The following is an 87115-nucleotide window of genomic DNA, read 5'->3' on the forward strand; positions in this document are numbered from 1 at the left end:
ATATGTGTCTTTCTAATGAGTTGTTTAAGCACTTTTCATTGTAGGTCATATGGAACTTTTTTTCTACACTCAAAAGGCTCTATAATCTCCATGGTGGATTTACCCACTACAGTCTTATAGAGCCTCTTTTTTGTGAGAAAAATGATTATTTAATGAACTAAAAAAAGCAGGTACGAAGCCTGCTCCTTAAAGGATTGTAATAATGTTGTAAGAGATAGAATTGGGGAAGTAAGCCCAATCTTTTTTTGCTGGTTGCGGTAAACCATTTGTAGTCGTCTAGCTTATTTTGCCAAACCTTCCGCAATTTTTTCCAGATTCCATTTCATCATGGCGTAGTAAGAATCACCTTCTTGACCTTTTTCCGCTACTGAATCTGTGAAGATTTCAGAGTGAATAGGGATACCTGTGTCTTTAGAAACAGTCTCCATCGGACGACGGTCAACAGATGATTCGATGAAAAGGGATGGTACTTTTGATTTTCTAAGAGTTTCCACTAATGTTGTAATTTGTTCTGGTGTTCCTTCTTCTTCAGTATTGATTTCCCAGATATAAGCTGATGGGACGTTGTAGGATGCTGAGAAGTATTTAAAGGCACCTTCGCTGGTCACGATAAGTTTTTTCTCTGCTGGGATGGCAGCAAAAGTAGCTTTAGCAGTCTTGTCTAGTTCTGAGAGCTTAGCGACATAAGTGTCCAGATTCTTTTGGTAAGCCTCTTTGTTGTTTGGATCCTTATCCATCAATGTTTTAGCAATGTTTTGAGCATAGATGATGCCATTTTCAACATTGAGCCAAGCATGTGGGTCCTCTTTACCTTGTTGGTTTTGCCCTTCAAGGTAAATGACCTTAACGCCGTCACTAACAGCAAAGTAGTCTTTATTTTCAACCTTATTGGCAGTTTTGATCAGTTTAGTAAACCACGCATCACCACCAGTCTCAAGGTTTAGACCGTTGTAAAAGATGACATCAGCATCAGTTGTTTTTTGAATATCAGCTGCCAAAGGCTCGTATTCGTGTGGGTCTTGTCCAATCGGAACAATACTGTGTAAATCAACCAAATCTCCAGCGATATTTTTGGTCATGTCCGCTAAAATTGAATTGGTCACTACAACCTTTAGCTTACCGCTATCAGTTGATTGAGTTTGCCCGGTGTTTGGTGAGCAAGCCACCAAAAGCAAGGTAAAAGCTAGACTAAGATATCCAAGTAATTTTTTCATGTGTTCTTTCCTTTATTTCTAAAAAGTGTTTGTTTAGGTGATATAAAGAAAGAAGTAATGAAAATTAAAGTGGTAGTTAGCACAATACTTGATCCAACTGGTAGGTTAAAACTATAACCAAGAAAAATACCTAAGGCAGAAGAGAACATACCCAAGATAGAAGACAAAAGCAACATGCTTTTGAGACTGTTCGTAAATAAATAGGCTGTTGCTGCGGGGGTAATGAGCAAAGCAACAATCAAAATAGTACCGACACTCTGCATGGCGACCACAGCCACCAAGGTTAGGCAAATCATGAGTAAGTAGTGATAAAAACTTACCTTAATCCCCATAGACTGTGCCAAAACAGGGTCGAAAGAGGTCAATTTCAATGGTTTGAAGAAAACCACGATGATGGCAAGGACTGCTAGCGAAACGATAATAACTGCCCATTTGTCAGTATCCTGAACGGCTAAGACATTTCCAAATAGGATGTGAAATAAATCTGTTGAGCTTCGTGCTAGGCTTATTAAGATAATTCCAAGTGCCAAAAAAGCTGAAAAGATAATCCCAATCGCTGTATCACCTTTGAGTGTTGAATTCTCCTTAACAAAGGTGATGAGCACAGAAGCTAAAAGGCCAAACACTAAAGCTCCGATTAAATAGTTCAGTCCTAGTAGGTAAGAAATGGCTACTCCAGGCAGAACGGCATGAGAGATAGCGTCCCCCATTAAAGACATGGACCGTAGGATGATAAAGCAACCAACAATACCTGCCACAGCTCCTATGATGACAGCTGTGATTAAGGCATTTTGCAAAAACTGGTAAGAAGCGACAGCTTCGATAAAATGACTAAGCATGGCTCACCTCCTCATGACTGAAGAAAAGATCACCATAAGCCGCTTGAAGATTAGCAGGTGTGTATACATCAGACACCTTACCGTAAGCCACCAGTTTTTTGTTGAGAATAAGCAGATGGTCGAAATACTGCTTGACCTTACTCAAGTCATGATGAACCACCAAGATGGTTTTACCAGCGTTTTTCAGTTCCTTGAGGAGCTCGATAATAATGGCTTCGCTCACTGAATCAATGCCAACAAAGGGTTCATCTAAGAGGATAAAGTCTGCTTCCTGTACCAAACAACGCGCAATCAGCATTCGTTGAAACTGACCGCCTGATAAAGCTGAAATAGGACGCTTTGATAGTTCGGTGAGACCGACTTGACTGAGGACGTCATCAATTTTCTTCCAGTGTGAAGTCGTTAGGCTGTTGAATAACCCTAACTTTTTATAAAATCCCAGTGAGACACATTCCCGAACAGTCATCGGAAAGGTGACATCAATGTGACTTTTCTGTTCGACATAGGCGATTTTTTCGAGTGCAGCTACCCCCATCTGTCCGTCAATCGCCACATTCCCCTGAAAGGGGACAAAGCCTAGAATGGCCTTCATCAGTGTTGATTTGCCGGCACCATTAGGACCGATAATCCCAATAATGCCAGGCTGGTCAATCTGACACGTTAGACCGTCTAAGACCAGTTGGTCACCGTCGTAAGTAACGGTGAGATGTTCTATAATTATCATTACTAATCTCCTTATATAAAAGAGGTTGAATGCTGTTACATTCGTTCAAAAATTAATCAGTTAACAATAATTACAATCACCTTATTATCACACAATTTCACAAAAAAGTCAAGGATTTTCTGGAAAGTATCACTATAGTAGAGGGCTAAATCGTCAGAACAATAAAATCTGATGAGTTGTTAGTTTATAAACAAACTAAGAATAGCAGTTGGTGGATGTAAATTGGGAAAGTAAGTTCGCTGTAGTTGTCGTACTTGTTAGCTGAAATAGGTTGAGGTGTTTTGTAACTTAAAACGAAAAGACCAGGACTATTGTCCCAGTCTCCTTCATGTTAATGTTAGCATAGACTATTCAACTGTTTATCGACCGTACTTGATGCGGAGCATTCGCTCCTGCTTTTTGTCCAGCCTTAGCAAGATAACCACCTTATCAATGGACATATTGCTGTCGAGCAGGCGTTCAGCTGCCATCATCAGGCCGTTGTTGATGCCGAGCTCTAGAATTGGATTGCGTTTATCGTTGACATCGACGATAAATTTGTTATCAGGCAAATCAAACAGCACTTTGACTGCCCCATAAAGTTGTTCAAAACTGTCAATTTCTAAATCGAAAACGGGTGTCGTCCCCTTTTTTAACGTTCGTCCACGATGGTTGAACCACATGGAGCGCCAGCCCCCATTATGAGCTCCCATGACATCATTGTCATAGGAGTCTCCAACATAGAGAGTGGTTGCTGGGTTGAAGCCAAATTGCTGAGCAGCTAGGTTAAAAATCTCACGCTCAGGCTTTTGAAAGCCAGTCGCCTGACTCACGATAACACGCTTAGGCTCAACGTAGTCATAAAGTCCGAGTTTCTTAACTTTTTTCAGTTGGTGTTCTGTCGGGCCATTGGTGATAACGCCCATAGGCACACCTTTGGACTTGAGAAAATCTAGTGTCAGACGCATCTCGTCCAGCATGGTGATGTTATCTAACTCCCGCTCATAGACTTCCTGAAAGTGTGTACCAGTTGCTTCATCAATCTCAGGGTGCCCAAACTCCAACAGTGTTTCCTTGCAGCGCCAGAAGCGGAAGTATTCGACAGTCCACTCTCCAGCCATCACACGAGGAAAACCGATATCGGAATAGTGCCTAAATCGGATATAAGCAGGTTTTATCTGGCTCATATCAAAGTTTGGGAAGCATTTTTCCATAGCAATCCGATAAGGAGCCTGCTGGTCATAAATGGTATCATCTACATCAAATACAATCGCTGTAATCATTCATTATCCCCTTTAATTATGCTTCAAACATTATACTATTTTTCCTAAAAAAATTCAAACAAGCTCTGCTATTTTTCTGTCATGTGTCTGTTAAATACTGTAATGGACACTGTTAATGCAACAGCTCTTAATCAATCGAAAAGTCTGGTTTTACGAACCAATAAGCAGCTGTTTACAAAAAATGGTTAACTTGATGTGATATTCAAATCAGCCAATAATTTACAGAAGCAAGTCATATAAACATCTGTTTGTACAGGGCGTTTATTTAATTTTTAAGTTTGGTAGGTAGGTCTTAGAATGATGATAAGATGTTCAGCAAATTTTTGGTGTTTAATGAGTTTTTTGATATAATATAAATTGAGGTATGTTATGAAAAAAAGTCATCGTAAGAAAGCCTGGTCGGAGTTGACCATTTGGGATATTGGTTCAGTTGTTTTACAGACCGTTAGGATATTGTCTCATTTTTTATACATTATAGCCTTATTGTTTGGTATGATGGGGATTGGTACGGCATTTGGTTACCTGGCGAGTCAGATTGATCAGGCCAAAGTGCCAGAGGTTCAAAAGTTAGTCAAGCAAGTAGGGTCCTTCACACGGATTTCGCAGTTGACCTACTCTGATGGTAGCTTGATTGCTGCGATTGATACCGATTTATTGCGAACGCCTGTAGAGAGCTCTGCTATTTCTGACAATATTAAACACGCTATTGTCTCTACAGAAGATGAAAATTTCGCAACTCATAAAGGTGTTTTGCCAAAGGCAGTTTTGAGGGCGGCGCTGACGACGATTTTGAGCATCGGTGAGACTAGTGGTGGCTCAACCTTGACCCAGCAGTTGATTAAGCAACAGGTCTTGGGCGATGTGCCAACTTTTAAGCGGAAGTCGCAAGAAATGATTTATGCCTTAGAGTTGGAACGCCATATGGACAAGGACACTATTTTGACGAATTATCTCAATGTGTCGCCATTTGGTCGTAACAACCGAGGTCAAAATATTGCAGGTATAGAGGAGGCTGCTCAGGGGATTTTTGGGGTATCTGCTAAAGATTTGACGATTCCTCAGGCGGCATTTTTGGCGGGCTTACCACAGAGTCCGATTGTGTATTCCCCTTACACATCGGATGGCAATTTTAAGACACCCGATGATATGGCGATAGGAATCAAACGAGCTAAAAATGTGCTCTACAATATGTACCGTACGGGTGTTATTGATAAACCGGCTTATGATGATTATGTGGCATACGATATCACTCAGGATTTCAAGAAGCCAGAGGCGATTGAGGAGACCAACCACGGCTTTCTCTACTATACAGTCATGGAAGAGGCTGAGGACCTGCTTTACGACTATTTGCTCAAGCGGGATAACGTTTCTGATTTAGATAAAACAAGTGATGCTGTGCAAACTGCCTACCGTGAAAAAGCTAAAGAAGAATTGGCTTTAGGAGGCTACCATGTCACAACGACGATTCATAAAACGGTTCATCAGGCCATGCAGGACACGGTTGCTAATCTTGGACACCTCTTGGATGATGGGACAGGGCTTGTAGAAATAGGCAATGTCCTCATGGACAATCGAACTGGGGCGGTACTTGGTTTTGTTGGTGGTCGTAACTACGCTGATAACCAAAACAATCACGCCTTTGATACGAAACGGTCACCAGGTTCAACCATCAAATCACTCCTCCCTTACGGCATCGCTATTGATCAAGGATTGATTGGTAGCGCCAGTGTGCTATCTAACTATCCTGCTAATTTCTCTAGTGGTCAACCGATTTTGTATGTGGGTAGCAGAGGAACAGCAGCTGTCACTTTACAAAATGCTCTGGACATGTCTTACAATATCCCTGCTTTTTGGACCTATAAGCTCCTGAGGAAACGGGGTGTTGATGTTGAGGGTTACATGAGCAAGATGGGCTATGAATTTGATGACTACAGCATTGAGAGTTTGCCGATTGGTGGTGGTGCAGAAATGAGTGTTGCTCAACAGACCAATGGCTATCAGATGCTTGCTAATGGCGGTATTTATCATAAGAAACATGTTGTCCAAAAAATAACAGCAAACGATGGCACGGTAATCTATGAGTACGACGACAAAGGTGAGCGAATTTTCTCCCCTGCTGGAGCAGGGATTATGACCCATCTTTTACGTGGACCGCTAAGATCTGGTGCGACAACGGCATTTATCCGTGAAATTGGTGCTTTGAACCCTCAATTGCCAAACGGAGACTGGATTGGCAAAACAGGTACCAGTGATGAGAATGTGGATTCGTGGTTAATGGTTGGTACACCGGCAGTTACCCTGGGCACATGGGCTGGTCATGATGATAATTCACCTATGAGCAATATTTCAGGTCGCCACACTCATACTTATGTTGCTCGATTGGTCAATGCCATCCATCAGGCGGATCCGTCAATTTTAGGATTAGAACAGCGCTTCAATTTAGCGCCTGAGACCATATCATCTAGTGTTCTTACCTCCACTGGTATGCAAGCGGGCACGGTGATGGTCAATGGTCGACAGATTAGTGTAGGAGGCGCGACGACGGTTTCTTACTGGGCTAAAAACGGAGCACCTGTGACCACTAGTGATTTTATGGTGGGAGGGTCAGCTAGCGACCGCCAGCAGGCTTGGACAGCTATTGTAGGGGTTCAGACACCGAGCCCTAGCAGTGCGTCCAGCAACAGTGCCCCAAGCACATCCTCTAGTGCCACTAGTTCAGCACCAGAACCGCAAACTGAGGCAACAACTATAGGTCAATAAATTTGCCAAAAAAAGATAAATATGTTATAATTTTTAAGATATTTGTCGTTTGTTTTGGTTGAAATCTTGTCCAATCAAGACTAGCAGCAGTTAAATCAGAGCTTTTCAAGATTTAGCTGCTCTTTTTGTGCCTATTTTTAGGGAAAAATGGCTTTGTCATTAAAACTTAAAAATTCTGACATTTCATCGACCACGGCAAATAACCTACGCGACGTAGGCGGCGGTCAAACCGCCATCATGCAGTTAACTAAACTTGACCGTTCAGGTCATCGTATTCTTATGTACAAAGGAGTTTAACTTGGCAGGACATAACGTTCAGTACGGGAAACATCGGACCCGTCGTAGTTTTTCACGCATCAAGGAAGTACTTGACTTACCTAATTTGATCGAAATTCAGACAGATTCTTTTCAAGACTTTTTAAACACGGGCTTGAAGGAAGTCTTCGAAGATGTGCTTCCAGTATCTAACTTTACCGACACCATAGAGCTTGAGTTTGTTGGGTATGAGCTGAAAACTCCAAAATATAATTTGGAAGAGGCACGCTCTCACGATGCGAACTATTCAGCACCACTCTATGTGACTTTCCGTTTGATTAACAAGGAAACTGGCGAAATCAAGACTCAAGAGGTCTTCTTTGGTGAATTCCCATTGATGACCGAGATGGGGACTTTTATCATCAATGGTGCAGAGCGCATTATCGTTTCTCAGTTGGTGCGGTCACCCGGTGTTTACTTTAATGACAAGGTTGACAAAAATGGGAAAGTCGGTTACGGATCAACAGTTATTCCAAACCGCGGGGCTTGGTTGGAGCTAGAAACTGACTCTAAAGATATCGCCTATACGCGTATTGACCGCACAAGGAAGATTCCATTTACGACGTTGGTGCGTGCTTTGGGCTTCTCTGGTGATGATGAAATTATAGACATTTTCGGTGACAGCGATTTAATTCGTAACACGATTGAGAAAGATATCCATAAAAATCCAGCCGATGCTCGTACAGAAGAGGCGCTTAAAGAAATTTATGAGCGCCTACGTCCAGGTGAACCAAAAACGGCTGAAAGTTCAAGAGCTCTCTTAATTGCTCGCTTCTTTGACTACAAGCGTTATGATTTGGCAGCTGTTGGTCGCTACAAGATGAACAAGAAGCTAAATGTTAAGACGCGTTTGCTTAACCAAGTCATTGCTGAAAACCTCGTTGACCCTGAAACGGGGGAGATTTTGGTGGCATCTGGTAACTTGATGACCCGCGAGGTGATCGATGGTATCGCAGAACACTTGGATGGGGATCTTAACAAATTTGTCTATACGCCAAATGATTTTGCTGTGCTAACTGAACCGATCCTCTTACAGAAATTCAAGGTCGTGTCCCCTATTGATCCAGATCGTGTGGTAACGATTGTCGGCAACGCCAATCCAGAAGACAAGGTGCGTGCCTTGACCCCAGCAGACATTTTAGCAGAGATGAGTTACTTCCTCAACTTGGCAGAAGGTATTGGCAAGGTGGACGACATTGACCACTTGGGTAACCGTCGTATCCGTGCGGTTGGTGAGCTCCTAGCGAACCAGTTCCGTGTCGGATTATCACGGATGGAGCGCAATGTGCGCGAGCGGATGTCTGCTCAGGATAACGAGGCTCTCACACCACAACAAATCATTAATATCCGCCCTGTGACCGCTGCGGTCAAAGAGTTCTTTGGTTCTTCCCAGCTCTCACAGTTCATGGATCAGCATAACCCGCTGTCTGAACTTTCCCACAAACGCCGTCTATCAGCCCTTGGTCCTGGTGGTTTGACGCGTGACCGCGCGGGTTACGAGGTACGGGACGTACACTACACCCACTATGGTCGGATGTGTCCGATTGAGACGCCAGAAGGTCCAAACATTGGGTTGATCAACAACTTGTCTTCGTTTGGACGTCTTAACCGTTATGGTTTTATCCAAACACCGTATCGTAAGGTTGACCGTGCAACTGGTCAGGTCACCAATGATATCTTCTGGCTGACAGCTGATGAAGAAGATGAGTTCACTGTTGCGCAGGCTAATTCTCGTCTCAATGACGACAATACTTTTGCAGAAGAAGTTGTCATGGGACGTCATCAAGGTAACAACCAAGAATTCCCAGCAGACATTGTTGACTTCGTTGATGTGTCTCCGAAGCAGGTTGTTGCTGTGGCGACAGCATGTATTCCGTTCCTTGAAAACGATGACTCCAACCGTGCTCTGATGGGAGCTAACATGCAACGTCAGGCCGTTCCTCTGATTGACCCTAAAGCCCCTTATGTGGGAACAGGGATGGAATACCAGGCAGCCCACGACTCTGGGGCAGCTGTCATCGCCCAACATGATGGTAAAGTTGTCTATTCTGATGCAGATAAGGTTGAGGTTCGTCGTAACGATGGTAGCCTTGACGTTTACAAAATTACCAAATTCCGCCGTTCAAACTCAGGAACAGCCTATAACCAACGAACCTTGGTTAAGGTGGGTGACTTGGTTGAAAAAGGGGACTTCATCGCTGATGGTCCTTCTATGGAAAATGGCGAGATGGCGCTTGGTCAAAACCCAATCGTTGCCTACATGACCTGGGAAGGTTATAACTTCGAAGATGCGGTCATCATGAGTGAACGCTTGGTCAAAGAGGATGTTTATACCTCTGTCCATTTGGAAGAATATGAAAGTGAAACTCGTGATACCAAGTTAGGCCCTGAAGAGATTACTCGCGAGATTCCAAACGTCGGTGAAGATGCTCTTCGTGATCTTGATGAAGTCGGGATTATTCGTATTGGTGCTGAAGTTAAAGAGGGCGATATTCTCGTTGGTAAGGTAACACCGAAAGGTGAAAAAGACCTCTCAGCTGAGGAGCGTCTCCTCCATGCTATCTTTGGAGACAAGTCACGTGAAGTGCGCGATACCTCTCTACGTGTACCGCACGGTGGTGATGGTGTTGTTCGCGATGTTAAAATCTTTACTCGTGCCAACGGTGATGAACTGCCATCTGGCGTTAATAAACTAGTACGTGTCTACATCGCTCAGAAGCGTAAAATCAAAGTGGGTGATAAGATGGCGGGACGTCACGGGAACAAAGGTGTCGTATCGCGTATTGTTCCAGTTGAGGATATGCCATACCTGCCAGATGGAACACCAGTTGACATCATGCTCAACCCGCTCGGGGTACCATCACGGATGAACATCGGTCAGGTTATGGAACTTCACCTCGGAATGGCGGCTAAAAACCTAGGTATCCACATTGCGACCCCAGTCTTTGACGGAGCGACTTCAGAAGATCTCTGGTCAACTGTTAAAGAAGCTGGCATGGATAGCGATGCTAAGACTGTTCTCTACGACGGAAGGACAGGTGAGCCGTTTGATAACCGTGTCTCAGTTGGGGTCATGTATATGATCAAACTCCACCACATGGTTGACGACAAGCTCCATGCCCGTTCAGTTGGTCCATACTCACTGGTTACCCAGCAACCGCTCGGTGGTAAAGCTCAGTTCGGTGGTCAGCGTTTTGGTGAGATGGAAGTTTGGGCGCTGGAAGCTTATGGTGCATCAAATGTCCTTCAAGAAATCTTGACCTACAAGTCAGATGATGTGACGGGTCGTCTCAAAGCCTATGAAGCCATCACTAAAGGTAAGCCAATTCCAAAACCAGGCGTGCCAGAATCCTTCCGCGTTCTTGTTAAAGAATTGCAGTCACTTGGTCTTGACATGCGTGTCCTTGATGAGGATGATAATGAAGTCGAACTTCGTGATTTGGACGAGGGTGAAGATGATGACGTGATGCACGTTGATGACCTTGAAAAAGCTCGTGAGCGTCAAGCACGTGAAGCAGAAGCCTTTGCTCGTGAATTGGCAGAACAAGAAGGTAAGACAACGGAACAGGTTGACGAAGAAGCTGAAGAAGATGAGGCAGCATTAGAAAATTAATAATAAGAAGCTGACTAGGCGGCCCTCGCCTAGTCCAAACTTCTTGCGAGTTGAGAAGGACATTAGTGTATGAGAAGTGTTTTAGTGCCACTAGTTGTTTGTGCCATATTGCAGTCCTTGTTGTACTTGAAAAATAAAAAGGCACCAATCAATCAACGAGAGGTCAAGGTGGTGAAAAAGTTCAAGAAGTATAACCTCCTAACCTTGTTCCCACGTTCACGTTGCTTTTTGGTTCTCGAAGACAGCAGTGGGCATCACTGGACTCAAGACATTTCAAAAGAGCTCTATGACCAGCTTGTTGAGGGTCAACAAGGCTTATTAGTCACCAAAGGCTCACAGCTAATTTCCTTTGAAACAAGATAAATTTCCCTTATTCTTTTGTATAGCAGAAATTAAGAAAGGTAAAATGTAGTGGTTGACGTAAATCGTTTTAAAAGTATGCAAATCACTCTGGCATCACCCAGCAAGGTTCGTTCATGGTCCTATGGTGAAGTGAAAAAGCCAGAAACTATCAACTACCGAACCCTAAAACCAGAGCGCGAAGGTCTCTTTGATGAGGTCATTTTTGGACCGACCAAAGACTGGGAGTGTGCGTGTGGCAAATACAAACGTATTCGTTACAAGGGCATTGTCTGTGACCGCTGTGGTGTTGAAGTCACTCGTGCCAAGGTCCGTCGTGAACGCATGGGACACATTGAACTCAAGGCGCCGATTTCTCACATCTGGTATTTTAAAGGTATCCCATCTCGGATGGGCTTGACCTTGGATATGAGCCCACGTGCGCTGGAAGAGGTGATCTATTTTGCGGCCTATGTGGTTATCGATCCGATGGAAACACCGCTTGAGCACAAATCTCTTTTGACCGAACGCGAATACCGTGAAAAACTCATGGAGTACGGTCACGGCTCTTTCGTGGCAAAAATGGGGGCAGAAGCCATCCAAGACTTGCTCAAGCAAGTGGATTTGCCAACTGAAATTGCTGCTCTAAAGGAAGAGCTAAAATCAGCAACAGGGCAAAAACGTGTGAAAATCGTTCGTCGTTTGGATGTGCTGGATGCTTTCCACAAGTCTGGTAACAAGCCAGAATGGATGATCCTTAACATCCTGCCAGTTATTCCACCAGATTTGCGCCCAATGGTGCAGCTGGATGGTGGTCGTTTTGCGGCCTCTGACCTCAATGACCTTTACCGTCGTGTTATCAACCGTAACAACCGCTTGGCTCGTCTTTTGGAGCTTCATGCCCCAGGCATCATTGTTCAGAACGAAAAACGGATGTTGCAAGAGGCGATTGATGCTTTGATTGATAACGGTCGACGTGGTCGTCCAATCACAGGACCTGGTAGCCGTCCGCTCAAATCGCTCAGCCACATGCTCAAGGGTAAACAAGGGCGTTTCCGTCAAAACTTGCTTGGTAAGCGGGTTGACTTCTCAGGGCGTTCCGTTATCGCTGTTGGACCAAACTTGAAGATGTACCAATGTGGTGTCCCACGTGAGATGGCGATTGAACTCTTCAAACCATTCGTCATGCGAGAAATCGTTGCTCGTGACTTGGCTGGAAACGTCAAGGCGGCAAAACGTATGGTGGAACGTGGGGATGAGCGCATCTGGGATATTTTGGAAGAGGTTATCAAAGAACACCCAGTGCTCCTTAACCGCGCACCGACCCTTCACCGTTTGGGAATTCAGGCCTTTGAGCCTGTCCTAATCGACGGACGTGCGCTTCGTCTGCACCCGTTGGTGTGTGAGGCTTACAACGCCGACTTTGACGGTGACCAGATGGCTATTCACGTGCCATTATCTGAAGAAGCACAGGCAGAAGCTCGTCTCCTGATGTTGGCGGCGGAACACATCCTCAACCCGAAAGATGGTAAACCAGTTGTAACGCCATCTCAGGACATGGTTCTTGGTAACTATTATTTGACCATGGAAGACGAGGGGCGCGAAGGTGAAGGCATGGTATTCAAGGACTATGATGAGGCTGTTATGGCTTGGCGAAATGGTGTTGTGCACCTGCACAGCCGTGTTGGTATCGCTGTTGATAGTATGCCTGATAAGCCTTGGACAGATGACCAGCGTCATAAGATTCTGATGACAACTGTTGGGAAAATCATCTTTAACAAAGTTATCCCAGATGACCTGCCTTATCTGCAAGAGCCAACGATGGCTAACCTGACTGATGGGACACCAGATAAGTACTTCCTGGAATCTGGTCAAGATATTAAAGCTGTCATTAAAGCTCTGCCATTGAACCAACCATTTAAAAAGAAAAATCTGGGGCATATCATTGCAGAGACTTTCAAACGCTTGAGAACGACAGAAACGTCTGCCTTCCTTGACCGCTTGAAAGACTTGGGTTACCATCATTCTACCCTTGCTGGCTTGACGGTTGGTGTGGCGGATATTCCTGTCATTGACAACAAGCAAGAGATTATCGAACAAGCGCACGACCGAGTGGAGCAGCTTAATTTGGCCTTCCGTCGTGGTTTGATGACCGATACGGATCGTTATATCGCTGTTACGACGACTTGGCGTGAGGCCAAGGAAGCTCTGGAAAAACGCTTGGTTGAAACCCAAGATCCGAAGAACCCAATCGTTATGATGATGGACTCTGGAGCTCGTGGTAACATCTCAAACTTCTCCCAGTTGGCCGGTATGCGTGGTCTGATGGCGGCGCCAAACGGTCGTATCATGGAATTGCCAATCCTGTCTAACTTCCGTGAGGGTCTGTCGGTACTCGAGATGTTCTTCTCTACCCACGGTGCTCGTAAGGGGATGACCGATACCGCCCTCAAGACTGCGGACTCAGGTTACCTGACTCGCCGTCTGGTTGATGTGGCGCAGGATGTTATCATTCGTGAGGATGACTGTGGAACTGATCGTGGCTTGACCATCACAGCCATTACCAATGGTAAGGAAGTGACCGAGACCCTTCAAGAACGTCTGGCTGGTCGTTACACCAAGAAAACAGTTAAGCATCCTGAAACAGGTGCGGTTATCATCGGTCCTAATCAGTTGATTACGGAAGCTAAGGCGGCTGAAATCAGCCAAGCTGGTGTTGAAGAAGTCACCATTCGTTCCGTCTTTACATGTAACACCCGTCACGGTGTCTGCCGTCATTGTTACGGTATCAACTTGGCGACTGGTGATGCGGTTGAAGTTGGTGAAGCAGTTGGTACTATCGCCGCTCAATCCATCGGTGAGCCTGGTACCCAGTTGACCATGCGGACCTTCCACACGGGTGGTGTGGCCTCAAACACCGACATCACCCAAGGTTTGCCACGTATCCAAGAAATCTTTGAAGCCCGTAACCCTAAAGGGGAAGCGGTCATCACCGAAGTTAAAGGTGAGGTGGTACAAATCGATGAGGACGCTAGCACTCGGACCAAGAAGGTTTACGTCAAAGGGCAGACTGGCATGGGTGAGTACCAAGTACCGTTCACTGCTCGTCTGACAGTCAACGAAGGTGACTTTGTCAACCGTGGTCAAGCGCTGACAGAAGGATCCATCCAGCCAAAACGCTTGTTAGAAGTCCGTGATACCCTTTCTGTAGAGACCTATCTCCTTGCAGAAGTACAAAAAGTTTACCGTAGCCAAGGGGTAGAAATCGGTGATAAACACGTTGAGGTGATGGTGCGTCAAATGCTCCGCAAAGTACGTGTCATGGATCCAGGGGATACAGACCTTCTGCCTGGTACTCTTATGGACATCGCAGACTTTACTGATGCCAATGCGGAGTACGTGATTGCTGGACAAATCCCAGCGACCGCTCGTCCTGTGCTGATGGGAATTACCAAAGCCTCTCTGGAGACTAATTCCTTCCTTTCTGCCGCATCCTTCCAAGAGACAACTCGTGTCCTCACTGATGCCGCCATCCGTGGTAAACGTGACCACTTGCTGGGTCTCAAGGAGAATGTTATCATCGGTAAGACCATTCCAGCTGGTACTGGTATGTTCCGTTATCGCAACATTGAACCTCAAGCAGTCAACGATATCGAAATCTTAGAAGATATTGCACCAGTTGAGGTTACCGAAACTGTTTCAGAATAGTTCTGACAAAACTTATCTTGCTTAGGCAAGATAGGTTTTTGTTTTCTAGTGTTTAGGGGTATTTTATGTTATAATAAAACAAATAAAGCCATCAAGGAGGGGACTATGCGTTGTCCGAAATGCCATTGCACCAAATCAAGTGTTGTCGATAGTCGTCAAGCGGAAGAAGGCACAGCCATCCGTCGTCGCAGGTCTTGCGATGAGTGTCAAAATCGGTTCACAACTTTTGAGCGATTGGAAGAAATACCCTTGTTGGTGATAAAAAAAGATGGGACGCGAGAAGAGTTTTCCCGGGATAAGATTTTTAACGGTATTTTGCGTAGTGCCCAGAAACGCCCTGTCTCTAGCGCTGACCTGGAGGGCGTTGTTGACCGCATCGAGCAGTCTTTGCGTCAGACCTTTGAACGTGAGGTCCCCTCGACCCATATCGGCAATCTTGTCATGGATGAGCTGGCAGAATTAGACGAAATCACCTACGTTCGTTTCGCCTCTGTTTACCGGAGCTTTAAGGACGTTGACGAGATTGAGGAATTATTGCAACAGATTACTAAGAGGGTTCGTAGCAAGAAGGGACGGCGTTCCGATGAAGCCTAACGATACCTTCTCCTATCTAAAAAATAACTGTGTCTACCCTGATCAGGCTAGTTTGTTACAACTTTATCAGCCACTTATGGGTGCAGACGCTTATTTGGTGTACAATTATCTGGTTCATTTTTTTGATAATGGCAGAGCAATGCACCCTTTTACCGAACTGCTTAACCACTTGCAGTTTGGATTTGACCGTTTACGGACTGCTTTTGATAAACTGGGGGCTTTAGGCTTAATCAAGTTTTATCAACACTATCAAACCTATTTGATCAAGCTTAACAGCCCCTTGGATAGGGAAAGTTTTCTGAATAATGCTGTTTATCGTAGCCTGCTAAGCAGCTATATCGGGGAAGTTGCTGTGGAAGATTTACAAATGACCTTGCCAGTCGAGGCCGTTGATCAGACCAAACGTTTTTCAGAAGTATTTTCTGATCGCGGAGAAGTCTACCATCATCCCAAACAAGCTGATATTAACTTTGATCTCGAGCATTTCAAGCAGCTGATGAGACGAGATGGTCTCTATTTTGACAATGAACAAACGGATGTCTTAGGTCTTTATCATTTTGCTGAGGAGAATGGTCTGACCTGGTTTGATACTTATCAGTTAGCCAAAGCCACAGCAGTTAAGGGTCAACTATCACTGGTTCGCTTGCGTGCTAAGCAGGAACAGCAAGAGCAACCGAGTCAGAGTACTGGTCTAACTCGTGAGGAACAAGCTGCTCTAAAAACGGCGCAAAGCCATGCTCCAGAAGTTTACCTGTCTACCTTGAAAAAAATGAGAAAGGCGATGGTCACCGATCAGGAGCGTCAGTTGCTACGCGAATTGGCACAGATGGGCTTTTTGGATGATGTGATCAATCTCATGGTGCTATACACCTTACAACGCACCAAGTCTGCTAATCTTAACAAGGTTTATTTGATGAAGATTGCCAATGATTTTTCCTATAAGGGCATCAAAACAGGAGAGCAAGCTCTGCTTTATTGGCAACAAAAGCCACAGTCATCCGCTAAACCAAAGGCCGGCAGCAACCATCAAACCAATGTGCCGATCTGGAGTCATCAAGACTATAAAACGGAGTCCAGTCAAGAAGAACAAGAGCAACTAGAAGAGCTAAAACGTCAGATGTTGGGACAATCAGGAAGGGAGGAATAAGATGAAAAAAATTGGAGACACCTTATCAAGTAAGATGCCAAAATTTTTGCAAGACCAAGAACAGGTCTTACAGGATGTTCTGGCTCATCCTGATGTCGCTAACTTTATCGTGACTCATCAGCTGGATCGGGCAACGATTGAACGAAGCCTGCCCAAATTCAACCAGTACCGCCAAGAAAAAGAGCGTTTCATCAGCCAATCACCAGACTATTTAGCCAAAGGTTATGAGCCAATTTTGGTGATGAATGAGGGCTATGCTGATGTGACCTATCGTGAAACAAAAGAACTGATCCATCGTCAGCAACAAGTAGAGGCAACAGACCGTATCAAGCTTATCAATCTCCCAAAATCCTATCAGTACATCAGTTTTTCAGATATTGATTTTAGTGATCCTAACCGTATTACGTTATTGGCAGAGCTGAGTCAGTTCTTGCAAGCTTATCCAAATGTTCAAAAAGGCATTTATCTTTACGGGAATATGGGAGTAGGGAAATCCTTCTTGCTAGCTGGTTTAGCTAGAGAATTGTCCGTTCAAAAAGGTGTGGCAGTGACTATGCTTCACTACCCTACCTTTGTGGTTGATGTCAAAAATGCCATCTCGACAAGCTCTGTTAAGGAGAAAATTGATGATGTCAAGGCTGCTCCCGTTCTGATATTAGATGATATCGGTGCGGAAACTTCAACCAGCTGGGTGCGTGATGACGTCTTACAGGTCATTTTGCAATACCGTATGCTGGAGGAATTGCCGACTTTTTTTACGTCCAATTACAGTTTAGAGGATTTAGAGAAAAAATTAGCTCAAAGTAAGCAAGGGGATGAAACTTGGCAGGCCAAACGAGTTTTGGAACGAATTCGTGCCGTGGCTAAGGAGCTCCATCTTTTGGGGAAAAATCGACGCTAGAAAGTGAGAACACATGGCTTTACCAACCGTCGCCATCGTCGGGCGCCCTAATGTAGGAAAATCGACGTTATTTAATCGTATCGCAGGGGAGCGAATTTCCATCGTTGAAGACGTGGAAGGTGTGACGCGTGACCGTATTTACACGACAGCTGACTGGCTCAACCGCAAATTTTCCATTATTGATACAGGCGGTATTGACGATGTTGATGCGCCATTCATGGAGCAAATCAAGCACCAAGCAGATATTGCTATGACGGAGGCTGATGTTATCGTCTTTGTTGTGTCAGGTAAAGAAGGTGTGACTGATGCCGATGAGTATGTCGCCCGTATCCTCTACAAGACCAATAAGCCTGTTATCTTAGCAGTTAACAAGGTTGACAACCCCGAGATGCGAAGCGAGATTTACGATTTCTACTCACTGGGTCTGGGTGATCCCTACCCTGTGTCGTCTGTCCACGGGATTGGGACAGGTGACGTCTTGGATGCCATCGTGGACAATCTGCCCGCAGAAGAAGTTGAGGAAAATCCAGATATCATCAAATTCAGCCTGATTGGCCGTCCAAATGTCGGCAAGTCAAGTCTAATTAACGCTATTTTGGGAGAAGACCGTGTGATTGCTAGCCCGATTGCAGGGACAACGCGCGATGCTATTGACACTAGCTTTACCGATAGCGAGGGGCAAGAGTACATCATGATTGATACCGCAGGTCTGCGCAAATCTGGTAAGGTCTACGAGAATACGGAGAAATACTCTGTCATGCGCTCCATGCGGGCCATTGACCGCTCAGATGTTGTCTTGCTCGTCATCAATGCCGAAGAAGGCATTCGTGAGTACGACAAGCGGATTGCTGGCTTTGCCCATGAGGCAGGAAAAGGTCTCATCATCGTGGTGAACAAGTGGGACACCTTGGAAAAAGACAACCACACCGTTAGTCAGTGGGAGGCCGATATTCGAGATAACTTCCAGTTCCTATCTTATGCACCGATTATCTTTGTGTCAGCCGTGACCAAGCAACGCCTGCACAAGTTACCAGAGCTGATTAAGCGGATTTCTGAAAGCCAGAACATGCGTATCCCATCTGCAGTGCTTAACGATGTCATCATGGATGCTGTTGCGATCAATCCGACACCTACCGACAAGGGCAAACGACTGAAAATCTTTTACGCCACCCAAGTGACGGTCAAGCCACCGACCTTCGTTGTTTTTGTCAACGAGGAAGAACTCATGCACTTCTCTTATATGCGCTTCTTAGAAAACCAAATCCGCGCCGCTTTCAAGTTTGAAGGAACCCCAATCCATCTGATTGCACGTAAGCGGCAGTAGCCGAGAAAGGGAAATAAGATGAAAAGTAAGGTTATCATTTTGGCTTGTGGCTTGATTTTGTTGACTGCCTGTGGGAACAAGCAAACAGAGACGACGTCAACAGCTAAATCGTCAGCCTCGTCAACCACAGTGTCTAAAGTAGCAGACAGTCAAAAAGCTCAGGATCAATCATCGTCTAACAGCTCTGCCATGTCCCAAGAGAGCCCAAAAAGTTCTCAAGAAAATACCCCTGTCTCTGAAGACAAGCCTGAGACTGAAACAGCTGCTTCTCAAGCAGCAAGCACTCCATCAACGGGTTTTTACCACAGTGTTCGTGGTAAATATGGCGATGTGATCATTGTCAATAAGAAACACCCTTTGGCAGCCGATTATAATCCTGGTGAAGATGGGGTAGCTGGTGCTGCCTTTAGGGAGCTTTTGGGCGCCATGCGAGCAGCAGGTTTTAGTGTGTCGGACAATTACAGCGGATTTAGAAGTTATGATTATCAAGCCAGCCTCTATCAGAGCTATGTTAATCAAGATGGACAAGCCGCTGCTGACCGTTATTCGGCTAGACCAGGCTACAGTGAACACCAGACAGGTTTGGCTTTTGATGTTTTAGATGCTTCAGGGCAGCTTCTGGAAGAGCCTGCTGCTAGTCAATGGTTGGCAAACAATGCTCACCACTATGGTTTTGTGGTGCGCTATTTGCCAGGCAAGGAGAATATCACAGGTTATATGGCTGAGAGCTGGCATGTTCGCTACATCGGTCAGGAAGCCACCGAAGTTTACCAATCAGGCCTAACCCTAGAAGAGTATTACGGGGTTGAAGGCGGTGACTATTAAGTCATTGTTGCTGTCGACCACTTGGCAATCATCTCAACATTAAAAAAATGTCAAAAAAGCTTGACAAACGAGAAAAAAAGGCATAGAATAATAAAAAATAAATCAAGGAGGAAAAAGGTATGTTAACTAACCGCACGATCACCGTCGCAGCAGCATTTTACTATGGCTACTTTAGATAGTGTTTGTGTTTATGCCAGGCATAGATGCAAACAGACCAAACAGTTGTTTGTATCTATGGGGTCATGGCTATTTGAGTTGTTTGTCCACATAGATGAAAAAATCTAAGTGGACAGGCCTACCTGTTTTGTATGTTTTATACAATCCTCGGTTAACCACTTAGAATTTTCTAAGTGGTTTTCTGTTGTGCTTAATGAATAGAAAGAGGAAAATGATGTTTTTTAAGTCCTTAAAAATGTTCGTCGTTATGAGTTTTGGAGCGGTTGTCTTAGCTGCTTGTGGGAAAATGACAGATGATAAAGTGAAGCTGGGGATTATCCAGTATGCTGAACATCCTGCCCTCGATGCGGCGCGTGAAGGCTTTTTAGAAGCCCTACAAGAAGCTGGTTACACAGAAGGAGATAACCTCAAGGTAACCTTGCAAAATGCTCAGGCTGATCAGAGTAATCTCCAAACGATGGTTGAGAAACTGGCTGGGCAAAATGATCTCCATCTTGCCATTGCCACGCCTGCTGCTCAAAGTCTGTTGACTGTCGATGATAGCACACCTGCTCTATTTACCGCAGTCACTGACCCTGTAGCAGCTGGTTTGGTCAAGAGCTTGGAGCAACCTGGCGGCAATATGACGGGGTCGACAGATGCTCTAGATGTGGCTAAACAAGTTGAACTACTCACCAAACTGTTTCCAACAGCCAAAAAAATCGGCATCTTTTATAATTCCAGTGAGGTGAACTCAGAATCGCAGGCTAAGGTGGCAAAAAAAGCCTTAGAACAACAAGGTTTAGAAGTTATTGAAAAAACCGTGACCAGCACCAATGATGTGCAACAGGTGATGAGTCAGCTGGCAACTCAAGTTGATGCCATCTACCTCCCAACAGATAATACAGTTGCTTCAACCATTGCTACGATAGGTGATGTCTTAAGAGAAGCAAAGGTTCCTGCTCTTGGTAGTGATGAAGCGGTGTTAGAAGGTGTTTTATTGACCTCAGGAGTTGATTTTAAAGCTGTTGGAAAACAAGCTGGAGAATTAGCGGTGCAGATTTTAAAAGGGGAAAAGCCTTCTGAATTAAGCGTTAAAAGCCCAGATGCTACTAGTATTGCAGTTAATGAAGATATGGCAAAATTACTTGGGCTTAACCCAGAAACAATTAAACAGATAGGAAAAGAAAAATAATGAAAGATTTAGTCAAGTATTTGAGCATTGGTTTGTTAGCAGTGACCCTGGCAGCTTGTCAGCAGACGGATAGTAGTTCCTCATCAGGAAAGACTGTTAAAGTCGGCATTCTCCAATATGTCGAGCATGAGTCTTTGACAGCAGCCCGTCAGGGATTTGAAACAGAATTAGAACAGCAGGGTTACACGATCGAGTGGGATTATCAAAATGCCCAAGGGGATCAATCACAACTTCAGACCGTATCTGAGCGACTGGTTGCAGATAGTGATTTGGTACTTGGTATCGCAACTCCTGCGGCTCAGTCTTTGGCTCTAGCAAGCACAGAGACGCCGATTTTGTTTACGGCTGTGACGGATCCTGCATCGGCAGACTTAGTTGAGAGTTTGGAAAAACCTGGCGGTCTTTTGACTGGTACGAGTGACCAAGCACCGATTGGTAAGCAAGTTGAGCTCATCAAACAAGCTCTGCCATCTGCTAAAAAAGTCGGTATCCTCTATACCACCAATGAATCCAATTCGGAAGTTCAGGTCAAACAAGCAGAAGCAGCCCTTAAAGCAGCAGGTTACACCGTCGATAAAAAAGGTATTTCAAGCACCAATGATGTTCAGGATGCAGCGAGTAGCTTAATGTCAACAGTTGATGTGGTTTTTGTGCCGACAGATAACACAATTGCATCAACCATGGCGCTGTTGGGGCAATTATCCATTGAGAAGAAGGTACCGATTGTTGGGGGTTCTATTGATATGGTGAAAGTCGGTGGACTTCTCACCTACGGAACGGATTACCAAAAACTAGGTGCTCAAACCGCTCGTCAAGCGGTTAAAATCCTATCTGGGGAACAACCTGCTCGTCTGTCAGTTGAGTTACCTGAGCATTTAGAACTCTATGTCAATCAGGATATGGCCGACAAGCTGGACCTTGACCTTTCAGCTCTTACGACTAACTAAATCTTAGAAAGAAGGCTTTTTGATGTCACTTATCTTATCAACAATTTCACAGGGATTACTCTGGGCGGTTATGGTTATTGGTGTTTATCTGACCTTTCGTATTTTGGACATCGCTGATTTAACCGCTGAAGGGACTTACCCACTTGGCGGCGCAATTTGTGCCATTGCGATTGTCAATGGTGTCGACCCTATTCTGGCCACCTTGCTCGCTGCTGTTGGCGGTGCATTAGCTGGTGTGGTAGCAGGTTTATTACATACCAAGATGAAGCTACCTAGCCTTTTAACTGGTATTGTCGTTCTGACTGGTCTGTATTCGGTTAATCTCAAGGTTCTAGGCAAGGCTAATCTAGCTCTTCTTCAGCAGGAAACGTTGGTCAGTCGCCTGCGAGAATTTGGTCTAGACAAGACAGGAGCAGTGATGGTGATTGGCTTGATGACCCTAAGCATTATCCTAACTGGTCTTATTGGTTTGCTTCATACAGAACTTGGTTTAGCTTTACGGTCGACAGGGGACAATATTCCGATGAGTGCGGCGAATGGTATCAACACGGATAACATGAAAATTATTGCTTATGCCCTGTCAAATGGCTTGATTGCCTTATGTGGTGCGCTGTTGGCACAGAATAATGGCTATGCAGACATCAATTCAGGTGTTGGGACGATTGTTATCGGTCTAGCCTCTATTATCATCGCAGAAGTGTTAATTCGTCATTTAACCTTGGGTTGGCGTCTGGTTTCTATCGTTGTTGGTGCGGTGATTTATCGTCTGATTTTGCTGGCTATTCTCTCTTTGCCAGGTGTTGATGCAGATATGGTCAAGCTCTTTTCAGCGGGCTTACTAGCGGTGGTGCTGTATGTGCCAGAAGTCCAAGATAAGCTAAAACTGAGACAGCCTCGTGTAAGATAGGAGAATGAGATGACACAACTTGTAGAATTAAGAGCAATCCATAAAACCTTTGAAGCAGGAACAATCAATGAAAACCATGTCTTGAGAGGCCTTAATTTAACCGCAGAAGAGGGCGATTTTATCACCGTAATTGGAGGAAATGGGGCAGGCAAATCAACCTTAATGAACTGTCTGGCAGGCACATTACCCATTGATCAGGGGGATATCCTACTTGGTGGTAAAAGCATTAAGGATTTGCCTGTCGCTAAGCGGGCAAAAATGATTAGTCGGGTCTTTCAAGACCCTAAGATGGGTACAGCTTCTCGTCTAACCATTGAGGAGAATATGGCTATCGCCTACAAACGCGGTCAAGCTAGAGGGCTGACTAAGGGGGTTAAACAGAGCCAGCGCGAGCTATTTCGCCAAGAATTAGCAGAGCTAGGTCTAGGGTTAGAATATCGCCTCAAGGTCGACACGGCATTTCTATCAGGCGGTCAGAGGCAAGCGCTCACTCTGGTGATGGCTGCCTTGGTTAAACCACAGCTCCTTTTGCTGGATGAGCACACAGCTGCCCTTGATCCTAAGACCAGCGATATGGTGATGCAACTGACGGATAAGATTGTGACAGGCCACCGATTGACGACCCTGATGATTACCCATAACATGGAACACGCTATTCGCTATGGCAATCGCTTGATCATGCTTCATCAAGGGAACATTGTGGTGGATATTTCTGGTCAGGAAAAAGAAAAGCTGACAGTTTCAGATTTGCTGGAGCTTTTCCACAAAAATAGTGGTGAACGTCTGGCTAGCGATGAGCTCGTTTTAAGTTAAGCTGAAAAGTGTGAACAAACGTGTTGGATTATCTTTTGAGTAGCTGTCTGGTGGTTGGTCAAAGGTAGGTCATGCAAATCAAGCACAGCTTTAACCGCTAGTCTGTAAAGCTTTGATAGCTTATTCCAACGGAGTGACTGCGCGTGAGTCACTCGTCAGATAGGATTAGGAGAGGCTGGGGAGAATCCTGGCTTCTTTATTTTATTACCGTCAATTAACCAAGACGCAGTGGCTGAGTACCTCTGATGTGCTGAGTTCATTAACTTATTCAACTGTGTCGGTCTGGAATACACCTTATTGAATGAACGGTTGCTTTTCACTTTTTATTTTCGGCAATCAGAACTGATCAAATGAATTGAAAAAGACACTACATAGTGATAAAATAATACTCATCATATAACGAAGGAGTTTATGCATGAAACAGATTGAGTTAGGTATTTCAACATTTGGCGACACGTCTGAACTGGTTGGCACAGGAAAGCCCTTGGCTCATGACCAGCGCCTGCGTGATTTAGTTGAGGAGATTGAATTAGCTGATCAGGTTGGTCTTGATTTTTATGGCATTGGGGAGCATCATCGAGAAGATTTTGCGGTTTCTGCACCAGAGATTGTTCTTGCTGCTGGTGCGGTTAAGACCAAGCGCATTCGCTTGAGTTCTGCGGTGACCGTTTTGTCCTCTATTGATCCTATTCGCCTTTACCAGCAGTATGCTACCATTGATGCGTTGTCAAATGGCAGAGCAGAGATTATGGCTGGTCGAGGATCATTTACAGAAAGTTTTCCGCTATTTGGCTATGATTTGAAAGATTATGAAGAACTGTTCGACGAAAAATTGGAGATGCTTTTAGCGATTAAAGACTCTACCTATCTGAATTGGACAGGAAAGCATACCCAAACCGTTGATAACAAGCCAGTTTTACCTCGTGCTGTGCAAAAAGACTTTCCGATTTGGGTAGCGACTGGCGGTAATGCGGCTTCGACTGTCAAAATTGCAGAAAAAGGTTTACCGATTGCTTACGTGATTATCGGTGGCAATCCCAGAGCCTTCAAACAACTAACCAAAGCTTATCGAGAGATTGGTCAGCAAGCAGGGCATGATAGTGATCGGTTAAAAATTGCTGCCCATTCGTGGGGATGGTTGGCTGAAACAACAGAACAAGCTGTCGAAGATTATTTCCTACCGACTAAAATTGCTTCCGATAATATTGGGCGGACACGTCCTTACTGGCGACCACTGACTCGTGAGTATTATGACAGTGCAGTTGGACCAGATGGCGCCATGTTTGTCGGTGATGCCGATACCGTGGCTGAGAAGATGATTCGCCTGATTGAGGATTTGGACCTAGATCGCTTTATGCTACACTTGCCAATTGGTTCTATGCCATATGCTGAGACCTTAAAGGCAATCAGGATTTATGATGAACAGGTTGCACCAAAGGTACGTGCTTATTTTGCTGGGAAAGCGTAAATGAATCTACCAGTACAAATGAGTATGGAGGAACTAATAGTCACCCCTTATCATTTAACGACATCAGGATTTCAGCATCATTGACAGTCACTCGTTAAATTTTAGTTAATGCATAAAACACTTGTGACAACTGACGTGACGAGTGTTTTTTAGTTGCCACTCGTCATCACCTGATGCTTTTTTCTTTTATCTTTTAATGTGATATAATATCCACCCCTCCCCGAGCAGTCCATTTGCTATTAGTTTACGAGCGAGCTCATCCTTGCTCGTTTTATAATTCTCCGATGAATCGGTAATGAAGTTCAATCGTGACTTGCCGATTTTTTCCTCGTCCAATCGGCTGCTGGACAATAATCTTATCAATCAACTCATTTACTAGATGTGGCGTGAGGGTTTCAAGTTTTGTATATTTTCGGATAGTCGTCAAGAAGTTGTCGATGTTCTCTGCAGATTCGGTTTGGGTGTTCAAAACATTTCGAAGCTCCGCAACTTTGCTATTAAGCTCTGCCTGCTCACTTTCACAGCTATCCGCTAACTTTCGAAATCGCTCCTCGCTAATTTCGTCCAGAAGTTGCTTTTCGTAGAGTTTTTGGATAATCATATCCAGCTCTTTTGCTCGATTTTCAGCCTGATTTAATTGCTTTCGAAGTCCGTCCTGCTTTTGATGTTCTCGAATATCAAAGCGAGATTTTAGCTTTTCGAGCAATTTTTCTTCATCTAACTGAATAGAAGCAATCAGTTGCTGGAGGTCGTTAAGAACAAGCTCTTCCAAAATTTCCTTGCGGAGATAATGCGAACCCGAACAGCTATCGCCAGCTCGGTGAAAGTGACAACACTTGTAATGGTCGAGGTTGGTGTCGGCTTTTTGTTGCGGACAAAAACTCAACTTATGCCCGTTTTCGCAAAAGACCAAACCTGCGAAAAGATTTCCGTGACCAGGCTTGTTTTTCCAGTCATATCGGCGAGCAATTCGTTTGTGGCTCATCATCTTACGAACCGTTTCGAAATCTTCTTTTGAGATAATCGCTTCGTGCGTGTCTGGAAAAATCAGCCAATCCTCCCAAAAACACCACAGAAACGGCGACACTATGCGGATAAAATCCAACCCGAAGCGAATAGCGATGCGAACGCCAAAAGCAAGTAAAAACAGCTGAGTTTACTCAACCGTTTGATTAGTTATTTTATTTTGATATATCTACTGCCATGATTTTAGCAGTTTGCCTCAAGACTTCTGAGATAATTCGTGACGAGTCTTCATCTGTCCGTTGGCTGATTTGATTGAACAAATCTCGTGCTTCGGTTGAATTTTCGAGTTGGCAGGTATAACGTAATTTTCTATGTTCTCCAAGATTATGAATTGCTTCAAAGGTACCTGAGTTTATCAATTGGTTCCAATCCATGTCAAAATTTTGAAAATGACTCAATTCTACAATATCTCCAGCTTTAAGCTCGAGATATGTTTGGCGATAAATATCTTTCAGGTTTTCTAAACTCTTCAGTCCAGTAAATTGATGTTTTGGTTGCTTTTCCATAAAATTCTCCTTTCGAGTTAGGTTGTTGCTCTCAGAGGATAACTCTCTTTGAGAAAAAAGTCCAGTATTTTTTTGAAAAAATAAAGCTCAATAAGCGATAGGAAGATAATGATAACGGCTTCAATCTGTGCTATAATAGAAGTATAAAATTTAATAAAGCCGAAGGGTATACCCTTCCTTAGTTATATTCATAACTAAGGAATCCTATCAGCCCTTCACAAATTTTCAGCTGAAAGGGAGACCGAAAGATGAAGCAAGAACTAGAGCGACTTCTGGCACAAAATGACACCTTTATGGTGGAAGGTGTGCTTAATAAAAACAAACTGGCTGAGCTGGCGAGACAGTACAATCCTGAACTCCTCAATCTCTTGATGAGTGATGAGAGAATTTCCCAGCATTTCTTTTCCGCACTTGAGAATGGCGTTCTCGTCTTTAAGAAAGACGTCTTTTTGCAGTTTTTGAACAATAAGGAATTTCTTCCTGACAGCTTTACAGCCTATAAGACTAAAATAGGTCTGGCAACTGGTGACAAGTACCTGTCTGAAAATCAAGACGTTGTTCTTAACTTCCCTTATAAGGATTGCGTGTTGGAGGGAGGACAGACTAAGGAGGATGCCAAGCGTCAGGAGATTTTCTTTAATGAAACACTTGCACCAACAGAAATCAATCGTCTTTTGGACGACAAGGTCTTGACCAACTTCAAACGCTTTGATGAGAGCGGTGAGACAGCAGTCGGCGACTTGAAAGAAACAGATAACCTCATCATCAAAGGGAATAATCTGATAGCCCTCCATAGTCTCAAGAAACGTTTTGCAGGGAAAGTGAAATTGATTTATATTGACCCGCCGTATTATTTCGACAAAGAGAAAAATGAGGATACTTTTGCATATAATTCTAATTTTAAGCTATCGACTTGGTTGACTTTTATGAAAAATCGCTTAGAGGTGGCAAGAGAGCTTTTGTCAGAAGATGGTGCAATTTTTGCCCAAATTAGTGATGATGGTGTAGCAGAACTTCACTTGTTATTAAAAGAGGTTTTTAACAAGCCTGGTCAAAACAATTTTATTAATAAAATTACAATAAAAACCAAATCTCCCTCTGGTTTTGCAAGTGTCAATCCAGGAGTGTTTGAGACGGCAGAATATATCTTATCGTTTGCCAAAGACAAATCGAAATGGAAATATAATCCTCAATATGTTCGTTCTGATTACGATACTAATTACAATCTCTACATAACTAATAAAAACGAAGAGCATTCGAAATGGCAAATTGAGAATATTGGTGAATATGTTGCAAAAAAACAGGGTTACGAAAATAAGAGAGTAGCTATCAAAGAATTAGGTCGTGCGTTTTTTGATAATTTAGTGGCGGATTTTGCACTGGAAAATTCAGATGCTGTATTTCGCTATACAACTATCAACGACAATGCAAGTTATATCTTGACTGAATTAAGAGATGTATCGAAAAGAGAGCCGAATACCATCTTTTTCCAAGCTAGAAGTGATAATTATGATGTTTATGTTAAAAATGGTCAAGAGATAGCTTTCTATTCTAAAAAGATTAGAGAAATTGATAGCGAACGGGTTCCAAGTATTCAGTTGTCAAATATCTGGTCGGATATCCCTTACGAAGGTATTGCTAAAGAAGGTGGCGTGACATTAAAAGGTGGGAAAAAGCCTGAAAAACTCATTCGTCGTATTGTAGAGTTAGCTACGAATACAGGTGATTTAGTGATGGACTACCATCTTGGCTCAGGAACTACGGCGGCTGTAGCTCATAAATTAGAACGGCAATATATCGGACTTGAACAACTGGATTATGGTGAAAATGATAGTGTAGCACGCCTATGTAGGGTAATTAAGGGAGATAAAACAGGCATCTCTAAGGCTGTCAACTGGACTGGTGGCGGTAGCTTTGTTTACGCTGAACTCAAAAATGACGCTCAAGATTTCAAAAATGCTATCCTTGAAGCGACGACAACGGAAGAATTGCTGGAACTCTTCGAAACGGCGAAGAAATCTTCGTTCCTCTCCTATCGTATCGACCCGAAAAAGCTGAAGAAAGCTGAATTTGAAAAATTGAGTCTGGCTGAGCAGAAGCAGATGCTGACCGAAATCATTGACAATAACAACCTTTATGTCAACTACAGCGATATGGCGGATAGTAGCTTTGCGATTTCTCCAGAGGAGCAGGCACTTAACCACGCCTTTTATGGTAAAAAACGGGAGGATTAGGCGATGAATGACAAGCAGTTTCTCCATGAGATTTACGACAGTGCTAGCCAGAATGGGTTCAAGGACTTTAAGGCGGATATTTCAGACTATATCACGAAAAACCTGGCTTTCCCGCTTCGACCTTATCAAAAAGAGGCGATTGGACGCTATCTGTATTACAAGGACGACGCCCAGCATCGAACAACTCCAGAGCAAATCCTCTACAACATGGCGACAGGGTCAGGAAAAACGCTCCTGATGGCGGCAGTCCTGCTTGAGAAGTTCAAGCAAGGCGAGCGGAATTTCATTTTCTTTGTCAACAACGATAATATTTTGACAAAAACAAGGGATAACTTCTTGGCGAATGGGTCTGGCAAGTACCTTTTCGCTGAGAAAATCGTGATTGATAGCCAGGTTGTGGCGGTGCGTGAGGTGACGGATTTTTCGGATATCCGTGAGGATAGCATCAATATTGTCTTTACCACCATTCAAAAACTCCATCAAGACCTCAATACCCCACGAGAAAACCGCCTGTCTTATGAGCAGTTTGCGGATATTTCGGTGGTTCTCTTGGCGGATGAGGCTCATCACCTTAACGCTGGATTGAGCAAGGCTGAAAAAGACGAGAACACCAGCTGGACGAGTACGATTGAGGCGATTCAGCGAACAGCGAAACGCTCAAGTATCTTCGAGTTTACAGCGACGATTGACCTTAATAACGCCGCAATCGCCCAAAAATATCGCCAGAGCTTGATTTTTAAGTATGACCTGAAGGAATTTCGACTCGATAAATTCTCCAAGGATGTTCTGTTTCATCTGGTGGATGGCGAGGTGGATAATCGAATGTTGCAGGCAATCATTATTAGCCAGTACCGTAAAAAAGTCGCCCTCAAACACGGCATCAACCTTAAGCCCTTGGTGATGTTTAAGTCGCAGAAAATTGCGGAGAGTAAGGGGAATCAGGATGCTTTTTCGACACTCTTGGATTCTTTGTCGGCTGAGAAAATCGCAGAGCAACGCCAGCTCGTTGGGGATGCGGATGAAAAAAATAGTATTCTCCGCAAGGCATTCAATTTCTTTGAGTATGCTGATATTTCGGATGCGGACTTGGTTGCTGAGTTGCAGGAAGATTTTCGAGCGGAACGACTCCTTCTTATTGACGGTAAAAATAAAACCAAGGATAACCTGACGACGATTAACACCTTGGAGCGTCCCGATAATGAAATTCGAGCGATTTTTGCCGTGGATATGCTTAACGAGGGATGGGATGTCCTAAACCTTTTCGACATTGTCCGCCTCTACGACACCCGTGACGGAAAAACAACAAAAAATGGCTGGAAACCTGGTGTAACCACCAACGCCGAAAAGCAGTTGATTGGTCGTGGTGCTCGCTACTATCCTTTCGTCATTGACGGCAATCTCGACGAAAAGTACACCCGAAAATTCGACGACAACGAAAGCAAAGAGCTCCGTGTTATCGAGCAGTTGCATTATCATTCGGCGAACAACCCTCGCTATATTTCAGAGCTCAAGCAGGTTTTGCGAGAGTCTGGTATTTTTGACGACCAGGGGCTGGTGGAGCGAGAACTACACTTGAAACCATCTTTCATCAAAACTCGAACCTACACTGATGGTGTTGTTTGGGTTAACAAACGCCTTTCTTATGAAGAGCTTGTCGAACAACGACAGGAAAGTCTTTTTGATACAAACTTCGTTCCAGCGTTCCATGAGGTAAAATTGCCGACGCAGGGTGTGCGTGACCTCGAGGCTTTCGATGCGACAGAATATGTAGCGAAAAGTTTGAATGCCCTCGATTTTCGACTTGGCAAGGAAATTGGCAGGAATATCATTCGAGCGGCAATCAACCGCAACAAGAAGTTTTCGTTTGAAAATGTCAGAAAAGCCTTTGTCGGTCTCGCAAACTTGACAGGTTTTATGGAAATGCTTGAAGAGGTTGACCTGCGAGTGGAGTGCCAATACCAACTGGCAACTGATTTGACGCCGGACGACAAGCTCTATATTGTTGAGCATCTGCTTCATTATATAGAAAAAGACCTTGTGGCGACGAAGGAACGCTACTATGGCTCGCAGAAATTTGAGAGTGTTCCAATTCAGGCTGTTTTCGAAGAGAAGATTGTCCGAAAATACACCATCAATAAAAATAGTGATTCGGAGTTTGGGCTTTCGCAAAAAGATAACGGCGAAACGAAAATTTTCGAAGATTTGGACGGACTGGACTGGTATGCCTATGACGATAACTTCGGTACTAGCGAAGAAAAGTATCTTGTCCGTACTATCAAAGGCTTGATGTCAGACCTCCAAGAAAAGTGGACGGATATATACCTTCTTCGAAATGAAAAAGCTGTGAAGATTTATAGTTTCGATAAGGGGCAAGCTTTCGAACCTGATTTCCTTATGTTTGCGAATGACAAGAAAACAGGAAATGTTTCATGGCAGATTTTCATTGAGCCAAAAGGAAGTCAATTTTTGGATTCGGATAACACTTTCAAAAACAGCAAGGAAGGCTGGAAACAGGAATTCTTGCGTCAAATTTCTAACCGTGATGAGGCGAGGACGCTTGTGGACGATGAGCGGTATCGAATTGTCGGATTGCCATTTTATAACGATGCGATAAGCAAGGAAGAGGTTAAGGCGGAACTTAGAAAGCTATAGAGGGAAGTTAATATGGCTAAAAAAATTGATTTTCATATCCATACAGTTGCAAGTATAAAAGATTCAGATTTTACTTTTTCATTAGATTGGCTAAAAAAATATGCAGAGACTACGGAATTAGACGCTATAGCAATAACGAATCACGATTTATTTGATGAGGGTAATTTTAGAGAAATTTCAGAGGCCTTACCTGATATAAAAATTTATCCTGGCATTGAGCTCGCTTTGGATATTGGGCATGTAAACATAGTCTTTCCACGTGATTGTATTGGCGAATTATCCTCGTTTTCTCAGTGGTTATCTACAGTTCATCAAACCAACACTGACCATATAACTTGTGAGGAGTTGTGCGACAATTTATCTTGTTGGAATCAGGGGATTTATATATTCGAACTTGGCAAAAGTAAAGGTGTTAAGGAAATTCCTGATATTTTTAATGACGTTATATGTGTAGGTGGTGTCCCTAATCAGTTAAGATTTAATATTGCAAAAAATAATCCTGACAGTATCGCACCTTGTTTATTTAGTGATGCCCATGCAACAGAACAAGACTCGGATAATAATCGAAATGACATAGTAAAACTTCAAAACAAACAAACCTACTTGCAGATTGACTCCTGTGAATTTGAAGATATAAAAAGATGTTTGCGAGATAAGAGTAAAATCAGCATAAGTAAAGAAAATTTAAAAGATGTGATTAGTGTCGATGGCGTAAATATATCGTCAGGACTGAATCTAGTAGTTGGAAAACGAGGTACCGGTAAGACTCATTTCCTCAATAGAATAAAGGATTCTATCGAAGATGAATGTTATGAAATAAAACAATTCGAAACCGCTAGAGCTGATGAATATATAGAACAGCAAAGGAGAGAGCAGGGTCTAACAGCGATTTCTGAATGGCAGGAGAGATATGTAAATGAATTCTCAAAAATTAAATCTTATATTCAAGATGCTGACACAGAATTAAACGATATCGAAAACTTCCTTACAGATGTTAAAAGATTTGCTAACGAAATAGCAAAGAGTCAGTCTAGTCAAAAGTATTCACTATTTAAAGAAACTGAATTTGAGCTATCAAATATCGAATATATAAGAAATGCACTCATGAATATTATAGAGGTCATCGAGAAAGATGAAATCTGGATACATCTATCGAGTGCCGATCAAAAGAAAAATAATTTTATTGAAGTTTACTCAGAGCTTAGAGATATCTACTTGAAATATAAACGAGAAAATGAACTAAAGCAAAAAGTTAATGAGGTTATGAGAGACGTTAAAGATACCGTCACAGCTCGAACTGGAATTTCGAATATTCAGGAATGTAGTATAAATAAAGTTATTCATAAGCATCAACTTGAGAAAAAAATTGACGATTTCTTGAAGTGTATCACTGTTGAAACTCCAATAAAAAATGAGCGTCTGCATGGCTATCAAATACAAGTAAATTTAGTTCCATATCAGTCCGCTACTCAATTTCAGAAAGAAATTGGAACTAAGGAGGCTGTAAATAATGATTTGATAAAAGCTTATAATGAAAAAGATTTTATCACTTTTTTAAATAATTTAAGGCAAAAAAGTTTTTACAACGAAGCAAACTTTGCTGAATATTTAGTTAGAAAAGAGGTTAAACTTCTTGATTCGGAGGGCACCCCTGCATCTGGAGGTCAGGCTGTTGGCTTTGCCTTGATGATGAGATTGAATGAAGCAAAGAACAAGCCTGTTATTTTGATAGATGAACCAGAATCCTCTTTAGATAATGCCTATATAAAAACCGAGTTAAATAAAGCACTTAAAAAACTTGCTGAAAATAGTATGGTAGTTGTAATAACCCATAATTCTACATTAGGAGCATTACTAGAACCCGACTATTTAATTGTTACGTCAAAAAGTGATAATGGGGAATATTCTATTATGTCAGGGGAATTTAGTTCCAGCAAAATAAGGGATGCTGAGGGCATTGAGGAGAAAAGTTATAACAAATTTGTTGAAGCAATGGAGTCTGGAATAGAGTCATACACTAAAAAAGGAGTTGTATATGAAAATCTTAACAATTAATCAAGAATGTAACTTTTTAATAAATGAAAAAGAGGTAAAACCTGAAGATTTATCAAAACAAGATTTATTAGATTTGTTTAATGCAATCTATGATTTAGGTGATATCAATTTACTTCAAATTCCAGAGGATACTGAAATTAATAAGATAAAAAATCCAGTAGAAAAAGAAATAGTTAATCAGATTATTCAAAAAGTACAAGAATTTAAGGACAATCTTAATCAAATAAAGCAAGACATCGAGTCGACATTCCCAAGTCTTGAAACTGAATAGTGATTCTATATAAAAAATAATCATAGTATATTGTAACTATGATTATTTTTAGGGTTAAAGGCGTTGTATGTTAGTTTGCCATCTTGGACTGCTGCTCGAACTATGCTATAATAGTCCTATGGAACAGAAAGAAAAAATTGCTCACACCCTGAGTGTGAGCCCAACACAAGTTGAAACAGTCCTTGTCTTGACGGCAGAAGGCAACACCATTCCTTTTATCGCTCGTTACCGCAAGGAAGCAACAGGTAACCTTGATGAAGTTGCCATCAAAGCTATTGTGGATTTAGACAAGAGTTTGACGGCATTGATGGAACGCCAAGCAACTGTACTAGGTAAAATAGCTGAGCAAGGAAAATTAACAGAAGAGCTAAAAGCTGCCATCGAGCAGGCGACAAAGTTATCAGAAGTCGAGGAACTTTATGCTCCTTATAAAGAAAAGCGCCGTACCAAGGCAACACAAGCCAGGGAAGCAGGTCTATTCCCCTTGGCGCGTCTCATCTTGCAGAATGTTGGTGATTTGAGTCAACAGGCGGCAACTTTTGTCAGCGAACAATACCCAACTGCTAAGGAAGCTATAGCAGGAGCTTGTGATATTTTAATTGAAGCTTTGGCTGATGATCACAGGGTTAGGTCATGGGTTTACAATGAGGTCTGGCGCTATGGGCAGTTAACCTCAGAGCTTAAAGATGAAAAAGCTGATGAGAAAAAAGTCTTTCAAATTTATTATGATTTTATAGAACCTATCAATAAATTGCATGGGTATCGGGTTCTAGCGCTCAATAGGGCTGACAAACTAGGAATCCTCAAACTCAGTTTTGTCCATAACGTGGACAAAATGATCCGTTTTTTAGCGGCTCGCTTCAAGGAAAAGAACCAGTACATCGACCAGATTATCCAATCAGCCCTCAAGAAAAAAATTCTACCTGCTATTGAACGACGCATCTGGTCAGAACTCCTCGAAATGGCAGAAGATGGGGCTATACAGCTCTTTTCAACCAATCTCCGTCAGTTGCTTTTAATTCCTCCTCTCAAAGGGAAAATGGTTTTGGGCTTTGACCCTGCTTTTCGGACAGGGGCAAAATTAGCAGTAGTGGACCAGACAGGTAAGCTCCTAGAGACTCAGGTGATTTATCCCGTTAAGCCTGCTAGCAAGGCTCAAATTACAGAAGCTAAAGCCGAGCTGAGGCAGCTTATTGAGGCGTTTGCGATAGAGATTATTGCGATTGGGAATGGCACAGCTAGTCGAGAAAGTGAAGCATTTGTGGCAGAAGTGCTGGCAGACTACCGTGATGTTTCCTATGTCATCGTCAACGAGAGCGGTGCCTCTGTTTACTCTGCTTCCGAACAAGCGCGAGCAGAGTTTCCAGACTTGACTGTGGAGAAGCGCTCGGCTATTTCCATCGCCAGACGTCTCCAAGACCCGCTGGCTGAGTTAGTTAAAATTGACCCTAAATCCATCGGTGTCGGCCAGTACCAGCATGATGTCAGCCAGAAGAAATTAGCAGAGCATCTGGATTTTGTGGTGGAGACGGTGGTGAACCAAGTCGGTGTTAATGTCAATACAGCAAGTAGTGCCTTGTTATCTCATGTTTCTGGTCTGAGCAAGACGATTTCAGATAACATTGTTGCTTACCGTGAAGAAAACGGGCTCATCAGGAGCCGGACTGAGTTGAAAAAAGTGCCTCGTTTGGGTGCAAAAGCCTTTGAACAGGCCGCTGGCTTTTTGCGTATTCCAGAGAGTAATAACATTTTGGATAATACTGGCGTTCACCCAGAGAGCTACCCTGCTGTGAAAGCCTTGCTCGACAAGCAAGACATTTCTCAGCTGGATGAGCTTGCTCAAGTGAAACTCAAGCGTTTATCGATTGCAGAGACTGCGCATGAATTGGGTATCGGTGAAGCGACGCTAACGGACATTATTGCTGATCTGCTCAAGCCAGGTCGCGATTTGCGTGAGGAATTTGCAGCACCAATTCTCCGTCAAGATGTCCTAGAGCTCTCTGACTTGACTATTGGACATGAGCTTGAAGGCACGGTTCGAAATGTGGTCGACTTTGGTGCTTTTGTTGATATTGGTCTTCATGAGGATGGGCTCATCCATATTTCACAAATGAGCCATCAGTTTATCAAGCATCCGAGTGAGAAGGTTTCGGTGGGAGACATTGTGACGGTATGGGTTTCTAGGATTGACCAGGATCGTCAAAAGGTTAATCTGTCCTTGGTGCCACTCGATGAACTTAGATGATTATGTTCGGCAAGTGTCGCTAGAAGACTTTGGTCTTCCTTTTCGCCACAAGGCTGTGTGGAATAACCGATTGAGGAGCACAGGTGGTCGCTTCTTTCCAAATGATGGGCATTTGGACTTCAATCTCAAGGTTCTAGAAGAACATGGCGAAGCTGTTTTTCGGAAAATCGTCAGGCATGAGCTCTGCCATTATCACCTGTATCATGCTAAAAAGGGCTATCGGCATAGAGATAAAGATTTTAAGGACTTGCTGAAGCAGGTGGACGGGCTAAGATTTGTCCCATCAAGCAGGCAAGCAACTTATCATTACAGTTGCCGAGCTTGCGGGACGATTTACTCAAGGCAGCGGCGAATCAATCAAACCAAGTACCGTTGCGGCAAATGTTTAGGGCAGCTAGACTTGAATTTGTAAAATCAGTCTTATGACCGATGTTTTTTCGACAAACCTCGGTTATACTAGACTTATCATCACATGAGGAGGTCAGTCATGACAACAGAATTTTATAAACTTCGTCGGCAAAAAGCCGTTTCGGGAGTCCTAGCCGGTCTGTCTGATCGTTTTGGTTGGGATTTGTCCTTGGTACGTGTGCTGTTTATGTTAGCTATTTTCTTTACGAATATACCGGGAATTCTGATTTATTTCATCCTGGCATTTGTTCTTCCATATAAAGAAGATTTGCTTGAAGAGCAGTATGGCACAGGTCCTCGCAAAGTCAAACAAGCCAAGCCTGTCAAAGATGACAACGACGGCTGGTTTTGGTAAATTTTTAGCGAATGTTAATCTGGCTAATAACAGGATAGCCGATATCAAGAAACCACCGATTAGTTAAAATGACTAATCGGTGGTTTTGTTGTTTTGTCAGATTACGATGGCAGAGACGGATAAGTAAACAAGTGCTTAGATTGATTGCTTTTTCAGAATACCATCATCGCAAAAATCAACCCAGCTGTCGAGTTGTCAAAGCAAGCAAAGCCATGAATGAAGAATATTACTTTGACAACAATATCTCGCCTTACAGCATCTTCACTGTGAATATTTTATCCGACTATTAAACAAAAACCCTCGCTTGGAAATCCAAAAGCGAGGGGTGAACTTGCTGTGGTGCCTGAAATTTTATTCACTTTACAAATTCTTCATTGTAGGGAATAAGAGCACATCACGGATAGTTGTCGTGTCCGTCAAGAGCATGCAGAGGCGGTCGATGCCGATACCGAGTCCACCTGTTGGTGGCATACCGTACTCCAGTGCTTCAACATAGTCATAGTCAATACCTGTTGCCTCATCATCACCTAGGTCCTTAGCTGCTGCCTGTGCTTTGAAGCGCTCCAACTGGTCAATCGGGTCATTGAGCTCGGTAAAGGCGTTGCCGTACTCCTTGGTCATGATAAAGAGCTCAAAGCGGTCAGTGAAACGAGGATCCTCGTCATTTTTCTTGGCCAATGGTGATACAGCGACGGGGTGACCGTAAACAAAGGTTGGCTGGATTAGGGTATCTTCCACAAATTCCTCAAAGAAGGCGTTGATGATATGCCCAACCTCAGTGTAGTGTTTTTCAACTGGGACATGTTTTTCCTTAGCAATAGCTGTTGCCTCTTCCAAAGTCATGTCTTGCCAGAAGTCCACGCCTGTTTGCTCCTTGATGGCATCCACCATGTGTACTCGTTTGAAGGGTTCGTGAAGCTTGATTTCCGTCCCCTGATAGATGACAGGCGCATCACCTTTGACACTCTTCGCCACATGTTGGATAATGCCCTCGGTCAAGTCCATGATATCTTGATAGTCGGCATAAGCTTGGTAAACCTCAATCATAGTAAACTCAGGGTTATGCGTAGCGTCCATACCTTCGTTACGGAAAATCCGCCCGATTTCATAGACCTTCTCCATGCCACCAACAATAAGGCGTTTTAAGTGTAATTCAAGTGCGATACGTAAAACCATATCAATATTTTGAGCATTATGGTGGGTGATAAATGGCCGAGCAGCTGCCCCACCTGCCTCATTGTGGAGGACAGGGGTCTCCACTTCTAGGAAGCCCAGACCGTCTAAATAGCGACGGATTTCAGAAATGACTTTTGAGCGGGTGATGAAGCGGTCAAAGCTCTCACGATTAGAAATCAAGTCCAGATGGCGCTTACGGTAGATGGTTTCGATGTCTGTTAAGCCGTGGAATTTCTCAGGCAGAGGACGCAGGGCTTTAGACAGGTGGGTTAGTTTGGTCGCATGGAGCGACAGCTCACCAACGTTGGTCTTGAAGACAGTTCCCTCAATGCCAAGGAAGTCGCCCAAGTCAGCTTTTTTGAAAATCTCATAGGCCTCTTCGCCGACATCGTCCTTACGGACATAAATCTGAATTTGCCCCTCACGGTCTTGGAGATGGGCAAAGCCAGCCTTACCTTTACCACGCTTGGTCATGAGACGGCCAGCAATTACCGCTGTTGCACCGAGTTCCTCTAATTCTTCCTTGCTCTTCTCGTCAAACTCAGCCTTCAACTCTGCGGAATTAGCCGTGCGTTCAAAGCGTTTCCCAAATGGATCAATTCCTGCCTCAATCAAGGCCTGCAATTTCTCACGACGAACCAACTGCTGGTCGTTTAATTCTTCCAAATGTGACATAGTGTCCTCCAAAAATTGTCTTTACCTTTAATTTTAACACAAATTTAGCCGGATAGCACGATTTTTGATGAAAAATAGTAGAGCTGATGCAACTCGATATCTCCTGAGCAATATGTTGTGTCATGTGTAAGCAGAAGTCTTGACAAATGATGTCAGATGGTCTATACTTGTAGTAAGCATTCGTTGATTTAGCTCTTCCCTGTTATGAGTTAAGTTAATGAAGCACCGCCAGTCACGCTGTCTGCTGAGTTATTCCGGACGGTGTGACTATTTTTGTATTGTGAAGGAGACATGATGACCTATCGTAATCATATTGTGCTTTATCAGCCCCAGATTCCACAAAATACAGGCAACATCGCCAGAACCTGTGCTGCAACTAATTCTCCCCTGCACATCATCAAGCCCATGGGGTTTCCTATTGATGATAAAAAGATGAAGCGAGCTGGTCTAGATTATTGGGATAAGCTAGAGGTGCATTATTACGATAGTTTAGAAGAGTTTCTAGATACTTGTCAAGGCAGCCTGTACTTAATTAGTAAATTTGCTCAAAAAACCTATGACCAAGCTGATTTTGCCTTATCAGGTGATCACTACCTTATGTTTGGAAGAGAAGATACGGGTCTGCCAGAGGCGTTTATGCGACAATATGAGGACAAGGCTCTTCGCATTCCGATGAATGATGATCATGTTCGAAGCCTCAATGTGTCTAATACTGTGTGCCTGCTAGTCTATGAGGCACTTAGACAACAACAGTTTGCTGGACTGGACTTGGTTCATACTTACGAGCAGGATAAGCTAAAATAGAAAAGTATTTAACCAAATCTTAGGTGTGAAAGCAGGTATATAGGGATTTAAGTGTTTAAAATTTGGTATAGACCATTTACAAATCTAAAAAAGAGGAGTATAATAGAAATATCAAGTACATGGAGGCGATGTCAATGACTTACTACATAAAAGCAGATTCCTTCTTTTACCCTTACGAAGAGTGTCGTGGAGGCTATCTCGCAGTAACAGACGGCGTGTTTGGAGACTGGACAGCTCAAGTACCTGCTGACGCTGAAATTTTAGATTATACAGGCTATAGCATTGCACCTGGTCTGGTGGATACCCACATCCATGGCTTTGGTGGTGCAGATGTGATGGACAACAGTGTCGAAGCCATCGAGACGATTTCAGCAGGTTTGCCATCAACTGGGGTGACTAGCTATTTGCCAACAACTTTAACGTCAACCTTTGAGATTCTCAATGAGGTTTGTGAAAAGGTTGCTCAAGCTAAACATGCTAAAGGAGCTAAGATTCAAGGGCTTTATTTTGAAGGACCTTACTTTACCGAGGAGTTCAAGGGGGCTCAGAACCCAGCTTACATGGGTGACCCATCTATCGAACAGTTTGAAACGTGGCAGGCTTCTGCCCAAGGGTTGATTTCTAAAATTGCCATTGCACCTGAACGCAATGGTGTTTCAGAATTTGTCCGTCATGTGACGGATCAAGGTATCGTTGTTGCTCTAGGGCATTCTAATGCCACTTTTTCTCAAGCTCAGGATGCGGTCTACGCTGGTGCTAGTGTCTGGGTCCATGCCTATAATGGGATGCGCGGTCTCAACCACCGTGAGCCAGGTATGGTTGGTGCAGTTTACGATATTCCAAACACCTATGCGGAGTTGATTTGTGATGGGCACCACGTCAATCCAAAGGCTTGCGAAATTCTTATTAAACAAAAAAGCCATGACCATGTGGCGCTAATCACAGACTGTATGAGAGCTGGCGGTATGCCAGAGGGTGATTACATGCTAGGTGATTTCCCTGTTATCGTGGAAAATGGCACAGCACGACTCAAGGATAACACAGCTAGTTTAGCAGGTTCTATCCTCAAACTTTACCAAGGGCTCAAAAATGTGGCTGATTGGGGTATTGCCAGCCGTGTCGAAGCAGTCCGTATGGCCAGTCTCATCCCAGCCATTTCCTGCAAGATTGATGACAAATGTGGTCAGATTAAGAGCGGTCGCGATGCTGACTTCATTGTTTTGACCAAGGATCTTGATCTGGTTGCCACTTATATTGATGGTCAAAAAGTTTATCAAGTATAATTTGGTAACCTGTTTATCAGGCTGAATGTGTCTTAAGCCATTTGGAGAAGTTAAGAAGTCTTTTGATTGAAGGAAAACTTAACTTCAGATGCATGGTGTAACTGTTCTGTCATTGAAAGAGTGTATGTAAGAAGGCAGAAAACAATCGTTACTGGACAAGATTGAGATTTTTTGGTAGACTAATTACTAGAAAGAGAACCATCATAGGGTTTCTGAAGCGAGCTTGGGGGGGTGAGAGCCAAGTGAAACAGGTGTTGGGTCGGCACTTTCTGTTCACAATTTGATAACCAATCAAGTCATAAATTAGGGTGGAACCGCGTCTCGAACGCCCCTATGCGTTAAGCTAGGAGTGTATGGGATGGGGTTCTTTGCTTTAGAAAGGAAAGCGATGGATTATCTCTATCTTGTTGATAGCAAGGAACAGTTGACGGCTTATCAAGCCTTTGTGGCTAAGTACGATAAGACCATAGTCGACTACCTTCAGTTTCTATCCGAGACCTATGCGGTCAGAGATCTGCCGCAAGCAGTTCTTTGGGCGACTGCTCATGCGGCTAGCCATATTATCAGAGAGTGCCCTATCCCAGCCTATACCAATGCTGTTCGTCTCGTACTGACGCCAGAACGGCAGGTTTGGCGGGATTTATATCTGAAACAGTTAGACTGCTATGAGCCGTCGGAACTTCTTGACCAATTGCGTCAGTATTATGCGCAAGTGTCAGATAATTATGTTTTACAGGTTTTGGGTCATGAATTTGCCCATTGGTCAGACCGTTTCGCAGAAGATAAGGACTTTTATCGCTACATCTGGTTTGAAGAGGGCATGGTCGAGTATATCAGTCGCCGCTATTTTCTCACACCAGAAGAATTTGCAGCTGAGAAATGGGCAAATCAGCAGTTGGTCAATCTCTTTGAGCAACATTATGGTTGGCACTCGCTGAATGACTTTGGTCAGGCAACTTATGAAGGAGATTACGCGAGCATTTTTTATGAGTATTGGCGCAGTTTTCTTCTGGTTGATCAGCTGATTGACCAGTTAGGGTCTGTTGAGGCCGTTTTTGCTTATTGTCATGAGTGGTTGGAGACTGAGCCTGTTCAGACATTTTTGGATTGGTTGATAAAAAAAGGTGTTTTGCCACAAGAGCCTTAACGGTTGATTACCTAAAGCGGAGAAACCTTGCGTACAAGACGAATTGTTCACAGGGGCATTTCAATCGCCTATCGGAACGTCTCGTGAGCCCTTTCCTAGCCTCTCTACTAGCTCTCATCACTAAACATTATCGGTTGAGTGATGAGAGTATCGCAAGTCCTAAACATTATTTTTAAGGAGAATATTATGTCTAAAAAATTGACTTTCCAGGAGATCATCCTGACCTTACAACAATTTTGGAATGAGCAAGGGTGCATGCTTATGCAGGCCTACGATACAGAAAAAGGGGCGGGGACCATGTCGCCTTACACTTTCTTGCGTGCCATCGGTCCTGAGCCGTGGAATGCGGCTTATGTAGAGCCGTCTCGCCGTCCAGCAGATGGTCGTTATGGGGAAAACCCAAACCGTCTTTACCAGCACCACCAGTTTCAGGTGGTTATGAAACCATCGCCGAGCAATATCCAAGAGCTTTATTTGCAATCCTTAGAAAAATTAGGGATCAATCCTTTGGAGCATGACATTCGCTTTGTTGAGGATAACTGGGAAAATCCTTCAACGGGTTCTGCGGGTCTGGGCTGGGAAGTCTGGCTTGATGGCATGGAAATCACTCAATTTACCTACTTCCAGCAGGTGGGGGGGCTTGAGACAGGTCCTGTCACTGCTGAAGTCACTTACGGCTTGGAGCGCTTGGCGTCCTATATCCAAGAAGTCGAGTCGGTCTATGACATCGAGTGGGCACGTGGGGTCAAGTACGGCGAAATCTTCACCCAACCAGAGTACGAGCATTCTAAATACAGCTTTGAAGTCAGTGACCAAGACTTGTTGCTCAGCAATTTTGACAAATTTGAAGCCGAAGCGAAACGCTGCTTAGATGAGCATCTAGTGCACCCAGCCTTTGACTATGTGCTCAAGTGCTCTCACACCTTCAACCTTTTAGACGCGCGTGGGGCAGTATCGGTGACGGAGCGGGCAGGCTACATCGCTCGTATCCGAAACTTGGCGCGTGTGGTCGCCAAAACCTTTGTCGCAGAACGCAAACGCTTGGGCTATCCGCTTTTAGATGAGGCAACTCGTGCCAAACTCTTGGCGGAAGAAGAGTAATGCGAGCTTTAGCGAGCATCCTGGGATAGATTCGCCGTGGTGACAGGACAGAGAGTGGGACAGAAATCGGTGATTCGTCAGAATTCGATTTCGTCGTCCCACCTCCGCACAGTTGAGTAGGGCTGTAAAAGCTGATGGAATCAGCGTATTAGAGCCCACTCAACCACTGCGTCTTGCTTATTTGATGATAATAAAGTGGAGAGACCGAGACTTTGTACCACACTCTGTCCGAGTGGATTTTGGAGAGTTTAGGCTCCAAAATTAGCCACGAAACCAAAGGTTTACTGGCGTCCCCCACCACTTAAGAATCTATCAAAAAAGACATTTCAAAAAGAATTTTTGAGGTAAAACATGACAAAAACTGTATTGATTGAACTGGGCTTGGAGGAAATCCCTGCCTACATCGTGACGCCTGCCATGAACCAGTTGAAAGACAAGGTGTCTGCCTTTTTGGCGGACAATCGGTTGAGTTTTGAAGGGATTGAGGCCTTCTCAACTCCACGCCGTCTGGCCGTGCGTGTGTCTGGTTTGGCCGAGCGTCAAACCGACCTAAGCGAAGACTTCAAGGGTCCGGCTAAGAAAATCGCCTTGGACGCTGATGGCAACTTTACCAAGGCTGCTGAAGGCTTTGTCCGCGGCAAGGGCTTGACCACAGCTGACATTCGCTTTGAGGACATTAAGGGTGAAGAGTATGTTTACGTGACCAAAAATGAAGCGGGTCAACCTGCGGAAACGGTCTTGGCAGGTATTCCAGAGGTGCTTAAAAGCCTGACCTTTCCTGTTAGCATGGCTTGGGGCTCAAACACTTTCAAATACATCCGACCTGTCCACACCTTGATGGTCTTGGTGGATGATGTGGCCTTGGACATGGATTTTCTTGACATCACATCTGGTCGCACCAGTCGTGGGCACCGCTTTTTGGGGAAAGAGACCGAGATTGCAACTGCTGACAGCTACGAAGCTGACCTGCGGGAGCAGTTTGTCATCGCAGACCCAGCGGAACGTCAAGACATGATTGTCAGTCAAATCAGAGCCATCGAGGCAGCACAAGGGGTGGTTGTGGATATTGATGAGGAGCTCTTGAGCGAGGTGCTCAACCTAGTCGAGTACCCGACTGCCTTTATGGGGAGCTTTGACGCCAAGTATCTGGACGTGCCAGAAGAAGTTCTGGTGACCTCTATGAAGAATCACCAGCGCTATTTTGTCGTGCGGGATAAGACGGGCAAGCTCCTTCCGAATTTTATCTCTGTCCGCAACGGCAACGACCAACACCTCGAAAATGTCATCAAAGGCAACGAAAAAGTCCTCGTAGCACGCTTGGAAGACGGTGAATTTTTCTGGAAAGAGGACCAGAAATTGGTGATTGCGGACTTGGTGGCGAAGCTCGCTAATGTCACCTTCCATGAAAAAATTGGCAGTCTTTCCGAGCACATGGCGCGGACGGCGACCATAGCTAGCCATTTGGCGGCAATGGCAGAGCTATCTGACGAAGAGCGGTCAGACCTTGACCGTGCTGCCAGCATCTACAAGTTCGACCTCTTGACCGGCATGGTTGGTGAATTTGACGAGCTCCAAGGCATCATGGGGGAGAAATATGCCCTCTTGGCTAGCGAGACCGCTGGTGTGGCAGCAGCTATCCGTGAGCATTACCTGCCAAATTCTGCCGAAGGGGAGCTTCCTGAGACAAAAGTCGGTGCGGTCTTGGCACTTTCTGACAAGCTGGACACGTTACTGTCATTCTTCTCAGTGGGCTTGATCCCGTCTGGGTCAAACGATCCATATGCCCTGCGTCGGGCAACTGCTGGTATCGTGCAGATTTTGGACAAGTTTGGTTGGAACGTTCCTTTGGACAAGTTGGTGACAGAGCTGTATGCCCTCAACTTTGATAGCCTGACCTATGCCAACCAAGCGGATGTCATGAGCTTTATCGCTGCCCGTATCGAGAAGATGATGGACAGTAGCATTCCTAAAGACATCCGTGAAGCAGTTCTCTCTAGCTCGACCTTTGTGGTCAAGGATCTTCTGGCTGCCAGCTCGGCTATTTTCCAAGCCTCTAAGACGGACGGCTACAAATCAGCCGTGGAAAGTCTGGCTCGGGTCTTTAACTTGGCGGAGAAAGCAGAAGCAGGTGTGACCTTGTCAGCCGATCTCTTTGAAAACGAGGCAGAAAAAGCCTTGGCAGCGGCTGTCGAGGCCTTGAGTTTGAGTGAGGACATGGCTGCCAACCTAGCTAAGCTCTTTGCTCTTAGCCCAGTCATTGACGCTTTCTTTGACAACACCATGGTCATGGCGGACGACATGGCGGTTCGCAACAATCGCTTGGTCCTACTCAAGACCTTGGCAGAGAAAGCAGGTCAAGTGGCGGTGTTTAATCAGCTCAATACCAAGTAAGAATATAACGTATGATTGAGATTTTTTGCACTGACCTCACCATCACAGCGTTTCTGCTGTTTTAGACTCTCTTTGTCCTGTTTCTTGTCATTTTTTTAACAGGCAGACGGGCAGAAGATGAGGAGAAATACAAGGTCAGTCGCTTTATTGACCGCCTTAATCAGAAGAAGTAAGAGAACATTAGAAAGGATTAGAACACGAGCTACAGACGGTGGTAAAATGATTGTTGAGAAAATTAGCCCTCAACGTTCCCTTGCCCTATTGATGTTAGGGCTCGGGCTAAAACGGTCTCCCAGATTGTTTTACTCCCTTTGTCTGTGACGCTCTTTGTATCATGATATGGAACAAGCAAAAATTGATCGAATCAATGAATTGGCTCGAAAGAAAAAAGCCGAAGGTTTGACGGAAAGCGAGCTGGCTGAGCAGGCAGCTCTGCGTGAGGAGTACATCGAAGGCTACCGACGCAGTGTGCGTGCCCATGTGGAGGGGATTAAGATTGTCGATGAGGCTGGCAATGATATCACCCCAGAGCGCTTGCGTCAAGTGCAGCGTGAGAAGGGCTTGCATGGCAGAAGTCTTGACGATCCAAATTCATAAGTACAGAACAAACCGTGGCCAGTTTTGACCACGGTTTGTTTTTTTATTCTTTTCGTCCAACGCTAATGCGATTAAGAGCTCGTTGCAAGGCGACTTTAGCGCGTTCAATCTCATGAGTCTGATGACGCAACTCGGCTTCAGCGAGGGCACGTTCTGCACGAAGTTTGGCTCGTTCGGCACGACTGACATCAATATCACGGTCACGCTCAGCTGAATCAGCAACAATGGTAATCAGATTATTCTTGATCTCGATAATCCCACCGTTAACGGCGACCCAATCCACATGGCTATCATCATCAATTCGCCGAATCTTAACCTCATGTACCTCTAGTGGCGCAATTGTATTCGCGTGATTTGGTAAAATCCCCATCTCACCTGACCGCGTACGGACAGTGATAAAATTGGCATGATGATCATACTTGAGCCCGTCTGGTGTGACAATCTGAACGGTCATTGGTTCTTTTTCCATAAACGGTCTCCCTAGTAGCCCATTTTAGCCGCTTTTTTGACCACATCTTCGATTGGGCCAACGTTTCTAAAGGCATCTTCTGGTAGATGGTCGTATTCTCCATCAAGAATAGCCTTGAAGCCTCTGACGGTCTCTGCTACTGGAACGTAAGAACCAGGCTGACCAGTGAATTGCTCGGCGACGTGGAAGTTTTGTGACAAGAAGAATTGAATCCGACGCGCACGCCCAACCAAAATTTTCTCATCTTCTGATAACTCGTCCATACCAAGGATAGCAATAATATCCTGTAACTCACGGTAGCGTTGGAGCACACGTTGCACCTCAGTGGCAACCGCATAATGCTCTTCTCCAACAATTTCAGGAGAGAGGGCACGTGAGCTGGAAGCTAACGGGTCAACCGCTGGGTAAATCCCCATCTGTGTCAGACGACGCTCCAAATTGGTTGTTGAGTCCAAGTGCGCAAAAGCAGTTGCTGGTGCTGGGTCAGTGTAGTCATCCGCAGGGACGTAGATGGCCTGAATGGATGTGACAGAACCTTTCTTGGTAGAAGTAATCCGTTCTTGCAGTTGCCCCATCTCGGTCGCAAGGGTTGGTTGGTAACCCACCGCAGACGGCATCCGTCCTAGGAGGGCAGAAACTTCTGACCCTGCCTGTGTAAAGCGGAAGATGTTATCAATGAAAAGCAACACATCCTGCCCTTCCACATCACGGAAGTATTCAGCAATGGTCAGACCTGTCAGGGCAACCCGCATCCGAGCACCTGGTGGCTCGTTCATCTGACCAAAGACCATGGCAGTTTTCTCAATAACACCAGACTCTTTCATCTCCCAATAAAGGTCATTTCCCTCACGGGTACGTTCACCAACACCTGTAAAGACAGAGATACCTCCGTGTTCTTGGGCAATGTTGTTAATTAGTTCCTGAATTAGGACGGTCTTACCAACACCAGCACCACCAAAGAGACCTACCTTACCACCTTTCAGGTAGGGGGCTAAAAGGTCGATGACCTTGATGCCTGTCTCCAAAATCTCTGAAGAGGTCGCCAGCTCATCAAAGGCTGGGGCTTTTTTATGAATGGGCTCGCGCTTGGCGTTTTCTCCAAAGGGGACTTCCAAATCAATGGTATCTCCCAAAACGTTAAAGACGCGACCGAGTGTCTCCGGACCAACGGGTACGCTGATAGGGCGACCAGTGTCTAGCACCTCGAGCCCTCGCTTTAGACCGTCTGTCGATTCCATAGCGATGGTGCGCACCACACCATCTCCAAGCTCCAGAGCAACCTCCAGAACGATTTTCTGCTTTTTATCGCCATCTTTATAAACCACAAGAGCGTGGTTTATTTCAGGTAGCTTATCGCCTGCGGCGAACACCACGTCCACTACTGGACCAACTACCTGAGCAATTTTACCTGAACTCATATTTTTTCCTCAATTTTACTAAGTCTTCTCGTCTGTCACAAAGCTGTTACTGATTTTCTTTGGAAAATAGCAGAGCTGACCACCAACTGATTATCTGCTCTACCATTTCTCAACAGCTACTTATTCCAGAGCGTTAGCTCCTGCGACGATTTCAGTGATTTCCTGAGTGATATTGGCCTGTCTGGCACGGTTGTACTGGATAGTCAAGTCCGTGATAATCTGCTTGGCATTGTCAGTTGCAGTCTGCATGGCCGTCATGCCTGCCGCATGCTCAGCAGTTTTGGCATCAACAATGGAGCCATAAATCATGCTCTCTGTGTACTGGGGCAAGAGTTGCTCCAAAATCGCCTCACGATTTGGCTCAAGGTCAAAACTGTTGAGCCGTTCACTGTCGGCCTCGTTGGCATCCAAGTCCGTGATGGGCAACATCTGCTGTACCCGAACTTGACTGGTCAAGCTGTTGACATGGTGGTTGTAGCAGACGTAGAGCTCATCAAAGAGCCCATTGACATACATATCGACCGAACGCGAGATGATCCGTCCAACCTCTTCAAAACTAGGTTGGTCAGCCAAACCACGCAATTCAAAAGCAACCGGCATGTTCCTAGCCTTGAAAAAATCAGCACCGACACTGCCGATAGCAATAAGGCTGTAGTCCTGACCATCTGGATGGTAATCCCGAATCAAGTCCATCATGGCCTTGAGGATTTTGGCATTGTAGCCACCGACTAGACCACGGTCTGAGGTGATCACAATGTAGCCAGACTTTTTAATCTCACGAGAAGCCAGCATGGGGTTGTCGGACCCAGTCACCAACTCGGTTTGCAACAAGTCTGTTGTAATTTGGCGAATTTTGCTGGCGTAGAGTTGGAAATCACGGGCAGCAGCCTCTGCTTTGACCAGCTTAGCAGAAGAGACCATTTTCATCGCTGAGGTAATCTTACTGGTCTTTTCCGTTGACTGGATTTTCGCCTTAATGTCACTAAGCGATGCGGTCATGCTATCCTCCTACTAGGCTTGATAAATGGACTGTGCTTTAAAGGCTGAGATGGCATCATCCAGCACTGCCTCATCTGGCAAGTCCTTACTGGTTTTAATATTATTCAAAATATGGTCAAAATGGGTATCAAAATAAGCGTACAAGTCCTCTTCAAAGGCTGAAATATGATTTACTGGCACATCATCCAAGAAACCATGAGTGAGTGCATAGAGGATAAGGACTTGCTTCTCCATAGGGAGTGGCTTATGCAGAGGCTGTTTGAGCACTTCAACTGTTCGACGACCGCGGTTGAGCTTAGCCTGAGTCGCTGCATCAAGGTCACTACCAAACTGAGTAAAAGCCTCAAGTTCACGATAGGAAGCCAAATCCAAACGCAGGGTACCGGCTACTTTTTTCATGGCCTTGGTTTGAGCAGAGCCACCGACCCGAGATACGGACGACCCCGCATCAATGGCTGGTCGGATACCAGAGTTGAAGAGGTTTTCTTGTAAGAAAATCTGACCGTCTGTGATTGAAATGACGTTAGTGGCAATATAGGCCGAGATGTCGCCTGCCTGAGTTTCGATAAATGGCAGAGCAGTGATAGAGCCACTTCCCAGTTCATCAGATAGTTTGGCTGAGCGCTCCAAAAGACGACTATGCAAATAGAAGACATCCCCTGGATAAGCTTCACGTCCTGGCGGACGACGAAGTAAGAGCGACAGCTCACGATAGGCTACGGCCTGTTTTGACAAATCATCGTAGACGATGAGGACATGTTTGCCTTGATACATGAGCTCTTCAGCCATGGCAACTCCAGCGTAAGGCGCAATGTAAAGGAGTGGTGATGGCTGTGACGCTGAAGCGGTCACGACAATTGTGTAGTCCAGTGCGCCGTATTTCCGAAGAGTTTCTACTTGAGTTCGAACGGTTGACTCTTTTTGTCCGATGGCAACGTAGATGCAGACCATATCCTGCCCTTTTTGGTTGAGGATAGCGTCAATCGCCACGGATGTTTTACCTGTTTGACGGTCACCGATAATCAGCTCCCGTTGCCCACGACCGATTGGCACCAAGGCGTCAATCGCCTTAATCCCTGTCTGAAGGGGCTCAGAAACAGATTTGCGCTCCATAACACCAGGAGCAGGCACTTCGACAGGACGAGTACCTGTTGTTGCAATCTCGCCTAGACCATCGACCGGTTGCCCCAAGGGATTTACTACCCGACCAATTAAAGCCTCGCCGACAGGTACTTCCATAATTTTACCTGTTCGTTTAACCATGTCGCCCTCACGAATACTTGAAAAAGGCCCCAAAATAATGATGCCGACATCGTTGCTCTCTAAATTTTGTGCCATGCCATAGACACCGTTCTCAAATTCCAACAGTTCCCCACTCATGGCTTCGTTCAGCCCGTGGGCACGGGCAACCCCGTCCCCCACATAGGTCACAACCCCAGTCTCGGTAATGTTAAACCGTGGCTGGAATTGCTGAATCTGTTGACGAATTAATTGGCTGATTTCTTGTGTGTTAATAGACAAGGTCATACCACCTTTTCTTCTTAGATTAGTTCTTTCGCTTGTTGAATCCGTCGCACATTAGCGTCTAGTTTCTTCTCTCAATTCTTGTAATTGGTGGCGGATACTGGTGTCAATCACCTGGTGATTGGCTTCTAGGATAAAGCCGCCAATGATAGCAGGATCAACCTTTTCCACCAAACGCCCCCGAATCACACCCAGACGGCGTTTTGCCAGGGATATAAAACGCTCTTTTTCTTGGTCCGTCAAGCTCACTGCAGCAGTGACATAAACCTCAACCTCTTCTTGCTCATAACCCAAGAGTTCATAAACTCGAGTTAAAATCGGATAGAGATAGGCCTCCTGAGAAGCTGATAAGATTTGTTCAAAGAGGCTGTTTAGAATATCCAGACTAGACTCCCCAAGCGTTCGTGCTAACTGCAACTTGTCCTCATGACTGAGTGACAGATCAGAAAAGTAAGCCTGCAACTGGTGCTCTTCAAAAATTTGTAATAAGAGACTGACTTGCTGGTTGAGCTGACCGACCTCTTGACGAGATCTAGCCAAACGGAGGAGATTTTTGGCGTGCCGATCCACCAAGGCTTCCACTTGATTTGCCATTAGCCTTCTCCTAATTCATCTAAATAGCGGTTGATCAGGTCATGCTGGGCGCTGTCGTCCAACTCCTGTCCGAGAATTTTTTTAGCCACGTCAAGCGACAATTGACTAATTTCCTGACGGGACTCGCTGACGGCTTTTTGGCGCTCAGCCGCAATATCTAAACGCGCTTTTTCCTTAACTTGCTGGGCATCAATCTTGGCATCACGCAAGATACGGTCTGCCTGAGACTGGCTTAGGGTTTTGGCTTCCGAAACGATACGACTGGCTTCGATTCGAGCGTCACGTAGCGCTTCCTCGCGCTCTTTAACCAAGTTTTCAGATTGGTCGCGCAAGCTTTTTGCCTTATCCAAATCGCCAGAAATCTTAGCAGCACGATTATCCAAGGTACTGGTCAATTGCTTCCAAGCGAAGGTTCTAATCAGGAAAAATAGCAGAGCGACCGAGCCAGTCACGATGATAAAGTTACCCCAGAGCAAGCTCATCGGGTTAGTTGATAACAAAAACATAGATACTCCTAACTATTGAGCTTTTTACCCAAGTAAATGGATACCAAGAGGGTAAAGACATAGGCTTGGATAAAGGAAATAAAGACTGAGAAAGCTGTCCACAGCATGTTGAGCAGAATAGCGACTGGCCAGAGAGCCAAGTGGGCATCACCCAACATCAAAATCAAATCCATGACCACCTCACCAGCAAAGATGTTACCGTAGAGACGCAAAGCCAATGAAGCGACATTGGTTACCTCTTCAAGGATATTCATCGGTGTCATAGCTGGTGGCGTCACAAATTCTTTCAGATAAGCCTTAAGACCGCGTTGCCGAATAGCCTCCACGTGGATAATAATGGTCATCAACACTGCCAAACCAAGGTCATAATAGATGTTGGCCGTTGGCGAGGTGACAAAGTTAGTCCCGTGAGAGGTCTGCACCTTGGTCAAGAGACCGATATTGTTGGCCAGAGCTAAAAAGGTAAAGACCGTAAACAGCAGGAGGCTATACTGCCGACTGTAAACAGGTCCTAGGTTTTTCTCAGCGATATTAAAAACAAACTCGTAGCAGTATTCCAGCAGATTTTGTTTTCCTGTCGGACGCAGTTGCATCTGACGACTTGACCATAAGACCCAGCCAAAAATGGCGACAACAATCACCAAAGACATGGTTAACAAGACCAGATCAAAACTGACTGGCCCCAGGGTCAGGGTCGGGGAGTCATGTGTTCCCATCTCATTCACCTCATTTTTTAATTGTTAACTGGCTTACTTGAGGAAGAAGGCCATAGCCAAAGTGACAAAGAATGTTCCTTCAATGAAGGCGACACCCAACATCATAATCCCACGCAATTGGTCAATAATCTCTGGCTGACGAGACGCCGCCTTCATCAAGGAACCAACGAGGAAGCCCTCACCAAGGCTTACGCCCAAACAGCCCAAACCGAGTGCCAAAATACCAAGATTCATGATAGAATTCTCCTTAAACATTTTTTACTTATCTAGTCTAGTCCTATTTTCAAGGTTTGTCAATGAAAAACACAAGCTTTTTCAGGTTTTTTTAACCATTACTGACCTTTAGGAAAAGTATTTTCAAACTGTCTTCCTATTAAATTGAACCACATTTTAACTTGTATGCTAACGTTTAGGAGACAGGGAGGTCATGCAGGCAGGGTTTTCTTGGTGAAAAGCTTTAAAATCGTGTTATAATAGTGTCATGAACCAACTGATTAAACACAAGCTCGAGCTCCTGCCAGATAGTCCAGGCTGTTACCTCCACAAGGACAAGCAGGGGCAGATTATCTATGTCGGCAAGGCTAAAAATTTGAAAAACCGTGTCCGCTCTTATTTCCGTGGTAGCCATGACACCAAGACCGAGCTCTTGGTGTCAGAGATTGCGGATTTTGAGTTTATCGTGACAGGGTCAAATACAGAGGCCTTGCTCCTAGAAATCAACCTGATCCAAGAAAATAAGCCCAAGTTCAACATCAAGCTCAAGGACGATAAGTCCTATCCCTTCATCAAAATCACCAACGAAACCTATCCGCGTTTGCTCATCACCCGTCAGGTCAAGCGAGATGGGGGGATTTATTTTGGTCCCTATCCAGATTCTTATGCGGCGCATGAGATAAAAAAACTCTTAGATCGGATTTTTCCGTTTAGGAAGTGCACCAACGCACCTGAAAAGGTCTGTTTTTACTACCATATCGGGCAATGCCATGCCCATACGATTTGTGGGGTGACGCGCAGCTATTTTACCCAGATGGCAGAGGATGTCAAGGGCTTTCTCAATGGTCGAGACGATAAGATTTTGGAGGACTTGCGGCGAAAGATGGCAGACGCTGCCAGTTCGCTTGAGTTTGAGCGGGCGGCAGAGTACAGGGACTTGCTATCCAGCATTGCGCTATTGCGCACCAAGCAACGGGTCATGAGTGCCGACATGCAAGACCGTGACATTTTTGGCTATGCGGTGGATAAGGGCTGGATGAGCGTGCAGGTCTTTTTTGTCCGTCAGGGCAAGCTCATTGAGCGAGATAGCCAGCTTTTTCCCTACTACAATGACCCAGACGAGGATTTTCTGACCTATATGGGGCAGTTTTATCAGGACAAGCGGCACTTTCTGCCCAAGGAAATCTTTATCCCGCAGGGGATTGACGAGGAGCTGGTGCGTGCCATCGTCCCGACCAAAATCATCACCCCTCAAAAAGGGGAAAAAAAGCAGCTGGTGAACCTCGCTGTTAAAAATGCGGCTGTCAGCCTGCAGCAACAATTTGACCTAGCGGAAAAAGACTTGCTCAAGACCCAAGGGGCGATTGAAAACTTGGGCAAGCTCCTTGGGATTGCCACGCCCTATCGCATCGAGGCTTTTGACAACTCCAATATCATGGGGACCTCACCTGTGTCTGCCATGGTCGTTTTTGAAAATGGCAGAGCTAAAAAGTCCGATTACCGCAAATACAAGATTAAGACCGTTGCTGGACCTGATGACTATGCTTCCATGCGAGAGGTCATCGAGCGGCGGTACAGCCGTGCGGTGCGAGAGGGAACGGTATTGCCAGACCTCATCATCATCGACGGTGGACAAGGACAGGTCAATGTAGCTAAGGCTAGCCTGGATAAGCTAGGTTTGTCCATTCCCATCGCAGGCCTGCAAAAAAATGACCGCCACCAGACCCATGAATTGCTTTTTGGTCAGCCCTTAGAGGTGGTGGATTTGCTCCGCAATTCACAGGAATTTTTCCTCCTCCACCGTATCCAAGACGAAGTGCACCGCTTTGCCATCACCTTCCACCGCCAAGTCCGCAGCAAAAACAGCTTCTCTTCACAACTCGACGGCATCGAAGGGCTTGGTCCCAAACGCAAGCAGCTTCTCCTCAAACATTTCAAAAGTATGACCGCTATCAAAGAAGCCACTGTCGAAGATATCCGCCAGCTGGGCATTCCAGAGCAAGTGGCGGAGAGGGTTAAGGAAACATTAAATCAAGTTAAGTAAGAAAGGAAATGTTATGGCTGATACTATTTTAATTTTAGGAAATGGATTTGATTTAGCTCAGAAAAGAAAGACAAGTTATACCGATTTTTTGGAGTTTTTGGATGCTACTTATATTTTTAAAAACTATGCTAACACTAAATTGACAGCAGCATCAAATGATATAGAAAAATTAAAAAAGTATGCTCGTAAAAGAGAAAAACTAGTTTTAACAGAGATTGGGTCATTTTTTGAGGGGAAAAAGGGTGAGAAATCAAAGAAATTTTCATTAGATAGAATATTAGATGGAGAAACACTTACCCTGTCTTTTATATTTCGTTTTTTGCTAGCTGAATTAAAATCATTTACTAAAATTTGTGGTAGTGGTGATAAAGTAAAAAGAAAAGAAATTTTTAATAAAATTGCAAATGATAAACTGGAATACCTTTATAAGCGATCTAATGATAAAAAACAATTGAACATTTTAAAATAATAGAAGAAAGTGTTCAAGAATTCTATTTTAACTATGAAATTATGATTGATTTATTATATGGTTCGGAATCTCATGAAAATCAAGCTCACCGCAATTTAGGTTGGAATTTTTTAAATAATATTGAAAACAACTTGATTTTGAAATTTATATTTGATAATCAGTTGCAGTTAGGTCAAAATTGGTCTAGCTTAGAATTGATTATTTCTGATTTAGCAGAGACGATTAGCGATATCAAGAATGATATAGAAAAGTATAGTCAATATTTTGAGCTTAGTTTTGGAGAATTAAATCAAGTGGTTCAAAATTTAAAATACTCAATTAATCGTTATGAAAACTCTAAAGACGGGTCTATAAAAAATATTATTGATGAGATTGATAAATTTAATCAGAGTCGTATAGATGTAAACAACTTCAGTAATCACACTAATCCAATGACATATGTCTACATTATAGAGCAGATTCAAGAGGAAAATCGCAAGGATAAGCCTCTACAATCTGTTGTGGATGGTGTCAATGAGAAATTTGTACTGACCCTGGAAGAGCTGACTGACTGGTTAGAATTTTATTTGACTTATCTGGATGAGTTGGATAAAGAGAAGGAAAAAGTAACAGGAACTGTTCTTGATGAAGTAATTAATATTGGACGTAGTGAAGTTATCAACTTTAATTACACTGATACCATTAAACGATTTGGTGTTGATGACAAAAACATTCATTTTATTCACGGTTGCTTGAATTTTCATCGTGCTAAAGACGAAATTAACACTATGGTCTTTGGAATCGAGGACAAACAGGCTGACCTTGATGACATTGCATCTGAACTGATTCCTTACCAAAAATTCTATCAGCGTGTGGTCAAAGAAACAGGTAATGATTTTGAAAAGTTTTTTTGAAGATACTGTTATTGATAATGGATTTAATTTAGAAAGCATCCCTAAAAATATCATTATTTATGGTCATTCAGTTGATCCATTAGATAAGGAAATCTTCCAAAGATGTTTTGAGTTGGCTGAAGTCAAATATTATGATTATCACTTTATCTTTGTTTACTATAATGAGCACGATAAGCGTGCGATTGCAAAGAATCTCGCCATTATTCTAGGTAAACGTGAGTTTATTAGGCTAAGTGCAGAGAAAAGGATAGCATTTGTTAAATGGAATGACAAAGAAAAAATGAAAACCTTATTGCTCCCATAAAAATTTTCTGTAACCCCTCTCAAATTATGCTATAATAGAGTAACAAGTATTCTGGAGGACATTCCATGAAATTTTTAGAACTAAATAAAAAGCGTCATGCTTACAAGACCTTTAACGACAAGCCTGTCGACCTTAAGGATATTCGCACAGCTATCGAAATTGCGACCTTGGCTCCGTCGGCCCATAACATGCAGCCGTGGAAATTTGTCATTGTGACGGATAAGAAAGACCAACTGGCAACTCTGGGGTTCAGAGCCAACGGTGAGCAAATCCGTCAGGCTAAGGTGGTTATCGCTCTTTTTAGTGATACGGATTTGCCCAAACGTGCCCGCAAGATTGCACGAATTGGTGTTCATGACTTGGGCGATGAGCAACTGGCAAAGTTTGCTCAATCCTATCCTAAGCTTTTTGAACAGTACGATCAGGCAACGACCAGCGACTATCTGGCCTTTAACAGCGGTCTAGTTGCCATGAACCTGGTCATGGCGCTGACGGATCAAGGTTTTGCTTCAAATATGTTGCTTGGTTTTGATAAATCAGCCATCAATGAGGTGCTAGATATCGACAGCCGTTTCCGTCCAGAGCTCTTGATCACGGTTGGTTACAGCGACGACAAACCAGAGCCGAGCTACCGCCTGCCTGTTGATGAGGTGATTGAGCAACGCTAAGAGGATAGGTGAGGCAACGCCTGTGTCTCTGGGGCACAGCCAGTGAACAGCTCTGCTATGTTCCAAAAATAAGACCAAGCTAGCCCTATCGAGTGGGAAAGAGCATTTGTAAACATGATAAGGAGAAGACATGACGATTAACTTTCAAGCAGAAGTAGAAAAACGAAAAGACGATCTTTTGGCGGATTTGACCGCTATCCTCAGCATCAAATCTGAGCGTGAAGACGATAAAATCTCGCCGGAGCACCCTTTTGGACCTGGGCCAGTCCGTGCGCTGGAGCATTTCCTGGCCATGGCGGAGCGTGACGGTTACCCGACCACCAATATTGACAACTATGCTGGGCATTTCGAGTTTGGCGAGGGGGACGAGGTGCTGGGCATCTTTGGGCACCTGGATGTGGTGCCTGCAGGTTCGGGTTGGGACACCGACCCCTACACGCCAGTGATTAAGGACGGTCGCCTCTACGCCCGCGGCTCGTCTGATGACAAAGGTCCGACCATGGCCTGCTACTACGGCCTCAAAATCATCAAGGAACTGGGCTTGCCGACCTCTAAAAAAGTCCGCTTTATCGTTGGGACGGATGAAGAGTCTGGCTGGGCAGACATGGATTACTATTTCGAGCACGTCGGTCTGCCTCTGCCTGATTTCGGCTTCTCGCCCGACGCCGAGTTCCCGATTATCAACGGTGAGAAGGGCAACATCACGGCTTATCTCCACTACGCTGGGAGCCATGGCGGAGCAGTGACCTTGCTCAGTTTCCAAGGCGGTCTTCGGGAGAACATGGTGCCTGAGTCAGCCACTGCAGAGCTGACAGGTCTTGACTTGGCAAGGGCTCAGGCAGCCCTTGCGGACTTCCTGTCTGCCCACCCAGAGGTACGTGGGGAGGTTACAGGTGACGATCAACTGACCATCACCATCCATGGCAAATCAGCCCACGGCTCAACCCCTGAAGAGGGTGTTAATGGTGCGACTTATCTGGCTAAATTCCTGACCCAGTTTGACTTGGCAGGTGCCGCCAAAGACTACATCACCCTCATCGCTGACAAACTTCATCAAGATTTCTTGGCGGTCAATTTAGGAGTCGCTCATAGCGATGAGCGCATGGGTGACTTGACCATGAACGCTGGGGTCTTTAGCTTTGAAGCTGACCGAGATGACAACACCATCGCCCTTAATTTCCGCTATCCGAAAGGCACCGATCCAGAAATCATCAAAGGGCAACTGGAACAGCTGGCAACTGTTGAGAAAGTAACCTTGTCAGCCCACGGTCACGTGCCACACTACACCCCTTTAGAAGACCCGCTGGTGCAGACTCTGCTAGCTGTTTACGAGAAGCAAACCGGTCTCAAGGGGCATGAAATGGTTATCGGAGGCGGAACTTTTGGTCGTCTGCTCAAGCGTGGGGTTGCTTATGGGGCCATGTTCCCAGATTCCATCAACACCATGCACCAAGCAAACGAATTTATGGCACTGGATGATATTTTCCGCTCAGCAGCCATCTACGCAGAAGCTATCTATGAGTTAATCAAATAAAATCATTAGTTGTTGCCAAACATTAAACACTAATTTCTGCACCCATGAGCAGTGATTTTAGTTGAATGTGGGAATAAGAACACAAAAACGAGACTGGGATAAGCATCCTAATCTCGTTTTTGTATTCTCGTCAATTACCAAGATGAGTGTTGTGTGCTACAAATTATGGGGGTAAACTAGGGGGTGTAAAGAACTCGCCTACCTCTAATCTGCTGAGACATAAGCCATAAAATTCTTTTCTCGATCTGCCATGGACATGGTGAAGTAGCGTTTACCGGAATTCAATGTGGCGATAGCAGTCATGTCCTCTGTGGTCAATGTTATATCAAAAATGTTAAAATTCTCCGCCATGTGAACAGGATTAGTCGTTTTAGGAAAGACAATATAACCTTTTTGCAGATGCCATCTGAGAATGACTTGAGCCGGTGTTTTGTTTAAGCATTCAGCAATTTTTAAAACAACTGCTTCATTGAGTAAGGCAGGATCTCCATGACCAAGAGGGTACCAGCTCTCAAGGACTGTCCCATAAGGGGCAATGTGAGCGGCTAAATCATCCTGAGGGAAATAGGGATGAGCTTCCACTTGTAAGGCAGCAGGCTTGATGTCAGCTTTAGTCAACACCTCATCTAGACGCTCATCTTCAAAATTAGAGAGACCGATAGAGCGTACTTTTCCAGCCTTGACTGCGGCTTCCATGCCTTTATAGGCGCCTATGTAATCGCCGATAGACTGATGCAGTAGCAGGAGGTCGATGTAGTCAGTTTGCAAACGATTGAGCATTTTGTCAATTGCAGTCTGACTTTCTTGCTCACCGTATTCTGTCGGCCATAATTTGGTGGTGATAAAGATCTCCTCGCGGTTCAGTCCGCTGTCAGCGATAGCTTGTCCGACGCTTGCCTCATTTTGATAGGCGTGAGCTGTGTCAATGTGGCGATAACCTAAATGTAGAGCTGCCCGAACAGCCTCATAAGTTTCCTGACCTGGAGCCATGAGGTAGACGCCCAGACCCATTTGTGGTATATGATACCCAGTATTTAATGTTTTATATAGCGGTGTAGTCATTTGTCAGTCTCCTTTCCTAGTCTATCTGCTTAGTCAACTTTGGTCCATATAAAGTGGGACTCACGACTAGCGATCAACCAATTACCATCAATTTTTTCATAATAATCCTAGTAGCGGACACCTGATGTCCTTGTGACCTCTTTGCCATCTTGATTTGTGATCAAAATGACCTGGCAATAGGAGATACCTTGGGCATGATTGTTATCTTGAAAACTAATCGTTTGCTGACCATTGAGGTGGTAAACGGTATGGAAAAGGTCAAGGTAGTCGCTAAAGGCCTTGCCGATTGCCTCCTTACCTTCTGAGACAAATTTTTGGTCGCCATTGATGGAGACAACCTTAGCATCTTCTTTGAACAGCTTCATCTGAGCACACACGTCTTTGGTGTCTGCTAGATTTGAAAAGGTATCTACTAATTCTTTTAAAGCCAATCGGTTGGCAATTTCTGTGTTTGTCATCAATTTACTCCTTTATAATGTTCGCCTGTATTGACGTTTAGTATTATCTTGGTAAAAATATGTCAGCTTATGTTGAAGTTCTCTAACCAACCAGCTACCACTGACCACTTTATCTTTGGAATAGGCTTTTGCTAGCTACAGACTCTCTAATTAGTCGCATGACAAGGGCAATACTCTCTTTTTCCTCACGACAATGAGAACTCCTGAGACAAAAGACAAGGCAAGTTGGTCGACTGCTCGCCATATCTGTCAGCCAGTCCTCCTCGGTCTGTTTAAGTTGGCTCAGATTAGCTATCATGAGCGACTTCATCTGGTTATAGAGGGTGATAATAACCCCTAAATTATCCTGTTTCGGTTGGTTATTGTTAGAATCTTGAGTAGGCTGTGAGGAACTCCAGCCGTATTCAGATAGCCTACGACTTCCGAGCCATCTAGCCCCTGATTTTCCGGTCATCGGCTGGTCGCCATCTTCCATCTATTTTTTCGAAGGCTAGGTCAAAATCCATCCGCCAGACCTTGCGAAAGCCATAGATACGGGCATCTGTTTTAGCCTTGGTGTGCAACATGGCAGTGCTGTCGGACAAAAAGGTCACCGTTTCAGACTCAGGAAGGTAACTATAATAGCGGAAAACTCCCGATTTAATGTCTGCCAAAAACTCATCTCTTGCTTGGTAACGACCACCTGCATGGCGAAAGTAATGATTGTCAGGATAAATCATCTCTAGGAGAGGGATATTTTTAGTGATGTAAGCCTCCCAAATTTGGTGTTGCAAGGCGATGATGGCCTCTTGGTCTGTTTGTGTCATCAGAACCTCCTTAGTTTTGATGCTTTTATTATAAAAGCCCATTGCTGTTAGGACAATGGGCGATTGTTTTGATGTTGAGGCTTATGCCACACTTTTTGAAAATTAGTGGTCTAATCTTGATGCAAGAGAGCAGAAATTCCTGTTTCAGTCAGTAAAACAGACGTTTGGATAACCTCCTCTAAAGGCGTCATTTTGTCCTCTTCCACCCATTGGCGGTAGATGGACAGGGTGGTTTGCTGGATAAAGTTGAGTAGGCTGATTTTTTGAAAAGGAGATAAGGCTTGAACTTGGGGGGATTGCGACCAAGTCTTTGCCATCACCATATCAATCATGTCCTGCCGAATGTCTGAATAGGTGGAGTGACTGATGGTAATCTTGTCGTAGGCCGAACCTTGTTGGGCTGAGAATTCAAAGAATGCTCGTTGGATGTTCTCTAAATCATCTGGTAGCTTGAAATCTCGAATGAGTCGGATATAGGATTGGGCATAGGTTTCCTGCATTTCCGCTAATAAATCATCTCGGGTTGGGTAATAGCGGTAAAAGGTTTTCTTGTTGATTAGGGCTAATTTAGCTAGTTTAGTTACTGTGATTTTGTCATAGTCCTTTTGACAAATTAGTTCTTCAAAGGCTTGATAAATAGCTGAAATGGTCCGTTTTACCCGTAAATCTTCGTTTCCTGTTAGTTGCATAAGACTCCTTTCCAATAGTTTCGCAGATGCTTTTGATTAGGCAGAAGGAACGTCCCTACTGGACAAACATGGCATCACCGAAGCTAAAGAAACGATAGCCTTCGTCAACCGCGTGCTTGTAAGCATCAAGGACAAATTCCCGTCCTGCAAAAGCAGACACCAGCATGACTAAGGTTGACATGGGCAGGTGAAAATTAGTGGAAAAAGCATCAACAACGGTAAACGTGTAGCCAGGTTTGATAAAGATATTGGTCCAACCACTGTCAGCTTGGAGCTTGCCACCATATTTTTGTCCGATGGTCTCTAGGGTACGAATGGAGGTTGTGCCGACGGCAACGATACGACCACCAGCAACTTTGACCTGATTGAGGGTATTGGCTGCCTCTGCTGTCAGCTGGTAGAACTCCGAGTGCATGTCATGGTCATCCAGATTTTCCACAGAGACAGGGCGAAAGGTTCCCAGTCCGACGTGTAGGGTCAGCTCGACCAGATGAACCCCCTTGGCTTTAATGGCTGTCAGCAGCTCTGGTGTAAAGTGCAGTCCTGCTGTTGGGGCTGCCGCAGAGCCGTTTTCCTTGGCGTAAACGGTTTGGTAACGATCTTTATCTGCTAGCTTCTCATGGATATAGGGAGGTAACGGCATTTCGCCAAGGCTTTCCAGTACTTCGAGAAAAATCCCATCGTAGCTAAACTCGACAATCCGTCCACCGTGCTCCAGCTCTGCTATGATGGTCGCAACCAAGCGACCGTCCCCAAAGCTAACCCTTGCCCCAGTCTTTAGGCGTTTAGCTGGTTTGGCCAGCACCTCCCAGCAGTCCCCTTCGGTGTTTTTGAGGAGCAAAAGCTCGACATGGCCTCCTGTGTCAGGCTTTTGCCCGTAGAGGCGGGCAGGTAAAACGCGAGTGTTGTTCATGACCAGAGCGTCACCAGGGTTGAGTTGGTCGATGATGTGGTCAAAGCTGGTATCGGTCATCTCCTTAGTATCACGGTTGATGACGAGGAGGCGTGAGGCATCGCGTTGCTCCAACGGTGTCTGAGCAATCAAGTGCTCGGGTAAGTAAAAATCAAAATCTTTCGTATTCATGGTTTTCATTATAGCACATTTTAGCCTAAAAATAAGATGAAAGCCTTGACAAAAATTGGTCTATACCATATAATAGAGGTATCAAATCGGTATAGACCAAAAGGAGACATCATGAAAATCATTCGTGTGAAGGACAGCGTTGAAGGCGGCAGGGTTGCTTTTGAACTGCTCAAGGAAAAATTAGCAGCTGGAGCTCAAACATTAGGACTTGCAACAGGTAGCACGCCAATCGAGTTTTACAAGCAAATCGTTGCCAGTGATCTTGATTTATCGGGGCTACGTAGCATTAACTTGGATGAGTATGTCGGACTGTCTGCTGACAACGACCAATCTTATCATCACTTTATGCACCAAAATCTCTTTCATGCTAAACCATTCAAAGAAAGCTTTTTGCCTAACGGCTTAGCAGAAGATTTGGACGCTGAAACCAAGCGCTACGATGCGCTTCTTGAGCAGTACCCTGTGGATTTGCAGATTTTAGGGATTGGCAACAACGGTCATATCGGCTTCAACGAACCAGGAACGCCTTTTGAAGCTAAAACACAGGTGGTTGACTTGGCTGAGGACACCATCAAGGCTAATGCTCGCTTCTTTGATGATGAAAGCGAGGTTCCACGCCAAGCCATTTCCATGGGCATCAGTAGCATTTTAGCAGCTAAGAGTATCATTTTGATGGCTTACGGGGCGGCAAAAGCTGACGCGATTGCTGGAATGGTCAATGGTCAGCCGACAAGGGATCTGCCTGCCAGCAGCTTGCAAAACCATCCAGAAGTCTATGTCATTGTCGATGATGCAGCTGCTAGCAAGTTAGATTAAGAGTAGTAATGAGGCTGGGACCAAAGTCCTGGTCTTTTTAACAAGGCTTATGAGCTGTTCCAGATTGAATAAGAGAAATAACCAGTTAACAGGTGGTCGGCTTATTTACAAGTGTTATGGCACTTCTTTTTCTTATTTTTTGACGAATAAGACAATAGGAGGTGAAGAGGTGTTAGTCGCTATGCGTTCAGATGGTCGTCTGGTCAATGTTTTGGAGGAGGCTTGTTCCAAAAGAGAGACTTATCGGTGCCCTGCTTGTCAGGCACCTGTCTGTTTCAAGCAGGGGAAGGTCATGCGACCACACTTTGCTCACATTCGCTTGGCAGATTGTCAATTTTTCCATGAAAATGAATCCGCAGAGCACTTGGAATTAAAAGCCGCTCTCTATCGCAGTTTATCGGCCCACGGGATTTCAGTGGAGATTGAGGCGGTTTTGCCTGAGTTGGGACAGGTGGCAGATTTATTGATTAATGGCAGCTTGGTTTTGGAAGTTCAGTGCAGTCGATTGAGCCTTGTGCGTTTAAGAGAGCGAACAGTAGCCTATCAGCAGGCAGGCTACCAAGTTATCTGGCTACTGGGAAAAAAGCTCTGGCTAGGGCAAACAGCCAGCCAACTTCATCGTCAGATGGCTAATTTTTCACAAAATATGGGGATTTATCTCTGGGAGTTGGATGCCGTTAAGCAGGAATTACGGTTGCGGTATTTGTTGCACGAAGACTTAACTGGTCGCCTGCAAGGGCTGGTGATGAGCCGCCCCTTAAGCGGTGATGTGATGGATTTTCTGCGGCAGCCTTTTGCCAGTCAGCGACTTGCTCAGTTGACGGTAGCTATGTTACCGGACCCCGCCGCCTATGTTCAGCGCCAGCTTGTTCAGAAAAATACCAGATGGCTGGAGCGTCAGGCGCAAGCTTACACGCGAGGGGATAATCTTTTAACCTGGTCAGCGGCAGCTTTTTACCCTCAGGTGCAGCCTATGGCTGTGGAGGGGCTTGATTTGGGGCGATATTTGGCACAATTTACAGCTTTTTATGAGAAAAATGAGGCAACGAGCAGACAAACCCTTTATCCTCCGCGATTTTATGCTATAATGGAGAACAGAACAATAGGAAAGGAATAATGATTTATGTCAGAAAATCGGACACATCTTGATGTCAAGCACACTTGGGACTTGACCACTATTTTCCCAACAGATGAGGCGTGGGAGGCGGAGTTTGAAGCTTTACAGACTGATGTTGAATCAGCAGTAGCGTATCAAGGGCATTTGCTGGACTCGGCGGCTAGTCTTTTGGAAATCACAGAAGCTCAGTTAGGCTTAGCGCGTCGCATCGAAAAACTCTATGTCTATGCTTCCATGAAAAATGATGAGGACACGACAGTTGCTAAGTATCAGGAGTTCCAAGCTAAAGCACTGTCAGTTTATGCGGCATTCAGTGGAACGTTTGCCTTCTATGAACCAGAGTTTATGACCATCACAGAGGAGCAGTACCAGGAGTTTCTGTCAGAAGAAGCAGGACTTGCGCTTTATAAGCACTATTTTGAGCGCTTATTCCAACAAAAAGAACATGTTCTATCACAGGCAGAAGAAGAGCTTTTGGCTGGCGCCAGCGAGATTTTCGGTTCCGCATCCGAGACCTTCTCCATTTTAGATAATGCGGATATCCTTTTCCCAATAGTACCAGATGGTGAGGGTGGTGTAGTCGAGTTGACTCATGGGACTTACATCAAATTGTTGGAAAATAAGGACCGTGATGTCCGCCGTGAGGCCTATGAAGGTTTGTATAGTGTTTACGAGCAGTTCCAACACACCTATGCCAAGACGTTACAAACCAATGTCAAGGTTCACAACTACAAGGCCAAGGTCAGAAAATACGCCTCTGCCCGTCAAGCGGCTCTAGCAGCCAATTTTATCCCAGAGTCTGTTTATGAGACCTTGGTTGAAACAGTTAACAAACACCTGCCCTTGCTGCATCGCTACATCAAACTCCGTCAGGATATCCTTGACTTGCCTGACCTCAAGATGTATGATCTCCTAACCCCGCTGTCAGAAACTGACCTCTCAATGACCTATGAGGAAGCGTTGACCAAGGGACAAGAAGTCTTGTCTATTTTTGGAGAGGATTATGCCCGTCGGGTTAAGGAGGCGTTTGAGAACCGTTGGATTGATGTTCACGAGAACAAGGGCAAGCGCTCTGGTGCTTATTCTGGTGGGTCTTACGATACCAATGCTTTTATGCTGCTCAACTGGCAAGACAACCTCAACAACTTCTACACCTTGCTTCACGAGACGGGTCACAGCATGCACTCCATGTACACTCGTGAGAACCAGCCGTATGTGTACGGTGATTACTCTATTTTCTTAGCAGAGATTGCCTCAACGACTAATGAGAATATCCTGACTGAAGCCCTCCTGCAAGAGGTGACGGATGAGAAGGTTCGCTTTGCTATTCTCAATAACTACCTTGATGGTTTCCGTGGTACCATCTTCCGTCAAACCCAGTTTGCTGAGTTTGAAGATGCTATCCACAAGGCTGATCAAGCTGGAGAAGTGCTGACCAGTGACTACCTCAACAAGCTCTATGCGGATATCAATGAGAAGTACTATGGTCTCTCTGCTGAGGACAATCCGCAAATTCAGTATGAGTGGGCGCGTATTCCGCACTTCTACTATAACTACTATGTTTATCAGTATGCAACAGGCTTTGCAGCTGCTAATTTCTTGGCAGATAAGATTGTCTATGGCACACAAGAGGATAAGGATAAGTATCTGGACTACCTCAAGGCTGGTAACTCAGATTACCCACTCAACGTCATCAAAAAAGCTGGTGTTGATATGGAAGAAGTGGACTATCTTGAAGCAGCCTTCGCTGTTTTTGAGAAACGCTTGATCGAGTTGGAAGAGTTGGTTGCAAAAGGTGCACACAAATAGATGATAAAAGGGCGGCTGACTGCCCTTTTTCGTTAAGGAGGGATAACCGATGGACATTAGACGATTAGCAGTAACTGATGAAGTTGCTTTTCTCGATTTTAACCTCCTTTTAGTGGCGGAACGTGAAGCAGGAAATGGGTTTGTTGAAACCAGACCAGTTACTGATTTTCTAGCCTTCTACGAAAAGACCAGACGAGAGGAAACAACAACTGCCAACCCTGACTGGTCAACGTCAACCAATTATTACGCCTTTATCGGTGATGAGATAGCTGGACGAATCGGTTGTCGTTGGGAATTGGATAAGGGGGATTTAGCGACTGTGGGTGGCCATATCGGCTATGTTACTTCACCCAAGTTTCGGCAGCAGGGGGTTATGAGGACTCTGCTCCGCTATGCCCTTGACCGCTACGAGGAAAGAGGAATTAACCGTGTCTTTATCACTGCTTTGGCGGACAATCTGCCCAGTTGCAAGACGATTGAGAGTGTCGGCGGTGTGTTGCAGGACATTATCACTCTTAAGGACGGAAAAACCTTAGCCCGCTATTGGGTGACGAGATAAGAAAACCCCACTCTCAACTATCTATCGAGAGTGGGGTTGATTTTAGCGCTCAGATACAGCTGTAAACCGTTGGCGGATGAAACGGGCGTTTTCCAGCTCATCAACCATGGCCAAGGCGTAGTCGGCATAGCTGATGTAGCTCTCACCAGCAGCGTTGAGGATGAGTTCTTCGCCACCAAGGGTATAAGCCCCTGTTGCCCGTCCGTCTGGATCAAAGGTCATTGCTGGACTGAAATAGGTCCAAGCGACCGTTGAAAATAGGCGTAGAACAGCAAGCCCAGCATTTGAGGCCTGAATAAAGGGAACAAAATCCTCGGGAAATTCAGGCTGGCTGGTGTGGCTATCATCTAGATAGAGACTGCCAGCACCGCCGACAACAAGGAGACGGGTGTCACTGTCTGACAAGAGGCGGGCAATGTGACGATGCCCTTCCTCAAAGAGATGAAAGAGGTCTGGTGTCCAAAAACCTGTTGCAATGATAAGGGCGTCCAGACCCGCGACATCTGCTGTCGTGATGGAGAGGATGTCTTTTTCGATGACAGGTGTTAGGTCCGTTTTTTGAGCATCGCGGACGATGGCTGTGACCTCATGACCGCGCTTGAGAGCTTCTTGAGCAATGCGTTTGCCAGCTTTTCCGTTGGCACCGATAATGGCAATTTTCATAGAGTCTACCTACCTTTTTTGACAAAATTGTGTTATAATCGATTACACCACTATTTTAACAAGTTAGTAGAAAATAACAAGTAGGTTTTTTATGAATAGTTAGTATCTTTTGGGATAGAAATGGATGATATAAAGGAGAAAAAGATGGAATTATTTGGCAAGTGCCCGTTTGTAACCACGCAAAAACTCATTTCAGGGAAATGGGCGATTTTGATTTTGCATCATTTGGATGGACAGACCAAGCGATTTGGGGAACTCCAACGAGATCTGGGAGAAATTACCCAATCAACCCTGACCAAGCAATTACGCTATCTAGAAGACGAGGGCTTGATTACACGAACGGTTTACCCAGAAGTCCCGCCTCGGGTTGAGTATCGCTTAACAGCGATTGGGCAGGAATTTCACGCTGTCTTAGAGCAAATCGAGGTCTGGGGTGGGAAGTATATTAGAACACTCAAAGAGGGAAATTAGAATGACAAAAACCGCGTTTATTTGGGATTTTGACGGTACTCTAGCAGATTCTTATCCAGCCATTATGATCGTGCTAAAACAGCTCTATGCGCAGCATGGCTGGGCTTTCGATGAGACGGAAGTTGGGGAGTTTATCCTTCGGACTTCCGTTAAACACTTGTTGGAGACTCAAGCAAAGAAGGCTGATTTAGAAGGTGATGATCTCCAACTGATGGCTAGTTTTATGGCAGGGCAGGAGCAGTTAGATGACCAGATTATCCTGATGCCAGGTGCTCTAGACGTTCTGGCTCAGACAGCTTCTGCTGGTGTCCATCACTTTATCTATACCCACAAGGGAGCAACGACTGATGCGGTCCTCGAACGCCTGGGCATTGCTGATTATTTCACTGAGGTGATTAACAGCACTCACGGCTTTGCCAGAAAACCAGAGCCGGATGCTCTTTTCTATCTTTTGGACAAGTATGGACTGGACAAAACCCAGACCTACTATATTGGTGACCGTTCTCTGGATAGGGAAGCTGCCGAGCGGGCAGGAATTCACTCCATTAATCTGACCCAGCCAGACAGTCCAACCAATACCAACATTGAACACTTACGGGATATTTTGGCACTACCGATTTTCTAGTAAATATGGTACAATCGTCTTATGGTAAAAACATATAATGAACACTCCAATAACAACATGAGACGCCCCGTGGTCAAGCCTGAAATTGTTGATTTTATGCGACACCAGCAGGCGCCGGTTACTGGTCATCTGGCAGAGCTTGAGGCTTTTGCCAAGGCACACAATGTCCCTGTGATTCCCCATGAGACAGTGGCTTATTTTCGCTTTCTCTTGCAGACCTTGCAACCCAAGCAGATTTTAGAAGTCGGAACGGCTATCGGCTTTTCAGCTCTACTCATGGCTGATAATGCCCCGTCTGCCCAAATCACGACCATCGACCGCAATCCTGAGATGATTGAGCTGGCTAAGGCTAATTTTTCCAAGTATGATCATTGCCAGCAAATTACCCTCTTGGAGGGCGATGCGGTGGATCTTTTGGGTGGATTGACGGAAACTTATGACCTCGCCTTTATGGATTCTGCTAAATCCAAGTACATCGTCTTTCTCCCTGAAATCCTCAAGCGATTAAGGGTCGGCGGTGTCGTCGTCATTGACGACGTATTTCAAGGCGGTGACGTTGCTCTGCCATTTGACCAAATCCACCGTGGACAACGGGCTATCTACAAGGGACTTCACAAGCTCTTTGAGGCGACCCTGAATCACCCTGATTTGACAGCAACTTTACTGCCACTAGGTGACGGGCTTTTGATGATTCGTAAAAACGCAGAAAATATTGTCCTTCCAGACTAAGTTATTTTTAAGAAAATGTGCTATAATGATAGGGTTAAGATTGAAAAGGAGTAACTAATCATGAAAAAACGCTTTGTGATGGGAGCTTTGACGCTTCTGTCGGTAACAACGCTGGCAGCTTGTGCCAAGGGGGCAACAGAAGAGACGAAGTTGGTCACAATGAAAGGTGACACGATTACAGTTTCTGATTTCTATGCAGAGGTTAAGAAAACATCTGCTGCTCAACAAGCTATGCTGACCTTGATTTTATCACGAGTTTTTGAGGAACAATATGGTGATAAAGTGTCCGAGGAAAAAGTTACTGAAGCCTATAACAAGACAGCAGAGCAGTACGGCGACAACTTTGCTAATGCTCTGGCTCAAGTCGGCTTGACAACAGAGACTTATAAGCAAGAATTGCGCAAAAATTTACTGCTGGAATATGCGGTAGAAGAAGCTGCCAAAAAAGAAATCACTGACGAAACCTATGCCAAGGCCTTTGAAACTTATACCCCAGAAATTACAGCACAAGTTATTCTCCTCCAAACAGAGGATGAAGCAAAAGCTGTTTTAGAGCAAGTTAAGGCTCAAGGCGCTGACTTTGCAGCGATTGCCAAGGAAAAAACCAAGGCTTCTGAGACGGAGTATAAGTTTGATAGTGCAGAAAACAATCTTCCTGCAGAAGTGCGTGCAGCAGCTGCGAAGCTTGATGTTAACGGTATCTCAGAGATTGTCCCTGTCACTAACCAGCAGACCTTTACGACAGGCTACTACATTATCAAGACAACGGCTAAGACAGAGAAGGCTTCTGATTGGAAGACATATAAAAATCGTTTGGAATTGATGCTTCTTGCTGAGAAAAAGGCTGACAGCAATTTCCAACGTCAAGTGGTTGCGGCAGCTTTGGAGAAGGCAAATGTTAAAATCAAAGACGATGCTTTCGCCAATATTTTATCAGCTTATGCGGCAACAGATGCTGTAGCGTCATCAAGTGCCGAAACCAGCAACAGTTCAGCAGAAACCTCTAGTTCAGAGGAAAAATCAGAATAAGGTAAGAATGAGTGTTAACCATCAATGTTCAGAAAGCTGGCGGCTGTTGTGAGCCAGTCATTGATTAACATGTCTGCTACTTACTAAGAAAATCAAATAAAGAAGAGGATGACAAGGTCATTGAATGAGGGTGGTACCGCGGTTTTTCGCCCCTCGTTTGATGGTTTTGTCATTTTTTGAGGAATGGTGCAAGATGAAGAAGTTCTATATTAAGCAAAGATTTTGGTCCTTGGCAGGCAAATTTCAGGTTAAAGACCAGCATAATCAGCCGCACTATGAGGTAGCCGGTTCCTTGCTCAAGTGGCTCAAAGAATTTACCATCACGGATATGGCTGGTCAGGAGGTCGCTCGGATTAAGCGGCAGTGGACGTGGTTTTTGCCACGCTTTACCATTACCTTAGCCAGTGGGGAGCAGTTTGCCCTGCAAAAGGAGTTTAGCTGGTTTCGCCCGCGCTATCGGATTGAGGGACTAGATATGGTTGTTCAGGGTGATTTCTGGGATATGGACTTCACCCTAAAAAAAGGCGGTCGCAAGATTGCAGACATCAATCAAGAATGGTTTCGTCTCACCTCGACCTACCAAGTGACGGTTCATGAGGAAGCCTACAGCGATTTGGTAATTGCCCTTGTTATTGCCATTGACTACGTTAAGGAAACAGAAGCGGCAGCTAGCGCTAGCTCAGCCGCTAATTAAAGGAGATATTGATAATGAGATACATGACATCAGCTGAAGTACGCCAAATGTGGCTGGATTTCTTTGCCTCAAAAGGCCACAGCGTTGAGCCATCAGCCAATTTGGTGCCGGTCAACGACCCAACCCTGCTCTGGATCAATTCTGGGGTTGCAACTTTGAAAAAATATTTTGACGGGACGGTAAATCCTGAAAATCCACGGATTACCAATGCTCAAAAATCCATCCGTACTAATGACATTGAAAATGTCGGTAAGACCGCTCGTCACCACACCATGTTTGAGATGTTGGGCAACTTTTCTATTGGGGATTATTTCCGTGATGAGGCCATTGCTTTTGCCTTTGAGCTCTTGACCAGCCCAGACTGGTTTGCTATGCCTTTGGACAAGCTCTACATGACTTATTATCCTGCGGATACGGATTCTTACAATCGCTGGATTGAGCTGGGGGTTGACCCTAGCCACCTGATTCCTCTGGAGGATAATTTCTGGGAAATCGGTGCTGGACCATCAGGACCAGACACAGAGATTTTCTTTGACCGTGGAACAGACTTTGACCCAGAAAACATCGGGATTCGCCTGCTAGAAGAGGACATTGAAAACGACCGTTACATCGAGATTTGGAATGTGGTGCTGTCCCAGTTCAACGCTGATCCTGCGGTTCCACGCAGCGAGTACAAGGAACTGCCAAATAAAAACATCGATACGGGAGCTGGTCTGGAGCGTCTGGTCTCCATTTTCCAAGGGGCTAAGACCAACTTTGAGACCGACCTCTTCCTGCCGATTATCGAGCGAGTGGAAGCCATGTCTGGTAAGACCTATGACCCTGATGGCGACAACATGAGCTTCAAGGTTATCGCTGACCATATCCGTGCCCTCAGTTTTGCCATCGGTGATGGGGCTCTGCCTGGAAACGAAGGGCGTGGCTACGTTCTTCGTCGCCTCCTCCGTCGTGCGGTCATGCACGGTCGCCGTCTCGGCATTGATAAGCCCTTCCTTTACGAGCTGGTCGTGACAGTGGGCGAGATCATGAAGAGCTACTACCCAGAAATCCTTGAAAAACGTGACTTCATTGAGAAAATTGTCAAGCGAGAAGAAGAAACTTTTGCTCGCACCATTGACGCAGGGTCTGTTCACTTGGAAGAGCTCTTGGCAGATTTGAAAAAAGCAGGGCAGGCCACCGTGTCTGGTCAGGATATTTTCAAACTCTATGACACCTATGGTTTCCCTGTTGAGTTGACCGAAGAATTGGCAGAGGATGCTGGCTTTGCCATTGACCACGAGGGCTTCAAGGCAGCCATGAAAGAGCAGCAAGACCGCGCTCGTGCTAGCGTGGTAAAAGGTGGCTCTATGGGCATGCAAAACGAGACGTTGGCTGCGCTGGTTGAGCCATCCACCTTTATCTACGGAGAGACTAGCTTGACGAGCCCGCTCTCTGTCATCATCGCTGACAATGAAAGGACAGAAGCCATCTCTGAGGGACAAGCGCTGTTGCTCTTTGAGCAAACGCCGTTTTATGCGGAGATGGGTGGTCAGGTGGCTGACCACGGTGTGATTAAAAATGACAAGGGTGACACGGTGGCGAAGGTCATTGATGTCCAAAAGGCGCCGAATGGACAGCCGCTCCACACCGTAGAAGTATTGGCTAGCCTGTCTGTTGGTACAAGCTATGTGCTGGAGATTGATAAGGCACGCCGTCAGGCGGTGGAGAAAAACCATACTGCGACGCACTTGCTCCATGCAGCCCTCCACGACATCATCGGTGAGCATGCGACCCAAGCAGGCTCCCTTAACGAAGCTGGTTTCCTTCGCTTTGACTTTACCCACTTTGAGGCGGTGACAGCAGAAGAGCTCCGCCGTATCGAGGAGCAGGTTAATGAGAAAATTTGGGAGGCCCTTCCTGTTGTGACCGTTGAAACGGATGTGGAGACGGCAAAAGGCATGGGAGCCATGGCTCTCTTTGGCGAGAAGTACGGCAAGGTTGTGCGTGTCGTGACCATTGGCGACTATTCCATCGAGCTTTGTGGGGGAACCCATGTCGGCAATACCGCTGAAATCGGCCTCTTCAAGATTGTCAAAGAAGAGGGAATCGGCTCTGGAACTCGTCGTCTCCTAGCGGTGACAGGTCGCGAAGCCTTCTTGGCTTACCGTGAGCAAGAGGACGCCCTCAAGACCATTGCGGCAACCTTGAAAGCTCCGCAACTGAAAGAGGTGCCAAATAAGGTCGCTAGCCTGCAAGCCGACCTCCGTGAGTTGCAAAAAGAAAATGCCAGTCTGAAAGAAAAAGCTGCAGCAGCGGCAGCTGGTGACCTCTTTAAGGAGGTCAAGGAAGCAAACGATCTTCACTACATTGCTAGTCAAGTTGATGTTGCTGATGTAGGGGCTCTTCGCACTTTTGCAGACAATTGGAAGCAGGGAGACTACTCAGATGTCTTGGTTCTGGTAGCGGCTATCGGAGACAAGGTAAACCTCCTTGTCGCTAGCAAGTCAGCAAACGCCCACGCTGGCAATCTGGTTAAGGCGCTCGCTCCTATCATCAACGGTCGTGGTGGCGGTAAGCCAGACATGGCCATGGCAGGAGGAGCTGACGCTAGCAAGATAGCGGACTTACTGGCAGCTGTTGGTGAGAATTTATAGTAGTGCAGAGGCTGGGACAAATGTCCTAACCTTCCCTTTTTGTTATTGTTAACAAAGTTAGACGCAGTGGTTGGGTGCTTCAAGGTGCCTGTGCCTTGAAGGTGGCAACTCTACTCTCTAATGTTCTGGTGTTATCACCTGAACAGCCCTAACGAATGAGGAAAGCAATATTTCCCAAATTTCAAACCTCAAATCGCCACTTCTTAACTGTTGAAGCCATGCGGAGGTGGGATAAAAAGGTCAGGATGCCTTTTTATCGGGAAATGAAACTTGCTGAGCAAGTGTCAAAAACGGTCTGGGAGAGATCGTTTTAGCCCGAACCCTAGATATTTGACAGGTGGGGAGGCATCAACTACTAATCAATGACCGATTGAGTCCCGCTCTCAGACTTGAGAAAAAGTCGTTTAGACTGTTTTCTTCAGTCTTTTTTGCTACTCAGTTGTGCAGGATAGCTACTCGTGAGAAAATGATAGTAGACTTGCATTATTGGTGAATAGCTATAAAAGTAGGAATCGTTTTTAACAGGTAGCGATGTTATGCTTCTTTTGATATCAGAAAAACGATATCTTAGCTCATGATATGGCAAGTGATATTCCAGTAAGTCTTTGGAACTCAAACCTACGTCCGTATCTTTCTCATGCAAAGTATGGTATAATAGAAGACAAAGAAACGAGGTTATCATGTCATTTAAGGATTTTAATTTTAAGCCCTTTATCCAAGTAGCGTTGGACGAGGTGAACTTTATTCAGCCGACAGGAGTGCAGCAAAAGCTGATTCCTGTGGTGCGTTCGGGTCGCGACTTGGTCGGCGAGTCAAAGACTGGTTCCGGTAAGACCCACACTTTCCTCTTGCCTATTTTTGAAAAGATTGATCCAGCGGTGGACCACGTACAGGTGGTCATCACAGCACCGTCTCGAGAGCTGGCAACCCAGATTTACCAAGCTACTCGTCAGATTGCAACACACTCGGCTGAGGAGATTCGGGTGGTCAACTATGTCGGTGGCACAGATAAACTCCGCCAAATTGAGAAGCTAACTAGTAGCCAGCCTCACATTGTCATCGGGACGCCGGGTCGGATTTATGACTTGGTCAAATCAGGTGATTTGGGTATCCATAAGGCACATACCTTTGTCGTGGACGAAGCCGATATGACCTTAGACATGGGCTTCTTAGACACGGTAGATAAGATCGCGGCTAGCCTGCCCAAGCAGGTGCAAATCCTGGTCTTCTCAGCGACGATTCCACAGAAGCTCCAGCCCTTTCTCAAAAAATACCTAACCAACCCTGTCATGGAGCAAATCAAGACCAAAACAGTCATCGCAGACACCATTGACAACTGGCTGGTCTCCACCAAAGGGCGGGATAAGAATGCTCAGATTTTGGCGATTGCAAAGACTCTACAGCCTTACTTGGCCATGATTTTCGTCAACACCAAGGAGCGAGCGGACGACCTTCACGGCTATCTGGTCGCCAATGGGCTCAAGGTAGCTAAAATCCATGGTGGCATTCAGCCCCGTGAGCGCAAACGCATTATGGCGCAGGTCAAGCACTTAGACTACGAGTACATCGTAGCGACTGATTTAGCAGCGCGCGGTATCGACATTGAGGGGGTCAGTCACGTCATCAATGATGCCATTCCTCAAGATTTGTCCTTCTTTGTTCACCGAGTGGGGCGAACGGGTCGCAATGGCTTGCGCGGCACAGCTATCACCCTCTATCACCCGAGCGATGACAGCGATATTCGTGAGCTAGAGAAACTTGGCGTGACGTTTACACCAAAAACCATCAAAGATGGCGAAATCATTGATACCTACGACCGCGATCGTCGAGTCAATCGGGAAAAATCTCATGAGAAACTCGACATCGAGATGATTGGTTTGGTTAAAAAGAAAAAGAAGAAAATCAAACCAGGCTACAAGAAAAAAATCCAGTGGGCGGTCAAAGAAAAACGCCGTAAGGAAAAACGCATTGAAGCTCGTGCCAAAGGCAGAGCCGAGCGCAAAGCTAAAAAGCAAAGTTTTTAAGTTGTTTTTCCTGAATGTGAAGAAAACAAATAAAGATTGAAGAGGTGGCGTTTGAGCCTATTCTTCAATCTTTTTGTTGTTGCTGATAGAAAGTGGTAACACAATCATTGGAAACAAGCCTCTTTTGGGATCATAATAAAAGCAATCTATTACAATAGGAAGGTGGTGTTCGCTATGGAACGGTACTTGGTTTGGATGGGAATTGCAATTATTCAACTTATGATTATCATATTGTTGAATAATCAAAAAAGTCATTTGGCAAATCAGTTGACCCATTTACTCTTAGAGCCTAGGTCGGAGGACAGGTTTTTGCGCTAATTAAAAACTGATTCAGAGCCTGATCGCATCAAAAAAATCAATCAACAATATGCCGTTGGACTTGCTAATTCGGTAAAAATTGCTAAAGATGTGGACTAATGATAGCAGTTGCTTATGACAGAACAGACATTCCCTAGAAAAGGTGATAAAATGACCAAATAATTAGTGTTATTGGATTTAGAGTGATCGAAAGTTATTGTCCTGTCGATGCGGACAGTCGACAATCAAGAGGTGGATGATCAGGTTACTCAGTCCTTATAAGAGACCATTGCCATCGTGAAACAAGAGAAGTATCACGGACTGGTCTTGGAAACTAGACTTGGAAAGGCTCGTCAGAGTTTTGCTGATTTGGTGATTAAAAAGGTCATTCGCTTGACCCCCTGAGGAGCGACAAGTTTGGGAAAATTTCAAGGAAAGAGAGGGCAATCAGGCGACCAAAAATGGCATGTTAGGCTATTTAGCCAGTGCTTTTCATGGGTTTAGGTGATCACTTGTTTATCTTTACAAACCAGATGCGGTGGCATCTGGTTTTTTCTTCATAAGATTTTCCTATCGTGTCTATTAGAACTAACTATTAGAAAATAGAGGAAGAATGTGATAGACTAGTATAATTAGTAGCAGTTCCATGTAAACTTTTGGAACGTTAGAAAGGAACCTATCCTATGTTTTTAGTAGCCGTACCAGCATGGTATCAGGAGTTTTTAGAATGGATTCCAGCTGGTAAATTATTTAGTTGGCGAGCGGTATTTGATGCCCTGCCAAAGATTTTAGAACGTCTCCCTGTGACCTTGGGGCTGACGTTTGCAGGAGCATGTTTCGGCTTGGTACTAGCTCTGCTATTTGCCATCGTCAAAATCAATCGGGTCAAGGTGCTTTACCCAATCCAAGCGGTTTTTGTGAGTTTTTTGCGGGGGACGCCCGTTCTGGTGCAACTTATGCTGACCTACTACGGGATTCCGCTGGTGCTCAAAGCCATCAATACGAAGTATGGGTTTAACTTTAATATTAACGATATTCCTGCACAGGTTTTTGCCATCACTGCCTTTGCTTTTAATGAAGCAGCCTACACCAGCGAGACCCTTCGGGCAGCGATTTTATCGGTCAATCCTGGTGAGATTGAAGCAGCGAGGAGTCTTGGCATGACCGAGGCTCAGGTCTACCGTCGGGTAATCATTCCCCATGCGGCGGTGGTCGCAACCCCCACACTCATCAATACCCTGATTGGTTTGACCAAGGGCACATCGTTAGCCTTTAACGCAGGGATCGTGGAAATGTTTGCTCAGGCTCAGATTTTGGGTGGGAGTGACTACCGTTATTTCGAGCGCTTCATCTCTGTTGCCTTGATTTACTGGGGGATTAGCATTATCATCGAAAATATCGGTCGTTTGATCGAGAAGAAGATGGAAATCAAGTCACCAGACCGTGTGGAAGGAGGACGAGTACATGATTAAAATCAGCAACCTCTCAAAGGAATTTTCTGGACAAACTGTCTTGGACAACCTCAATTTGACCATCGAGAAAGGGGAGGTTATCGCCCTGGTCGGTGCATCAGGAGCAGGTAAATCGACCTTTTTACGGTCGCTCAATTACTTGGAAAAGCCTGACACAGGCAGTATTGACATTGACGGTTTTACCGTTGATTTCGGCAAGATTAGTAAGGAACAGGTGTTGACCTTGCGTCGCAAATTAGCCATGGTGTTCCAGCAATTCAACCTCTTTGAACGTCGGACGGCCCTTGATAATGTTAAAGAAGGCCTTAAACTGGTCAAGAAACTCTCCGACGAAGAAGCGACAGCTATCGCCAAAGAAGAGTTGGCAAAAGTCGGCCTAGCCGACCGTATGGGGCACTACCCCAAACATCTCTCTGGCGGTCAGAAACAGCGGGTTGCTATTGCTCGGGCATTGGCCATGAAACCTGATGTCTTGCTTCTGGACGAGCCCACCTCAGCCCTTGACCCTGAGCTGGTCGGTGAAGTTGAAAAATCCATCGCAGCAGCAGCCAAGAACGGTCAAACCATGATTTTGGTCAGTCACGACATGGGCTTTGTCTACGAAGTGGCAGATAAGGTACTTTTCCTTGAAAAAGGGAAAATTTTGGAAGAAGGCACGCCAGATCAGATTTTTAACCAGCCGAAACATGAGCGAACAAGAGAGTTTTTCGCTAACTATAAGAAGAATTTTAATTAGTCGAAAAAAGCAAGAAGTTTTGATATAATGAGAATACTCCTTTTTAGTGAGTATTTTTATGATGTGGAGACAAGGACATGCTGGCAGAGATTTTTGGTTTTTATTTACAAGGGCTGGGTCTTTCGGCGATAACAGCAGTTGTTCTGGGAGGGCTATGGTTACTCTACCGCGCGGCTAGGGGATTGGACGATAGTCAAAAACAACGCCGTCGAGTGCTTTATGAGCTGTCTCTTATGCTGCTGATGACGATTCCGGTCATGGCCTTCGCCTTTATGGCTATTTTGTTAATGGTGAAATCTTAAAAATAAATAAGGAAGTAAACGATATGTACGATACGATTATTATTGGTAGTGGGCCTGCGGGCATGACTGCTGCCCTCTATGCAGCACGTAGTAACTTAAAAACAGCACTGATTGAGCAGGGGGCACCTGGTGGTCAGATGAATAACACCCTGGACATTGAAAACTACCCAGGTTTTGACCTGATTACAGGACCAGAATTGTCCATGAAAATGCACGAACCCTTAGAAAAAATGGGTGTTGAAAACCTTTACGGTATTGTCACTGGTATTGAGGACAAGGGTGACCATAAATTGGTGAAAACAGCTGACACGACCTATGAGACGAAGACAGTCATTGTGGCGACAGGAGCCAAGCACCGTCTCTTGGGAGCACCTGGTGAGGATACCTATACTAGCCGTGGGGTCTCCTACTGTGCGGTCTGCGATGGGGCATTCTTCCGAGGACAAGACCTATTGGTTGTCGGTGGTGGAGACTCTGCTGTTGAAGAGGCCCTCTTTCTGACACGATTTGCTTCTAGTGTGACCATTATTCACCGACGTGATGAACTTCGTGCCCAAAAAGTTTTGCAAGACAGAGCCTTTGCTAACGATAAGATTAAGTTTATCTGGGACAGTGTCGTTAAGGAAATTAAAGGCAGTGACATCAAGGTTGATAGTGTTTTGGTGGAGAATGTCAAAACTGGTGAGCTGTCTGAACATGCCTTTGGCGGGGTCTTTATCTATGTTGGTCTAGACCCGGTTTCAGGTATGGTTGACGGTCTTGGCATTACAGATGATCAAGGGTGGATTGTGACAGATGAGCTGATGCGTACAGTGGTACCTGGAATTTTTGCCATCGGTGATGTTCGTCAAAAACACCTGCGTCAGATTACAACTGCTGTGGGTGATGGCGCCATCGCTGGTCAGCAGGCTTATCAGTACATTGTGGAACACGGATAAAAGAGCCTGTTCTTGTTATTGAGTAAAAGTTCACAAAAATAGCCCTCTTGGGCTATTTTTGGTATAATGGTGAGGTGAAAACTAGCTCTGCTATGTCCAGAAAAGGAGAAAATATGCTATACCCAGATGACAGTTTAACCCTGCATACGGATTTGTACCAGATTAACATGATGCAAGTCTATTTTAAGCAAGGTATTCACAACAAGCATGCGGTCTTTGAGGCTTACTTCCGAAAGCTCCCCTTTAACAATGGTTATGCCGTGTTTGCAGGCTTGGAGCGCTTGGTCAAGTACCTGCAGAATTTACGTTTTACGGAGACAGACATCGCTTACCTGCGGGAGATGAGCTATGATGAGGACTATCTGGCTTATCTAACAGACTTTAAGCTCCAGCTAACGGTTCGGTCGGCGCGTGAGGGGGACTTGGTCTTTGCCAATGAGCCCTTGGTGCAGATTGAAGGCCCGCTAGCCCATTGCCAGTTGATTGAGACCGCCCTGCTCAACATCATCAATTTCCAGACCTTGATTGCGACCAAGGCAGCTCGGATTAAGGCTGTTATCGAAGATGAGCCGCTGTTGGAATTTGGAACACGTCGGGCTCAGGAGATGGACGCTGCCATCTGGGGAACACGAGCAGCTGTTATCGGTGGGGCTGACGGAACCAGCAATGTGCGGGCAGGCAAGATTTTTGGCATTCCTGTCCTTGGAACCCATGCTCACGCTTTGGTCCAGACTTATGGTGATGATTACAAGGCCTTTAAGGCCTATGCCGAGACCCACTACGACTGTGTTTTCCTAGTTGACACCTATGATACCCTTCGAGTTGGGGTGCCTGCGGCCATCGATGTCGCTAAAGAGTTTGGGGATAAGATTAACTTTAAAGGAGTGAGACTGGATTCGGGTGATATGGCCTACCTGTCTAAGAAAGTCCGTCAACAGCTAGACGATGCTGGCTTCCCAAATGCTAAAATCTACGCCTCAAACGACCTTGATGAGAATACCATCCTCAACCTCAAGATGCAAAAGGCCAAAATTGATGTCTGGGGCGTCGGCACCAAACTGATTACTGCCTATGACCAGCCAGCTCTTGGTGCGGTTTATAAGATTGTCTCCATCGAAAACGACGAAGGGCGCATGGTTGATACCATCAAGCTCTCCAGCAACGCCGAAAAAGTCTCCACACCAGGTAAGAAACAAGTCTGGCGCATCACCAGCTGTGCCAAAGGCAAGTCAGAAGGGGACTACATCACCTATGCCGATGTCGATGTGACCAGTATGGATGAGATTTTTATGTTCCATCCCGTTTACACCTACATCAATAAGACGGTGCGTGAGTTCGAAGCCAGACCGCTCTTGATTGACATCTTCAAAGACGGTGAGCTGGTCTATGACCTGCCGAGCCTTGAGGAGATTAAAGAGTACAGCCGCCAGCAATACGACCAACTCTGGGACGAGTACAAGCGGATTCTCAACCCGCAGCCTTATCCAGTTGACCTCGCTCAAGACGTCTGGGATAACAAGATGAAGATTATCGATGACCTCCGCAAGAAAGCACAAGAACAAGCAAAGGAGAACGGGCAATGAGTTTACAAGACGAGATTATCAAGGAATTAGGGGTCAAACCTGTTATCGACCCTGCAGCAGAAATTCGCCGCTCCATCGACTTTCTAAAGGCTTATCTGCGCAAACACCCCTTTCTTAAAAGTTTGGTATTGGGCATTTCAGGTGGGCAGGATTCGACTCTCGCTGGGCGCCTGGCCCAGCTCGCCATCGCAGAGCTCCGTCAGGAGACAAGCGATGACAGTTATCAGTTCATCGCTGTGCGTCTGCCTTATGGTATCCAAGCAGATGAAGCAGATGCTCAAAAAGCCTTAGCCTTTATCCAACCGGACCAAACCCTGACGGTCAATATCAAGGAAGGGGTTGATGGCATTGTTGCTGGTTTAGCAGCAGCTGGACAGTACATCTCAGACTTCAATAAGGGCAACATCAAGGCCAGAATGCGCATGATTGCCCAGTACGCAATTGCAGGAGATAACAAGGGTGCCGTCATCGGAACGGATCATGCTGCTGAGAATATCACAGGTTTCTTTACCAAGTTTGGCGATGGTGGCGCAGACATTCTGCCTCTCTTTCGTCTCAATAAGCGGCAAGGCAAGCAACTCTTGCAAGAACTAGGAGCAGACCCTGCTCTCTACAACAAAGTCCCCATTGCAGACCTCGAAGAAAACAAGCCTCAGCAGGCTGACGAAGTGGCGCTCGGTGTCACCTACACGGCTATTGACGACTACCTTGAAGGTAAGACCATCGCAGAGCAAGACCGCCAGATTATTGAAAATTGGTGGCATAAGACCCAGCACAAACGCCATCTGCCGATTACAATTTTTGATGAGTTTTGGAAATAGCTGAGCGGCCTCTCGGTGTCTTAGTCTAATATGATGAAGTAACAAATATATAAAGAGATTTGGCTTTGATTGTCTAAAGCCAAATTTTTTAGTGTTGTGGTGAAAAGTTTGTCAGCAGATTCAGAGGCTTTCGTAGAGTCGCTGGTCAAAACTGACATTGGCTGTGATAACAATGCCTTATCGAAAACATGACAAATTCATTGCTACGTCAAAAACTCAGCCTTTCCTTTTATAAAAAATTGGAAATATGGTACAATAAAGGTTATGACAGTAGAATTTCATCATGTGACAGTACTTCTAAAAGAGACTGTGGATAGTCTTGCTATTAAGCCTGACGGTGTCTATGTTGATGCGACCTTGGGTGGCGCTGGGCATTCCAGTTACCTCTTATCTCAACTGAGTGATAAGGGGCATTTGTATTGCTTTGACCAAGATCAGGCAGCAATCGACCATGCAATGATAAGACTTAAGCCATACGTTGAAAAAGGGCAGGTGACCTTTATCCGAGCCAATTTTCGCCAGTTGAAGCAGGCTTTAGCAGCACATGGTGTGGCAGAAATCGATGGCATTATATATGATTTAGGGGTATCTAGTCCGCAGTTGGATGAGCGGGAGCGAGGATTTTCCTATAAAAAAGATGCGCCGTTAGATATGCGGATGAACCGCGACCAAGCTTTTTCTGCCTATGATGTGGTTAATGGTTATGACTACCATGATTTAGTAAGGATTTTTTTCAAGTATGGTGAGGATAAATTTGCCAAACAGATTGCCAGAAAAATCGAGCAAATCAGGCAAGTCAAACCAATCGAGACCACAACAGAACTGGCGGATATCATCAAATCTGCCAAACCAGCTAAAGAACTCAAGAAAAAAGGGCATCCTGCTAAGCAAATTTTTCAGGCTATTCGAATCGAGGTCAATGATGAATTAGGTGCAGCAGATGCCTCTATTCAGCAGGCCTTGGAACTGCTAGCTGTTGGGGGAAGAATTTCCGTCATCACCTTCCACTCCTTAGAAGATCGACTGACCAAACAGTTGTTTAAGGAGGCCTCAACTGTTGAAGTACCAAAAGGTCTCCCCTTTATCCCAGAAGACCTCCAGCCCATGGTTCGCTTGATCAATAGAAAACCGATATTACCATCTGAGGCTGAATTGATGACAAACAATCGAGCCCATTCCGCAAAATTACGGGTGGCTGAAAAAATAAGGAAGTAAAGCAAATGGCTAAGGAAAAGTATACTGAGGACCTCAGACGAGTGCTGGGGGATAAGATTAGAACCTTTTCAAGAATTGAGAAGACCTTTTACCTGTGTCTGGTTATCACTGGGATTATTATGGCAGTAAGTGTGGTTTACATGCAAATTCGACATCAGCAACTACAACAAGATATTACTGTTCTCAACAACAAGATCAATGACCAGAAGGATGAGTTGAACGATGCCAAGCAAGAAGTCAATGAATTAACACGGCTGGAACGCATTACCGACATTGTGACCAAATCAGATATAAAAACACAAAGTGGTAATTTACAGAAAGTGGATTAAGCATGAATAGATTTAAGAAATGGTTCTTGAGTTTTGTCTTGACGGATCGTCGCCAAACGCCAAAAGAAAACAGGAAACGTGTCGCACAAAATCTGATGATGTTGACCATTGTGATTTTCTTTGTTTTCATTATCAATTTTGCAGTGATTATCGGAACAGACAGCAAGTTTGGGGTCAAGTTATCTGAACTTGCTAAACAGGTTCACCAAGTTGAGCAACTCATTCCTGCTAAGCGGGGAACAATTTATGACCGTAATGGAGTGCCGATTGCAGAAGCCTCAACGACTTACACTGTCCATGCTGTGATTGATAAAAAGCACATAGATGTTGATGAGAAGCCTCTGTATGTTGAAAGCAAACATTTTCAGGCTGTTGCAGATGTTTTTCATGATGTTCTAGGTATCGAAAAAGACTACACCATCAGCCAGCTCAGTCAAGATGGGCTCGTTCAGGTTTCTTTTGGTGTCGGAGGGAGCAACATCTCCTACAGCAATATGAGAGTCATTACTGACGCTCTGAAAGAACGTGAGATTCAGGGAGTTCATTTTACAGGCAGTGCTAATCGAATGTACCCAAACGGTGCTTTTGCTTCTCAGTTTATCGGCTTGGCACAGCAACAAGAAAATAAAGACGGCAGTAAAAGCCTTATCGGTACAACAGGCATGGAGGCTTCGCTCAACAGTATCCTAGCGGGGCAAGACGGTATCGTTATTTATGAAAAGGATCGCGCCGGTTTACCCCAATTAGGCACTGGTCAGGTCAAACGGCAAGTCAAAGATGGGCAAGATGTTTATACAACCTTATCAGCACCTTTACAGATTAACCTTGAAACAGCTATGGATGAGTTTCAATCCAAAGCCAATGGTGTTTTTGCCAGTGCAACCTTAATCCATGCCAAAACAGGGCAAATTTTGGCAACAACTCAACGCCCTAGCTTTAATTCGGACACCAAGGAAGGTCTGGATGCAGAGGGCTTCTCGTGGAATAACGTCCTTTACCAGACCAATTATGAACCAGGTTCTACACTTAAGACCATAACGACAGCATCAGCTATTGATGCAGGAGTGTTTGACCCAAACCAAGCCTATTTTAACAATCAAATCCAGATTGCAGATGCCATCATTAAGGACTGGGATGTCAATTCAGGTGTCAGTGAGGGACGTTACATGACGATTGCTAATGCTCTGCCATTTTCCAGCAATATCGGGATGACGATTTTACAGCAAAAACTAGAAGATGCCCGCTGGCTGAACTACCTTGAAAAATTCCGTTTTGGCCTGCCAGCAAGGATTGGTATCGGTGGAGAAGCGACAGGTCTGCTTCCTGCGGATAATATTGTGACTTATGCGATGAGTTCCTTTGGGCAGGGGATTTCTGTGACTCAGCTCCAAATGTTGCGTGCCTTTACAGCCATCTCAAACGATGGTGTCATGGTGCAACCGCAGTTTATCAAACGTCTGTACGATCCTAATACGGACACCAACCGTGTTGCAACAACTGAAGTGATGGGTAATCCTGTATCCAAGGAAGCTACTGATCAAACACTTGAGTATATGGTACAAGTGGGCACAGATCCTTACTTTGGAACCATGTTCTACCCTAGTGCGGGCGGTCCTCTGATTCGGGTCAATGGTTACTCGATTGCAGTTAAGTCAGGAACTGCTGAAATTGCCAATCCAGATGGCGGTGGTTATTTGACTGGAGAGAATGACTATATCCACTCGGTGGTTGCCATGTTGCCTGCTGAAGATCCTGAGTTTATCATGTACACAACCATTCAGCAGCCGCGTGAGAGGTGGTCAGGTCTTTACTGGCAAAACCTGATAAATCCAATCTTGGAAGAAGCCATGTTTATCAAAGATAGTCTTGATACAACTGACCACTCGAATGAGACAGAAGTGACAGCCTACAAACTGCCTAAATTAAAAGGCGAAAACCCAGGTGATACAGCAGATGAATTGCGGCGTCACTTGCTACACCCTGTTATTTTAGGAAATGGTAATAAAATTAGTAAGGTGTCAGCTCAGGAAGGAACAGACTTGGCACCAGGTCATCAGATTTTGCTCTTGACCAACAAATTCGACACCATGCCAGATCTTTATGGCTGGACCGAAGAAAATGTCAAGCTGTTTGCAGAGTGGACAGGGATTGAACTAGAAATCAAGGGAACTGGTCGTGTGGTTAAACAAAATCAGGCCTTAGGGACGACCTTGTCAACGGTGAAAAAATTAACCGTTACACTTGGTGATGATTAGATGAAAGGAATAATGATGATTGCAGGTATTGTGGCAGGACTAGTAGCTTTTGGGCTAGTGGTGCTCCTTATGCCCTCGTTTATGAGGTTTTACAAGCTCAAAAAAATCGGTGGTCAGCAGATGCACGCCGATGTGAAACAGCATCTTGAAAAAGCTGGGACCCCTACTATGGGAGGCACTGTCTTTATCCTCGTTTCTCTCTTGGTAGCAGGTATTTTTGGTGCGCTTCTTTATAAGGGAACACCTCAGTTGGGGGCGATTTTTGGCAATCTGCTGGTGCTTTTCATTTACGGCACTATCGGGTTTTTGGACGATTTTCTGAAAATTTTCAAAAAAATCAACGAAGGCCTGACACCGAAGCAAAAGTTAGCCTTACAGATTTTTGGTGGTCTCGTGTTTTATCTGGTGCATGTGCTACCGAGCGGTACAGATAGTCTAAATATTTTGGGGATTGAGCTTCATCTTGGCATCTTTTATCTGGCATTTCTCTTGTTTTGGTTGGTTGGTTTTTCAAATGCGGTTAACCTGACAGATGGCATCGATGGTCTGTCGTCAATTTCGGTGGTGATTAGTCTTCTGGCTTATAGTGTCATCGCTGTGCAGCAAAAGCAGTTTGATGTTCTTTTGCTCAATCTGACTGTGGTAGGTGGTCTTCTGGGCTTCTTTGTCTTTAATAAAAAGCCTGCCAAGGTTTTCATGGGAGATGTGGGGAGCCTTGCTCTGGGTGCCTTATTAGCGTCTATTTCCATTACCTTGCGCCAAGAGTGGACCTTGCTACTGATTGGTCTTGTCTATGTGATTGAAACCCTTTCAGTTATGTTACAGGTTACCTACTTCAAATACACCAAGAAGAAATATGGTGAAGGGCGACGTATTTTCCGCATGACCCCCTTTCATCATCACCTTGAACTCGGTGGCTTGTCAGGCAAAGGGGATAAGTGGAGTGAATGGCAGGTTGATGCCTTCCTCTGGTCACTGGGGGCGCTGTCAAGTCTCCTTGTGCTAGCAGGTCTATATCTCTTTTGAGTAAAAACAGATGACTGAGACAGATGATTATGATTTCATAGCGAGGTGATTTCTCTAGATGCCTAGAGAGGTCGCTTCGTTTTTTGATTTCCGCCAGTGAGCATACGTTGTCGTTCTAAGTTGCTCTGTTAAAGTTGCCGATACAGAGTTGAATCATCTTAAGGAGAATGGGTCTCAGTTGGCAATTTGTAGCATTCGATTTTTCCTCACCTGTCAACTTTCTAGGGCTCGGGCTAAAATCGTTTCTCAGACTGTTTCACTCCCACGCCTGAAAATTTGAGCAGGTCTTATACTCAGCTGACGCCATCATCGTATTGATGAAGAAACTAGAGCTATCCGCTACTATCCTCACAAAGCCTAGTAGAATCGTCTTGATTAAATATAGCATATTGTACAAGAGACTATCTCTGATTTCTATATAAAAACTCTCCCTACCGCCAGTGAACCGCACCCCAAAAGTTAGACAGATAATCTAACGAATGGGGTGCTTTTTTATGAAATTGAGCTACGAAGATAAATTAAATCTCTATGAGCTAAGAAATAAA

The 87115-nt window shown here is 44.9% G+C and carries 76 protein-coding genes; 54 read left to right on the plus strand and 22 right to left on the minus strand.

What is annotated here, in order from left to right; all coding sequences use genetic code 11:
* Positions 1 to 281: 281 nt before the first annotated feature.
* From ACERC5_RS00580 to ACERC5_RS00595, 4 genes are all read right to left on the minus strand, one after another.
* Complete coding sequence (locus ACERC5_RS00580) at positions 282 to 1214, minus strand: metal ABC transporter substrate-binding lipoprotein (RefSeq protein WP_373659910.1); 933 nt, start codon at positions 1212 to 1214, stop codon at positions 282 to 284.
* Positions 1211 to 2053, minus strand: a complete 843-nt coding sequence (locus ACERC5_RS00585; protein WP_373659911.1) for a metal ABC transporter permease subunit — start codon at positions 2051 to 2053, stop codon at positions 1211 to 1213. Before ACERC5_RS00585 ends, ACERC5_RS00580 begins: the two co-directional genes overlap by 4 nt.
* Positions 2046 to 2777 (minus strand): metal ABC transporter ATP-binding protein, encoded by a 732-nt coding sequence (locus ACERC5_RS00590; RefSeq protein ID WP_373659912.1) that lies wholly within the window; start codon positions 2775 to 2777, stop codon positions 2046 to 2048. Before ACERC5_RS00590 ends, ACERC5_RS00585 begins: the two co-directional genes overlap by 8 nt.
* A gap of 359 nt (positions 2778 to 3136) precedes the next feature.
* Positions 3137 to 4039 (minus strand): HAD family hydrolase, encoded by a 903-nt coding sequence (locus ACERC5_RS00595; protein WP_373658016.1) that lies wholly within the window; start codon positions 4037 to 4039, stop codon positions 3137 to 3139.
* A gap of 369 nt (positions 4040 to 4408) precedes the next feature.
* On the opposite strand from ACERC5_RS00595, the gene pbp1b reads away from it, so the two are divergent.
* From pbp1b to ACERC5_RS00665, 14 genes are all read left to right on the plus strand, one after another.
* The gene (pbp1b, locus tag ACERC5_RS00600) at positions 4409 to 6799 is read left to right on the plus strand and encodes a penicillin-binding protein PBP1B (protein ID WP_373659914.1); all 2391 of its coding nucleotides are present in this window, start codon (positions 4409 to 4411) and stop codon (positions 6797 to 6799) included.
* 298 nt (positions 6800 to 7097) lie between these two features.
* Positions 7098 to 10727, plus strand: coding sequence for a DNA-directed RNA polymerase subunit beta (gene rpoB / locus ACERC5_RS00605; RefSeq protein ID WP_373659916.1), 3630 nt, complete (start codon positions 7098 to 7100; stop codon positions 10725 to 10727).
* Between the two features lie 69 nt (positions 10728 to 10796).
* Positions 10797 to 11090, plus strand: coding sequence for a hypothetical protein (locus ACERC5_RS00610; protein WP_373658019.1), 294 nt, complete (start codon positions 10797 to 10799; stop codon positions 11088 to 11090).
* A gap of 48 nt (positions 11091 to 11138) precedes the next feature.
* Positions 11139 to 14774 (plus strand): DNA-directed RNA polymerase subunit beta', encoded by a 3636-nt coding sequence (rpoC, locus tag ACERC5_RS00615; RefSeq protein WP_373658020.1) that lies wholly within the window; start codon positions 11139 to 11141, stop codon positions 14772 to 14774.
* Positions 14775 to 14879: 105 nt separating this feature from the next.
* Positions 14880 to 15368, plus strand: coding sequence for a transcriptional regulator NrdR (gene nrdR, locus ACERC5_RS00620; RefSeq protein WP_373658021.1), 489 nt, complete (start codon positions 14880 to 14882; stop codon positions 15366 to 15368).
* Positions 15358 to 16515, plus strand: coding sequence for a DnaD domain protein (locus ACERC5_RS00625; RefSeq protein WP_373658022.1), 1158 nt, complete (start codon positions 15358 to 15360; stop codon positions 16513 to 16515). Before nrdR ends, ACERC5_RS00625 begins: the two co-directional genes overlap by 11 nt.
* Position 16516: 1 nt before the next feature.
* Positions 16517 to 17416: a primosomal protein DnaI gene (dnaI, locus tag ACERC5_RS00630; RefSeq protein ID WP_373658023.1), complete on the plus strand. Its 900-nt coding sequence runs from the start codon at positions 16517 to 16519 to the stop codon at positions 17414 to 17416.
* Between the two features lie 13 nt (positions 17417 to 17429).
* The gene (gene der / locus ACERC5_RS00635; RefSeq protein WP_373658024.1) at positions 17430 to 18740 is read left to right on the plus strand and encodes a ribosome biogenesis GTPase Der; all 1311 of its coding nucleotides are present in this window, start codon (positions 17430 to 17432) and stop codon (positions 18738 to 18740) included.
* Between the two features lie 18 nt (positions 18741 to 18758).
* On the plus strand, positions 18759 to 19565 hold the full coding sequence (gene ldcB, locus ACERC5_RS00640) for an LD-carboxypeptidase LdcB/DacB (protein WP_373658025.1): 807 nt from the start codon (positions 18759 to 18761) through the stop codon (positions 19563 to 19565).
* A 391-nt stretch (positions 19566 to 19956) separates the two neighbouring features.
* Positions 19957 to 20916, plus strand: coding sequence for an ABC transporter substrate-binding protein (locus ACERC5_RS00645; RefSeq protein WP_373658078.1), 960 nt, complete (start codon positions 19957 to 19959; stop codon positions 20914 to 20916).
* Positions 20916 to 21863 (plus strand): ABC transporter substrate binding protein, encoded by a 948-nt coding sequence (locus ACERC5_RS00650; protein WP_373659917.1) that lies wholly within the window; start codon positions 20916 to 20918, stop codon positions 21861 to 21863. The genes ACERC5_RS00645 and ACERC5_RS00650 overlap by 1 nt, the downstream gene beginning before the upstream one ends.
* 22 nt (positions 21864 to 21885) lie before the next feature.
* On the plus strand, positions 21886 to 22770 hold the full coding sequence (locus ACERC5_RS00655) for an ABC transporter permease (RefSeq protein ID WP_373659918.1): 885 nt from the start codon (positions 21886 to 21888) through the stop codon (positions 22768 to 22770).
* A 9-nt stretch (positions 22771 to 22779) separates the two neighbouring features.
* On the plus strand, positions 22780 to 23583 hold the full coding sequence (locus tag ACERC5_RS00660; protein WP_373659919.1) for an ABC transporter ATP-binding protein: 804 nt from the start codon (positions 22780 to 22782) through the stop codon (positions 23581 to 23583).
* 415 nt (positions 23584 to 23998) lie between these two features.
* The gene (locus ACERC5_RS00665) at positions 23999 to 25051 is read left to right on the plus strand and encodes an LLM class flavin-dependent oxidoreductase (protein ID WP_373659921.1); all 1053 of its coding nucleotides are present in this window, start codon (positions 23999 to 24001) and stop codon (positions 25049 to 25051) included.
* Between the two features lie 271 nt (positions 25052 to 25322).
* On the opposite strand, the gene ACERC5_RS00670 is transcribed toward ACERC5_RS00665, so the two are convergent.
* Entirely contained in the window at positions 25323 to 26156 is an 834-nt protein-coding gene (locus tag ACERC5_RS00670) for a DUF4368 domain-containing protein (RefSeq protein WP_373659922.1), read from the minus strand.
* A 76-nt stretch (positions 26157 to 26232) separates the two neighbouring features.
* Positions 26233 to 26583 (minus strand): hypothetical protein, encoded by a 351-nt coding sequence (locus tag ACERC5_RS00675; RefSeq protein WP_373659924.1) that lies wholly within the window; start codon positions 26581 to 26583, stop codon positions 26233 to 26235.
* A gap of 248 nt (positions 26584 to 26831) precedes the next feature.
* On the opposite strand from ACERC5_RS00675, the gene ACERC5_RS00680 reads away from it, so the two are divergent.
* From ACERC5_RS00680 to ACERC5_RS00710, 7 genes are all read left to right on the plus strand, one after another.
* Positions 26832 to 28817 carry a DNA methyltransferase gene (locus tag ACERC5_RS00680; RefSeq protein WP_373659925.1) on the plus strand — a complete coding sequence of 662 codons (1986 nt, stop codon included), beginning with the start codon at positions 26832 to 26834 and terminating at the stop codon, positions 28815 to 28817.
* A gap of 3 nt (positions 28818 to 28820) precedes the next feature.
* Entirely contained in the window at positions 28821 to 31469 is a 2649-nt protein-coding gene (locus ACERC5_RS00685; RefSeq protein WP_373659926.1) for a DEAD/DEAH box helicase family protein, read from the plus strand.
* A 12-nt stretch (positions 31470 to 31481) separates the two neighbouring features.
* Positions 31482 to 33524, plus strand: a complete 2043-nt coding sequence (locus tag ACERC5_RS00690; protein WP_373659927.1) for a hypothetical protein — start codon at positions 31482 to 31484, stop codon at positions 33522 to 33524.
* Positions 33505 to 33795 carry a hypothetical protein gene (locus tag ACERC5_RS00695; RefSeq protein ID WP_156019721.1) on the plus strand — a complete coding sequence of 97 codons (291 nt, stop codon included), beginning with the start codon at positions 33505 to 33507 and terminating at the stop codon, positions 33793 to 33795. Before ACERC5_RS00690 ends, ACERC5_RS00695 begins: the two co-directional genes overlap by 20 nt.
* A 118-nt stretch (positions 33796 to 33913) precedes the next feature.
* Positions 33914 to 36040, plus strand: a complete 2127-nt coding sequence (locus ACERC5_RS00700; RefSeq protein WP_373659928.1) for a Tex family protein — start codon at positions 33914 to 33916, stop codon at positions 36038 to 36040.
* On the plus strand, positions 36027 to 36452 hold the full coding sequence (locus ACERC5_RS00705) for a SprT family protein (RefSeq protein ID WP_373658032.1): 426 nt from the start codon (positions 36027 to 36029) through the stop codon (positions 36450 to 36452). Before ACERC5_RS00700 ends, ACERC5_RS00705 begins: the two co-directional genes overlap by 14 nt.
* A 75-nt stretch (positions 36453 to 36527) precedes the next feature.
* Entirely contained in the window at positions 36528 to 36803 is a 276-nt protein-coding gene (locus tag ACERC5_RS00710; RefSeq protein WP_373659929.1) for a PspC domain-containing protein, read from the plus strand.
* Positions 36804 to 37163: 360 nt separating this feature from the next.
* Here the strand turns inward: ACERC5_RS00710 and lysS are convergent, their stop codons facing one another.
* Positions 37164 to 38654 carry a lysine--tRNA ligase gene (gene lysS, locus ACERC5_RS00715; protein WP_373659930.1) on the minus strand — a complete coding sequence of 497 codons (1491 nt, stop codon included), beginning with the start codon at positions 38652 to 38654 and terminating at the stop codon, positions 37164 to 37166.
* Positions 38655 to 38948: 294 nt separating this feature from the next.
* On the opposite strand from lysS, the gene trmL reads away from it, so the two are divergent.
* The 6 genes from trmL (at position 38949) to ACERC5_RS00745 (ending at position 45977) form a co-directional block, all read left to right on the plus strand.
* Entirely contained in the window at positions 38949 to 39458 is a 510-nt protein-coding gene (gene trmL / locus ACERC5_RS00720; RefSeq protein WP_373658035.1) for a tRNA (uridine(34)/cytosine(34)/5-carboxymethylaminomethyluridine(34)-2'-O)-methyltransferase TrmL, read from the plus strand.
* Between the two features lie 134 nt (positions 39459 to 39592).
* On the plus strand, positions 39593 to 40741 hold the full coding sequence (gene nagA / locus ACERC5_RS00725; protein ID WP_373659931.1) for an N-acetylglucosamine-6-phosphate deacetylase: 1149 nt from the start codon (positions 39593 to 39595) through the stop codon (positions 40739 to 40741).
* A 388-nt stretch (positions 40742 to 41129) separates the two neighbouring features.
* Positions 41130 to 41888 carry an elongation factor Tu gene (locus ACERC5_RS00730; RefSeq protein WP_373658079.1) on the plus strand — a complete coding sequence of 253 codons (759 nt, stop codon included), beginning with the start codon at positions 41130 to 41132 and terminating at the stop codon, positions 41886 to 41888.
* A 186-nt stretch (positions 41889 to 42074) separates the two neighbouring features.
* Complete coding sequence (glyQ, locus tag ACERC5_RS00735; RefSeq protein WP_373659932.1) at positions 42075 to 42989, plus strand: glycine--tRNA ligase subunit alpha; 915 nt, start codon at positions 42075 to 42077, stop codon at positions 42987 to 42989.
* 351 nt (positions 42990 to 43340) lie between these two features.
* Entirely contained in the window at positions 43341 to 45380 is a 2040-nt protein-coding gene (gene glyS, locus ACERC5_RS00740; RefSeq protein ID WP_373659933.1) for a glycine--tRNA ligase subunit beta, read from the plus strand.
* Between the two features lie 339 nt (positions 45381 to 45719).
* Complete coding sequence (locus ACERC5_RS00745) at positions 45720 to 45977, plus strand: DUF896 family protein (RefSeq protein ID WP_373658039.1); 258 nt, start codon at positions 45720 to 45722, stop codon at positions 45975 to 45977.
* Positions 45978 to 46020: 43 nt separating this feature from the next.
* On the opposite strand, the gene ACERC5_RS00750 is transcribed toward ACERC5_RS00745, so the two are convergent.
* The 8 genes from ACERC5_RS00750 to ACERC5_RS00785 form a co-directional block, all read right to left on the minus strand.
* Positions 46021 to 46446, minus strand: a complete 426-nt coding sequence (locus ACERC5_RS00750) for a F0F1 ATP synthase subunit epsilon (protein WP_373658040.1) — start codon at positions 46444 to 46446, stop codon at positions 46021 to 46023.
* An 11-nt stretch (positions 46447 to 46457) separates the two neighbouring features.
* A complete protein-coding gene (atpD, locus tag ACERC5_RS00755; RefSeq protein WP_373658041.1) occupies positions 46458 to 47864 on the minus strand; it encodes a F0F1 ATP synthase subunit beta in 1407 nt (468 codons plus the stop codon).
* A gap of 120 nt (positions 47865 to 47984) precedes the next feature.
* Positions 47985 to 48863: a F0F1 ATP synthase subunit gamma gene (locus ACERC5_RS00760; protein ID WP_373658042.1), complete on the minus strand. Its 879-nt coding sequence runs from the start codon at positions 48861 to 48863 to the stop codon at positions 47985 to 47987.
* A gap of 12 nt (positions 48864 to 48875) precedes the next feature.
* Complete coding sequence (gene atpA, locus ACERC5_RS00765; RefSeq protein ID WP_373658044.1) at positions 48876 to 50384, minus strand: F0F1 ATP synthase subunit alpha; 1509 nt, start codon at positions 50382 to 50384, stop codon at positions 48876 to 48878.
* A gap of 57 nt (positions 50385 to 50441) precedes the next feature.
* Positions 50442 to 50981: a F0F1 ATP synthase subunit delta gene (locus tag ACERC5_RS00770; RefSeq protein ID WP_373658045.1), complete on the minus strand. Its 540-nt coding sequence runs from the start codon at positions 50979 to 50981 to the stop codon at positions 50442 to 50444.
* Positions 50981 to 51487: a F0F1 ATP synthase subunit B gene (atpF, locus tag ACERC5_RS00775; protein ID WP_018367520.1), complete on the minus strand. Its 507-nt coding sequence runs from the start codon at positions 51485 to 51487 to the stop codon at positions 50981 to 50983. The genes ACERC5_RS00770 and atpF overlap by 1 nt, the downstream gene beginning before the upstream one ends.
* Positions 51488 to 51495: 8 nt before the next feature.
* Positions 51496 to 52203 carry a F0F1 ATP synthase subunit A gene (gene atpB / locus ACERC5_RS00780; protein ID WP_373658046.1) on the minus strand — a complete coding sequence of 236 codons (708 nt, stop codon included), beginning with the start codon at positions 52201 to 52203 and terminating at the stop codon, positions 51496 to 51498.
* A gap of 33 nt (positions 52204 to 52236) precedes the next feature.
* Positions 52237 to 52437, minus strand: a complete 201-nt coding sequence (locus ACERC5_RS00785; RefSeq protein ID WP_018367518.1) for a F0F1 ATP synthase subunit C — start codon at positions 52435 to 52437, stop codon at positions 52237 to 52239.
* A 247-nt stretch (positions 52438 to 52684) separates the two neighbouring features.
* Between ACERC5_RS00785 and uvrC the strand changes: the two genes are divergently transcribed.
* The 6 genes from uvrC to pepV all read left to right on the plus strand — a co-directional run bounded on the left by uvrC (position 52685) and on the right by pepV (position 58328).
* On the plus strand, positions 52685 to 54460 hold the full coding sequence (gene uvrC, locus ACERC5_RS00790; protein ID WP_373658047.1) for an excinuclease ABC subunit UvrC: 1776 nt from the start codon (positions 52685 to 52687) through the stop codon (positions 54458 to 54460).
* 13 nt (positions 54461 to 54473) lie between these two features.
* The gene (locus tag ACERC5_RS00795; RefSeq protein WP_373659939.1) at positions 54474 to 54929 is read left to right on the plus strand and encodes an AbiH family protein; all 456 of its coding nucleotides are present in this window, start codon (positions 54474 to 54476) and stop codon (positions 54927 to 54929) included.
* Positions 54930 to 54970: 41 nt separating this feature from the next.
* A complete protein-coding gene (locus ACERC5_RS00800; protein WP_373658048.1) occupies positions 54971 to 55822 on the plus strand; it encodes an AbiH family protein in 852 nt (283 codons plus the stop codon).
* On the plus strand, positions 55800 to 56126 hold the full coding sequence (locus tag ACERC5_RS00805) for a hypothetical protein (RefSeq protein ID WP_373658049.1): 327 nt from the start codon (positions 55800 to 55802) through the stop codon (positions 56124 to 56126). The genes ACERC5_RS00800 and ACERC5_RS00805 overlap by 23 nt, the downstream gene beginning before the upstream one ends.
* Before the next feature lie 65 nt (positions 56127 to 56191).
* Complete coding sequence (locus ACERC5_RS00810) at positions 56192 to 56794, plus strand: nitroreductase family protein (RefSeq protein WP_373658050.1); 603 nt, start codon at positions 56192 to 56194, stop codon at positions 56792 to 56794.
* 130 nt (positions 56795 to 56924) lie between these two features.
* Complete coding sequence (gene pepV, locus ACERC5_RS00815; protein ID WP_373659934.1) at positions 56925 to 58328, plus strand: dipeptidase PepV; 1404 nt, start codon at positions 56925 to 56927, stop codon at positions 58326 to 58328.
* Between the two features lie 204 nt (positions 58329 to 58532).
* On the opposite strand, the gene ACERC5_RS00820 is transcribed toward pepV, so the two are convergent.
* The 6 genes from ACERC5_RS00820 to queA form a co-directional block, all read right to left on the minus strand.
* Positions 58533 to 59390 (minus strand): aldo/keto reductase, encoded by an 858-nt coding sequence (locus ACERC5_RS00820; RefSeq protein ID WP_373658052.1) that lies wholly within the window; start codon positions 59388 to 59390, stop codon positions 58533 to 58535.
* Positions 59391 to 59497: 107 nt separating this feature from the next.
* A complete protein-coding gene (locus tag ACERC5_RS00825; RefSeq protein WP_373658053.1) occupies positions 59498 to 59848 on the minus strand; it encodes a nuclear transport factor 2 family protein in 351 nt (116 codons plus the stop codon).
* 109 nt (positions 59849 to 59957) lie between these two features.
* Positions 59958 to 60323, minus strand: a complete 366-nt coding sequence (locus tag ACERC5_RS00830; protein ID WP_373659935.1) for a hypothetical protein — start codon at positions 60321 to 60323, stop codon at positions 59958 to 59960.
* Entirely contained in the window at positions 60280 to 60654 is a 375-nt protein-coding gene (locus tag ACERC5_RS00835) for a nuclear transport factor 2 family protein (protein ID WP_373658054.1), read from the minus strand. The genes ACERC5_RS00830 and ACERC5_RS00835 overlap by 44 nt, the downstream gene beginning before the upstream one ends.
* Positions 60655 to 60764: 110 nt before the next feature.
* Positions 60765 to 61343: a TetR/AcrR family transcriptional regulator gene (locus ACERC5_RS00840; RefSeq protein WP_373658055.1), complete on the minus strand. Its 579-nt coding sequence runs from the start codon at positions 61341 to 61343 to the stop codon at positions 60765 to 60767.
* A 55-nt stretch (positions 61344 to 61398) separates the two neighbouring features.
* The gene (gene queA, locus ACERC5_RS00845) at positions 61399 to 62427 is read right to left on the minus strand and encodes a tRNA preQ1(34) S-adenosylmethionine ribosyltransferase-isomerase QueA (RefSeq protein ID WP_373658056.1); all 1029 of its coding nucleotides are present in this window, start codon (positions 62425 to 62427) and stop codon (positions 61399 to 61401) included.
* Between the two features lie 111 nt (positions 62428 to 62538).
* Here queA and ACERC5_RS00850 point away from each other — a divergent pair, with 111 nt between their 5' ends.
* From ACERC5_RS00850 to ACERC5_RS00865, 4 genes are all read left to right on the plus strand, one after another.
* Complete coding sequence (locus ACERC5_RS00850; RefSeq protein WP_373658057.1) at positions 62539 to 63243, plus strand: glucosamine-6-phosphate deaminase; 705 nt, start codon at positions 62539 to 62541, stop codon at positions 63241 to 63243.
* A gap of 169 nt (positions 63244 to 63412) precedes the next feature.
* A complete protein-coding gene (locus tag ACERC5_RS00855) occupies positions 63413 to 64360 on the plus strand; it encodes a competence protein CoiA (RefSeq protein ID WP_373658058.1) in 948 nt (315 codons plus the stop codon).
* 6 nt (positions 64361 to 64366) lie between these two features.
* Positions 64367 to 66169, plus strand: a complete 1803-nt coding sequence (gene pepF / locus ACERC5_RS00860; protein WP_373658059.1) for an oligoendopeptidase F — start codon at positions 64367 to 64369, stop codon at positions 66167 to 66169.
* 49 nt (positions 66170 to 66218) lie between these two features.
* Positions 66219 to 66728 carry a GNAT family N-acetyltransferase gene (locus ACERC5_RS00865; RefSeq protein WP_373658060.1) on the plus strand — a complete coding sequence of 170 codons (510 nt, stop codon included), beginning with the start codon at positions 66219 to 66221 and terminating at the stop codon, positions 66726 to 66728.
* Positions 66729 to 66770: 42 nt separating this feature from the next.
* On the opposite strand, the gene ACERC5_RS00870 is transcribed toward ACERC5_RS00865, so the two are convergent.
* Positions 66771 to 67391, minus strand: coding sequence for an NAD(P)-dependent oxidoreductase (locus ACERC5_RS00870; protein ID WP_373658061.1), 621 nt, complete (start codon positions 67389 to 67391; stop codon positions 66771 to 66773).
* Positions 67392 to 67535: 144 nt separating this feature from the next.
* On the opposite strand from ACERC5_RS00870, the gene ACERC5_RS00875 reads away from it, so the two are divergent.
* The 17 genes from ACERC5_RS00875 (at position 67536) to mraY (ending at position 86570) form a co-directional block, all read left to right on the plus strand.
* The gene (locus ACERC5_RS00875; protein WP_373658062.1) at positions 67536 to 67862 is read left to right on the plus strand and encodes a winged helix-turn-helix transcriptional regulator; all 327 of its coding nucleotides are present in this window, start codon (positions 67536 to 67538) and stop codon (positions 67860 to 67862) included.
* A gap of 1 nt (position 67863) precedes the next feature.
* The gene (locus ACERC5_RS00880; RefSeq protein ID WP_373658063.1) at positions 67864 to 68487 is read left to right on the plus strand and encodes an HAD-IA family hydrolase; all 624 of its coding nucleotides are present in this window, start codon (positions 67864 to 67866) and stop codon (positions 68485 to 68487) included.
* Positions 68488 to 68508: 21 nt separating this feature from the next.
* Complete coding sequence (locus ACERC5_RS00885; protein WP_373658064.1) at positions 68509 to 69216, plus strand: O-methyltransferase; 708 nt, start codon at positions 68509 to 68511, stop codon at positions 69214 to 69216.
* Between the two features lie 60 nt (positions 69217 to 69276).
* Complete coding sequence (locus tag ACERC5_RS00890) at positions 69277 to 70245, plus strand: peptidyl-prolyl cis-trans isomerase (protein WP_373658065.1); 969 nt, start codon at positions 69277 to 69279, stop codon at positions 70243 to 70245.
* 193 nt (positions 70246 to 70438) lie between these two features.
* Entirely contained in the window at positions 70439 to 70939 is a 501-nt protein-coding gene (locus tag ACERC5_RS00895; protein ID WP_373658066.1) for an LURP-one-related/scramblase family protein, read from the plus strand.
* A 14-nt stretch (positions 70940 to 70953) separates the two neighbouring features.
* Positions 70954 to 73572 (plus strand): alanine--tRNA ligase, encoded by a 2619-nt coding sequence (gene alaS, locus ACERC5_RS00900; protein WP_373658067.1) that lies wholly within the window; start codon positions 70954 to 70956, stop codon positions 73570 to 73572.
* 680 nt (positions 73573 to 74252) lie between these two features.
* Positions 74253 to 75596, plus strand: a complete 1344-nt coding sequence (locus ACERC5_RS00905; RefSeq protein ID WP_373658068.1) for a DEAD/DEAH box helicase — start codon at positions 74253 to 74255, stop codon at positions 75594 to 75596.
* Positions 75597 to 76576: 980 nt separating this feature from the next.
* Positions 76577 to 77365, plus strand: a complete 789-nt coding sequence (locus ACERC5_RS00910) for an amino acid ABC transporter permease (RefSeq protein ID WP_373658069.1) — start codon at positions 76577 to 76579, stop codon at positions 77363 to 77365.
* Positions 77358 to 78101, plus strand: coding sequence for an amino acid ABC transporter ATP-binding protein (locus ACERC5_RS00915; RefSeq protein ID WP_373658070.1), 744 nt, complete (start codon positions 77358 to 77360; stop codon positions 78099 to 78101). The genes ACERC5_RS00910 and ACERC5_RS00915 overlap by 8 nt, the downstream gene beginning before the upstream one ends.
* Before the next feature lie 77 nt (positions 78102 to 78178).
* Positions 78179 to 78403 carry a DUF4059 family protein gene (locus ACERC5_RS00920; RefSeq protein WP_373658071.1) on the plus strand — a complete coding sequence of 75 codons (225 nt, stop codon included), beginning with the start codon at positions 78179 to 78181 and terminating at the stop codon, positions 78401 to 78403.
* Positions 78404 to 78426: 23 nt separating this feature from the next.
* Positions 78427 to 79341 (plus strand): thioredoxin-disulfide reductase, encoded by a 915-nt coding sequence (trxB, locus tag ACERC5_RS00925; RefSeq protein WP_373658072.1) that lies wholly within the window; start codon positions 78427 to 78429, stop codon positions 79339 to 79341.
* A 113-nt stretch (positions 79342 to 79454) separates the two neighbouring features.
* Positions 79455 to 80924, plus strand: coding sequence for a nicotinate phosphoribosyltransferase (locus ACERC5_RS00930; protein WP_373659936.1), 1470 nt, complete (start codon positions 79455 to 79457; stop codon positions 80922 to 80924).
* Positions 80921 to 81745, plus strand: a complete 825-nt coding sequence (nadE, locus tag ACERC5_RS00935; RefSeq protein ID WP_373658074.1) for an ammonia-dependent NAD(+) synthetase — start codon at positions 80921 to 80923, stop codon at positions 81743 to 81745. The genes ACERC5_RS00930 and nadE overlap by 4 nt, the downstream gene beginning before the upstream one ends.
* A gap of 264 nt (positions 81746 to 82009) precedes the next feature.
* Complete coding sequence (gene rsmH, locus ACERC5_RS00940) at positions 82010 to 82960, plus strand: 16S rRNA (cytosine(1402)-N(4))-methyltransferase RsmH (protein WP_373658075.1); 951 nt, start codon at positions 82010 to 82012, stop codon at positions 82958 to 82960.
* A gap of 5 nt (positions 82961 to 82965) precedes the next feature.
* Positions 82966 to 83289 (plus strand): cell division protein FtsL, encoded by a 324-nt coding sequence (ftsL, locus tag ACERC5_RS00945; protein ID WP_373658076.1) that lies wholly within the window; start codon positions 82966 to 82968, stop codon positions 83287 to 83289.
* 2 nt (positions 83290 to 83291) lie between these two features.
* Positions 83292 to 85544, plus strand: a complete 2253-nt coding sequence (pbp2X, locus tag ACERC5_RS00950; RefSeq protein WP_373659938.1) for a penicillin-binding protein PBP2X — start codon at positions 83292 to 83294, stop codon at positions 85542 to 85544.
* Between the two features lie 15 nt (positions 85545 to 85559).
* On the plus strand, positions 85560 to 86570 hold the full coding sequence (gene mraY / locus ACERC5_RS00955; protein WP_373658080.1) for a phospho-N-acetylmuramoyl-pentapeptide-transferase: 1011 nt from the start codon (positions 85560 to 85562) through the stop codon (positions 86568 to 86570).
* The last annotated feature ends 545 nt before the right edge of the window (positions 86571 to 87115 follow it).

Origin of the sequence: Streptococcus sp. E24BD, from assembly GCF_041807825.1 — a bacterium.
Taxonomy (GTDB): Bacteria; Bacillota; Bacilli; order Lactobacillales; family Streptococcaceae; genus Streptococcus; species Streptococcus entericus.

Bases quoted from the DNA above. Each gene is read 5' to 3' on its own strand.
- ACERC5_RS00580 (WP_373659910.1), bottom strand. From the start codon at position 1,214: ATGAAAAAATTACTTGGATATCTTAGTCTAGCTTTTACCTTGCTTTTG.
- ACERC5_RS00585 (WP_373659911.1), bottom strand. From the start codon at position 2,053: ATGCTTAGTCATTTTATCGAAGCTGTCGCTTCTTACCAGTTTTTGCAA.
- ACERC5_RS00590 (WP_373659912.1), bottom strand. From the start codon at position 2,777: ATGATAATTATAGAACATCTCACCGTTACTTACGACGGTGACCAACTG.
- ACERC5_RS00595 (WP_373658016.1), bottom strand. From the start codon at position 4,039: ATGATTACAGCGATTGTATTTGATGTAGATGATACCATTTATGACCAG.
- pbp1b (WP_373659914.1), top strand. From the start codon at position 4,409: ATGAAAAAAAGTCATCGTAAGAAAGCCTGGTCGGAGTTGACCATTTGG.
- ACERC5_RS00610 (WP_373658019.1), top strand. From the start codon at position 10,797: ATGAGAAGTGTTTTAGTGCCACTAGTTGTTTGTGCCATATTGCAGTCC.
- nrdR (WP_373658021.1), top strand. From the start codon at position 14,880: ATGCGTTGTCCGAAATGCCATTGCACCAAATCAAGTGTTGTCGATAGT.
- ACERC5_RS00625 (WP_373658022.1), top strand. From the start codon at position 15,358: ATGAAGCCTAACGATACCTTCTCCTATCTAAAAAATAACTGTGTCTAC.
- dnaI (WP_373658023.1), top strand. From the start codon at position 16,517: ATGAAAAAAATTGGAGACACCTTATCAAGTAAGATGCCAAAATTTTTG.
- der (WP_373658024.1), top strand. From the start codon at position 17,430: ATGGCTTTACCAACCGTCGCCATCGTCGGGCGCCCTAATGTAGGAAAA.
- ldcB (WP_373658025.1), top strand. From the start codon at position 18,759: ATGAAAAGTAAGGTTATCATTTTGGCTTGTGGCTTGATTTTGTTGACT.
- ACERC5_RS00645 (WP_373658078.1), top strand. From the start codon at position 19,957: ATGTTTTTTAAGTCCTTAAAAATGTTCGTCGTTATGAGTTTTGGAGCG.
- ACERC5_RS00650 (WP_373659917.1), top strand. From the start codon at position 20,916: ATGAAAGATTTAGTCAAGTATTTGAGCATTGGTTTGTTAGCAGTGACC.
- ACERC5_RS00655 (WP_373659918.1), top strand. From the start codon at position 21,886: ATGTCACTTATCTTATCAACAATTTCACAGGGATTACTCTGGGCGGTT.
- ACERC5_RS00660 (WP_373659919.1), top strand. From the start codon at position 22,780: ATGACACAACTTGTAGAATTAAGAGCAATCCATAAAACCTTTGAAGCA.
- ACERC5_RS00665 (WP_373659921.1), top strand. From the start codon at position 23,999: ATGAAACAGATTGAGTTAGGTATTTCAACATTTGGCGACACGTCTGAA.
- ACERC5_RS00675 (WP_373659924.1), bottom strand. From the start codon at position 26,583: ATGGAAAAGCAACCAAAACATCAATTTACTGGACTGAAGAGTTTAGAA.
- ACERC5_RS00680 (WP_373659925.1), top strand. From the start codon at position 26,832: ATGAAGCAAGAACTAGAGCGACTTCTGGCACAAAATGACACCTTTATG.
- ACERC5_RS00685 (WP_373659926.1), top strand. From the start codon at position 28,821: ATGAATGACAAGCAGTTTCTCCATGAGATTTACGACAGTGCTAGCCAG.
- ACERC5_RS00690 (WP_373659927.1), top strand. From the start codon at position 31,482: ATGGCTAAAAAAATTGATTTTCATATCCATACAGTTGCAAGTATAAAA.
- ACERC5_RS00695 (WP_156019721.1), top strand. From the start codon at position 33,505: ATGAAAATCTTAACAATTAATCAAGAATGTAACTTTTTAATAAATGAA.
- ACERC5_RS00700 (WP_373659928.1), top strand. From the start codon at position 33,914: ATGGAACAGAAAGAAAAAATTGCTCACACCCTGAGTGTGAGCCCAACA.
- ACERC5_RS00705 (WP_373658032.1), top strand. From the start codon at position 36,027: ATGAACTTAGATGATTATGTTCGGCAAGTGTCGCTAGAAGACTTTGGT.
- ACERC5_RS00710 (WP_373659929.1), top strand. From the start codon at position 36,528: ATGACAACAGAATTTTATAAACTTCGTCGGCAAAAAGCCGTTTCGGGA.
- lysS (WP_373659930.1), bottom strand. From the start codon at position 38,654: ATGTCACATTTGGAAGAATTAAACGACCAGCAGTTGGTTCGTCGTGAG.
- trmL (WP_373658035.1), top strand. From the start codon at position 38,949: ATGACCTATCGTAATCATATTGTGCTTTATCAGCCCCAGATTCCACAA.
- nagA (WP_373659931.1), top strand. From the start codon at position 39,593: ATGACTTACTACATAAAAGCAGATTCCTTCTTTTACCCTTACGAAGAG.
- ACERC5_RS00730 (WP_373658079.1), top strand. From the start codon at position 41,130: ATGGATTATCTCTATCTTGTTGATAGCAAGGAACAGTTGACGGCTTAT.
- glyQ (WP_373659932.1), top strand. From the start codon at position 42,075: ATGTCTAAAAAATTGACTTTCCAGGAGATCATCCTGACCTTACAACAA.
- glyS (WP_373659933.1), top strand. From the start codon at position 43,341: ATGACAAAAACTGTATTGATTGAACTGGGCTTGGAGGAAATCCCTGCC.
- ACERC5_RS00745 (WP_373658039.1), top strand. From the start codon at position 45,720: ATGGAACAAGCAAAAATTGATCGAATCAATGAATTGGCTCGAAAGAAA.
- ACERC5_RS00750 (WP_373658040.1), bottom strand. From the start codon at position 46,446: ATGGAAAAAGAACCAATGACCGTTCAGATTGTCACACCAGACGGGCTC.
- atpD (WP_373658041.1), bottom strand. From the start codon at position 47,864: ATGAGTTCAGGTAAAATTGCTCAGGTAGTTGGTCCAGTAGTGGACGTG.
- ACERC5_RS00760 (WP_373658042.1), bottom strand. From the start codon at position 48,863: ATGACCGCATCGCTTAGTGACATTAAGGCGAAAATCCAGTCAACGGAA.
- ACERC5_RS00770 (WP_373658045.1), bottom strand. From the start codon at position 50,981: ATGGCAAATCAAGTGGAAGCCTTGGTGGATCGGCACGCCAAAAATCTC.
- atpF (WP_018367520.1), bottom strand. From the start codon at position 51,487: ATGTTTTTGTTATCAACTAACCCGATGAGCTTGCTCTGGGGTAACTTT.
- atpB (WP_373658046.1), bottom strand. From the start codon at position 52,203: ATGGGAACACATGACTCCCCGACCCTGACCCTGGGGCCAGTCAGTTTT.
- ACERC5_RS00785 (WP_018367518.1), bottom strand. From the start codon at position 52,437: ATGAATCTTGGTATTTTGGCACTCGGTTTGGGCTGTTTGGGCGTAAGC.
- uvrC (WP_373658047.1), top strand. From the start codon at position 52,685: ATGAACCAACTGATTAAACACAAGCTCGAGCTCCTGCCAGATAGTCCA.
- ACERC5_RS00795 (WP_373659939.1), top strand. From the start codon at position 54,474: ATGGCTGATACTATTTTAATTTTAGGAAATGGATTTGATTTAGCTCAG.
- ACERC5_RS00800 (WP_373658048.1), top strand. From the start codon at position 54,971: ATGATTGATTTATTATATGGTTCGGAATCTCATGAAAATCAAGCTCAC.
- ACERC5_RS00805 (WP_373658049.1), top strand. From the start codon at position 55,800: ATGATTTTGAAAAGTTTTTTTGAAGATACTGTTATTGATAATGGATTT.
- ACERC5_RS00810 (WP_373658050.1), top strand. From the start codon at position 56,192: ATGAAATTTTTAGAACTAAATAAAAAGCGTCATGCTTACAAGACCTTT.
- pepV (WP_373659934.1), top strand. From the start codon at position 56,925: ATGACGATTAACTTTCAAGCAGAAGTAGAAAAACGAAAAGACGATCTT.
- ACERC5_RS00820 (WP_373658052.1), bottom strand. From the start codon at position 59,390: ATGACTACACCGCTATATAAAACATTAAATACTGGGTATCATATACCA.
- ACERC5_RS00825 (WP_373658053.1), bottom strand. From the start codon at position 59,848: ATGACAAACACAGAAATTGCCAACCGATTGGCTTTAAAAGAATTAGTA.
- ACERC5_RS00830 (WP_373659935.1), bottom strand. From the start codon at position 60,323: ATGGAAGATGGCGACCAGCCGATGACCGGAAAATCAGGGGCTAGATGG.
- ACERC5_RS00835 (WP_373658054.1), bottom strand. From the start codon at position 60,654: ATGACACAAACAGACCAAGAGGCCATCATCGCCTTGCAACACCAAATT.
- ACERC5_RS00840 (WP_373658055.1), bottom strand. From the start codon at position 61,343: ATGCAACTAACAGGAAACGAAGATTTACGGGTAAAACGGACCATTTCA.
- queA (WP_373658056.1), bottom strand. From the start codon at position 62,427: ATGAATACGAAAGATTTTGATTTTTACTTACCCGAGCACTTGATTGCT.
- ACERC5_RS00850 (WP_373658057.1), top strand. From the start codon at position 62,539: ATGAAAATCATTCGTGTGAAGGACAGCGTTGAAGGCGGCAGGGTTGCT.
- pepF (WP_373658059.1), top strand. From the start codon at position 64,367: ATGTCAGAAAATCGGACACATCTTGATGTCAAGCACACTTGGGACTTG.
- ACERC5_RS00865 (WP_373658060.1), top strand. From the start codon at position 66,219: ATGGACATTAGACGATTAGCAGTAACTGATGAAGTTGCTTTTCTCGAT.
- ACERC5_RS00870 (WP_373658061.1), bottom strand. From the start codon at position 67,391: ATGAAAATTGCCATTATCGGTGCCAACGGAAAAGCTGGCAAACGCATT.
- ACERC5_RS00875 (WP_373658062.1), top strand. From the start codon at position 67,536: ATGGAATTATTTGGCAAGTGCCCGTTTGTAACCACGCAAAAACTCATT.
- ACERC5_RS00880 (WP_373658063.1), top strand. From the start codon at position 67,864: ATGACAAAAACCGCGTTTATTTGGGATTTTGACGGTACTCTAGCAGAT.
- ACERC5_RS00885 (WP_373658064.1), top strand. From the start codon at position 68,509: ATGGTAAAAACATATAATGAACACTCCAATAACAACATGAGACGCCCC.
- ACERC5_RS00890 (WP_373658065.1), top strand. From the start codon at position 69,277: ATGAAAAAACGCTTTGTGATGGGAGCTTTGACGCTTCTGTCGGTAACA.
- ACERC5_RS00895 (WP_373658066.1), top strand. From the start codon at position 70,439: ATGAAGAAGTTCTATATTAAGCAAAGATTTTGGTCCTTGGCAGGCAAA.
- alaS (WP_373658067.1), top strand. From the start codon at position 70,954: ATGAGATACATGACATCAGCTGAAGTACGCCAAATGTGGCTGGATTTC.
- ACERC5_RS00905 (WP_373658068.1), top strand. From the start codon at position 74,253: ATGTCATTTAAGGATTTTAATTTTAAGCCCTTTATCCAAGTAGCGTTG.
- ACERC5_RS00910 (WP_373658069.1), top strand. From the start codon at position 76,577: ATGTTTTTAGTAGCCGTACCAGCATGGTATCAGGAGTTTTTAGAATGG.
- ACERC5_RS00915 (WP_373658070.1), top strand. From the start codon at position 77,358: ATGATTAAAATCAGCAACCTCTCAAAGGAATTTTCTGGACAAACTGTC.
- ACERC5_RS00920 (WP_373658071.1), top strand. From the start codon at position 78,179: ATGCTGGCAGAGATTTTTGGTTTTTATTTACAAGGGCTGGGTCTTTCG.
- trxB (WP_373658072.1), top strand. From the start codon at position 78,427: ATGTACGATACGATTATTATTGGTAGTGGGCCTGCGGGCATGACTGCT.
- ACERC5_RS00930 (WP_373659936.1), top strand. From the start codon at position 79,455: ATGCTATACCCAGATGACAGTTTAACCCTGCATACGGATTTGTACCAG.
- nadE (WP_373658074.1), top strand. From the start codon at position 80,921: ATGAGTTTACAAGACGAGATTATCAAGGAATTAGGGGTCAAACCTGTT.
- rsmH (WP_373658075.1), top strand. From the start codon at position 82,010: ATGACAGTAGAATTTCATCATGTGACAGTACTTCTAAAAGAGACTGTG.
- ftsL (WP_373658076.1), top strand. From the start codon at position 82,966: ATGGCTAAGGAAAAGTATACTGAGGACCTCAGACGAGTGCTGGGGGAT.
- pbp2X (WP_373659938.1), top strand. From the start codon at position 83,292: ATGAATAGATTTAAGAAATGGTTCTTGAGTTTTGTCTTGACGGATCGT.
- mraY (WP_373658080.1), top strand. From the start codon at position 85,560: ATGATTGCAGGTATTGTGGCAGGACTAGTAGCTTTTGGGCTAGTGGTG.